The sequence below is a fragment of the Salinarchaeum laminariae genome (assembly GCF_023204835.1).
Taxonomy (GTDB): Archaea; Halobacteriota; Halobacteria; order Halobacteriales; family Salinarchaeaceae; genus Salinarchaeum; species Salinarchaeum laminariae.
Genome location: NZ_CP096270.1, coordinates 1,533,533 through 1,646,134, shown reverse-complemented (window position 1 = coordinate 1,646,134; position 112,602 = coordinate 1,533,533). Strand labels below are relative to the sequence as shown.

At 63.7% G+C, this 112,602-nt stretch carries 110 protein-coding genes and 4 tRNA genes (2 of these 114 only partly in view); 49 read left to right on the top strand and 65 right to left on the bottom strand.

The window, feature by feature from the left end:
* A protein-coding gene (locus tag MXF70_RS07660; RefSeq protein WP_248515034.1) for an Nmad3 family putative nucleotide modification protein crosses the window boundary here: on the bottom strand, positions 1-16 show its 5' portion. The gene continues 782 nt to the left of window position 1, outside the view; 16 of the gene's 798 nt are visible here — the first part of the coding sequence; the start codon lies at positions 14-16; the stop codon falls past the left edge of the window.
* A 105-nt stretch (positions 17-121) separates the two neighbouring features.
* On the opposite strand from MXF70_RS07660, the gene MXF70_RS07655 reads away from it, so the two are divergent.
* The 3 genes from MXF70_RS07655 (at position 122) to MXF70_RS07645 (ending at position 950) form a co-directional block, all read left to right on the top strand.
* Positions 122-193, top strand: a tRNA-Thr gene (locus MXF70_RS07655).
* A 275-nt stretch (positions 194-468) separates the two neighbouring features.
* On the top strand, positions 469-729 hold the full coding sequence (locus MXF70_RS07650) for a glutathione S-transferase N-terminal domain-containing protein (protein WP_248515033.1): 261 nt from the start codon (positions 469-471) through the stop codon (positions 727-729).
* A 62-nt stretch (positions 730-791) separates the two neighbouring features.
* Positions 792-950 (top strand): hypothetical protein, encoded by a 159-nt coding sequence (locus MXF70_RS07645; protein ID WP_248515032.1) that lies wholly within the window; start codon positions 792-794, stop codon positions 948-950.
* A gap of 104 nt (positions 951-1,054) precedes the next feature.
* Here the strand turns inward: MXF70_RS07645 and MXF70_RS07640 are convergent, their stop codons facing one another.
* The 4 genes from MXF70_RS07640 to MXF70_RS07625 all read right to left on the bottom strand — a co-directional run bounded on the left by MXF70_RS07640 (position 1,055) and on the right by MXF70_RS07625 (position 3,378).
* Positions 1,055-1,471 carry a universal stress protein gene (locus MXF70_RS07640; RefSeq protein ID WP_248515031.1) on the bottom strand — a complete coding sequence of 139 codons (417 nt, stop codon included), beginning with the start codon at positions 1,469-1,471 and terminating at the stop codon, positions 1,055-1,057.
* Positions 1,472-1,577: 106 nt separating this feature from the next.
* Complete coding sequence (locus MXF70_RS07635) at positions 1,578-2,042, bottom strand: DUF5812 family protein (RefSeq protein WP_248515030.1); 465 nt, start codon at positions 2,040-2,042, stop codon at positions 1,578-1,580.
* A gap of 149 nt (positions 2,043-2,191) precedes the next feature.
* Complete coding sequence (locus MXF70_RS07630; RefSeq protein ID WP_248515029.1) at positions 2,192-2,851, bottom strand: phosphate ABC transporter permease; 660 nt, start codon at positions 2,849-2,851, stop codon at positions 2,192-2,194.
* A 140-nt stretch (positions 2,852-2,991) separates the two neighbouring features.
* Positions 2,992-3,378 (bottom strand): type IV pilin domain-containing protein, encoded by a 387-nt coding sequence (locus tag MXF70_RS07625; protein WP_248515028.1) that lies wholly within the window; start codon positions 3,376-3,378, stop codon positions 2,992-2,994.
* A gap of 228 nt (positions 3,379-3,606) precedes the next feature.
* On the opposite strand from MXF70_RS07625, the gene hisS reads away from it, so the two are divergent.
* Positions 3,607-4,923 (top strand): histidine--tRNA ligase, encoded by a 1,317-nt coding sequence (gene hisS, locus MXF70_RS07620; RefSeq protein WP_248515027.1) that lies wholly within the window; start codon positions 3,607-3,609, stop codon positions 4,921-4,923.
* Positions 4,924-5,025: 102 nt separating this feature from the next.
* Here the strand turns inward: hisS and MXF70_RS07615 are convergent, their stop codons facing one another.
* Positions 5,026-6,027: an NAD(P)H-dependent flavin oxidoreductase gene (locus MXF70_RS07615; protein WP_248515026.1), complete on the bottom strand. Its 1,002-nt coding sequence runs from the start codon at positions 6,025-6,027 to the stop codon at positions 5,026-5,028.
* Positions 6,028-6,135: 108 nt separating this feature from the next.
* Between MXF70_RS07615 and truA the strand changes: the two genes are divergently transcribed.
* From truA to MXF70_RS07595, 4 genes are all read left to right on the top strand, one after another.
* The gene (truA, locus tag MXF70_RS07610) at positions 6,136-7,038 is read left to right on the top strand and encodes a tRNA pseudouridine(38-40) synthase TruA (RefSeq protein WP_248515025.1); all 903 of its coding nucleotides are present in this window, start codon (positions 6,136-6,138) and stop codon (positions 7,036-7,038) included.
* Between the two features lie 217 nt (positions 7,039-7,255).
* On the top strand, positions 7,256-7,543 hold the full coding sequence (locus MXF70_RS07605; RefSeq protein ID WP_259370424.1) for an SWIM zinc finger family protein: 288 nt from the start codon (positions 7,256-7,258) through the stop codon (positions 7,541-7,543).
* 238 nt (positions 7,544-7,781) lie between these two features.
* A complete protein-coding gene (locus MXF70_RS07600; RefSeq protein WP_248515023.1) occupies positions 7,782-8,495 on the top strand; it encodes a hypothetical protein in 714 nt (237 codons plus the stop codon).
* Positions 8,496-8,599: 104 nt separating this feature from the next.
* On the top strand, positions 8,600-8,827 hold the full coding sequence (locus MXF70_RS07595; RefSeq protein WP_248515022.1) for a DUF7860 family protein: 228 nt from the start codon (positions 8,600-8,602) through the stop codon (positions 8,825-8,827).
* Between the two features lie 188 nt (positions 8,828-9,015).
* On the opposite strand, the gene MXF70_RS07590 is transcribed toward MXF70_RS07595, so the two are convergent.
* Positions 9,016-9,588 (bottom strand): 30S ribosomal protein S7, encoded by a 573-nt coding sequence (locus MXF70_RS07590; RefSeq protein WP_248515021.1) that lies wholly within the window; start codon positions 9,586-9,588, stop codon positions 9,016-9,018.
* A 2-nt stretch (positions 9,589-9,590) separates the two neighbouring features.
* On the bottom strand, positions 9,591-10,019 hold the full coding sequence (locus MXF70_RS07585; RefSeq protein ID WP_248515020.1) for a 30S ribosomal protein S12: 429 nt from the start codon (positions 10,017-10,019) through the stop codon (positions 9,591-9,593).
* A gap of 786 nt (positions 10,020-10,805) precedes the next feature.
* Here MXF70_RS07585 and MXF70_RS07580 point away from each other — a divergent pair.
* The 3 genes from MXF70_RS07580 (at position 10,806) to MXF70_RS07570 (ending at position 13,578) form a co-directional block, all read left to right on the top strand.
* Complete coding sequence (locus MXF70_RS07580; RefSeq protein ID WP_248515019.1) at positions 10,806-11,918, top strand: guanosine monophosphate reductase; 1,113 nt, start codon at positions 10,806-10,808, stop codon at positions 11,916-11,918.
* A gap of 350 nt (positions 11,919-12,268) precedes the next feature.
* A complete protein-coding gene (locus MXF70_RS07575) occupies positions 12,269-13,282 on the top strand; it encodes a transcription initiation factor IIB (RefSeq protein WP_248515018.1) in 1,014 nt (337 codons plus the stop codon).
* Between the two features lie 113 nt (positions 13,283-13,395).
* Complete coding sequence (locus tag MXF70_RS07570) at positions 13,396-13,578, top strand: DUF7836 family putative zinc-binding protein (RefSeq protein ID WP_248515017.1); 183 nt, start codon at positions 13,396-13,398, stop codon at positions 13,576-13,578.
* 130 nt (positions 13,579-13,708) lie between these two features.
* On the opposite strand, the gene MXF70_RS07565 is transcribed toward MXF70_RS07570, so the two are convergent.
* Complete coding sequence (locus MXF70_RS07565) at positions 13,709-14,113, bottom strand: translation initiation factor IF-2 subunit beta (protein WP_248515016.1); 405 nt, start codon at positions 14,111-14,113, stop codon at positions 13,709-13,711.
* Positions 14,114-14,275: 162 nt separating this feature from the next.
* Between MXF70_RS07565 and MXF70_RS07560 the strand changes: the two genes are divergently transcribed.
* A complete protein-coding gene (locus MXF70_RS07560) occupies positions 14,276-14,512 on the top strand; it encodes a UPF0058 family protein (RefSeq protein ID WP_248515015.1) in 237 nt (78 codons plus the stop codon).
* Between the two features lie 168 nt (positions 14,513-14,680).
* On the opposite strand, the gene MXF70_RS07555 is transcribed toward MXF70_RS07560, so the two are convergent.
* Positions 14,681-15,247, bottom strand: a complete 567-nt coding sequence (locus MXF70_RS07555; RefSeq protein ID WP_248515014.1) for a DUF555 domain-containing protein — start codon at positions 15,245-15,247, stop codon at positions 14,681-14,683.
* A gap of 170 nt (positions 15,248-15,417) precedes the next feature.
* On the opposite strand from MXF70_RS07555, the gene MXF70_RS07550 reads away from it, so the two are divergent.
* A complete protein-coding gene (locus MXF70_RS07550) occupies positions 15,418-15,819 on the top strand; it encodes a cupin domain-containing protein (protein ID WP_248515013.1) in 402 nt (133 codons plus the stop codon).
* Positions 15,820-15,915: 96 nt separating this feature from the next.
* A complete protein-coding gene (locus MXF70_RS07545) occupies positions 15,916-17,982 on the top strand; it encodes a DEAD/DEAH box helicase (RefSeq protein WP_248518370.1) in 2,067 nt (688 codons plus the stop codon).
* 39 nt (positions 17,983-18,021) lie between these two features.
* On the opposite strand, the gene MXF70_RS07540 is transcribed toward MXF70_RS07545, so the two are convergent.
* Positions 18,022-18,438, bottom strand: coding sequence for a DUF7522 family protein (locus tag MXF70_RS07540; RefSeq protein ID WP_248515012.1), 417 nt, complete (start codon positions 18,436-18,438; stop codon positions 18,022-18,024).
* Positions 18,439-18,538: 100 nt separating this feature from the next.
* Here MXF70_RS07540 and MXF70_RS07535 point away from each other — a divergent pair.
* Positions 18,539-18,611: transfer RNA gene (locus MXF70_RS07535), tRNA-Pro, on the top strand.
* Positions 18,612-19,244: 633 nt separating this feature from the next.
* Here MXF70_RS07535 and MXF70_RS07530 read toward each other — a convergent pair.
* From MXF70_RS07530 to MXF70_RS07480, 11 genes are all read right to left on the bottom strand, one after another.
* Positions 19,245-19,326: transfer RNA gene (locus tag MXF70_RS07530), tRNA-Ser, on the bottom strand.
* A gap of 93 nt (positions 19,327-19,419) precedes the next feature.
* A complete protein-coding gene (locus MXF70_RS07525) occupies positions 19,420-20,145 on the bottom strand; it encodes a ribosome assembly factor SBDS (protein WP_248515011.1) in 726 nt (241 codons plus the stop codon).
* Positions 20,146-20,281: 136 nt separating this feature from the next.
* The gene (psmA, locus tag MXF70_RS07520; protein ID WP_248515010.1) at positions 20,282-21,076 is read right to left on the bottom strand and encodes an archaeal proteasome endopeptidase complex subunit alpha; all 795 of its coding nucleotides are present in this window, start codon (positions 21,074-21,076) and stop codon (positions 20,282-20,284) included.
* A gap of 4 nt (positions 21,077-21,080) precedes the next feature.
* A complete protein-coding gene (locus tag MXF70_RS07515; protein WP_248515009.1) occupies positions 21,081-21,611 on the bottom strand; it encodes an Rpp14/Pop5 family protein in 531 nt (176 codons plus the stop codon).
* 37 nt (positions 21,612-21,648) lie between these two features.
* Complete coding sequence (locus tag MXF70_RS07510; RefSeq protein ID WP_248515008.1) at positions 21,649-22,281, bottom strand: class I SAM-dependent methyltransferase; 633 nt, start codon at positions 22,279-22,281, stop codon at positions 21,649-21,651.
* Positions 22,265-22,969, bottom strand: a complete 705-nt coding sequence (locus tag MXF70_RS07505; RefSeq protein WP_248515007.1) for an RNase P subunit p30 family protein — start codon at positions 22,967-22,969, stop codon at positions 22,265-22,267. Before MXF70_RS07505 ends, MXF70_RS07510 begins: the two co-directional genes overlap by 17 nt.
* Positions 22,970-23,238: 269 nt before the next feature.
* The gene (locus MXF70_RS07500; RefSeq protein ID WP_248515006.1) at positions 23,239-24,441 is read right to left on the bottom strand and encodes a KaiC domain-containing protein; all 1,203 of its coding nucleotides are present in this window, start codon (positions 24,439-24,441) and stop codon (positions 23,239-23,241) included.
* A gap of 133 nt (positions 24,442-24,574) precedes the next feature.
* Positions 24,575-25,015, bottom strand: coding sequence for an arsenate-mycothiol transferase ArsC (locus tag MXF70_RS07495; protein ID WP_248515005.1), 441 nt, complete (start codon positions 25,013-25,015; stop codon positions 24,575-24,577).
* A gap of 572 nt (positions 25,016-25,587) precedes the next feature.
* Positions 25,588-26,127 carry a hypothetical protein gene (locus tag MXF70_RS07490; RefSeq protein WP_248515004.1) on the bottom strand — a complete coding sequence of 180 codons (540 nt, stop codon included), beginning with the start codon at positions 26,125-26,127 and terminating at the stop codon, positions 25,588-25,590.
* Between the two features lie 141 nt (positions 26,128-26,268).
* Positions 26,269-29,628 carry a M26 family metallopeptidase gene (locus tag MXF70_RS07485; RefSeq protein WP_248515003.1) on the bottom strand — a complete coding sequence of 1,120 codons (3,360 nt, stop codon included), beginning with the start codon at positions 29,626-29,628 and terminating at the stop codon, positions 26,269-26,271.
* Positions 29,629-29,744: 116 nt separating this feature from the next.
* Entirely contained in the window at positions 29,745-30,473 is a 729-nt protein-coding gene (locus tag MXF70_RS07480; RefSeq protein WP_248515002.1) for a hypothetical protein, read from the bottom strand.
* Positions 30,474-30,534: 61 nt separating this feature from the next.
* Here MXF70_RS07480 and MXF70_RS07475 point away from each other — a divergent pair, with 61 nt between their 5' ends.
* Together MXF70_RS07475 and MXF70_RS07470 are read left to right on the top strand one after the other, a co-directional pair.
* A complete protein-coding gene (locus MXF70_RS07475; protein WP_375140816.1) occupies positions 30,535-31,245 on the top strand; it encodes a GIY-YIG domain-containing protein in 711 nt (236 codons plus the stop codon).
* Between the two features lie 369 nt (positions 31,246-31,614).
* The gene (locus MXF70_RS07470; protein WP_248515000.1) at positions 31,615-32,304 is read left to right on the top strand and encodes a hypothetical protein; all 690 of its coding nucleotides are present in this window, start codon (positions 31,615-31,617) and stop codon (positions 32,302-32,304) included.
* Positions 32,305-32,454: 150 nt separating this feature from the next.
* Here the strand turns inward: MXF70_RS07470 and MXF70_RS07465 are convergent, their stop codons facing one another.
* Entirely contained in the window at positions 32,455-33,069 is a 615-nt protein-coding gene (locus MXF70_RS07465) for a DUF7983 family protein (RefSeq protein ID WP_248514999.1), read from the bottom strand.
* Positions 33,070-33,378: 309 nt separating this feature from the next.
* Here MXF70_RS07465 and MXF70_RS07460 point away from each other — a divergent pair, with 309 nt between their 5' ends.
* Both MXF70_RS07460 and MXF70_RS07455 read left to right on the top strand, forming a co-directional pair.
* The gene (locus tag MXF70_RS07460; RefSeq protein ID WP_248514998.1) at positions 33,379-34,371 is read left to right on the top strand and encodes a hypothetical protein; all 993 of its coding nucleotides are present in this window, start codon (positions 33,379-33,381) and stop codon (positions 34,369-34,371) included.
* A 588-nt stretch (positions 34,372-34,959) separates the two neighbouring features.
* The gene (locus tag MXF70_RS07455) at positions 34,960-35,511 is read left to right on the top strand and encodes a TATA-box-binding protein (protein ID WP_248514997.1); all 552 of its coding nucleotides are present in this window, start codon (positions 34,960-34,962) and stop codon (positions 35,509-35,511) included.
* 89 nt (positions 35,512-35,600) lie between these two features.
* On the opposite strand, the gene MXF70_RS07450 is transcribed toward MXF70_RS07455, so the two are convergent.
* The 9 genes from MXF70_RS07450 to MXF70_RS07410 form a co-directional block, all read right to left on the bottom strand.
* Positions 35,601-36,344 (bottom strand): M48 family metallopeptidase, encoded by a 744-nt coding sequence (locus tag MXF70_RS07450; RefSeq protein ID WP_248514996.1) that lies wholly within the window; start codon positions 36,342-36,344, stop codon positions 35,601-35,603.
* The gene (locus tag MXF70_RS07445) at positions 36,341-39,313 is read right to left on the bottom strand and encodes a type I restriction endonuclease subunit R (protein ID WP_248514995.1); all 2,973 of its coding nucleotides are present in this window, start codon (positions 39,311-39,313) and stop codon (positions 36,341-36,343) included. The genes MXF70_RS07450 and MXF70_RS07445 overlap by 4 nt, the downstream gene beginning before the upstream one ends.
* Before the next feature lie 103 nt (positions 39,314-39,416).
* Complete coding sequence (locus MXF70_RS07440; protein WP_248514994.1) at positions 39,417-40,622, bottom strand: restriction endonuclease subunit S; 1,206 nt, start codon at positions 40,620-40,622, stop codon at positions 39,417-39,419.
* Entirely contained in the window at positions 40,619-42,181 is a 1,563-nt protein-coding gene (locus MXF70_RS07435) for a type I restriction-modification system subunit M (protein ID WP_248514993.1), read from the bottom strand. Before MXF70_RS07435 ends, MXF70_RS07440 begins: the two co-directional genes overlap by 4 nt.
* Before the next feature lie 74 nt (positions 42,182-42,255).
* On the bottom strand, positions 42,256-43,218 hold the full coding sequence (locus tag MXF70_RS07430; protein ID WP_248514992.1) for a DUF4268 domain-containing protein: 963 nt from the start codon (positions 43,216-43,218) through the stop codon (positions 42,256-42,258).
* A gap of 126 nt (positions 43,219-43,344) precedes the next feature.
* The gene (locus tag MXF70_RS07425) at positions 43,345-43,581 is read right to left on the bottom strand and encodes a DUF8139 family protein (RefSeq protein ID WP_248514991.1); all 237 of its coding nucleotides are present in this window, start codon (positions 43,579-43,581) and stop codon (positions 43,345-43,347) included.
* A gap of 255 nt (positions 43,582-43,836) precedes the next feature.
* On the bottom strand, positions 43,837-44,391 hold the full coding sequence (locus MXF70_RS07420) for a hypothetical protein (protein ID WP_248514990.1): 555 nt from the start codon (positions 44,389-44,391) through the stop codon (positions 43,837-43,839).
* Positions 44,388-44,687 carry a DUF8112 family protein gene (locus tag MXF70_RS07415; RefSeq protein ID WP_248514989.1) on the bottom strand — a complete coding sequence of 100 codons (300 nt, stop codon included), beginning with the start codon at positions 44,685-44,687 and terminating at the stop codon, positions 44,388-44,390. Before MXF70_RS07415 ends, MXF70_RS07420 begins: the two co-directional genes overlap by 4 nt.
* 2 nt (positions 44,688-44,689) lie before the next feature.
* Positions 44,690-45,181: a hypothetical protein gene (locus MXF70_RS07410; RefSeq protein WP_248514988.1), complete on the bottom strand. Its 492-nt coding sequence runs from the start codon at positions 45,179-45,181 to the stop codon at positions 44,690-44,692.
* 564 nt (positions 45,182-45,745) lie between these two features.
* Between MXF70_RS07410 and MXF70_RS07405 the strand changes: the two genes are divergently transcribed.
* Positions 45,746-46,810 carry an SPL family radical SAM protein gene (locus tag MXF70_RS07405; RefSeq protein WP_375140815.1) on the top strand — a complete coding sequence of 355 codons (1,065 nt, stop codon included), beginning with the start codon at positions 45,746-45,748 and terminating at the stop codon, positions 46,808-46,810.
* A 47-nt stretch (positions 46,811-46,857) separates the two neighbouring features.
* The gene (gene tcmP / locus MXF70_RS07400) at positions 46,858-47,796 is read left to right on the top strand and encodes a three-Cys-motif partner protein TcmP (RefSeq protein WP_248514986.1); all 939 of its coding nucleotides are present in this window, start codon (positions 46,858-46,860) and stop codon (positions 47,794-47,796) included.
* 236 nt (positions 47,797-48,032) lie between these two features.
* Here the strand turns inward: tcmP and MXF70_RS07395 are convergent, their stop codons facing one another.
* From MXF70_RS07395 to MXF70_RS07375, 5 genes are all read right to left on the bottom strand, one after another.
* Entirely contained in the window at positions 48,033-49,943 is a 1,911-nt protein-coding gene (locus tag MXF70_RS07395; protein WP_248514985.1) for a BlaI/MecI/CopY family transcriptional regulator, read from the bottom strand.
* 868 nt (positions 49,944-50,811) lie between these two features.
* On the bottom strand, positions 50,812-51,666 hold the full coding sequence (locus MXF70_RS07390; RefSeq protein WP_248514984.1) for a hypothetical protein: 855 nt from the start codon (positions 51,664-51,666) through the stop codon (positions 50,812-50,814).
* A 105-nt stretch (positions 51,667-51,771) separates the two neighbouring features.
* Positions 51,772-53,214: an ATP-binding protein gene (locus MXF70_RS07385; protein ID WP_248514983.1), complete on the bottom strand. Its 1,443-nt coding sequence runs from the start codon at positions 53,212-53,214 to the stop codon at positions 51,772-51,774.
* A gap of 210 nt (positions 53,215-53,424) precedes the next feature.
* Positions 53,425-54,513 (bottom strand): tyrosine-type recombinase/integrase, encoded by a 1,089-nt coding sequence (locus MXF70_RS07380; protein WP_248514982.1) that lies wholly within the window; start codon positions 54,511-54,513, stop codon positions 53,425-53,427.
* Between the two features lie 51 nt (positions 54,514-54,564).
* Positions 54,565-54,648: transfer RNA gene (locus MXF70_RS07375), tRNA-Leu, on the bottom strand.
* 108 nt (positions 54,649-54,756) lie between these two features.
* On the opposite strand from MXF70_RS07375, the gene MXF70_RS07370 reads away from it, so the two are divergent.
* Positions 54,757-55,065, top strand: a complete 309-nt coding sequence (locus MXF70_RS07370) for a transcription initiation factor IIB family protein (protein ID WP_248514981.1) — start codon at positions 54,757-54,759, stop codon at positions 55,063-55,065.
* Positions 55,066-55,099: 34 nt separating this feature from the next.
* Here the strand turns inward: MXF70_RS07370 and MXF70_RS07365 are convergent, their stop codons facing one another.
* The 4 genes from MXF70_RS07365 to MXF70_RS07350 all read right to left on the bottom strand — a co-directional run bounded on the left by MXF70_RS07365 (position 55,100) and on the right by MXF70_RS07350 (position 58,306).
* The gene (locus MXF70_RS07365) at positions 55,100-55,594 is read right to left on the bottom strand and encodes a phosphopantetheine adenylyltransferase (RefSeq protein WP_248514980.1); all 495 of its coding nucleotides are present in this window, start codon (positions 55,592-55,594) and stop codon (positions 55,100-55,102) included.
* 168 nt (positions 55,595-55,762) lie between these two features.
* Positions 55,763-56,506 carry a winged helix-turn-helix domain-containing protein gene (locus tag MXF70_RS07360; protein WP_248514979.1) on the bottom strand — a complete coding sequence of 248 codons (744 nt, stop codon included), beginning with the start codon at positions 56,504-56,506 and terminating at the stop codon, positions 55,763-55,765.
* 99 nt (positions 56,507-56,605) lie between these two features.
* Positions 56,606-57,685: a glutamate--cysteine ligase gene (locus MXF70_RS07355; RefSeq protein ID WP_248514978.1), complete on the bottom strand. Its 1,080-nt coding sequence runs from the start codon at positions 57,683-57,685 to the stop codon at positions 56,606-56,608.
* Between the two features lie 90 nt (positions 57,686-57,775).
* Positions 57,776-58,306 (bottom strand): DUF8102 family protein, encoded by a 531-nt coding sequence (locus MXF70_RS07350; protein WP_248514977.1) that lies wholly within the window; start codon positions 58,304-58,306, stop codon positions 57,776-57,778.
* A gap of 344 nt (positions 58,307-58,650) precedes the next feature.
* Between MXF70_RS07350 and psmA (MXF70_RS07345) the strand changes: the two genes are divergently transcribed.
* The 4 genes from psmA (MXF70_RS07345) (at position 58,651) to MXF70_RS07330 (ending at position 62,064) form a co-directional block, all read left to right on the top strand.
* Positions 58,651-59,394 carry an archaeal proteasome endopeptidase complex subunit alpha gene (gene psmA / locus MXF70_RS07345; protein ID WP_248514976.1) on the top strand — a complete coding sequence of 248 codons (744 nt, stop codon included), beginning with the start codon at positions 58,651-58,653 and terminating at the stop codon, positions 59,392-59,394.
* Entirely contained in the window at positions 59,391-60,119 is a 729-nt protein-coding gene (gene psmB / locus MXF70_RS07340; protein WP_248514975.1) for an archaeal proteasome endopeptidase complex subunit beta, read from the top strand. Before psmA (MXF70_RS07345) ends, psmB begins: the two co-directional genes overlap by 4 nt.
* A 356-nt stretch (positions 60,120-60,475) precedes the next feature.
* Entirely contained in the window at positions 60,476-60,799 is a 324-nt protein-coding gene (locus tag MXF70_RS07335; RefSeq protein WP_248514974.1) for a transcription factor S, read from the top strand.
* Positions 60,800-60,870: 71 nt separating this feature from the next.
* Positions 60,871-62,064, top strand: a complete 1,194-nt coding sequence (locus MXF70_RS07330) for an outer membrane protein assembly factor BamB family protein (protein WP_248518345.1) — start codon at positions 60,871-60,873, stop codon at positions 62,062-62,064.
* A gap of 42 nt (positions 62,065-62,106) precedes the next feature.
* Here the strand turns inward: MXF70_RS07330 and MXF70_RS07325 are convergent, their stop codons facing one another.
* Positions 62,107-62,913 carry a hypothetical protein gene (locus MXF70_RS07325; protein ID WP_248518344.1) on the bottom strand — a complete coding sequence of 269 codons (807 nt, stop codon included), beginning with the start codon at positions 62,911-62,913 and terminating at the stop codon, positions 62,107-62,109.
* Positions 62,914-63,118: 205 nt separating this feature from the next.
* On the opposite strand from MXF70_RS07325, the gene ppc reads away from it, so the two are divergent.
* Positions 63,119-65,815, top strand: a complete 2,697-nt coding sequence (ppc, locus tag MXF70_RS07320; RefSeq protein WP_248518343.1) for a phosphoenolpyruvate carboxylase — start codon at positions 63,119-63,121, stop codon at positions 65,813-65,815.
* Positions 65,816-66,205: 390 nt separating this feature from the next.
* On the top strand, positions 66,206-66,619 hold the full coding sequence (locus MXF70_RS07315) for a VOC family protein (protein WP_248518342.1): 414 nt from the start codon (positions 66,206-66,208) through the stop codon (positions 66,617-66,619).
* 72 nt (positions 66,620-66,691) lie between these two features.
* Here the strand turns inward: MXF70_RS07315 and MXF70_RS07310 are convergent, their stop codons facing one another.
* From MXF70_RS07310 to MXF70_RS07295, 4 genes are all read right to left on the bottom strand, one after another.
* Positions 66,692-66,937 carry a MarR family transcriptional regulator gene (locus MXF70_RS07310; protein WP_248518341.1) on the bottom strand — a complete coding sequence of 82 codons (246 nt, stop codon included), beginning with the start codon at positions 66,935-66,937 and terminating at the stop codon, positions 66,692-66,694.
* The gene (locus MXF70_RS07305) at positions 66,934-67,113 is read right to left on the bottom strand and encodes a DUF7501 family protein (protein ID WP_248518340.1); all 180 of its coding nucleotides are present in this window, start codon (positions 67,111-67,113) and stop codon (positions 66,934-66,936) included. Before MXF70_RS07305 ends, MXF70_RS07310 begins: the two co-directional genes overlap by 4 nt.
* 332 nt (positions 67,114-67,445) lie before the next feature.
* A complete protein-coding gene (locus MXF70_RS07300) occupies positions 67,446-67,940 on the bottom strand; it encodes a LabA-like NYN domain-containing protein (protein ID WP_248518339.1) in 495 nt (164 codons plus the stop codon).
* Positions 67,941-68,121: 181 nt separating this feature from the next.
* Positions 68,122-69,120 carry a TIGR04024 family LLM class F420-dependent oxidoreductase gene (locus tag MXF70_RS07295; RefSeq protein ID WP_248518338.1) on the bottom strand — a complete coding sequence of 333 codons (999 nt, stop codon included), beginning with the start codon at positions 69,118-69,120 and terminating at the stop codon, positions 68,122-68,124.
* A 189-nt stretch (positions 69,121-69,309) separates the two neighbouring features.
* Here MXF70_RS07295 and MXF70_RS07290 point away from each other — a divergent pair, with 189 nt between their 5' ends.
* From MXF70_RS07290 to MXF70_RS07255, 8 genes are all read left to right on the top strand, one after another.
* Positions 69,310-70,944, top strand: a complete 1,635-nt coding sequence (locus MXF70_RS07290) for a potassium channel family protein (protein WP_248518337.1) — start codon at positions 69,310-69,312, stop codon at positions 70,942-70,944.
* 77 nt (positions 70,945-71,021) lie between these two features.
* Positions 71,022-73,151: a hydantoinase/oxoprolinase family protein gene (locus tag MXF70_RS07285; RefSeq protein WP_248518336.1), complete on the top strand. Its 2,130-nt coding sequence runs from the start codon at positions 71,022-71,024 to the stop codon at positions 73,149-73,151.
* Positions 73,148-74,959: a hydantoinase B/oxoprolinase family protein gene (locus tag MXF70_RS07280; RefSeq protein ID WP_248518335.1), complete on the top strand. Its 1,812-nt coding sequence runs from the start codon at positions 73,148-73,150 to the stop codon at positions 74,957-74,959. The genes MXF70_RS07285 and MXF70_RS07280 overlap by 4 nt, the downstream gene beginning before the upstream one ends.
* Positions 74,960-75,266: 307 nt before the next feature.
* A complete protein-coding gene (tuf, locus tag MXF70_RS07275) occupies positions 75,267-76,535 on the top strand; it encodes a translation elongation factor EF-1 subunit alpha (protein WP_248518334.1) in 1,269 nt (422 codons plus the stop codon).
* Positions 76,532-76,843, top strand: a complete 312-nt coding sequence (gene rpsJ, locus MXF70_RS07270) for a 30S ribosomal protein S10 (protein WP_259369977.1) — start codon at positions 76,532-76,534, stop codon at positions 76,841-76,843. Before tuf ends, rpsJ begins: the two co-directional genes overlap by 4 nt.
* Before the next feature lie 266 nt (positions 76,844-77,109).
* Positions 77,110-77,685 carry a rhomboid family intramembrane serine protease gene (locus tag MXF70_RS07265; protein ID WP_248518333.1) on the top strand — a complete coding sequence of 192 codons (576 nt, stop codon included), beginning with the start codon at positions 77,110-77,112 and terminating at the stop codon, positions 77,683-77,685.
* A gap of 194 nt (positions 77,686-77,879) precedes the next feature.
* Positions 77,880-78,260: a truncated hemoglobin gene (locus tag MXF70_RS07260; RefSeq protein WP_248518332.1), complete on the top strand. Its 381-nt coding sequence runs from the start codon at positions 77,880-77,882 to the stop codon at positions 78,258-78,260.
* A 106-nt stretch (positions 78,261-78,366) separates the two neighbouring features.
* Positions 78,367-78,585 carry a hypothetical protein gene (locus MXF70_RS07255; protein ID WP_248518331.1) on the top strand — a complete coding sequence of 73 codons (219 nt, stop codon included), beginning with the start codon at positions 78,367-78,369 and terminating at the stop codon, positions 78,583-78,585.
* A 48-nt stretch (positions 78,586-78,633) separates the two neighbouring features.
* Here MXF70_RS07255 and MXF70_RS07250 read toward each other — a convergent pair whose 3' ends face one another.
* From MXF70_RS07250 to mct, 7 genes are all read right to left on the bottom strand, one after another.
* Positions 78,634-79,266: a uracil-DNA glycosylase gene (locus tag MXF70_RS07250; protein ID WP_248518330.1), complete on the bottom strand. Its 633-nt coding sequence runs from the start codon at positions 79,264-79,266 to the stop codon at positions 78,634-78,636.
* Between the two features lie 83 nt (positions 79,267-79,349).
* Positions 79,350-79,745 carry a DUF5811 family protein gene (locus MXF70_RS07245; RefSeq protein WP_248518329.1) on the bottom strand — a complete coding sequence of 132 codons (396 nt, stop codon included), beginning with the start codon at positions 79,743-79,745 and terminating at the stop codon, positions 79,350-79,352.
* 87 nt (positions 79,746-79,832) lie between these two features.
* Complete coding sequence (locus MXF70_RS07240; protein ID WP_248518328.1) at positions 79,833-80,327, bottom strand: pyruvoyl-dependent arginine decarboxylase; 495 nt, start codon at positions 80,325-80,327, stop codon at positions 79,833-79,835.
* Positions 80,328-80,381: 54 nt separating this feature from the next.
* Positions 80,382-81,233, bottom strand: a complete 852-nt coding sequence (gene nadC, locus MXF70_RS07235) for a carboxylating nicotinate-nucleotide diphosphorylase (protein ID WP_248518327.1) — start codon at positions 81,231-81,233, stop codon at positions 80,382-80,384.
* Positions 81,220-82,932 (bottom strand): L-aspartate oxidase, encoded by a 1,713-nt coding sequence (locus tag MXF70_RS07230; protein ID WP_248518326.1) that lies wholly within the window; start codon positions 82,930-82,932, stop codon positions 81,220-81,222. Before MXF70_RS07230 ends, nadC begins: the two co-directional genes overlap by 14 nt.
* A 2-nt stretch (positions 82,933-82,934) precedes the next feature.
* Positions 82,935-84,065: a quinolinate synthase NadA gene (nadA, locus tag MXF70_RS07225; RefSeq protein WP_248518369.1), complete on the bottom strand. Its 1,131-nt coding sequence runs from the start codon at positions 84,063-84,065 to the stop codon at positions 82,935-82,937.
* 148 nt (positions 84,066-84,213) lie between these two features.
* Positions 84,214-85,425 (bottom strand): succinyl-CoA:mesaconate CoA-transferase, encoded by a 1,212-nt coding sequence (gene mct / locus MXF70_RS07220; protein ID WP_248518325.1) that lies wholly within the window; start codon positions 85,423-85,425, stop codon positions 84,214-84,216.
* A 161-nt stretch (positions 85,426-85,586) separates the two neighbouring features.
* On the opposite strand from mct, the gene glmS reads away from it, so the two are divergent.
* From glmS to citE, 5 genes are all read left to right on the top strand, one after another.
* Complete coding sequence (gene glmS, locus MXF70_RS07215; protein WP_248518324.1) at positions 85,587-86,027, top strand: methylaspartate mutase subunit S; 441 nt, start codon at positions 85,587-85,589, stop codon at positions 86,025-86,027.
* Positions 86,028-87,461, top strand: a complete 1,434-nt coding sequence (locus MXF70_RS07210; RefSeq protein ID WP_248518323.1) for a methylaspartate mutase subunit E — start codon at positions 86,028-86,030, stop codon at positions 87,459-87,461.
* The gene (locus MXF70_RS07205; protein ID WP_248518322.1) at positions 87,462-88,799 is read left to right on the top strand and encodes a methylaspartate ammonia-lyase; all 1,338 of its coding nucleotides are present in this window, start codon (positions 87,462-87,464) and stop codon (positions 88,797-88,799) included.
* Positions 88,792-89,907 carry a 2-methylfumaryl-CoA hydratase gene (gene mch, locus MXF70_RS07200; RefSeq protein ID WP_248518321.1) on the top strand — a complete coding sequence of 372 codons (1,116 nt, stop codon included), beginning with the start codon at positions 88,792-88,794 and terminating at the stop codon, positions 89,905-89,907. The genes MXF70_RS07205 and mch overlap by 8 nt, the downstream gene beginning before the upstream one ends.
* An 85-nt stretch (positions 89,908-89,992) precedes the next feature.
* Positions 89,993-91,057, top strand: coding sequence for an L-malyl-CoA/beta-methylmalyl-CoA lyase (gene citE / locus MXF70_RS07195; protein WP_248518320.1), 1,065 nt, complete (start codon positions 89,993-89,995; stop codon positions 91,055-91,057).
* A 45-nt stretch (positions 91,058-91,102) separates the two neighbouring features.
* Here citE and MXF70_RS07190 read toward each other — a convergent pair whose 3' ends face one another.
* Positions 91,103-91,633, bottom strand: a complete 531-nt coding sequence (locus MXF70_RS07190; RefSeq protein WP_248518319.1) for a universal stress protein — start codon at positions 91,631-91,633, stop codon at positions 91,103-91,105.
* A gap of 156 nt (positions 91,634-91,789) precedes the next feature.
* On the opposite strand from MXF70_RS07190, the gene MXF70_RS07185 reads away from it, so the two are divergent.
* Both MXF70_RS07185 and MXF70_RS07180 read left to right on the top strand, forming a co-directional pair.
* Positions 91,790-92,308 carry a GNAT family N-acetyltransferase gene (locus tag MXF70_RS07185; RefSeq protein ID WP_248518318.1) on the top strand — a complete coding sequence of 173 codons (519 nt, stop codon included), beginning with the start codon at positions 91,790-91,792 and terminating at the stop codon, positions 92,306-92,308.
* A 166-nt stretch (positions 92,309-92,474) separates the two neighbouring features.
* The gene (locus MXF70_RS07180) at positions 92,475-93,446 is read left to right on the top strand and encodes an aldo/keto reductase (protein WP_248518317.1); all 972 of its coding nucleotides are present in this window, start codon (positions 92,475-92,477) and stop codon (positions 93,444-93,446) included.
* 72 nt (positions 93,447-93,518) lie between these two features.
* Here the strand turns inward: MXF70_RS07180 and MXF70_RS07175 are convergent, their stop codons facing one another.
* Positions 93,519-94,715: an MFS transporter gene (locus MXF70_RS07175; RefSeq protein ID WP_248518316.1), complete on the bottom strand. Its 1,197-nt coding sequence runs from the start codon at positions 94,713-94,715 to the stop codon at positions 93,519-93,521.
* A 204-nt stretch (positions 94,716-94,919) separates the two neighbouring features.
* On the opposite strand from MXF70_RS07175, the gene MXF70_RS07170 reads away from it, so the two are divergent.
* Positions 94,920-95,090, top strand: coding sequence for an HVO_0758 family zinc finger protein (locus tag MXF70_RS07170; protein WP_248518315.1), 171 nt, complete (start codon positions 94,920-94,922; stop codon positions 95,088-95,090).
* Between the two features lie 28 nt (positions 95,091-95,118).
* On the opposite strand, the gene MXF70_RS07165 is transcribed toward MXF70_RS07170, so the two are convergent.
* The 6 genes from MXF70_RS07165 to MXF70_RS07140 all read right to left on the bottom strand — a co-directional run bounded on the left by MXF70_RS07165 (position 95,119) and on the right by MXF70_RS07140 (position 103,486).
* Positions 95,119-96,222, bottom strand: a complete 1,104-nt coding sequence (locus MXF70_RS07165; protein WP_248518314.1) for an aldo/keto reductase — start codon at positions 96,220-96,222, stop codon at positions 95,119-95,121.
* A 176-nt stretch (positions 96,223-96,398) separates the two neighbouring features.
* On the bottom strand, positions 96,399-98,717 hold the full coding sequence (locus MXF70_RS07160) for an ArnT family glycosyltransferase (RefSeq protein ID WP_248518313.1): 2,319 nt from the start codon (positions 98,715-98,717) through the stop codon (positions 96,399-96,401).
* A 43-nt stretch (positions 98,718-98,760) separates the two neighbouring features.
* Positions 98,761-100,002 (bottom strand): extracellular solute-binding protein, encoded by a 1,242-nt coding sequence (locus MXF70_RS07155; protein ID WP_248518312.1) that lies wholly within the window; start codon positions 100,000-100,002, stop codon positions 98,761-98,763.
* A gap of 68 nt (positions 100,003-100,070) precedes the next feature.
* Complete coding sequence (locus MXF70_RS07150; protein ID WP_248518311.1) at positions 100,071-101,297, bottom strand: alpha-1 4-glucan-protein synthase; 1,227 nt, start codon at positions 101,295-101,297, stop codon at positions 100,071-100,073.
* Between the two features lie 7 nt (positions 101,298-101,304).
* Positions 101,305-102,399: a lysylphosphatidylglycerol synthase transmembrane domain-containing protein gene (locus tag MXF70_RS07145; protein ID WP_248518310.1), complete on the bottom strand. Its 1,095-nt coding sequence runs from the start codon at positions 102,397-102,399 to the stop codon at positions 101,305-101,307.
* Positions 102,400-102,550: 151 nt separating this feature from the next.
* Positions 102,551-103,486, bottom strand: a complete 936-nt coding sequence (locus tag MXF70_RS07140; protein WP_375140844.1) for an NAD-dependent epimerase/dehydratase family protein — start codon at positions 103,484-103,486, stop codon at positions 102,551-102,553.
* A 295-nt stretch (positions 103,487-103,781) separates the two neighbouring features.
* On the opposite strand from MXF70_RS07140, the gene MXF70_RS07135 reads away from it, so the two are divergent.
* From MXF70_RS07135 to MXF70_RS07125, 3 genes are all read left to right on the top strand, one after another.
* Entirely contained in the window at positions 103,782-104,063 is a 282-nt protein-coding gene (locus MXF70_RS07135) for an ArsR/SmtB family transcription factor (protein WP_248518308.1), read from the top strand.
* Between the two features lie 109 nt (positions 104,064-104,172).
* Positions 104,173-104,481, top strand: coding sequence for a DUF8036 family membrane protein (locus MXF70_RS07130; protein ID WP_248518307.1), 309 nt, complete (start codon positions 104,173-104,175; stop codon positions 104,479-104,481).
* A gap of 421 nt (positions 104,482-104,902) precedes the next feature.
* Positions 104,903-106,933 carry a DUF7282 domain-containing protein gene (locus tag MXF70_RS07125; RefSeq protein ID WP_375140843.1) on the top strand — a complete coding sequence of 677 codons (2,031 nt, stop codon included), beginning with the start codon at positions 104,903-104,905 and terminating at the stop codon, positions 106,931-106,933.
* Positions 106,934-107,136: 203 nt separating this feature from the next.
* Here MXF70_RS07125 and MXF70_RS07120 read toward each other — a convergent pair whose 3' ends face one another.
* Positions 107,137-108,585: a PAS domain S-box protein gene (locus MXF70_RS07120; protein ID WP_248518305.1), complete on the bottom strand. Its 1,449-nt coding sequence runs from the start codon at positions 108,583-108,585 to the stop codon at positions 107,137-107,139.
* A gap of 165 nt (positions 108,586-108,750) precedes the next feature.
* Positions 108,751-109,767, bottom strand: a complete 1,017-nt coding sequence (locus MXF70_RS07115) for a PLP-dependent cysteine synthase family protein (RefSeq protein WP_248518304.1) — start codon at positions 109,765-109,767, stop codon at positions 108,751-108,753.
* A 162-nt stretch (positions 109,768-109,929) separates the two neighbouring features.
* Between MXF70_RS07115 and MXF70_RS07110 the strand changes: the two genes are divergently transcribed.
* Together MXF70_RS07110 and MXF70_RS07105 are read left to right on the top strand one after the other, a co-directional pair.
* Entirely contained in the window at positions 109,930-110,367 is a 438-nt protein-coding gene (locus MXF70_RS07110) for a universal stress protein (RefSeq protein ID WP_248518303.1), read from the top strand.
* A 119-nt stretch (positions 110,368-110,486) separates the two neighbouring features.
* Complete coding sequence (locus MXF70_RS07105) at positions 110,487-110,876, top strand: TlpA family protein disulfide reductase (RefSeq protein WP_248518302.1); 390 nt, start codon at positions 110,487-110,489, stop codon at positions 110,874-110,876.
* A 490-nt stretch (positions 110,877-111,366) separates the two neighbouring features.
* On the opposite strand, the gene MXF70_RS07100 is transcribed toward MXF70_RS07105, so the two are convergent.
* Both MXF70_RS07100 and MXF70_RS07095 read right to left on the bottom strand, forming a co-directional pair.
* A complete protein-coding gene (locus tag MXF70_RS07100; protein WP_248518301.1) occupies positions 111,367-112,398 on the bottom strand; it encodes a phosphate uptake regulator PhoU in 1,032 nt (343 codons plus the stop codon).
* Between the two features lie 171 nt (positions 112,399-112,569).
* Positions 112,570-112,602, bottom strand: partial view of an ATP-NAD kinase family protein gene (locus MXF70_RS07095; protein WP_248518300.1) — the end only. Its footprint extends 1,305 nt past the window's final position; only the last 33 of its 1,338 coding nucleotides appear in the window; its start codon lies off the right edge, out of view; it ends in the stop codon at positions 112,570-112,572.

Below are 112,602 nucleotides of genomic sequence, written 5' to 3'. Positions count from 1 at the left end.
CGACCGCTCGTGGCACGATCGGAGGTGGTCTCGGGGCGGGAAAAGCTTCGCGCCGTCAGGTGGTTCGGCGGTGGCCGTATCGAAACGTTCAAACTTGCTACCGGGCAAGGATGGGCTGCGTGCCTGGGTAGCTTAGTGGTAAAGCGCGTCCTTGGTAAGGACGAGACCCCGGATTCAAATTCCGGCCTAGGCTTTCTCGCGACGCAACGACCGAGGAGCGACAGCGACGAGGAAGGCTGGAGCGAGGAAGCCGACCCCGGGATTTGAATCCCTGCCAGTCGGAGCGCGAACGGAGCGAAGCGGAGTGAGCGACCGTCTGGCTCTGGATTCAAATTCCTGCGAGGTTTTTGACGAACCACAGATCTGCAGCCTCAGCAACGGCTCCTCCTCATCAGTAACGTCGCCAATGAAAGACGAGAGCGCAGAAAGCACCCACTGTTGATACACGCGAAGGCCCCAACTCATCCCGTGCTCGAACTCTACCAGTCCGAAGGCTGCGCCCATTCCACCACGGTCCGCGAGACGCTCTCTGAACTCGGCGTCTCCTACGTCGCGCACAATCCCCGACTCCCGGGGAACGAAGGTGGCGACGTGACCAACGAAACCACGCACGAGCAGCTCGTGGCGGGCGGGGAGGATCAGATACCGTACCTCGTGGACACCGATCGGCAGACCACGCTGTACGGAAGCGAGGACATCGTAACGTATCTCGAGGACCACTACGCGTGAGGGAACGACTTTGACGAGCGCCGCTTTTTTCAGAATCGAGCCGTCTACGTGCCAGATGCAGTATGTCCCGGAGTAGCGACACCGACGAGGCGGTACAGCGCGTAAAAGACGCGTTCGACAGTGCCGCGAAGGAGGCCGATCAGATCAGCGACACGGCCAAACAGGAGTTCGACGAGGCGATCGACGAACTCGAAGCGAAGGTCGACAAACTACGCAACTGAGAGGCAGCCGACGTCGGCGTGCCGGGAACACGCGTTTTTTCGAGCGGTGGATCAGTGGAGCATCGCCATCCCTGGAGTCGAGGGTGTATCGGTCGCTCTCGAACTTACCGAACGACGGTCACAGTCATGGGTGCGCGTCGGACGATCCGCTCGGCGACGTTGCCCAGCAGCACTCGCGAAACGCCCTCGCGGCCGTGACTGCCGACGACGATGACGTCGACGCCCTCGTCCTCCGCGAACTCGACGATCTCCTGGGCCGGTTTTCCAACGGCCGTCTCGATACGGAACTCGACGTCGGCGTCGTCGATCAGGTCCCTGACCGCCTCGGAGAGCTCCGCAGCCCCCTCGTCCTGAGCGTCTTTGAGCCGCTCCTGGAGGAGATCCCAGCCGGCCATCAGGTGGCCGCCGGACATCTCGATCACGCGCAACAGAACGATCTCGTCGTCGGGGTAGCGATCGATCGCGTGTTCGATCGCCGTCTGTGCTGGAGCCGAACCGTCGTACGCGACCAGGACAGTCATGGTAACGTCTCTGTCCCGGGCGGGCATAAATCACGGTCCATGAGCCACGGATAGTTGGGACTGTATCAGGAGTCGAGAGTCGAGTGACTGCTCGGCACCAACTCGGTCACTTGGGGAGGTAGCGGACGCTGAGGAGGCCGTCCGCCGTCCGAACTTCGACCCGCACAGCGTCGAGCCTGGCGGCGCGTTCGACCGTGGCCTCGTCCTCGATCACGTCGGCCGCAGCATCGGCCTCCTCGCCCTCGGGAACTGAGAGCACGTGGACCTCGCCCTCGCCGGCGCGCTCGTACCGTTCGAGATCGCCGGTCGCCATCGACTCGGCGGTCTCGATCGAACGCCGCGTCGGTTCGAGATCGACCAGCTCGATCGGAATCTCGCGGCGATCCGAGATCTCGGCGGTCCAGGTGACCTCCATCGGCGGTTCGGCGGTCAGCGTCGCCTCGAGGACCTCGCCCCCGTCGAGATCTGGGTTCGTCGAGAGGGTGTGTAGCTGTCCGTCCTCGACGCTTCGCAGGATCGCCGACTCGTCGTCGGCCTCGACTACGAGAAACGTGCCCGTCGTCGTGGTCATACTCGGTCGTGGGCGGAGGAGCACCTTCGGACTTGCGCGTTCACATCGACGAAACTGACCAAGCGACGCTCTTGCAAACCGCCACACGAAATGTTCGAAGGTGGAAAAGTGGGAACCGTCCCGGTGGCACGACCGACCGCGCGTCGACGTCAGTTGGCCGCGGATTCGTCCTCGCCGCGGTCGGTGATCACGCTCGCACCGGGGAGCGCACCAGCGATCTTGGCGAACCAGCCGAGTTTGAACAGGCCGAACTGCGCGAGCACGCCGAGGACGAACAGTCCCAGGAAGATCGGGTCGTCGAGCGCTACTACGAGCGGATCGATGGTCACGTCGTCGGCCGCCGTCTCGAAGGCGTCCATCGTGAGTTCCGTCGAGGCGAAGGCTGCCCCGACGAAGGCAGTGATCCCGATCAGGGCGGTTTTCGTGAGGAACATCGCGAGGAAGGCGAGTACGATCCCCGTTGCGAGAGCGACGCCAGCCTCGGGAAGCATACCGCTGACGCCGACGATGTCGGTGACGAGGTAGATGCCGAGCAGGCTCCCCACTGCGAATCCGGCGATCGCGACGACCATCGACAACACCGTGTACGCGACGATGACGCCGGCGAGAACCCCGATACCGACAGCGGCGACCGTCGCCAGCATACCGCTGACACCGATGGCGCCGCCGATCGCGGGCGCGATCAGGTATCCAGCACCGCCGCCGAGTACCGCTCCGAGCAACGCGACGCCGTACACCGACAGTGCCGCACCGAACAGGAGCAAGAGCGCCCCCGCAAGGATCAACGCGATTCCGATCAGATCGATCATGAACGGTCAGTTGAGACGCTGGAAGGTGAATCTTGCCCACGGGCACCGTGCATGGCTGGCAGCGATGTCGGGCACGTCGCAAGCTCCGCGAACCGGCCGCTCAGGTGTCGGTCGAATCGAGCTGTCCGCGGATCGGCCGCTCAGGTATCCATCGAGTCGAGTCGTTTGGGCGCTCCCACGCCGCTGCCGTGGTAGTAGACCCGAAGCGTGCTACCCGTTCCGACGCGAAGGATGGCCGCGTCGCCCTCGGTGACTCGTCTCGGGAATCGCCTTACTGACGGGACGCGATCCCGGCCGTCGATCGTGACCGAGAGGTCCTCGCCGCGAATCATGTCTCCACCGTCGTGGACCAGGCGGAGGTGCGTTTCGTTGATGCGGTCGACGGTGAAATTCGCCTGTGGCGAATCGGAGTTCCCGCCGTTGGAGACTTCGATCGCTCCGAACACCGCGAGGGCAACCCCGAGAAGTATCAACACGACGAGCACGACCCCGAGGGCGTCTAGTTTCCGATCGGGGCTCAGAGGCATGCGATCAGTTCAGCGACGGTCGCCCCTAACGGTTGTGAATCCGAACGGCTGCGGGGTGAGCGACCCCCTATTCGAGGGGCTCCCGGTCGGGCACTCCTCGAGGCGATGCCTGGCAACGATGGCGGTCCGAGGACCGTATAGGAGTGACAGTGGCGGTGGTGACACTGACGATGCCACCCCTGGCCGGGGAACGCTGGTTTCAAGCGCAGGGACCGGGTAGCCCGCGTCATGTACGACCGGATCAAGGGGTTCCGGGACACCTACCCCGAATCGATGGGCGCACGTCGCTGGCTGTTCGACACCGTCGAGTCGACGGCCCGCGGCTACGGCTTCCGCGAGATCGATACGCCGGCGCTCGAGCGCACCGAGATGTACGTCGACAAGAGCGGCGAGGAGATCGTCGAGGAGCTCTACAGCTTCGAGGACCAGGGCGGCCGCGACGTCGCCCTAACTCCCGAGCTGACGCCGACCGTCGCGCGGATGGTCGCCGAGCGGGGCCAGGAGCTATCGAAGCCGATCAAGTGGTTCTCGACGCGGAAGTTCTGGCGCTACGAACAGGTCCAGCAGGGCCGATTCCGTGAGTTCTCCCAGACCAACGTCGACATCTTCGGCTCCGCCGAGCCCGACGCCGACGCGGAGATCCTCGCCGTGGCCGCGGAGATGCTGACGGAGTTGGGCCTCCAGCCCGACGACTTCGAGTTCCGCGTCTCCCATCGCGACGTGCTCGGCGGCCTCCTCGAGTCCTTCGACGACGAGGACGCTACCGACGTCGACACAGAAGCGGCGATCCGCACCGTCGACAAGCGTGCCAAGCTCGAGCGACCCCAGTACCTCGATCAGCTCGTCGCCGCGGGCCTCTCCGCCGACCAGGCCGAGCGCTTCGACGACCTCCTCGACACGCCGGAATCGGAGCTCGACGAGCTCGTCGCGTTCGCCGACAACGACCGCGTGTCCAAGGCGATCGAGAACCTCCAGGCGGTGCTCGCCGCAGCCGACGACCTCGGCGTCCGCGAGTACTGCACGCTCTCGCTGTCGACGGCTCGCGGGCTGGACTACTACACCGGCACCGTCTTCGAGTGTTTCGACGCCACCGGCGATGTTTCCCGCGCGGTGTTCGGCGGCGGGCGCTACGACGACCTCATCGGCGATCTCGGCGGCCCCGATACGCCCGCAGTCGGTTTCGCACCGGGCGACGCCACGCTCTCCCTACTCTGCCAGCGCGCCGGCGTCTGGCCCGAGGAGTCCCTCACCACAGATTATTACGTCCTCACCGCTGGCGACACCCGATCGCAGGCCGCCGCTGTCGCCCGCGAGCTCCGGAGCCGCGGCCACGTCGTCGAGTCCGACGTCGCGGATCGCGGGTTCGGTGCGCAGCTCGACTACGCCGACTCGATCGGAGCGGAGACGGTCGTCATCGTCGGCGAGCAGGACCTCGAATCCAACGAGTACACGATCAAGGACATGGACAGCGGCGACCAGACGACGGTGCCCGTCGACGAGTTCCCCGGCGATCTGGAACGGCCGACGTTCGCCGACTTCGCGTAGATGCAGCGCAGCAGGTAGACGGTGGTTCGACTGCGACTGTTCGAAGTGTGCGATTTCTCGGACTATCCAGCCAATAGAGTACCCGACGTTGCCGTGGGAGAGTTACTCGAACCGAGCGGCTGCGTCGCGTGCTTCGGCGACGAGATCGGCAACGACCTCCGCCGCCGGCCGTCGTTCCTCGACTAGCTCGGTGCTCTGTCCCGCGTAGAGGGGCACCTCCTCGATCGCACCATCGACGTCGGGCGTCGCGAGCGCGTCGTCGTACCGGCGGATCGGCTCGCCGTCGCCACCGTGGGCGACGATGTCGTCTTCGCCGGGCTTTCCGTCCCGCGGACGGCCCGCCGCCTCCCAGCGCTCGGTCGTCCCGTTCTCCAGCGTGCGGTGAGGCTGGCCGGGCCAACCACCGTCGTAGGGCTCGCCGTATACCGTCTCCGTCGCGTCGGCCTCGGCGACCCGATCGACGTAGCGGTCGTGGGCCGCCGCTTCCATCGTCGCGACGAAGCGTGTGCCTAGCATCGCCCCGTCGGCACCGAGCACCAGTGCCGCAGCAATCCCGCGTCCGTCGCCGATCCCGCCGGCAGCGACCACTGGTATCTCCGGGACTGCGTCGACGACAGCGGGTACGAGCGGCATCGTTGCGACGTCACCCTGAACGTGGCCGCCAGCTTCCCAGCCCTGCGCGACGACGATGTCGACGCCGGCGTCAGCGGCAGCGCGGGCTTCACTTGCGGATCCGACGGTCCCGGCGACGAGGACGTCCCGATCGTGAATCCGCTCGACGGAGGGGGCCGGATCGCCGAACGAGAGGTGGAGGAGTGCCGGATCGGCGTCCAGACAGGCGTCGATCAGTGTAGCGAGGTCGTCACCGCCAGCGTCTGGATCGAGCACGACGTTCGCCCCGATCGGGCCGTCGGCATCGGCGATCGCCTGCTCGAGCGCGTCGCGTGCGGCATCGGACTCACGCCAGGTCACCGCGAGCATCCCGAGTCCACCGGCGTCGGCGACGGCCGTGGCGAGCTCCGGGCTCGTCGCGCTGCCGATCGGCGCCTGGATGATCGGGTACTCGAGTGGGAGCGCGTCCGTAAGCCGTGTGGCCAGACCCATCACGTCAGGGACTGCACGCGTGAGAACCGTAGAGCTATCGCAGCGGAGCGACGAGCCTGCGGACGACCCACCGCGCGACATTTGTGCTCGCGGGCGGAATGGCAGCCAGTGCGCGCATTCCGAATCGCCTACGACGGCCGGCCGTTCTACGGGTTCCAGCGCCAGCTCGACGTGCCAACCGTCGAGGACGCGCTACTCGACGCGCTGGAGACGCTCGACGTGCTCGACCCGAACGCCGACCCGGGGAGAGGAGTTCGGCCGATTCCGCCCGGATACGCTGCCGCTGGTCGCACCGACGCCGGCGTCTCCGCACTCGCCCAGACGGTCGCCTTCGAGGCGCCGGAGTGGCTGACGCCGCGAGCGCTCAACGGCGAACTGCCCGAGTCGATCCACGCGTGGGCGCACGCGGACGTCCCGAAGTCGGCCGATACCAACGACGGGGCGGGCGCGAGCGGTGATTTTCACGCGACCCACGACGCAATTCGTCGCCGATACGTCTACCAGCTCTACGCGCCCGACGCGAACCCGGAGCTCGCGAGCGAGGCGCTCGGTCGGATCGCCGGCGAGCACGATTTCGCCGCGCTGACGACCGACGATTCGGGGACCGTTCGGACGCTGGCGACGGAGTTCGAGCGAGCAGAGCCGTATCTCGTGCTCGGGGTGTCCGCCGGAGGATTCCCGCGCCACCTCGTGCGCAGAATCGCGTCGCTGGTGCGGATCGTCGCAACGGGCGAGCGTCCGCCGTCCTTCGTCGATGCTGTGCTCGACGGATCGAGCGATCCCGTGACCGACGGCGTGCCAACCGCCGCTGCCGAACCGCTGGTGCTGGCGGACGTGGCGTATCCAGATCTGGAGTTCGTCGTCGACGAAACGGCGGCGACCGATGCGCGCGCTGCGCTGGCCGAGCGCAGCGTCCGAGCGGCGACGCGAGCGCGCACGATCGAGCAGGTCAGCGAAGGGATCGCATCCGGCGGGGAACGGAGCCACGAGGGCGAGGAGCAAGTCGAGTAGCGCGGCCCCGTCTACCCCAACGAGTTTAGTCCCGGCCGATCCTATTTTGGATCGTGTTCGAGGGGGCATCGAGGATCAGGTCGGAGGGAGTTCCGTGAGCGACGAGCCGCGGGACTCCGACGGCCGATCGTCGGGCGCAACCGACGGCGACGCGGGCGACCGTGAGGGCCCCCAGTGGCGCTCGCGTCTCGAAGCCGAGGGCGATCTCACCCCAGATATCGTCGAGGACATCCTCGCGGCCCACGGCGACCGGGGCAGCCGGGCGATCGACGCCGTCGGCGAGGGGCGCGTCAAGGGGTACGAGGATTTCACCGTCGTCGTCGGAAACAGCGACGAGTACGTCATCGAGGACGGCGCCTGCACCTGCAAGGACGCGACGTACAACCTCGACCCGGAGGATCCTACTGCGATGTGCTGGCACGCGCTCGCCGCGGAGATCGCCCGGTCCGTCGGCGCCGTGGAGCACCAGGACATGTACTACTCCGAGGTCCGGGACTTCATCTGACACCCGCTCGACGGGGTTTTCTGGCCCTAGGTTGGGATTTCCGTCCGATACGCAGATCGTACTCGGCCGTGACCGGTGTCTACGGCCCGAGCACGTCGAGGGAGGGCCGCGTGGGTATACGTAGCTACTCGACAGTATTCGAATCCAGCTGGTCGCAAACCCCATCTACGTCGTAATATGAGTTATTCGAGTAGGAGTGGGATACCCGTACGAAGACGTGCAGAACGACGACCATACCGTGGCATTCGAGGCCACCGGCACGGCGGAGCTGCTTGGCGGCGACGATGCATCCGACGCAACAGCGAATTGCTGTCCAGACGCTGCTGCGGTCACATCGGTCGACCGACTGACGGAGCCAGAAACGGTCGCGACCCGCCTGTGTGAGGGGTTCAAACGACACGACGACCGCCAGCGATCCGCCGCAATCGAAGCGTTCGCGGCGGTCGACAGCTTCCAGTTCAGGCATCTCGACGCCGGGACGGTTCGACAGGCTGCGACGGCCTACGTCGACGCCCTCTGGGCCAAGGACGCCGTCGAGGATCGCCACCGCCGCGGAGGGGACGCCGAGGGCGAAATCGATCAGGAGGCGCTCGCGGCTGCCGACTGGAGCGCCGTCGAGTCTGCGCTCTCCGAGCGGGCTGCACGACTCGGGATCGATGCCGAGTACGCCACGCTCACGACGGCGGGATGGCGCAAACACAAGACCGGCGGTGACTACTGGACGCCACACCTTCGCGCTCAGCAACTGGAGCTCAGGGCGGTGCTACGGGATCCGTCCTACCCTCACAAACCACGGCACGGTACCGATGGTGCCGGTCCCGAGGCGACGCGATATCTTCTCGGGGTCGAGCTACACGACTGTCGCCGGTGGACGGAGGCCACGGACGTGATGGTTCCCTACTTCGCCGCGATCGAACGGGCCCGATCGGACGACGAACCCGACGTGGAGTGAGACGAGGAGTGCGGCGTGGGGGACGACGAGCTCGGCGCCGACCGATAACCGGTCGCGTGTCACGGTTCGAAATCGTTAGGTCGCCCGACGTGAAACTCGCGAGCATGCACGGATCGAGCCAGTTCGACTACCCGACGTTGGCGAAAGGCGGCTTCCTCCTCGGCGCCTCGCTGTTCATTCTGGGCGCACTCGGAGAGATCATCGGCCACGTATTGTTTGGATCGCTCCCCGGCTGGGAGGCGACCCTCTTTTTCGACATGGTGGTGCTCGGCGTCCTGATCGGCCTCATCTCGCCGTTCGTCTTCGGGATCTTCCTGCCGCTGGTTGACTGAGAGCCGCCAGAAAGGACCGGCTGGAGAACTGAACGTCTTCTAGGCGTCTGTGTGAGTGCCCGAAGGGTACCTCGACCGCGTCGCGGGCGACCACCTGCCACCTTGCGCCGGAGCGGAGGAACGCCGACGAGTGCCGCTGCTGACCGTCGGACGGAGAGTGGAAACGAAAAATCGCAGAGCGAACGGCGTTACCGCGCTGCGGCGGCGACGCGTTCCTTCTCTTCCTTCTGGTTCACCGCGTAGGTGTCCACGTCGTCGTTGGCTGCGCCGAGCAGCTGGTCGGCGAGCGCCTCCTCGACGTCGACCGGGGACTTGAACGACGCGTTGTAGGTCCCCTGGGCGAGCAGTTCGAGAGCGGTGTCGACGCGGCGCTGGGGTGCGACGTCGACTGCCTTCGGGACGGAGATGCCACCGTATTTCAGGCGGACGGTCTCCTCGCGGGGCGCAGCGTTCTCGACGGCCTCGACGAGGACCTGAATCGGGTTCTCGTCGACGCGCTCGTCGATCTCGGAGAACGCCTCGCGGACGATCTTGGTCGCCTGCTGCTTCTTGCCCGTGTTCTCCTCGGTCTGCATCAGCCGGTTGATCAGCCGCTCGACGATGGAGATCTCGCTCTTGGCGAACTGCTTGTCCGCGTGGCGGCCCATGCTGTGGGCGACGGGCGTCACCGAGATGTACCGTTCCGTGCTCGGGTCGGAGTACTCGATGCCCTCGATCTCGTACTCGCCGAACAGGAGCGGCTGGGATGCTGCTTCACTCATCGTTATCGCACCGGCTTCTCCGCGTTCCCGCGGACGAGTTCGAGCATGGCCACGCCGTTGACCTTCTCGACCTTGTAGTTCACGCCGGAGATGTCCCCCATCGCACGACCCTTCGCACCGCCGATCCCCGCGATGGTGACCTCGTCGTGCTCGTCGATGAAGGAGATAGCGCCGTCACCGGGACAGAAGGCAGAGACCTGCTTGCCGTTCTTGATCAGCTGGACCCGGACACATTTCCGGACTGCAGAGTTGGGCTGCTTGGCCTCGATGCCGATCTTTTCGAGTACGATGCCTCGTGCCTGGGGTGCGCCCTCGAGCGGGTCGGATTTCTCCTTGAGTCCCCGCTCGCGTCGGGCGTACTCCGAGTCGGACCACCGGTGCTTCTGGCGGTCCTTCTGGAGCTTGCGCCCCGCGTATTTGCCGTTCGCCATAGTACACCCGGCTATCCCACCGAGGCACGTAAGGGTTCCCCTTCGGATCGCCCCGAAACGGCTCGAGCGAGCGCGAGCGGCACCGTTCGAGCGATCTCAGCGCCGCTTTGGTGCTGAACGTGACTGTGTGGGCGTGAGGGAGGGGTGGATTTGGGTAGCATTTCAGGGGTAGATCGTCTGCCGACGCCTCCGAAAGCCCCCGATCGCTCGACGCACCTCACTCGTTGCGCTCCTCGCCTCGCTCCGCTCGGCTGCGGTGCTTACTTCGTGACGCACGCCGAGCGATCGGCCCCTTTCGTAGCCCACCCAAACAGCCTCACTCCTCCCCAGCCTTCTGCGCTCCTCGCTCGCGCTGCGGTGCTCGGCCCTCGCACGGTGTCGGCGAGTGGCCGCTCGCCCGCATGGGGCTCGCGGCCATCGCGCAGCGCGCGCCAAGGGCCCCAACGAGGTTTCGCGATCGGTGGAAAAACCCCAGTGTGGGACTTCGGAAGGGGCCGACCGGTCGTCGGTGTAGGCGACGCAAGCGATGACGAGCGAAGTCGCCCGAAAATCTTCGATTTTCGTGATGACGAGAGAGCTTTGCTCTCTCGAACCACTCGTCAAGTGCCGGAGGAAACCTCCGGCCACCGGAGCCGAGCGCCAGCGAGGCGAGGAGCACAGCGAGCGTAAACCGACGAGCGGGAGGGGGCTTCCGTGGGAGGTCGTCGTAGCTGCCCTGCTTCCAACGCCACCTACCCCCTATTCACCAGCACCGTTTTGCCCGTCGAACGCCACCTTTCCTAGGGCATGGACGACGTCAGAACGGGGCTGTCCTACGGGGACGCCCTGCTCGTGCCGCAGCGCTCGCCGGTCAACAGCCGGAGCGACGTGGATCTCACGACTCATCTCACGGACGCGATCGAGCTCGAGAGCCCGCTGCTCTCGGCACCGATGGACACGGTCACGGAGTCAGGCCTCGCGATCGCGCTCTCGTCGGCTGGCGGCTTCGGCACGATCCACCGGTTCGTAGACGCCGAGACGCAGGCTGCGGAGGTCCAGTCGGTCACGGACGCGGGCGAACGCTGTGGCGCGGCGATCGGCATCGACGAGGCGTATCTGGCTCGCGCGGAGGCGGTCCTCGACGCGGGCGCGGCCTGTCTCGTCGTCGACGTCGCGCACGGACATCTCGAGCGGTGTCTGGACGCAGTTGCGGACCTCCGCGGAGCTTTCCCCGACGCAGAGATCGTCGCCGGCAACGTCGCGACGGCGGAGGGTGTTCGGGACCTCGCGGCTGCTGGTGCGGACGCGGTGAAGGTCGGAATCGGGCCGGGCTCACACTGTACGACGCGCGTGGTTGCGGGTGCCGGCGTGCCACAGCTCACTGCCGTCGACGACTGCGCCGACGCGGCGGCGAGGATCGAGACGGTCTCCGGTGGCGACGTTCGACTCGTCGCCGACGGTGGCATTCGCTCCTCCGGTGACGCAGTGAAGGCGCTGATGGCCGGCGCGGATACCGTCATGATGGGTAGCCTCTTCGCCGGAACGGCCGAAGCGCCCAGCGAGGTGGTGTTGATCGACGGAGTTCGGTACAAACGCTCCCGCGGAATGGCGACCACCGCCGCTGCGGAGGACCGCGAGGACAAATCTGACGAGGTGGATAGCCATCTTCCGGCGGCGGACGAGGGCGTCGAAGGATTCACGCCGTACACGGGGGCAGTCGAGGACGTCGTCGAGGAGTTCGCTGGTGGCATTCGCTCGGGGCTCTCCTACTGTGGCGGTGCGACGATCGAGTCAGCGCGCGCCACCGCCGAGTTCGTCGCCGTCGCTGGCAGCGCGAAGGAACGAGAGGGCGCACACGGCGACCACGAGTGGGAGTCAGTGTCCGTCGACTCGGCGGGACAGCCTGGCGACGACGACTGAGTTGGACCGCCACAACCAGTGGGGCTCTAGAGATCCAACGACCGGAAAAGAAACGCCGAGAGATACGATAGAGCACTGCGTGGCAGCTACGGCCACCGATTTGCGGCGAGGGATGCCCATTCTGACCTGATAGAATGGGCACGACCGTACACCGGACCCCACAATTTATCCGTATGCGTGTGACCGAGTCACGCACATCTGTGGTAACACTGATGTCTGTGGGACCGTTTCACACCATTTCCTTATATACCTCGGCGAAACATTTATAAGGCTTTCTACCTAACGTACGGTTAAGTGATCAGGGCTCCGCGGGATCCATTTCTTCCCCCGTTTCCCCCGATCCAACCATCATGACCGAGGAAGACATTCGCACCCGGACAGCGCAGCGAGACGAACAGAGGAGTGAACGTTCGGAGTCGGAGAGCGAGCAGGAGACCGAAGAGATCGACGAGGAAGTACAGTGTCCCGAGTGTGGCGGCGCACTCCGGAACGACGAAGAGCACGGCGAAACAGTCTGTGAAGACTGTGGCCTCGTCGTCGAGAGCGACGAGATCGATCGCGGTCCCGAGTGGCGAGCCTTCGACTCTCGCGAGAAAGACGAAAAATCCCGCGTCGGTGCACCGACGACGAAGATGATGCACGACGAGGGGCTCTCGACCAACATCGGCTGGCAGGACAAGGACGCTTACGGCCGGCAGCTATCGAGCCGGCAGCGAGAGAAGATGCAGCGCCTGCGCACCTGGAACGAGCGATTCCGCACGCGTGACTCCAAGGAGCGGAACCTCAAGCAGGCACTCGGCGAGATCGACCGGATGGCGAGCGCGCTCGGGCTCCCCGAGAACGTTCGCGAGACGGCCAGCGTCATCTATCGGCGCGCGCTCGAAGAGGACCTGCTCCCCGGTCGCTCGATCGAGGGCGTCGCGACGGCCAGCCTGTACGCCTCCGCGCGACAGGCCGGCACGCCGCGCAGCCTCGACGAGCTGGAGGAAGTCTCCCGCGTCGACAAGATGGAGCTCACCCGGACGTACCGCTACGTGGTCCGCGAGCTCGGCCTCGAAGTCCAGCCCGCCGACCCCAAGCAGTACGTTCCCCGGTTCGTCTCCGATCTCGGCCTCTCCGAGGAGGTCGAACGGCGCGCACGCCAGCTGCTCGACCGCGCCCAGGACGTCGGCGTCCACAGCGGGAAGTCACCCGTCGGCCTCGCTGCCGCGGCAGTCTACGCCGCATCCCTCCTCACCAACGAGAAGGTCACGCAGAACGAGGTCAGCGACGTCGCCGACATCTCGGAAGTGACGATCCGGAACCGCTACAAGGAACTGCTCGAGGCCGCAGAGGGCGACGACGGCTCTCCCGCACCCGCCTGAGGACGGTTTCGCTCGTCGCAGTCCATTTCTGTACAGTCTCGATCTCTCTGAGACCCCACACCGTGGTATTCACCCTCAAGACTTTTCCCGGTATCCCACGTGGCTTTCACGCGATGAACGAAGCGTACGTTCGACTGTTGTGCCCCGAGTGTTCCAAAGAGTGGGAGTCGACGCCCACCGGACTGCCGGCTCACGACTCAGTGTTTCACTGTCCGAACTGTCACAACTCTCGACGGCTTGCGGAGTTCGCACGGACAGACCGCGACCTCGAGACGATGAAGTCACTCGGCGCGTGACGATCGAAACTCCCTAGCAGAGCGAACGGACGTGTTCGAGAGAAAGAGTGAGTGAGTGGCTGAGTGAGAGCCCACCTCCACATCCGCTCACAACTCTGTCCGCTGACTCGCAGCGTTTCTGTGCGCCCGCTCAGGAGCTCGTCGGCGAGAGTGCGCCGCAGGCCTCACAGCGGACGACAACGGTACCCTTCTCCTTCTCGAGGCGCGTGTCGGGAAGACCACACTCCGAACAGGTGACGAACTCCTCGGTGTAGGCATCGAGGGCGTCAGAGACCCGACGCTCAGAGAAGGAGCCGGTGAGCCGGGCGCGCCCGCTCTCGTCGATGTGGGCGCTCGTGCCGACCTCGTTCTGGAGATGCTTTAGAACGTGTTCGGGATCACGCGAGAGCGTGGTCACTGTATCCTGAAAGTTCTCGTAGACCGTGACGTTTCCCTCCTGGCGCACCTCCGGATCGGGAATCGAGAGTCGCGCGGACTCGTCGCCGATGTCGGGCGTCTCCTCGAGTGCTCGGTCGAGTTTGTCCTCGTACTCCATACTCGACGTGTACAGGCACACCCTAAAAAGAGTTCAGCTCCCGAGAATCGCCGCAGGAATCAGCTAAACCATCACGGTTCCATACGGGTCGCACTCGCACGGACCATGGTAACTTTCCTCAAGATAATAATATAACCCTCCAGTCTCTAGCAACACGTGCTCATGAAGAAGCAGGAGCTCATCCACCTCCACGGCCTTCTCGCGGAGGTATCCACCGACGTAGAAGCACACTTCGGTAGCGAGCTCGACCTCTCCACCTACGAGGAGATGGGGGTTCGCCCGACATCGATCCACAAATCGAAGACGGACCACAAGACGGCCGTCTTCGCACTGGCTCGAGGCATCACCAACGACATGGACGAGGACGTGGAGGAGCGCGTCCCCGCCGCTGCCGACTGATCGACGACTCGTTGTTTGCGGTTTTTTCATCTCCGCGCAGTCTGTACTGGGTGGCAACAGCCCAGTCACTACCCGTTTCGACGTCGTCCCATCGCGTCGATCACTGATAGCCAAGCGATAGCAGCAGCTCACGCGTTCGGCGACGATCACACATATACAGACAGCCAATCACTCGATCAGATCCTCGAACTCCGGGAGAACCTCCTCGTCTGAATCCTCGGGCTCGTCGGGTTCACCAGTTCCATCGGAGGCCTCCGCACGATCTACATCGCCGGTGTCACCGGCTCGGCTGTCGTCAGTCTCCGACGGTTCCGCATCGCCTCCCTGGTCTTGCTCCGTCGCGTCCTGTTCGTGAGAGTCCTGATCGTCGGCGTCCGCCTCAGCGGCGTCGTCCTCGTCCTCGATGATCTCCACTTCGAGCACCTCCAGGGGGATATTCTCGAGACGCTGGCCGATCTCCTTGCGCGCAATTCGGGAGGCGTGCTCCTCGCGTTCGACGTTGAACACCGTCATCTCGAGTTCGAGCGCGACGAGGCCCTCGTCGGCAGCGATGAAGGCCGTCTCGAGCGCGTGGTCGCAGTGGGGGCAGGATCGCTCGCCCATGTCGATTTCGACGTAGTTGAGGTCGGGATTGAGCATCTCGCCAGTCTTCGAGATGGCGATCCGCACCGCCTCGTCGGCCGTCTCGACGTCGTACACCGGCACGGCGGCTTCGACGACGACCCTGCAGTCCATGGCTACGACCACGTTGGCTGTCCACGAGTATCAAGGTTGGCACGGACGCCGTGAAACGGCTCGAAACGGGCACGAGAACCGTTTGCGTGCGGACGTCGTGATATCGATTGGCGGGCGCCACGACGCTCACGGGCGGGAGCTACTTGGGGCCCGCCCTCCGATTGGACGGTATGCCTGCCCAGCCAGTGATCCACGATCGCGAGGCGGTCGAGTACGAAGCAGTCGACGCGGCCGACGGGCTCGAAAAGGGCGTCCTGATCGACGAAACCGACGGCGCGCCGACGTTCGCACTCCGTCGGTTCACTCTCGATCCCGGCGCCAGCGTCCCGCGGCACACCAACGAGGTCGAGCACGTCCAGTACGTCCTCGCCGGCGAGTACGTCGTGGGGATCGAGGGGACCGAAGGCGGCACCGACGAGGACCTCGCTGCCGGGGAGCATCGGATCCGGCCCGGGGATGGCCTGCTAATCCCAGCCGGGACGGTCCACTGGTACCGCAACGACGGCGACGCTACGGCCGCCTTCCTCTGTGGCGTCCCAAACGGCGATGACGCGATCGAGCTGGTGGAGTAGGGCAGATCAGTAGCTCGGTACGGGCCCGTCGTCGTATCGCGAGACGAACCACTCTTGGCCTCTCACTGCCTACCGATCGCCGTGCCAGCACAGGCGATGCGGGTCGGAACGCTGTTCCTCCACGGGAGCGGCGACGATATTCTCGTCGCGCCCTACCGCGACGGCGACCGACTCTTTCGCGCGAAGCTCGAACTCAAGGCGACCGACGCCGGGGCCCGGCCCGGGCGCTTCCGCGTGCTCAAGGGCGCCCAGGAGGACCTGCGGGACCCCACCGAGTTCGTCGAGATCGCGCGACGCGCCGATCGGATCCGCATCTCCGAGCAGACGAGCCGCGGCGACCGAGAGCGGATTCGCGAGTGTCTCGGTGGGTATCAACTCGAAGGGACGACCGTCAGGACCTGTCGACTCTGTGCGAACGCGGGCCGCTACTCACCGATTACGGAGGAGACTGCGATCAGTCACGGCGACGACACGATCTGTCAGAGCTGTGCGAAAGGAGAGCTCGAACGCGAGCTTCGCCATCAGGGTTCGATGACCGGCGCAGCCCGGAAACGCCTCGAGGAGCTGCTCCTCGAAGTACGAGACCTCGACCGGATCACCGACCTCCTCAAGGGACAGCTCGATCCGGACCTCACGAAGGTCGACGAGATGGACGCCACGGTGAGCGCCGTGGATCCAGTCGCGGTCGCGAATCTCGACGTCCATCCGCAGCTTCAGACGTATCTCGACGGCAAGTACGACGAGTTGCTTCCCGTCCAGAGCCGCGCGGTCCACGCCGGCCTCCTCGACGACCAGGACCAGCTCGTCGTCAGCGCGACGGCGACGGGCAAGACGCTCGTCGGCGAACTCGCCGGCATCGATCGCGCCCTGCGTGGCGAGGGGAAGCTCCTCTTTCTCGTGCCGCTCGTCGCGCTCGCCAACCAGACCTACGAGGATTTCCAGGACGCCTACGGCGACGTCCTCGACGTCACCCTCCGCGTCGGCGGGAGCCGCGTTCGCGACAGCGGCGAGGCGTTCGACCCGTCGGCGGACGTCATCGTCGGCACCTACGAGGGCGTCGATCACTCGCTCCGCGTGGGCAAGGACCTCGGCGACGTCGGGACGGTCGTCATCGACGAGGTGCACACGATCGCGGAGGAGGGGCGTGGACACCGCCTCGACGGCCTCATCTCGCGACTGAAATACTACTGCGAGGAGCGGGCAGCCAGTCGGAGTGGAAGAGACACCGACAGCGGCACGCAGGACCCGTCCGAGGGAACGCAGTGGATCTATCTCTCGGCGACAGTGGGCAATCCCGAGGAACTCGCGGCGGGGCTCGACGCCTCGCTCGTCGAGTTCGAGGAACGACCCGTCCCGATCGAGCGCCACCTCACGTTCGCCGACGGGCGCGAGAAACCCGACGTCGCGAACACATTGGTCAAACGCGAGTACGACCACGAGTCCTCGAAGGGCTACCACGGCCAGACGATCATCTTCACGAACTCCCGGCGGCGGTGTCACGAGATCTCCCGAAAACTCGACTATAGCGCGGCGCCCTACCACGCCGGTCTCGACTACGGCCAGCGCAAATCCGTGGAGCGCAGATTTCTGGATCAGGAGCTCTCCGCAGTGGTCACCACGGCCGCACTCGCGGCCGGTGTCGACTTCCCCGCATCACAGGTCATCTTCGACTCCCTCGCCATGGGGATCGAGTGGCTCACCGTTCAGGAGTTCGAGCAGATGCTCGGTCGGGCGGGTCGGCCAGATTACCACGACCGCGGCCGCGTCTACGTGCTCGTGGAACCGGACTGCGCCTACCACAACTCACAGGAGCGCACCGAGGACGAGGTCGCCTTCCAGCTGCTGAAAGGCGAAATGGAGCCGGTTCGCACCCGCTACGACGGAGCGGCCGGCATCGAAGAGACGCTCGCGAACGTCGTCGTTGGCGGCACCGCCGCCAAGCGGCTCAACGACCGGATGGTCGGCCAGGTCCCGACGACGCACGCTCTCGGCAAATGCCTCGAGTACGAGTTTATCGACGGGCTCGAACCCACCCCGCTCGGCCGGGCCGTCACGTCGCACTTCCTCTCGCCCGACGACGCCTTCCAGATCGTCGAGGGGATCCGCCACGAGGAGGACCCCTACGAGATCGTGGCACGCGTCGTGCTCGGAGACGAGGAGTGACCCGACCACAGTCGGCCATCGCAGCGGTCCAGCGCATGCTCAGATAGTTCGGTCGACGATCGCGATGACGTCCTGCACCAGTTCGGTCGCCGAAACGTCCAGTGGCACCGAGAAGTAGAGCCCTTCGTCGTCGGCCGTGATGACGCGGACGACTGATCGCTGGTCAGCGATCGTGATCAATCCGTCCACGTCCTCCAGCGTCGGATACAGGTCGAGAAACAGCTCCCGCTCGCGGAAGTCGAGGTCGATATACTCGTGGATCGAGTCCGCCGCCGCGACGACTGCATCGGTCGATCCGTACTTCGATTCCAACTCCTCGCCGACGTACAGCAGGCGGTAGTCCCCCGGGGTATACTCCGCGACGACCAGCAGATCCTCACCGACGGCTTCGAGCAGGTACTGGCACGCCTCGTCGGCGTCGAACCCGACCAGCTCGGACCGCTCCCGAAGTGCCATGGCATATCATAGAGAGGCGACCACCAAAACTGTGCGGGACAATGACACACCCTCCGGCCCAGCGAAACCCTTTACCGCCGGTCGCTCGAACGACAGTTGCGGGGCCGTGGGGTAGCTTGGTATCCTTCAGCGTTTGGGACGCTGCAACCCCGATTCAAATTCGGGCGGCCCCATCAATTCTGCGACGAGCGGACGCGAGGAGCAAATCGATGCCGAGCGGCCGGATTTGAATTCTGGAAGACCAGCCTGAGAGCGCAGCGGAGCGAGCAACCCCAGACCGTCTGCCACCGATTCAAATCCGGGCGCCCCATTTCTCGACGGTGGCGAGAGCGTCGGCGAGTACTAGCTCGGAAGATGAGTCCACCGGAACGCGAGCGAAGCGAATGTGCCGGTGGCGACGGACGGAGACTCAGCAGGTGGTCGATTTCGCTGAGACCGGCCCCGGGTCGCGCCCGCTCCGCACTCGTGCAGTCGGTCGCAAAACGCCAGGACAGGGATTTGAACCAGAGGAAGACGGTCGAGCTCGTTCGCTCCGCTCACTTCGCACGCTGCGACTTCCAGGGTACAAATCCCTACGAATCCGTCTTCGCCGGACAGCTCACTCGTCGCTGCCGCTCCTCGTTCGTGTTGTCCGGCGAAGAACGCCAGGACAGGGATTTGAACACCGCGAGACGGTCCGGGCATGCGGCCTCATTACATTCGGCCGGTCCGGGCTGCGACTCGCAAGCTCAAATCCCATGACGTCGTTTCTCGACGCGAGGTTCGCTCGTCGCTATCGCTCCTCGCTCACAGAGTGCGTCGAGAAACGCCAGGACAGGGATTTGAACCCTGAATCCCGAAAGGGAACACGCTTTCCAGGCGTGCGCCTTGCCATTCGGCCATCCTGGCCCGCAGGCGAATGTAGCGCAGTCCGTCGCTTAAGGACTTTCGTTCTGGTCGGCGGAATGATCGTGAAGAGTCGACAGCAGTGATCGGTCTCCGTTACCGGGTGCTGATCTCGTCTTCGTCGTTGACGATGCGGGTCTCGGCCTCCCCGCTCGTGTGCTCGTTGACGAGGTCGTAGAAGTCGTCCTGCATCCCTGCGGGGAACGTGATGACGCCGACCCAGGAGCCGTCGGGCTGCCACTCTTCGCGGTCGAGATCGCCGAACTGTCGGATGCGGGCCTGTGCGCTGCCAGCGTAATCGGCGGGGACCTGCACGGCGACGGTCACCTCGTCGAAACGGATGGGGATGACGGGTCGCAGTGCATCGAGTGCTTCCTCGACCTGGGGCTCGACGGGCTCCATCGGGTCGATTCGGAAGTCGGTCTCCTCGAGCGCGCTCTCGATGCGCTCGGGCGGATGCGGCGCGTCGTCCATCTGGGGGTTGACCGCGTTCCGGGTGATGCGGTTGACCAGCTGTTTGTACTTCTGTTCCTGCATCTCGCGGCGCTGCTCAGCGGTGATCTGGATCTCGCCGTCCCGAATGACTTGTGGGATGATCTCGAGGGGATCGGTCGTGTCGAAGACCTCTTCGAGATCGCCTTCCGCGGGTCGATCGCCGCTTGCGGCGTCCTCGAACACGTCCTCGGCGGCGATCACGTCCTCGAGTTCGCCCTCGAACTCGCCACGCTTGATCTCCAGCGCGGCGTCGGGGTCGACCAGCACCTCGAAGCGGGTGCCGTGGGACTCCAGGCGTGCCGTCACCGCCTCGTCCAGGGATATCATACCTCCCGGTAACACCCCCCGGGGCAAATGCCTTTCCCGGAGATGCCCGTCGATTCGGCCGCGAGCGGGGAGTCCCGTCGGTCGCCAGCGAGTAGAATACAGCGGAACCCCCGATCGCCGCAAAAAGGTGCGTTCGTTACTCCTCGTCAGCGTCTTCGTCCGCGTCCTCGGCGTCCGTCTCTTCCTCTTCGCCGTCCTCGGGGCCGAGCAGATCGTTGGCCTCGAGATACTCCTCGATCTCGTCGTCGGTCAGCTCGATGAACTCCTCGGACTCGACGTCGACGGTGGCCATCCCGATACCCTCGGGGCGAAGCTCGTCGTCGTTGACCGAGCCCAGCGCCTTGAGCGCGAGTTCGACGCCACCGGAGATGTCCTCGGCCTCCTCGTAATGCTCTTCGAGGTACTCCTGGAGTTCGCCGCGGTCCGCGCCGACGGCGAGGGCCTTCCACTCGTAGGGGGTCCCGGAGGGGTCGGTCTCGTAGAGCCGGGGTTCGCCGTCCTCGACGCCGCCAACGATCAGGGCGACGCCGAAGGGGCGGGCGCCGCCGACCTGCGTGTACTGCTGGATGTGGTCGGTGACGTTCTTGGTGAGCGTCTCGACGCCGATGGGCTCGCCGTAGCGGAGCTGATTGACCTGCGCCTGTCGGCGTGCGAAATCGATCAGCTGTCGAGCGTCGGCGACGTGGCCGGCGGACGCGATGCCGACGTGGTCGTCGACCTTATGGATCTTCTCGACGCTGGTGCGTTCCATCAGCGGCGAGCGGATCCGCTTGTCGACCGCCAGCACGACGCCATCCTCGGTGCGGATACCGATGCTGGCGGTGCCTCGTTTAACTGCCTCGCGCGCGTACTCGACCTGGTAGAGGCGTCCGTCCGGGGAGAAGATGGTGATCCCGCGGTCGTAGGCCTGCTGTTGGGCTTGTCCCTGCATAGTGTTAATCGCGGTCGGATTCGTGATTCTCGCCGATTTCGGCGTCGCGGTTGGGTGTCTCGCAGTCGAACTCCGTGACGCCGAGGAACGCGTCGCCCTGCCGAACGTCCACCCGCGGCGAGCGGGCGGTCGCGGTGCGCTCCTGGCGTTGGTACACGACGGTTCTCTCCTCAGATGGTTCCGGTGGCCCGCCTAAATACTTTTCTTCACAGGCACGGACGGTCCCGCTCGCGCCCCGCACTCGGAGTCCGACGGGGTCGCCGTCGATGGCGTCGATACAGGCCAGTGCAGCGCGGGCGCGGTCCACAGTTCCACGCCGGACGCGAACGATCGCTCGCCCGACTGAGCCCTCTCGATCGAACTGCAACACGGATGGGTCGACGGCGGCGCTCCCTGGATCGCCGAGCAGTGCTCGCGTTTCGTCCCAGAGCGCTCGCTGGAACCCGCGACGATCGACCGTGGCGTCGGGCCACGATTCGATGCCGACCGCGAGATACCGGTAGCGTGGTTGGAGGTGTTTTGGGAGATGTTTCATCGGGGAGTTTCTGGATCTGTAGAGTAGTGGTCCCGGCTCACTCGGCGCCCGGAACGATGTCGCCTTCGCCGATCCGATGAGTGACGATCACGCCGACCTGGTCGTGGACGCGCTGGACGTCCGCGACGGCGTACCCCTCGTCCGTGAACGCCTCGACGAGCGTGCCGACGGTCGCGGGATCGTCCACGTCGGGCGAGAAGAAGGAGACGCTCGGATCTGGCTCCTCGAAGAACATGACGTCGCCGAGGACGATCCGTTCGGGCTCGTAGGCAGCCCAGATACGGATCGCTTCTCGCTTCTCCTCGTCGGAGAGGTGATGGAGCGCGAAGTTCGAGACGATCACGTCCACCGGGCCGTCGTAGTTCGGTTCGCGGAAGGACCCCTCGCCGATCTCGACGTTCGAGAGGCCGCGGTCGGCGATCTTCTCACGAGCCTGATCGAGCATGCCCTCGCTGAGATCGCGCAGTACGACGCGGCCAGCGTCCTCTGCCAGAGCGAGACCGATCGCTCCCGTGCCCGCACCGAGATCGAGCACGACGTCGTCGGGCTCTGGCGCCGCGGCTTCGATTACGCCGCTGGCGCAGGCAAGATACTCCTCGCTGGAATCGTCGTCGTACTCTTCGGCGACCTCGGTAAAGCGGGCCGCGTGGTCCTCAGGATTCTGGGTCATATGGTCCCAGTTCGACGCCCGGCTCAATGAACGACTCGGAGTTGATCTCCCGGTTGCGCTCGGCCAGCCGACCCCATTCGGCGAGCCCCGATTCGATCGCCTCTCCCGGTAGGCCGATCTCCTCGCCCAGGGCTCGTAGCTCACGGACCCCGCGGAGCTGCAGGTGGGATCGTGGATCCGCGGAGACCACGAACGGCGCGTCGGCGTCCTCGATCAGCTCCCAGCACTTCCGTAGGTCCTTGATCGCACGCACCCGCGTGCCACCGGACTCCCGCAGCACAGGCCGAAGATTCACCTCGATGCGAACGCCGTGCTCGGCAGCCGCGTTCGCCAGCACGTGATTCAGATCGCCGTCGCCTGCCATCGGATGGGCGAGCACGTCGACTTTCTCCTGCTCGACGGCGAAGCGATTCAGCTCCGTAGTGCCACCGTGAACTACAAGCAGCGTGTAATCGGGACGGAAGTTCCCGAGGTAGCCACTCGCCTGCTGAGGATCCTCCGCACTGATCTCCACGCCGTTCACCACGTCGACGCCGGTCTCCTCGGCGACGGCGGCGGCGTCGAACTCGGCGCGCTGATCGCCGTGATTACGCACGACGATCCCATCGTAGCCGTACTCCCTCGCAGTGATCGCGAGACGCGAGACCGTCGACTCCCCCTCCGGCGCTGCGTGGACGGCCTCGTACATATCACCGCGGTCGCAGGCGCCGGCCTTCCGCCTTTCGGAGCGGGTGGCGGCTGTGCTGTGCGGGAGCATTCGCGAGCGAACGAAGTGAGCGAGCGATTCACCGTGCCGAACGGAGTGAGGCACGGCCTTTTTTGGTCCAGATTTTTTCGAGGAGGGTTCCCGCAGTCGTTCGAAAGACGCTTCGCGTCTTTCGTGATGACGAGAGAGCTTCGCTCTCTCGAACCACGAGCCTCCGGCTCGCGAGGAAACCCTCCTCGAAAAAAGGTGGCCTAGAACAGATTCGCCTGCCGGAACACTTCGATTCCGTCGCTAGTGATCTCGTAGGGTTTCATCTCTCGGGAATGGTTCGCGTCCCGGATCTTCTGGATCTCGATCGCCATCCGCGTCTCGCGGAAGTCCGACGGGCGAACGTACTGGAGGATGAAGACCGCGTCGGTGAGATACTCGACGATGCCGTGTCGGGAGGCGTAGGGCGTGTCCTCGCTGGCCTCGCTGGTCAGCATGGTCGTGATACCGGCCTCTTTGAGGCTCTTGGTGAAGTCGTAGATCTCGTTCCGGCGGGTGGCGCGCTGGTCGTACATCATCTCGAGCAGGGAGACGGAGTCAAGGACGAGCCGCTGGGCGCCGAACTCGTCGATGAGCCGCGGGAGTTCGCTTCGGATCGTCTGGAGACTGTTGGCCATCTCGACGGGGTCGATGTCGACGACGGCGAGCTGGCCGTCCTCCACGTACTCGTCGTAGTCGAACCCCTTCTCCGTCGCCGAGCGGATCACGCGCTCTCGGGACTCCTCGAGGGCGATGAACACCGCCCGCTCGCCGTTCGTGAGACCACCGTGCAGGAACTGGTGGCCGAACGTCGTCTTCCCGGTCCCGGCCGAGCCGATCGCGACCATCAACGAGCGTTCGGGAACGCCGCCATGTATCATCTCGTCGAGCCCCTCGATGCCGAGGTCGATGCGAGGGATTTCCGAGTCGAGATCGCCGTCGAGATCCTCGACGCCGACGTCGCCGAATCCGCCGCCGGCGTCGGTTCCCATCGAGAACTCGGGATCGGTCGGATCGGCACCGCCGCCCATGCCGAACCCCTCGTCCTCCGCCTCCTGGAGCGCGGCCGTGAAATCGTCCTCGAAGAGCCCGCCGGTCTCCTCCTCGGCTGCGTCCGGGTCGATGTCTTCCGGCCTGAACACGCCGTCGTCGATACCCGGTGCATCCTGCGGTTCTGTTTCTCCTCCGGTATCGGCACCCTCGTCGTCCGTAACGTCGCGCAGGGCCTCCTCGATCTCGCTGGGGGCGGCCGTACTCGCCTGCCCCGTGGCCGCCACGTCGCCGTCCTCCTTCGATCTGTCCGTCGGATCGTCGGTTGAGTCCTCGCCAGCAGATTCCTCCGTCGACGGGTCGTCCTCTGGGGATTCCTCGGTCGACTCGTCGGCGTCGTCACCGACTGCTCGCTCGAACCAGTCCTCGTCGCTCATCGGGGCACACCCCTATGGGAGGACTGACACGATGCGGTGGAACGCGGTGATATCATGGTGACGAGGACGAGACTCGCTCTACAGTTAATCCGAACCGACCACAAATGAACGTTGTTGCCGGAGTGCGCGGCAGTCAGTCCCGTAGGTCGGCTTCGATCTCGTCGAACAGTCCGACGACCTTCGCTTCGATCTCGTCGCGGATCCGCTGAACCGCTTCTGGATCCCGACCGTCGGGATCGTCCAGCGCCCAATCACGGACGTCGACGGAATCCGCCGCGTCGCCGAGATCGAGCGTCGAGCAGCCCATCGTCACGACGTAGTCACAGCTGCGGAGTTCCACCTCGTCTATCTTCCGGGGCGTTCGATCCGAGAGGTCGAAGCCCGCCTCCGCCATGGTCTCGACGACCCCGTCGTGGACGGCCTCGGCAGGGTGGGTCCCGCCGGTGTGGATCTCGACCTGATCGGCGAGTCCGCGGCGTTTGCGCTCGCGTTCGGCGAATGCGGTCGACATCTGGGAGCGGCCGGCATTCTGGACGCAGACGAAGGCGGTCCGGATCGGATCAGTGCTGGACATTGGTCAGGAGAGTGCACGCCATCGGCGGAGATCGCTCGAACGCCGGACCGGCGTGATGGACCGACCTCGACGTCGAGAGCAACTATATGTTCCGACATTCGAAAACTATCCCCCAGCCAGAACGATATATAGCACTATATTCACCTATTTCCTACAAACACCCAATAGATGAAGTGGAGATTGTGATCTGAGAGGACGGGCCGACTGATTGGGAGGAGTGGTCGCTGAGAAGACTCGTAGGGATCCGTGGAACCGGATTTGAACCGTTGCGAGAAATGCTCGCTCCCTTCGGTCACTGCGCGTTCCTCGCAGGATTCAAATCCGCTCCTGCTCCTTCCCTCGTTTTCTCGCTTCGCTCGAAAACTCAGTCAGTGCGCGGGACCGGATTTGAACCGGCGGACCCCTACGGGACAGCGTCCTAAGCTACCAGTCGCGAATCCCGTCGTCTTACAGTGATTACGCGGCGTTTCTTGCCGCGATTCGCCTTGCCTACTTGTAGGTTCCCTTTCATGCTATAAAAAAGTACCCCGGGACAGCGCATACCGCTACTTCCCCTGAGAACGAGTTTGCATTCACTCTGCCATCACAAGATCGTCCGGCTCTGGGATGGGGTGGAGGTCCTTGCGCAGGATCGAATGGTTCTGGTGACCATAATCCGACTTCGACATCTCTGCATCCAGGAGCTCCTCCTTGCTTGCTCGTCCAATCAGCTCAACTGACCAACCTTCGAGTTGGTCCGAATCAGGCGGGCTACGTAGGTGCCCAAGGACGTACCAGTCCGCTCGGAGAGAACCCTCCTTAACCCACAACGCGAACGGGTCTTTCGTCCGTGTCTTGACATCGATTGTTCGCTCTTCTCCCTGGTAGGCGACACGGAAGTCGATACCCCCATCTCCGACATCGTAGATGGTGGAGTCGATCTGTAGATCCGCATAGACCGCGAGAGCCATTTCACCCATGACCCCGGTGAAGTTCCGGTCTTCTGGATCGACACCCCAGCGGTTCGCGTCGTTATCGTATCCTTCCCGCTCCTCAAATGGCTCGTTACGCTTAGCTGCCTGAGTGAAGGCTGTTCGGACGTCCCGGGGCGGAATGGCTTGTATGATCGTCATTTGACTGGTGCGGGCCTCGCCAATGGCCTATCAGACTTCATACGACATAGCTAAAAACTGGAATGGTGATTGAGGCACCGTTCTTGTACCAATGCAGCTGTTGGCAGTGTGCGCGGTCCACTCCCTTCTCCCCTCGCAGTCTCACTCGTCTTGCTTCTGATTACGGCGTTGGAGGATTCTGCCAGTACCAATGATCGCCGCTATCGTGCCAACAAGACCAAAGCCGGGAGTGGCTTCGTCCTCTGCCTGGTCGTTCGCCGAGGACGTGGAATTGTTTATGCGCTCCGACGTAGTGTTCTTGGGCTCTGTCGTCGAGGTTGAGTTCGATGTGTCTGTATTGTTGGTGTCCGTTGACGTATCATCGTCCTCACCTGGACTGGTATCGTCGACTACCGGCGCTTCGCCGGCCGATAGCGTCCGGGTATGTTGGTATCCGTCTACGGCGACCGTGATCGAACTGTTTGGTTCAACGTGTTCTGCCGGAATATTGAACGTGGCTTCCGTTTCACCCTCGGCATCGGCGGACACATCGACTGTCTGGTCCAAATCCGGTTGTTCGAGTGTCACTGTAGTGGATCCCGCGACGGTTCCGGCATTGACCACTTTCATCGCGACTGTGAGTTCCTCGTCTTCAGGGACTGTTTCACCCAATCCTGGCTCGCTGATGACGACAGACCACGCAGGATCTTGGGGATGTGTTATCTCCCGAAGTTGAGGATAATCATCGTCGACCGCTTCCCACGTATCCTGGAAATCGAGACCGTCCATCGTGGAGTGAGCACTGCCACCCATCATATCGCCAGTTTCCAGCCCAGTACCGCCCTCGGCGGAGTTCTGCATCCCCGTTGTTTCAACGTCCCAATAGACGTCTTCTACGTCGCCATCAACAGCGTGTGCCACTACGCCGCCACCGCTTCCGCTGAGTGGCGCTCGCGTGTACGACGTGGTCACAAGGCCACCAAAGTCGACCCATGCGACGATTCCAGCAACGTTGTTACTACCTTGGACCGAGCCAGCCGCAACCGAATTGTGGACAGGATCACCAGAGGACTGTCCGAGAATCCCTGCAACCTTACTCTCTCCCTGAACGTCGGCGTGTGACACCGTCTCGGAAATCACTACATCAGCTTCCGGATCAACTCCTGTGGAGGTCCCTCCAATGACTCCGCCGACATTGCTTGCGCCATCAACGATGCCTGAGACTGTGACTCTGCTGATTTGCCCGCCTTCCGATGCCATCCCAACGAGTCCCCCAGTGAAATCCCCTCCACGAACGTCGACGTTGAGAAGATGGAGATTGCGAACACTACCGTTTTGCAGGTTGCCGAGTAGACCTGCTCCATCGAATTGCGACTGATCGATCCGTACTCGGAGGTTGCGTATCTCGTGGTATTGTCCGTCGAGACTCCCCGAAAATGGTGTTTCGGACGATCCGATACGGGGGAACTGACTGAACGGTGCGAGTTCGATATCTTCTGTGAGTAGGAAGTGGCCATCGGGTTCGAGGGAAATGGAAGCCAATTCACCTGCGTGACTCACCTCGTACGGGTCCGACTCTGTTCCCGACCCGGCCGACGGCTCATCGGCGATCATAATGGTCGTCGACTCAGTCGCTTCAGCCACTCCAGCAGCAATATGGGCGGCGGTCCCGGCCACCCCCTCGACTGATACATCGAACGATATGGTAGTCGTCTCTCCGAGTTCGACCGCTACCGTGTCTGTCGCAACAGTGGTGCCGTTGAGAGCAATAACAAGTGGGAGGTCGGACGCACTGCCGCCAACGCTCTGGACCGCTACCTCTACCGCCATATTCGAGCCACGTTCGGCCACAGGATCCGTTGAGAGCGTAACATCCAGAGCGACCTCCTCAGGTTCAGCGACGGTCCGGGTTTCGTCGGCCAAGCGTGTGCCGTCGACCGGATTACCACGAGCCAATCCAACCGTGACTTCTCGACCCTGTTCCAATAGTACGCCGTTCTCCTCTTCCGGTAGATCAACCGTGGTTTCACCGTCGGCACCCGGATTCAGGTCCTTTGCGGCAACTGCACCCCCTTGTTCTGTCGTAACCCAGAGCGTGACGGGGGTGTTTCCCTCGGACACACTATCGAGTGTGTAGGAAACATCAACAGTGCTGTCGCCAGCTGTCGGACTTGCCGTGAAGGAGACGCCTGCCCGTGCTGATGTCGTCTCAGTATCATACGCGTCCGATTGATCGACATCCCCCGACATGAGTACGCCGATCGTTACCGTTTCTCCGGGCTCCAGCGCCCGATTGAGTGGCAGGGAGGTCCTGATTCCGCCACCGGATTCCAGTGATGCAGACGTTCCAGTCAGGTCCTCACCTGACGCGTCGAACGCCCTGATTTCGAACGCGTTAGTGTCGCTGCTTGATCCCGCGCTCGCGATGATGTCCACCGCATCGGTGCCAATTCCGGGGGCCGTTCCGAACCGGACGAAAAACTCATTTAGATGTTTCCGGTGGAACACACGCATGTCTTCACGGATTCCAGAGGTCGTTTGGTGGCCGACGCCCGGATAGACATTCACGCGACCGGTTGCACCTGCCTCCTCGTACTGATCAGCACAGTACATCATCCGGTCTTCTTGCATATTTTCCCCGTAAACATCGAGTGCGACCTCGCGTAGCGAATCGCTCCATGCGTCGCTGTACGGAATGGTGTCGTTCTCGTCCTCCCCGCCCATGTAGGCAAGTTGATCAACACCTTGCCAGGCCTCCAAGTCAAACGGTTCGCCGGTCATCTGTTCGACGTTCGCGATTCCGATGTGATAATTCAGTTCGTGCCCCTTCGCCGTTTCAGCGGGCAGTATCGCTGTGCCATTGATCCCACCGGCGGTTACCGACGTTACCCGGTTGGGGTGTAACGCGGCGAACCTATTGACAAAGGTCCCCGAGGCGGAGAACCCGTTCAGCATGAGCTGGTCGGTCACTTGGAAGCCCGCCGTAGCCAACCGATCACGAGCATCGTCGACCATGGCCAAGAGTTGCTGGTCGACGCGTTCGAGCGGCCCGTCCTCGATGGCCATCGTCTGAGCATCTAACGCGTGTACATAGTGGGTGTAGTCGACCGGGTCGCCGCTGGGTCGGGGGAACACAGGGACGAGGAATGGAATGCTGAGATCGTCACTCAAATCACGAGAGAACCCGTTTTGAGCGATTCCCTGGGCAGACTTCCGGTGCTCCTCGAAGTCATTTGTCGACGTTCCCGTATTGTTCGGCTCAACGAGCAATGGCGTGCTGCCCGACCGACTCTCTCCGGGAGTGTACAGATAGTACGGGTAATTGAATCCGTCCTCCGGCGATGCTGTGATGAGTTCTGGTTCTGAACTGCTGCTTTGTGTCAAATCGGTGTTTCCTGCGACAGTTCCAGTACCCAGGACACCCGCGCCACATGCTGCCCCTGCGAACCGTATCAGCCTACGGCGATGGAGGTCCAACCGCGGCAGAGAATCGCTAATCTCGGCCCCTTTCTCGTTCGACATTGAAAAGTAAGTGACAACCAGGGCATTTCAATCGTTTGTCCGTACAATCAAACAAGAGGACTGGAGAAGTAGACCTTCCTGGGCCGGTGATGCTCTGAGAGGTAACCTGCCAACAGCTACCTTGACAATCCACTTCGAATGCTCCGCTCGCGAAGCTTATCAGCTTGGATAGATGTGAGGACATCAGCGGACGATATACTGGTCGCCACGTTCCGAAGCTGTCGGCCTTTCAACCGTGTCACCGTCGTTTGGAGAGCCTCTCGTTCCGTCTCCGTCGACGGAACCCACTGGCATGCCCCGATCAGATCCCGGGTTCCACGAGGCGCGAAAGCGAGGGCTCTCGTTTCGTCGGGGACCGATAGCAGGGCACCATCGGTCGCAATTAGATAGTCCCGTCCCAGAGTAACGAACAGTACGTCCGGTTCGCAGGCAAGCCAGTCCCGGATCGCGGACGGGATCCCCAACTCCGAGGCGACGGCCCTGATGCGCTCTTTCTTGGTCAGGGTCGAAGGACCCACACCCAACCGTTCGACCCGTTCACGTACCTGCTTATCGTCCTTGAACGTACACTCATAGGAAGGAAGAACGGCATCAGGCCCCATGAGGCCAAATCCAGCGGAGACGATTCGCCAGTCGACGCTGGCGACATCCTGAAACTGCTCTACAGCCGACTTGATCAGTTCATGCTCGTCACCGGTGTACAGTGATTGAGCCTCTATGGAGGCCGAGGGATACTCATCGACAAGATGATTTCGCCCCGCCTGATCGATCTCTTCACAGCCCACTTCTGGCTCGATAGCCTTTGACCCCGAACACGCGGAGAGCACGAAAATAGAAGTCGCCATAGGGGGAGGATTCTCTGGGTTCACGGATAGATTTACGTGTCGACAATGATCTGACACAGGTATGTCCCGCGAAGCGGATCTGGATCGGTTGTACGATCTCCTGACGGATCTCGAAGCGGCGGTCGGGGGGAAGCAGCGGTTACGAGACTGCACGGGGCACATAGATTGGCCAGAGCGCGGGCTGTATTTCTTCTATGCTGACGGTGAAACACGTAGCTCAACGGATCAGCTACGCATGACGCGTATCGGGACGCACGCCGTGTCGGCAGGATCAGGGACATCTCTCTGGAACCGGCTTCGAACGCATCGAGGTGCTCTGTCTGGAACATACGAGGGCGGCGGCAACCATCGAGGATCAGTGTTCCGCAAGCGGGTCGGAGAGGCGATGATCGAACGAGCAGGCCTTCACGACGACTACCCGCACTGGGGAGAGGGTTCGGGCGCTGGCAGGGAGCGGCGTCTTGATGAACTGGAACACGAACGTCGGGTGAGCGAGTACATCCGTGACCTCCCGTTCCTGTGGGTGGACGTCGACGATGAGCCGGGACCTGCCAGCGATCGTGCGTACATTGAACGGAACGCCATCGCTCTCGTCAGTAACTACCAGAAGCCGTCGATCGACTCGCGTAGCGACCACTGGTTAGGGATCCAGAGCCCTCGTAGCGAGATCAGCGAATCGGGACTTTGGAACATCAATCACGTGGGTGAGACGTACGACTCAGATATTCTGGACCGTTTAGCACTGCTGATTGAGGAAACGGAGGGCCTCTGAGGGAGCCATAACGAGGTTGCTGGTGGCACTGTCGCGCTCACCAGGAGTGGCTTGTGTCGCCAGTTCAATCATCCCGTCAGGGAACTCTGCCACGTATAGTTCGCACGACGCTACCGGGACCGGCTTGCGTGCAGTGCTCTCGAAATGGGCCTGCGGAGAGCTACTGGCGGAGGGTGAAAGAAAGAGCTGACTGCGACTGGGCATACCCATTGGTGTCACTGAGGGGTAATAAAGTCATGATGGAGTGCTTGTGAAGTAGTTAATCACCGATCCTGACATTGATTCCTTGTCCTCTTAGGTCAATGAAATATTCGAAGGTCCAGCCAAAACCCCGATATGTTTACAGTAGGTCCATTTCATATTCAGCTAATGCATCCTTACTCATCAGATACTGAGCGAAGGATATTAATCGCGCTGATGGGATTCCTTGCATTGGGAATTGCGGGTGCTGCTGATCGAGCTCTGCGTGAATTTTTAGAGGCAAGAGTGATCCCGGTGCTTCCAGAGCTGCTCGGGAACGCTGTGGAGACCAATTCGGTATTCATCACTGCCATGATCTCATTCTCACTAATATATACCATATATGATAATCTCCTTTGGAGACTGTTGTCAGATTATCTGTTTATGGAGGAGATTCCAAATATTCAGGGCGAGTGGTTATTAGTGCCTGCTGAGGAGGACGCTTTTGAATACCTCCAATTGCAAAAAGATGCACAGAGTAATGATATTCCCAAGATGATTATCGGTCAAAATTGGTCGACCATCGAGTTTGGGTTCTTTGATCCCGGCTCATCATATTGGAAGAGTGACTCTGCAATGGTACGAACGGGAGATGCTCCAGATCCTGAAGTAATATGTACGTTCCAGTATGAGCCGTTCGGAGATAATTCAGAAGATGATAGCCCTGATCGGGGGACACTCCGACTACGCTACATTGATGACGGAATCGATCGCTTAGTCGGGAATTCATACACCGAAAACGGAGATCGAAAAAGAGGCTTGGAATTTGTGCGTGTCAAGAAAGGCCATCTTCCGTGGACATTCGAATTAGAGGAATAATTAGATTCAGAAGTATCGCATCCTGGACCTGTTAGCGCCAGCCATTAACGAAACTGAAGGCCTCTAACTCCCGCCGAAGGTGCCTCTCAGCTCGTTGTGTAGTTTACCTTCTTGTCGTCGTTGTAGTCTGGGTTCGTTCAACCCCCCTGGCTATCCAGGACGCTCACCGTGTTTCCGGACGAAGTCGCGCCAGCCTGTATAGTCGGTATTCCCCCAGATATGCTTGGCAGTACTACTTCCGCTCACATGGCGGGCCACTGATGACGCAGAACGGTGAGAATAATTGCATCCGTCAATTGGACATTCTACCTTGGCTTGAGGATCACCCATATTGTCCATCATCATTGAGAGGAGTGGGTCCGACTTGTCGCCCCCCTGACCATTGTTTGGCTCTTGAGGAGATGCTTCCTCCACAGGCGAAGGCGATCGATTTTCGGTTTTAGCTATAACCCACTCACTTTCATCAATCGAAATGTGGGGGTGTACGCAGAATACGGTCGCGTACGTTTCGCCATTAGGGGGCAGCCGATCAAGATCAAAACAATCTCCATCCTCGGTTATCCGTTGGTATAGTGTTTCGAACATCTCTCGCTGAAGTTCGCGTGTCTCATCCGAGTCGCCGTTGAGATCTTCGATTTCGATACGATGATTATCTACGGCGGTGACGCGGAAACGTTCGCCTGAAACCGGTGAGATCAGCGTCGTATCCTCGGGGAGATCTTCCAGTTCGTCAAGCAGCTTGTGCCACGAGACGCCAAACGGCATATCTACGAGTCTCTCAGCCAACAGGCTAAACCTTGCTCCGGTCACGTCAGTAGAATCCAGCGTCCGTCAGAAAATCACATAAGTCGCACCGTCGAATCAGGAATGGAGCTGTGATTCGGGAATCATCAGCCAGCAAGCTTCGGTACGTCCTCTCGCCACACGAACGCTTATCGATGCTCTCTAAGTCGGTCATCCGGTCAGTCGCTCCGGTAGTGCCTATCCACCGTAGCAGATAACACACCCCAGATATAATTACGCTAACATGGCCCTCATACTCGACGATAAAGAGGATTTTTAGGGCAAATGGATATGGAACTGCCTGATATAGAAATCGCCCATCTGTGGTCAGCCGTTTTTGCGGCGTACAGTCTGGTATTTGTCATAGCTATAATTGTGCTTTGGGCGGTTATCACCTTCTTCTCAGTTGGTTTACTATTCCCAAATGCAAATACTATTGAGATCGGTAAAGTATCTGCATCGGTACTTGGAATTATAGTGAATTTGGGTCTTTCCGGTGGTCTCCTCTATATCTATGTCCGCCAAACAGGCGTGTTACGCGACCAGAGAGACCTTAGTGCGGAACAGACATCAATTCAAGACCAGCAACGGAAAATAATGGGCGCTGAGTACGTCCCTGAAGTAGATGTATTTGTAGATGGTGTTGAGGATGATGAAGTAATACTCCAGTGCTCAAATGAAGGCACGGGTTTAGCAAAACAATTCGAGGTCGATGTTGAGTTCTACGTTAGCGAAGAGTCAATGGACGATCCACCCGAAAATGGCCGTGGAATCGAGCTAACGCCATTGTGGGACAATATTTTCACCTCGACCTCGGAGGTCCGTAACAACGGCGAAGTAACTCAAGAGGCACACTATACTGGAAAAGCATCGACACCTCGTAGAGAGACCTCTGATGACAATTTAGCTCAGGTGCGTACTCCAGAAATACTACGTGAGGAAGATGATGCGACACTTCAGTTCCGCATATATTTTGAACGATTTGTCGAACCCGGGGGAGATCCTGGAAACCCTGACCACCTTTCGTTTTCTGAAGGAGTAGATGCCTTACAGGATGAGGGAATAGAAACTCTTGGCTTCAAGATGCATGTAACTTATCAGGATATCTTTGATGAAGAGGCGGCTAACGAGCTGCTCACGAGCGGATGGGTTGATATACGAGATGGCACCTCAGTAACAGAGATGCTTGAGACAGCAGAGAATAGAGGAGTGTTTCACCAAGATACTCACCCACTCCAAGATAGGGGAACAACCTATCATGCACACTATTATTCATACATATGAGTAGTCTTTGTCCTCGGCCAATACTGCTGAATGACTACAAGATTAGGATGGTAGAATTATATTTATGAAAATCTCTTCTTGTTGAACGTGGTCAATGAACTCCTCGTCAGGTTGCAGTCCAGAAGCTCGAAGACAACCTGTCTCTCCTCCACACCGAAGACGGAATCGGTCGTGCGACAGCGGCGTGATTAGCGGCCCTCTCAGGGAGATTGCCGTGTTCGTCGAGAAGTGTGTGTCACGAGACGCTAAACATCAGATCTGCGAAGAGGCGGCTAGCTAAAATCGAGAAGGACGCTTGCCAGCTCGATCGTATCCCAGGCCGCTGCCCCTGTTGGCACAAATCCGCGAGTATCGGAATCATCGCCACCGTATCGAGGTTTGACGTGGGATCCCAACAACAGCTTGTATCAGAACGGCTCGAATATCCGGCGAATCCGCTCCCCCAGACCCCACGCCGGTATTACACGCAGAATCGCGTCCCGTTCTGGCTCCGGAGCAGCACTCCAGTAGAGAGGCAAAAGACTCAGGTTACTACTCCAAGAAACTCATGCCACTGTGACGAGCACCGAGAGTGAGGCGGAAACCCGTATGACTGCTGACGGTGTCGAGTACACGCCTCACTCGATGATGCACAAGGCCATCGTTCGCATGGATCCGACAAAGTTGGAGATGCTCGATGGTTTTGAACTCGCGGATGCCGGGCACAAGTTTACCCCCGAGGCCTCGAACGTTCGAGTTATCGTAAGTGGTCGAGACTGGGACGAAAAGCGGATTTTGGTCTACGGAAGTACATCTACCGAGGAAGCCAAACAGTACATTGAGACAGTCATCGGCCGGGTTACCGAGATCGGTCACGACGCACAGCTAATTGAAGGGCCGGAAATCACGAACATCGCCGTCGGTGGCGATTTCGATATCTCACTTCAGCTAGAGTCACTCAGCATCAAACTCGGCAAGCAAGGAGTAGACGTGGAATACGAGCCTGAGCAGTTTCCCGCCGTGATTGTCAAATTAGAGCAACCACCGGTCACATTTTTGCTTTTCTCTACGGGGAAATTCGTGATCCAAGGTCTTCGAGGGTTTGAGGACATCGAACCAGGAATTGAACGGGTTCAGTCGCTCCTCAATGGAGAATCCTGACGGGCAAGATAGACCAGCATCATCAGAGGATCTACTGTGATGTTGGATGAGTTAAATTTCATCAGTTCAATATTGGACTTTAATAGAAATCAGATGGTCAGCGTGTTCCCGTTTACCCGGAGCCATTCACGGCGATCTTCATAGTCAGGGATTAGCGCACCGACCGTATTCCAAAATGAATCGGAATGATCGCTGTGGATGGAATGCGCCAGCTCATGTGCGATGACGTAGTCCTGAATTCGGACTGGAGCCTGGATTAGCCTCCAGTTGAGGCGGATTGCGCCGTCGTTGAACTCACCCCATCGCCCAGCAAGCTCACCCACTTCGATCGGAGTTTCATCAAGGCCCAACCTCATCTCAAGCGGGGGAGCCCTCTCTGGAAGTTCGTCTTCAGCTCGATTGATGAACCAGTCGACAACCGCTTGTCGTTTCCTACGAACACTCACGTTCTCTCCATTGGCGTCAAGTCGATGGACGCATAGTGTGAATGTCTGATCGTCGAATGACAGCTGCGGCTGTGTAACGTCGGCATCGACGACTTCGAGTGGGTACTTTCGGCCTCGATATTGGAGCTTCTCACCGCTCATGTACTCTTTCGGATACGGCGGCCCCTCTTGCTCCTGTAAGCCATACAGCTTCTGGAGGAGCCACTCCTGCCGAGATTCGAGCACCGATTCAATGTCCTCGTAGGTTGCGGACATCGGTGCAGTAACGGACAGCTCAAGTGAGTCGTCGAGTGAGAGGCCGACCGTCTCACGGTCCTCAGACCACTCGACCGTGTACGGGACAACAGTCTGGCCGATGTGGTGGTGTTCCTTTAGGCGTCCACTCATTGGTAGTGAGCCCGTGCGAGTTCGACGACGCGGTTGGTGAGTTCTCGCCGCTCATCCGTCGAGAAGTCGATCTCGGATCGGTAGAGCTGTCCGGTGACCTTCTTGCGCATCTTATTCTGTAGGTGGGCCCGTTCTTTCCACTCGACCACTGTTACGTACTCCTCAACTGTACCGACCAAGTCACCGGTCAGTTCGACGAAGTCCTCTTCCTTGGCATCGCGCTCCGATAGGACATCCTCGACGGCGTGGTAGAAGGAGAGATCGGTTTCATCGCGGAGTCCCTTCTGCCGAGCTTGCTCATCTCGGGAGCGGATCTCGTCCATTAGTGTGCGGAGCTCTTCGATGGTCTTCTGCTCGCCAAATCTCCCTTCGCGATACTCCGCGATGAGTTCCTCAAGCCGCTCTCTGAGGGAACCATACTGGACGGGGTCTTCGTCGAAACGTACGTTGATCTCGTGCTCGATGGCATTTTGCATCTCACTCGCACGGGCTTCGTCGCTTTCTAGGCCTTCAAGTTTCGCGTCGTACTCGACCTCGTCCATGATCGAAACGGGCTCGTCGTTCAGGATCTCGATGCCCTGTGAACTAATGTGGTCCTGGATCAGATTTCGGACCTTCGCGCCCGCGCCCTCCAGATTCATCGTCTCGTCGCGGTAGCGTTCCTTCGCCGTGGCGTAGATCGTGCTGAGTTGGTCCAGATCGTCGCGGTAGGGATTTGCCATCGGATCCGGTAGCACGATGTCCATCAGTTGGGAGAATCGCTTGAACGAGTTCTTGAATTCGATGCGGCGATCGTCAGGTTCGAGCGACTGAACGCACTGCTCGACGTCGTCGATGTCCTCGAAGAAGGAGACTGCCTTGCTGTGGGCGGCTTCGAGCTCCGGCTGTTTGTCCTCGATCGGCACCATCGCCCGCTCAACGTCCTTGGCGCTGAACATTGCAAGGGCCTCCTTGAGTTCGTCAGAGACGCCGTAGTAGTCGATGATGAGCCCGTGAGTCTTCTCCTCGAACGGACGGTTGACGCGGGCGATCGCCTGCAAGAGGTTGTGCTCACGCAGGGGCTTGTCGAGATACATCACCTGAGCCACCGGCGCGTCGAAGCCAGTCAACAGCATGTCACAGACGATGAGTAACTCGACCTCGCCGTTCGGATCGACGAACGACTCCTTGTACCGGGCTTTCTCGGAATCAGAGGGCGTCCATTCCTTGATTTTCTCGGGGTCGTTGTGGCCTTCTGAAATGATGACCCTCGACTCCGGTCCGTTGAGGCCGTCGAGCGTCTTCTTATACCGAACCGCGGCCGACTTGCTCGTCGTGACGACCATGCCCTTGAACGGCGGCGCGACCTCTTCCTCGAAGTGCTGGACGATGTCGAGTGCGACTCGATTGACCCGTGGCTGGGCTTCGGCGAGGTCCTGCGTCCGGGCGTATCGCTTCTGGATCTCGGCCTTTTCCTCGTCGGTCTTGTCCGAGAAGATCCGGTCGAACAGGTCGTCCAGCGTCTCGCCTTCAAGGTGGATGTCCGCGAGACGACCCTGGTAGAGGATCTCCTCTGTCGCGCCGTCCTCCAGCGATTGGTCGATGGTGTACGTGTCGATGTAGTTTCCGAACGTGCGGCGGGTGTTGCGCTCGTCCTTCTCGATGGGCGTCCCGGTAAAGCCGATGTAGAAGGCGTTCGGTAGTGCCGTTCGCATGTTGTTCGCGAGTTCCTTGTCCTGGGTCCGGTGAGCCTCGTCGGCCATGACAAAGACGTTCTCGTTGCGGGAGAGCACCGGGAACTCCTCGTCTCCCAGGTCCTCGTCGTCGGTGGTCTGGAACTTGTGGATGAGCGTCGTGATCGTCTCGCCGGCGTCGTAGCTGAGCCGCTCGCGGAGGTCCTCGATGCTCTCGGCCTTTTTCGGGTTCGGGAAGCCACAGCGTTGGAAGGTCGCGTGAATCTGGTCATTGAGCGCCCGCCGATCGGTCACGAGCACGAGGGTCGGATCGTCCTTCTTGCGGCGGAGCTTGAGGGCGAGGAACAGCATCGTGAGCGACTTCCCAGAGCCCTGGGTGTGCCAGACGACACCGCCCTGTGCCTCGTGCCGTCCGCGCTTGTCAATCCGTTCGAGAGCCTTCCGCACCGCACGATACTGCTGATACCGGGCGACCATCTTGATCGTCCCGCTCTGGCGCTCCTCGAACACCGTGTAGTGGCGCACCTGATCGAGCAGACGCTCGGGCTCGAACAACGCGTAGAGCATCCGGTACTGGTCGGGGAGGTATCCGTCGAGATCGAACAGGTCGATCAGTTCGTCGTCATCCAGTGGATAGGCGTCCCGCCAGGGCTTGTACTGGTCCTTAGGCGTTCCGTAGGTGCCCATCACCGCGCCTTCCATCCAGACTGCCACCGAGCACTGGTTGTACCGGAACAGCTCCTCGGCCCCTTCCGAGTCACCGTCGCGTTCGTTCTGGTAGCGGGTGAGCTGGTCGAGGGCTTCCGAGCGCGGTTCCTGGATCTGCGGGCTCTTGCATTCGATCACGCCGAGGGGAATTCCGTTGACGAACAGCACTATGTCGGGGGTGGCGACCTCGACCGGTCCGGCGACCCGGAACTGATTGAGCGCGAAGAAGTCGTTGTTCTCGGGGTTCTCGTAGTCGATGTACTGGACCGTCCGGTGCTTCTTGCCGTGGTCGCCCTCCTGCTCGACGGAGACATGCCGGACGAGTTTCTCGTGGATCTGCTCGTTCTCGTCCATCGTGCTCGTCCCGGCGACCTGCTGAATCTCGCGGACGACCTTGTTCAGGTTGTTCTCGTTGAGCCAGGGATTCAGGCGCTTGACGGCGTCGCGGAGTTGCGGTTCGAGTACGGCTGAGGATTCCGTTTCGCGGGGGTCGACCCAAGTGGATTCCTGCTGGTCGACCACCTCCCAGCCGAGCCGGTGGAGGGCGTCGAGGGCGGGGCGTTCGGACTCGGCGTACTCGTCGGCCATCTACTATCTAAGCGTGAAAAGTTGCTGTATAAAGGGCGTTGTGGCTCTTTCCTATCGGAGCACTTCCATGTGCCTCGGAACACCGCAGATAGGTATCCTGCGTTCAGTCGTCAATGTCGACGCGAACGCTTCCAGTGAGGAGGTCTTGCATGAGGCCCCGCTTGAGTTCTTGGAGGAGGTTCTTGTGGCAGATCTCGTCCAGTCGTTTCCGTTCCGCGCTGGTCAAAATCTCGGCGATTCGCTTCTGTTCGTCCAGCGGCGGTACCGGAACGCGGATATTCTCCGTGTCCGACTTGTTGATCTCGGGGAACGTACTCCCGCCGCCGATCTCCGTCAGGTAGTCCGCCATCGTATGGACGAAATAGTACAGATATTCGCTGTGCAGGTCCTCGCCAGGGACGAGCGATTTGAACCCCTGATTTGTCGTCACAGGGACCGTGTTGATTACCGCTTCGCCGATGGTCGCCCGGCTCGTCATCAGCACAGCCCCCGGCTGGAGTAGGTTCGCGGAACAGTTTTCGAGGCCGGCTTTGGTTATTTTCTCCTCGGTGTTGGAGAGATAGATGCCCTCTGTCCCAGTCACATCCGTCGGCGTAGCCCAGCAGATGTCTCCGCCCCAGTAATTCCGATCACTCTTTTTCGGTGTGCTCCCACTCACGATCTCCGCGACGTCAACCATCCGCTCAACACTCCAAGAGGTGGGGATCTCGACGGTCTTCGGCCCGAGAAGTTCCTCCCGATACGACCTGTGATTTATGCCGTGAGTAACAAGATCCTGGACGAGGCCGCGTTTCAGTTCCATCGTCTTCTCGATCATCTCGTCGGTCTGCTGAATCTGCTCGTCGACCGTCGAGAGGATATCGGCAATGTGGCACTGTTGAGAAAGGGGTCGCAATGGGATCTTCAGAGTTGTCAGATCGGTTGTTGATAGGCCGGGAATTGATGTCCCCTGTGAAAGAATGGACAGCAGTTCCTCTTTTGTCTGAAGCCAGTAATAAAGATACCTTGGATTAAGATTTTCCTTGGGACGAAGAGCTTTCAGTTGACGGCTAATTGCGGCGCGTTCACTCGAAAATGTCGAATTTCCACAACCCGATCCCTTAACAGTAACAAGTGTGTCACCAGGTTCGCAAAAACTCGATGGATCGTCAGTGTACTTTGTTACTGTGAAACCCAGTTCCTCGAAGTCATCGGGTCCTGTTAGGTAGGGCGTTTTTGATGAATTATTTGATACTTTATCAGATTCTACGTGTACTCCGGAAATCACCTCGATCTCCTCACCCAACGGAACCTCTTCGACCTCGCTCATCGATACTCCAACTCCTCCATGTACGCCTGCAGCTCCTCGTCGGTCTTCCGGCGCTCCTCTTTCAGTCGGTCCAGTTCCTCCAGCTTCTCACTCACGTCGATGGGCTCCTCGGGCTCGGTCGTGTCGACGTAGCGCGGCACGTTCAGGTTCCAGCCGTTCTCCTTGATCTCCTCAAGATCGACGAGGCGACTGTGGTGGTCCTCCTCGCGGCCAGTCTCATACGTCTCGGCGAGGTACTCGACGCCTTCGTCTGTCAGTTGATTCTGGTTCGAGAGTTCCTCAAACACCTGCACGTTGGACTCTCGGAGCGTGTGGTCCTCGGCGTAAATGAAGTGGACCTTGCCCTCACGCTCTTCCGGTTTGTCCTTGTTCAGGATGAGGATGCAGCCCGGAGAGGAGGTGTTGTAGAAGAGGTTCTCCGGCAGCGCGATCACCGCTTCGACGAGGTCCTCCTCCAGCACCGGCTTGCGGATCTTCTTCTCCGAGCGCGAGCGGAACAGGACGCCGTTGTCCATTACGACGCCCGCCTTGCCAGTCTCGTTGAGCGAAGCGATCATGAGCTGGATCCAGGCCCAGTCGCCGCGGTTCGACGGCGGGAGGCCGTAGGGGAATCGGTTGTACGGCTCGTTGTCCTCGACCCAGTCCTTGCTCCACTCTTTCTGGTTCCACATCGGGTTCGCAATGACCCGGTCAAATACCTCCAGTTCGTCGTGCTTCGTCACGCGCTTGGGCTCGGTGATCGTGTCACCCTTCTCGATCTGGGCGTCGTAGAGCTCGTGCAGAAGGACGTTCATTTGCCCGATCGCCCAGGTGTTCAGGTTCTTCTCCTGGCCGTAGAGCGAGATGTCTTCCATGTCGCCGCCGGATTCGCGGATGTGCTCGGCGGAGTAGATCAGCATGCCGCCGGAGCCACAGCAGGGGTCGTAGACGCGGTGGCCCGGCTCCGGATTGACGCACTTGACGATCAGGCGGACGACCTCCCGCGGCGTGTAGAACTCCCCGCCTTTCTTTCCGGCGTCGTCGGCGAACTCGCGGATGAGGTATTCGTATGCCCGTCCGAAGATGTCGGGATCTTTGAGGTCGACGTTGCGGTACCGGTGCTTGGAGAAGTGTGAGACGAGGTCGGAGAGCAGAGCGTCCGGCAGTCGCTCCTTGTCGTTGAAGTCAACGGTGGTGAGGACGCGGTCCGCGATCACGTCGTTCTCGTCTTCGACGGCCGCGAGCGCCTTGTTCAGCGCCGCGCCGATGTCGTTCTCCTGGGCCTTGATGTGGTCCCAGCGAGCCCGCTCGGGCACCCAGAACTCCTCGTGGAGGTCCCTGTCGTCGCGGGCGGTTTCCTTCGGAATGTCGAACTCTTCAGCGACCTCCTCGGTCTCCTCCTCGAACCGGTCGTTGACCCGCTTGAGGAAGAGCAGACCGAAGATGTAGTTCTTGTAGTCCGCCGAATCAATGCTCCCCCGGAGCTTGTCCGCTGCCGCCCAGAGATGCGTTTCGAGCGTATCGAGCGTGAGTAGTTCCGATTCCGATCCAGGCAGTGTAGCCTGGTCCCCTTCAGCCATGACTCAGTGGTTACCTTCCCAGGTAATAACACCAGCGGCAGCCGAAAGCGAAGCTCGAAAGCTGGAGATGCTTATCAGAGCCGCTGGATCCGGTCGTAGAACACTTTGTGGAACCGTTCACCACGGTCAAGCATCCACTCGTGATACTCATCCCACGACTCCTTTGCGGCCAGGTCACCAGGCCGCCGCAAGGTGATTTTTGCCCGGTTGCTATTCTGTCGAGCCTCTTCAGGCGGACTCCACAGTAGTGACTCCCCCATCTCGTTCTCGATCTCTTCTTTTTCGTCTACCAATCTCTGATAGACCTCAGGGTCATTCTGAATCACGAGTTGACAGTATAGCCGGTCTTCCTGCGTATTCGCGGTAAACTGAAGTTTGAAACCGGATCGACCAATCGGGTTATTGTACCAGTGTTGTGGCTTCGGTTTCCGCTCCTTGAGCGTCGTATCGCGGTCGGTGATCTTGTCTCGAAACTGAGTCCAGTACTCTTCCTGTAGCTTCTTGGTCTCCGATAACTCTCCGCCGGTTCGCTTGGCTTTTTGCTTCCATTCGGACGGGTCCTCTACTGGGTTCAGCCGGACAGCTGGCGCTGAGTCGCCTATCTTCCAGACTTCCAGTCGAATCGCGAATAGATCGACTCCTTCCCGGCTGTTCTTGTTCAGCCAGTTGAACGCATCCTGATGCTCGTCGTTGAACTTCGGTGATAGCCATACGATGATGTCTGCGTCGACCCCCGCCGCATAGGCGATACATTTGCCAAGGTGGTCGTGATCAGAAGAGCCCAACTGGTTCTCGATTACGACCTGGCGTCCGTCATCGACGATCTCCGCCAGGATGTCGACGCTGTACTTGCCGACGTCCCGCTCAACCTCTACAACTTCCAAGTCCAAGCCGAGAACGTCCTCCAAGTGGGACGTATCGTCGGATTCTATCTCTTTGGCCAACCATGGAGTGAAGTCATCAGCCTCGTGCTCCCAGTACTTACGGACATTCAGGGATTCGAGTTCCTGAAAATCTGGATCCTCAAATGAGTACATAGCCGGAAACATACGCTAATGCCTCAAAATGGTTCGTGCCGATAGAGACGTATGGACTGTCTGAACCGCGGTTTTGTTGGCAGTGTGTGCAATGAGTCGAAGCGGCATCCAGGGCCCACTCGTGCTCTACTCGCTCTCGTCAACTGCGGGCCGTAAGTCCCGCCAGCGAAAGTGCGCCGTCTCTCCGCCGGGGAGCTCTACCTCGTAGAGATAGGAGTCTCGCTCGTCGCCAGTATGCTCCCCGGCATCGTCTTTGATCACGTCGACGACCTCTCCTCTATGCCCATGATAGCGGTCGAAATCGGGATCCTCGGTATCGGGGATGTCGACGCGAACCCGATCACCAGACTCGACGTGTCTCACTGATCGGTCCTTCTTGGGGGTGGCCCCTGACTTTTACGCCCACTGCTTACCCATCTCCTCGGCTTTGTGGTGGAGGTCATCTTGGTGGCCGACCTCGCTGAGCTTCACCCATCCAGCCATCCGCTCCCATCCACAGCCGTCAGTGCAGACGTAGAACACCTTCCAGCCAGTGGCCTCCACTTTTGTCCCGAATGAGAGCGGATCTCCGCACCGGGGACAAGTCGCTGAGGGGTGTCGAGTAACCAGCATGCTCAGCTATCCTTCGCCCCACTCCTCCACCATATCGTGATACCTTGTCGCGTGCCTTCTCGACTCGTCGAAGAGGCGTTCGGCCTCTTCTGACCAGTCGAGCGCAGCCTGTGGATCGTCCTCGACCTGATACGCGTAGGCGCTGTTGTACCAGGCCGACGCCGATTCGTGCATCAGTCGGTACATGTTCCAGGCGTGGTCGAACAGGGCGTATCGATTCTGGTTCTCGTCGTACTCGTTGCGCTTCTCGAAGGCGTCGGATTCCAGCTTCTCGTACTCCTCGACCGAAAGTTCCAGATCGCGGATGGCGCGCGAGAATCGTTCCTCCGATATCGCCGTCACGCCGTCCTGGTACAGCCCGTACGCCTCTTGATCTCGATTGGACCAATTGCTGGAGACGTAGTCGGTGACGTACGCGGCGGCCTCACTCCGCGATAGTCGCTCGTCCGGTGATGGGCCGCTGCCTTCTGAACTGTCGTCGAGGCCTCCACAACCAGCCAATGGGACTACCAGCGCGCTGACCGCCACCCCGAGCAGTTCGCGGCGTGATGGTTCCTTCATTGCTCGGAGCCCTCCTCGGGGCGGCTCCGGTCGATGATCCTGACCGCTGCAAGCACATGGTTGAACCAGACTGCCGCGCCGATGACTTCGTCGGCCCCTTCTGTTGGAGGATCAACAGTGGTCTCTCCGCAGTCGGTACAGTAGAGTCGTCGAAGCGTCCATCCCGCATCTTCGTAGTACGTCGCGTAGAATCCGACGGTTTCGCCGTTCTGGATGCCTCGATTACACCGGTCGCATATCGCGCCTATCTTCGTCCCCTGGATCGCCTCCTCCGGCGGAATGCTTTCAGTCGCCATTGCTATGGCGTACCCCCGTTTCGGACTGGGAGCCAATACGGCTCGTCGCCTGAAAACCGGAGATGGCGCTCCAGGTGACAGTCCTCGCCTGTGCGATCCACGGCTTGCTTCGCGGCACAGAGGGAGAGTGATCCACTACTGAACGTGCCCCCGCGCTCGATAGTTTCCTGATCGGTGGTGATCTGGACGTCGACGACAGGTCCGAAGCTTCGCTGGTTCACGACGCCAGCACGAGCCGACCATGGCCCGCGGAGCGTGATCGCATCTCCGTCGACCGTCGTGATGTCGAAACTCTGCCCGGAGAACCCACCGTCGTTGCCGTCGCTGGACCAAGCGAAGTAGGACACATACCCATCGGCGATCGCACACCAAATTCCATCCTCGTGTTCGTACCGCAGCTCATCTCGCGAGGGGATCTCGTCGACGAGCACCTGGAGTCGAGGATCATTGGCGACGTGCTCGCGCCAGTTGATCGTGGCGTCGAGGATCCTCATGCGGAATCGGCCTCCGCTCCGCAACTGGACGGAAGATCCTCCGTTCTCAGCACCTCAACCCCACACCTCACGCACCGGAGATACCGTTCCAGATACTCCTCTTGGCCCTCAATCCGCCGTTGTGGGTCTGGGTGCTCGCCTGGAACTTGATCCACCTTGTCTACGACGAAGTGCCCATCAACTCGTTCCGCCTCAGGATGCTGGTTGCTTAGCGTTTCCACTGTTCGATTGGATGATGCCATTCTGATCTCCTCCGGGGGCACAGAGTAGTGCCTGCTGTCCAAACTGAATTTTTGGCAGTGGCTCTGTGTCCCCTATATTAGATATTAAACATGTAAGGTTATTAGTATGACTTTCCCGGCAATAATGTGCCACCCGACGCGTGTACGATTGGTGGTACACAACAGACTAGTAGAAGCTCGAAAAGAGGGCTCGACCGGTCGATTGTAGTGGTCAGGGCCCGCCTCCATTCGGGCACAAAGTCACGAACGAGCAAACATCACGTATAGAATCTTACAAAAGTGGTATGTGTGTCTGACCTGGAATATTCCACAGTGGCCACGAATGCCGAATGACCCTTCGGATGTGCGAACGGGGGAGGATCCCACAGAGGCCGTCCTTAGCGAATCAGGCCTCAACAGCAAGCACCTCTGTGACTACGTTATCAACGTCGCTACAGGCTGTCGTCATGGGTGTAAATTCTGTTACGTCCCGACCATGCCCAGCGTTCGGACCCGACCGGAGATGCTGAAAGACCGGGCGGATGTCGACGATGCCCAACAGGAGTGGGGGTCGTATGTTCTGTACCGTGATGACCTTCCAGATCGGTTGGACAGCCACCTCAATCGCAAGCGAACCTGGAAGCGGACCTCCAAGGGTTGCGGAATCGTTGGGATCTCCTTTGCGACTGACTGTTACATGGATGGGCGAGCTGGCAAGATCACTCGTGAGGTAGTTGATGTCCTGTCAGACCATGAGAGATACGCGCGCATACTTACCCGAAATCCGATCCTTTCACTCCAAGATCTTGACGTATTCAAAGGTGCGGGTCAGTACGTGACCGTCGGATCATCGATCCCGTCGATGGATGCCGAGGAGGTCGGCGCTATCGAGCCACAAGCACCGGCACCGGAACATAGAGTTCGAGGGCTGGAGGAACTCAACGAAGCCGGTGTACAAACCTTCGTTTCGATGTCGCCGACGTACCCCACGCAATCGAAAGAAGATCTCCGTGCGCAGCTCATGGAGATTGCAGAGTGTGACCCATCCGTAGTGTTTCACGAGCCGATCAATCCCCGAGGCGCGAACTTCAAGATGACCGTTGATGCCGCCCGATCCGCAGACCAAACACGTCTTGCGGACGAGTTGGAGCGGCTACAGAAGCGTGATCGATGGGTCGAATACTCCCTCAATCACCTCAGGTGGATGCAGGAGCTGGGCGATGAACTCGATATGCCAGTCCACCTTTGGCCGGACAAGCAGCTGTTGAAATACGCCGATCCAGCTGAGCGAGAGTGGTTAGAAGGATGGCGCGAGCGGCAAAGTCCCGAAGACTTTGCGAACCGTGATACACCTTCTACTCCCATGCCAGACCACCCGGGCACGGCAAACGCGGCTGGAGTCGAATAGGGGGAGTAATTATTTAACATGTCGCTCCGAGGACAGCTACAGCTAACGTGTCAAATACGTACTCGGGTGACAAGAGCATCGCCAAGCTGGTCATCCTCCAGAAGTATCTCTGGGCATACAAGCGAATCCTGGACAACAACTGGGAGCAGGACCTGTGGTACGTCGACACCCATGCGGGGAATGGTGTCACGGAGCTCCCTGACTATCGGCTGAATATCGCAGGGTCACCGATTCGAGCTTTGGAGTATGACTTTGATGCGTACTACCTCTACGAGATCGACTCCGGCCACTGGCAATCCCTCTGTGACGCCATAGAGGAACGCCTGGGTATCGAACTCTCTTTCGGCACATTGGATACGGGGGAGGAATACGCGATACGGGGCTCAGATCCGCGGATTCTCATTCATAACATGGACAGTATGGATGGGGTTGATTGGCTCATCGAGAACGGGAACAGCTACAAACACTGGTTCACCTTCGTCGACCCCGAGGGGCTCAACGATCTGGAGTGGGATTTGCTCAGGAAGCTCATCAACCGTGGGAACACCGACATCCTGTACAACTTCCAGACGTCCGGGATAGTACGTAACAGCACGGATGGTGCTGAACACGCCCATCAGGCGCTGGAAGATGCAGTGGGTGAGGATGTACCTCGGAATCGGTCACAGGACTTCTACGTCCAGTGGTTCCGAGAGAATAAAATTGAACCGCTGGACTACCACACTGCCTCCCGAAAGATGACCTCTCGGGGTAGCAGCAACTGGCGATACGACCTGATCTTCGCGTCTGGGAATGAGACCGCCGTCAACAATGTGATGGAGGACATTATGCAGAACGAGGACACGCTACGGGCGGACGTTGTCGAGGAGATCCAGGAAACTCGGGAGCGGGCTAACGACCCACAGGGTGCGTTCGATAGCCGACTCCGTTTCGAGGAACACGGGAGCGAGAGCGAGATGTCGCAGAGCGGGCTGTATGAGTACTGACATCCTGTCTGTTCGCTGCTGTAGCATCCGCTGCTGTTGGCATTCTCGCGACGAGGATTAATCGCCGATCTATGGGTGAGCGACATCACATATAAACGTAGAAGCCGAAATCGCGGTGATGCGGTAGGATAGCGCGATAGTGTACTCTCAGATCCATTAATATAGTACTCCTTATGGAATATGCGAGTAGGGACAAGCAGGAATCGCAAGACGATAACGGGTCTCTGCTGTTTTTCTTAAGTGGGGGTTGACAAATCCCAAATGCCTTCGAGGACTCCGTCAGTCGGAATAGGTTCAGTTAGCAGGAACCGTGTTTCTCGTTGCAGTATCTCCTTCTTGGCAACATCCAGGTCAACGAGCCGGTTCATCGTCCGGCGGACTGTGTCGTATGAGACGTCTGTTGCGGTGACGATCTCATTTGCCGCTGCTCCTCGGTTCTCACGAACAAAATCGACGACCGCCTGCTGCTTCGGGGTAAACTTCCAGGCAGCGTCAATTTCCGTATCGACCATCGTCGCTGGTGCTGTCGATGTTCGAACGAACACGAGTGCACGAGGCGAATCGTGACTACGCGCCCACCGACCGATCCCCTGCGCAACCTGATTCTGTCGGATGCCGTCCAATATCTCCTCAGCGTCATCTGCGTCGGGCCCCACAAACCCCCGACCAGGCTTGCGATCCGGCTCGCCACCACACATGGGGCACTCATCACCGGGGCAACCGATGCACTTCCAAGTCTCCGGTTCGGCGTCGAGATCACGCGCTGCCAAAAGGTCGAGGACGTAGTCGTCTCCTGGGTCCAAACAGTTCGTGACGAGCCCGACAAGCTCGTTACTGAACTCGTTACTACTCCGCACGTTCCCATAGGTCAGCGTACTGACTCCGTCTGGCAGATGTTCAGACATCTGCTCATCCATTGCCTTCGGATAGATTGCAGACGAGAATGCACCCGCGTACTTGGTACGTAGCGACTCCACGACGATCTGTTGGCGTGCCGTATCGGTGTATTCTCTTACGGCGAACTCGGTTGATGCAGGTCGTGCGCTGTCACCGATCTGGACAACTTCTAGTCCCCGCTCGAACTTTCGCCACTTCTCGAACTCCTCCTCGGTGACGATGTGATCCTCCTTCAGACCGTCACCGACGTTCTGCTTCCACTCGTACACAGCGGGCCATGCATCCAGACAGATGATGCTCCGGGCGTTACCCAACTCAGGGACATTCCAGTACGCAGTCGGGATATTCTCCTCGTCAACAACCAATGTCAAGCGGGTTCGGCTGTATCGAGGGTCGTCTTCTCCGCTGGGGTCGAAGCGTGATACATCGTTACGCGCTTCACCAACACGACGACCGTTCCGGTCGGATTCACTCGCGAACGCCCGATAGGCGGCCTCGGTGAGTCCAGGTGCAAGTGAGTGAGCTCCATCTGCCTCGATGAACCAGTCGGGGCTGGCCGAAGGTGGGTCTTTCACAAGGTCCCCAAGTTCATCCACGGAGTCAATAGCAAACGTGACGAACCTCTCCCAGGTCTTCACAGGGGCATCAATCTCTTTCAGCCAGGCCGTGACAGCGTCCTGAAGCCGCGAGCGCGTGATGTCGTCATTCGGGCGATCTCCGACGCTGCTTTTGAAATCCGGACGCTCGTCGAAGATCAGATTCGTCCCGCTCGCAATTGAAGGCACATATGAGAAGCTATGGGTCGCATGTACAACGTCGTGCGAAACGTTCCCGTCTTCGTCGTAAGGCACGCCGTTCCACTGCTCTACCGATGGACAGGGGCAACAAGGGAGTTGGCCGACATTCTCCTCTTCAAGATAGCTGTGGGCTTTGCTGAGGGTGTTTCCCCGGTTGACGCACTGGTCGGACAGCCATTCGCTAGCGGGGGTGCTGTTCGGCGTCGACACGTTCTCGTCGTACTCCCCGCGAAAGGTCCCACACGCCTCATCCCTCCCCAAGAGTTGCACTGCATCGATACCTGCATCCTCGCTCATCTGCATCGCGTCTCGACGAGAATCCTTGCGTGCGTGGAGATGAATGACTGGCGCGTCTCCGGCTACGCTAAGCGTCTTCCAGGGCGTCGTCCCCGCGTTGTAGGACTTCCCACTTGAGGTGGGTGAAGGAATTATCACGTTGGCCTCCTCGCCCATGCGTGACCGGATGCGGTTTGTGAGACGGTGTCGTATCTCCTCGGTCGTCGGCCACGGGACCTGCCGGGAGTCGGTGTTTGTGCCAGTCCTTGTCGACGTCATCGCGGTATCCCGGAGTTGTATTCTCGCTGGGCGGATGGAGTCACGAATCTAACTCCTCCGCTTGCGTTCGCGCTCCATCCGCTCGTCCAGCCGGTCTTGAATGAAATGTGATAGGTTCGCCCCTGTAGAGTTGATGGCATTTGCGACTCCCTGTTTCACCAGCACGTGTTTCTGTTCCATCGGACCGTCCCGAAGCGTCCGGTCTGTGGGGAGATCCTTAGTCTCGTCATGCAACCAGAGTTCGAGTTTTCCCCGCGCCCACCCACTAAAGTTTAGGCTACTGTGACTGATATACCGTGCTTGGTCCTCTCTTACCGTGACGGATTTTTTGATCATGCTCTCTGTTTGGGAGTATGGAGGCATACACATAAAAGTATTACTTAAGTGATACATGTAATATCTCCAGACGAAGGCGCTGTCTCGCGATTTTAGCAGGTTCCTTCAGAACCCCTACATATATTGTCACCGTTTATCAAATACTGCACATCATCGAGAGGCGGGCACTTCCACCCAATTGTGGCATTTCTTGCACTCGAACCATAACAAACCGGGACCCATCGATGGGGAAGGTGTGTCAACATACAGAGTCAGTATTCAAGGGTGATGGAGTGTAGTGACCACACTGCCATCAGCGCCGTCTGCCTAATCTGGCCCCCGGGTAAAAGTGGCCCGAGAGGCCGCTGAACGACTATCCGGGATCTGAAGGGGCTTCTACCAGAGGGAGGTCTGCGCCCCCTCAAAGCATGCTTTCGGGGGTTTGGAAGCGTCACTCCTGGCCCTCGAACTGGTCGAGCGTGTCGTCTGCACCGAACTCGCATCGCCAAGGATCGTCCTCGGGAGTCGGCTCCAATGCGTGAGCGAGTTCCGTCTCGGAGAGGGCGACTTCTGGCTCGCGGTACGCGTAGTCTGGATGATCGTACTCCAGAACTCTCCGCCGGATCTTGGCCCCGAGGTCAGTGTCTTCACTCGGGCCGTAACGGCTGCCATGGACTCGGAAGTGCTCCCATCCGCGACCACGCCCACCTCCAGGGTAGGTATGTTTGTCAGCAACGATGGAACCGATCTTCCCGTCCGGATCCAGCTCTTCGTCGGAAACAGGCGGATCGTACAGAGGCTCGTGATCGTCTTCTCGCCGGGCGCGTGCTCGGTCGATCATCGTGTTCGAGAAGTATCCGTTGGCGTGCGTGACCTCGCGTGACGATCGTGCGCGAGCACACACGAGCGCAGCCGCGATTGCACAGAGTCGCCGAGGCCACTCGTCGTTCGCCCATCTATTGGTAGCGAGCTCCTGGTATCGGAGGACGTGCTCCATCGCGTCGTTCCCCGCCATGAGGTCTTCGAGCGTCACGAGAACCGCGCGGTCCCAATAGTGCGACTCGTGCTTCGGCCCTGATCGTACGAGTTCGAGAGCTGCAAACGCAGCGAGTTCCTCGTCACTCCGCCGCACGGCTTTCTGGAAGAGGCTCGAAATGATGTCTCGGCGGTAGCCGCCTTTCGTCTCGTACCAGGGCATCTCCTCGCCGAAGTCGTTGGTCTGTTCTTCCTCGTCGCATTCGTCGTCATCCGGTTCTTCGAGTTCCCCGCCCTCGCCGAACCGGTACTGGTCGTTGCTGTCGCTCATCGATCTTCTGGGCCTGAGAACCTGTATAGGAATAGGACGTATAAGTTATTAAATACTTCTACTCAACCCGATCAGGCCATCAAATCAGTGTGAGTCTGCCCGGTGCTACTCGTCCAGCTCTGACTCCAGTTGTTCACCGGGGAACACGGGATTGCTGTCAGCCTGTCCAGCCGCTCCGATCAATTCAGCACTGACCGCACCAGCGATTTCCGACAGCATAGCCCTGTGTAATACCTCTCCACCGTGAACGAATGCGACAATATCCAACAAATCGCGGAGAAAATTCTTCTTGTCGTACGCCAATATCTCTCTGTGGAAGATGATCTGCTTATCTTCGCGTTCGCAGGTCACCATCCTCGACGGGTCTGTTGTCCGCAGCGACTCCGAAATTTTTGCTTCCCACTCCTCATCCGGGAGTGCAACCCAAGAGAAAATGTCGTGGCGCAATTCCCACATTTCCAGCTCCTCATCGGTCAGGTCCTCCTCGTCGAGAAACTCGTAGCTGAACGAATCTCTGAACTCCTCGCGATATTCTTCAGCCCCCCGGATTTGGTCTCCCTTGACGTCAGTCGCGTCCTCAATATCCGGCTTGATTCGGTCTGGGATAGTAACGATCTCATAGCCGTCCGAGCGGGCATTGTCGAACAAGTTCTGGCTGAGATTCTGCTCATCGTGTGTCGCGACCACGACGTCCCGTTCCGCGTTTAGGATCTTGACCGCATGGACCTGCACTGGCTTCCAGTCTAACTCATCGTGCGTTTCACCAGTCACGAACTCGTTCAAATCGTCCACTAACCGCGATGCTACAGTCTCCGATTCGCATTCTTGCAGGATCTTTTTTACTCGCGTCGAGTACGCCGTCCGCCCCACGTTCGACCGCTCACGATTCAGCGCATCGTTGATTTTCTTCGTCGTGTTCGTGATATTGTAGCTAAACAGGAAGTTCGGCTCTGACGCAACACGAAGCCCACTCACAAACACTGACGCATCCTCGTTTCGCGGGACTTCGTACACGTCCCCGAATCGGGTCTGTTCCAGTAGTTCTGCATCAGTGTACTCGATGAAGTTCTGTTTTGCAGCCTCAATATCCTCGTCCGTGATCCCGTCCAGTACGACCTCTGTGCCTTCGATGTCTTTTTCCGGCGAGTGGATCTCGACGTGGAGGGTCTCGATTTCTTCGAACCCGTGTTTCGGGGCTTCCTTGACGGTGAACGTGTTGTGCGGTGAATGAATCGTGATCACGATGCCATGCCGGTGACAGGTCGCAATTGCGTCCTTGACCCCGACGCCGAACTTCCCGATTACCTTGTCGGGGTTGTCCAGCTTCTCATCGTCTTCAGCTTGAGTTAGATGCTCGTACCGAAATCCACGTCCATAGTCCCGGATGTGCCACGAGCCGTCGTCGCTGAAGATGTCTGGATCATCCGTGCCCGTAAGGGCAGCCTCGTCCATGGCGTTCGCGATGATTTCGCGTGCTGCGTCTGCTGGCCCCCACGCCTCCAGAACCTCCTCCATATTGAGGTCGAATTGTCGTGTCGACGTTGACATACAGATCCGGTCGCAATACAGTCAAATAATACTGGTTGTAGGAACGTACGTCTATGTCGGTTGAATTGTTCTGAAGCGTATGGCTGAAATCCTCTTCACGTCGGGAGATTTGCTGAGATATAGTTCTGATTGGATTCGAGAAGCCTCGCGTAACGGGCAGTTCTTCGCCACAATGCCAACAACAGCGGGTGTAGAGTTCCGGTGGCTCCGTTAGCCCATCTTGTCTAACGCGTCTCGCCGGTCCTCAACGGGCACCTGATCGTATTTCATCGTTGTTTTCGCGTTTCGATGACGAAGCTGCGCCTTCGCCGCCGCAAGCCCACGCTCTTTGGTCATATAAGTCCCGACGCTGTGTCGGATCGTGTACCACGACATCTGCCGGTTCTCGTGCTCGATCCCTGCGCGATCACAAAGGTCCACGAGCAGCCGCCTGAGCTGGTTTGAGCCATATCGATTCCCATGACGGGTGAGCCAGACTCTCTCGGAGTCCTCGTATTTCGGATGCTCAGCGCGCTCCTCAAGCCAGCGTTCCAGAGCCGTCGTCGTACGGTCAGTAAGCCCGACGGTCCAATTCCCTTCGTTCTTGCTCGACTCTTCTCTCGGAATTCGCAACACGCCGTTGTCGGTGTCACACCACGACACCTTCGCCCGCCCGACCTCGATGGGTCGTAGCCCGGCATCCAGGCTCGTCCAGACCAATGACGTGTAGCGCCAGCTGTCTGCCTTCTCCTCAAAGTTTTCGACGCCGTAGTTCGGGTTCCCATCCTTTCCGAGGGCAGCCTGCCTGATCTTCCGGCGCTCCTCACGACTAAGGAAGTCGCGTGGGCCAGTGTTTCCACCCCCGCTCTTGAACGTCCACTTGAACTCCCATTCGTCGGCTCCGTGCCGATGCTGGAGCCATTTGTTGTACCTGAGAAGGGCTTCCATCCGCTTGCCCTTCGTCGACTCGACGACATCTTCGAAGGCGACCTTCTCCATGTAAGCCTTTGCGTCCTCCTCGGTAGTCGGGATGCTGTAGCCACCTCGGTTCTCCCAGCACCAGAGGTCACACCGAGCCATCCGGTCGGCTGTCCCGGCGACGGTGTACGGCGAGTACCCCTTGGCCTTCTCCGGGTCTTTCCCCATCCGGAGTAGCCATCCAAGGCACTTCTTTCGGTGCTCGTAGTAGTCCAGTTGCTGTTTATCGGTTAAGAACTCCAATTGGTTCTTCCGAACGATTATGATGTTTCTATTCGGGTCCATCGGCCCCGGATCGAAACCGGGACAGCGCGCGAGGAATCGCGGTGAATCCAGTGTCATTAGGAGTTTGTCACAGTGTTGGACAAGACGAAAACTGCAAGAAGACGGTAGTGCGCGGGACCGGATTTGAACCGGCGGACCCCTACGGGACAGCGTCCTAAGCGCTGCGCCGTTTCCTGGCTTGGCTACCCGCGCGCATCCCGACCTACCTGCTGGCCGGGAAAAGTAGCTGTCGCTCCGAAGTCGATCGCGCAGCCGGAAGTCACGGGAACGCCTTAGTACCAGAGCAGCCTCCACTCGTACGTGCACAGCGCGAAGGATCGACGCGACAACGAGGCCTGGCTGGAGGCGATCGAAACTGCAGCCGCGGAGCTCGGCCTCGACGACGAGGTGCGTTCGGTCGCGGTCGATCTCTTCCTCTCGGACGTCCCCGACGCCGACCGGTCCAAGCCCGCGGCACTCGCAGCGAGCCTCTATGCCGCGACGTTGATCGCCGGCGACGGCAGGACGCAGACGAGCGTCGCCGACGCCGTCGGTGTCTCTCGGATCTCCGTCCAGCAACGCTGGCAGGAACGTCTCGAAGCTGCGGGAATGGAACCGCCGTCCTGGTGACTGGCGACAGAAGGGTCCGACAGACCGCTGGTCGTTACTCGGACTGTGGCTTCCTGCCCGAGCGATCGGGCGTCAGCTGCCCGTGTTCGTCGATCTCGCCGCTGACGATCCGGGTACTCGAGATGATCTCGCCGTCCTCCGCGAGCACGTGATCGACGATCTCGATCGTGAGTGGGTCCAGCCCCCGCTCCTCCCGGAGCTCATTGATGTGGTCGCCGACCGGTGCGGTCTCCGGCGAGACGACGAGATACTCGAGGGAGGGCTCCTCCGCAGCGATCCCGGTCGGCGAGTCCAGCGCGTTGATCGTAAACTCGCGATCGTGCGCGGCTGCGAGGTCGGCGAGCTCGGTTTCGAGGTCGGCCACGCGCTCATCGAAGGATCGGACGTGTCGATCGACGTTACGTGTCTCGGGGGCGAGATCGTCCGTCGTCAGGCCGACGACGACGTCGCCGAGTTCGAAGGCCCGCTCGAACAGGGCCCGGTGACCGTCGTGAACGGGATCGAACGTGCCACCGAGCGCGACTTCCATGGTAGGTCGCAGGCGCGCCCGTGGGAAAAATGAGTCGAAGCGTGATCGACCGCCGGACGAAGCCGGATTGCCTATCGAACGAAGCTCGGCCGTCGATAGATCGGAGCGTACTCGTCCGTCAACAGGAGCTAGACGAGCCGTCGATCCCGGAGACAGCGCGGTGATCGATCAGTCGTCGGTCGAGTCGCCGTGGTCGGCACGGTTCTCGTCTGCAGCGCCGCCGGTCGCAGAGTCCTCGGCGTCTCCGTCGGACCCGGCCGATTCACCGGCAGAATCCTCTGCACTCTCGTCCTCGACGGTGATGGTGACCGGGTCGTCCTCGGGCTCGGGCTGGTCGTCGCCGGAGCGGATGTGGCTATCGAGATTGAACACAGTGTTGAGCTCGCCCTGGACGCGCTCGGCGACGGTTCCGACGAGCTCGCTGGGGGCGATGGCGGCGTACTCGTAGGGGTTGTTGCCGGCGCCCTCGCTCTCGCGCTTGCGGCGCTCGACGAGCTCGTCGTCGTGAAGTTCCGCGAGCGCTTCGCGGACGGTACTGGGGTAGAGGCCGGTGCCCTCCGCGATCTCGTCGCTGGTGCCATGTGGCGACTGTCGGAGGTGGACGTAGATCCGGGCGCGAGTCTCCGTGTCGAGCATCCAGGAGAGCAGGTCGACGAGGCGCTGATCGAACTCCTCGACCGCCTTGTCCGTCTCCTCGCTCAGACGGTCGGTGATCTCGTCGCGTCGCGAACGGTCGTCGTCCTCGGCCGACCCAGGCCCGTGTGCCGTCTCCCCCACACCGTCGCCGTCGAGCAGGTCGTCTCCGCTGTCGACGACGTCGTCTCCGCCGTCGGTCGATGGCTCCGTGACGTCTGTGCTATCCTCCCTCTCCCCGGCATCGTCGCTCCCGTCAGTGGTATCGTCCGCAGACATGAGTCCTCTCTGGAGCGACGAAAGCCAGTCACGTGTATAAACCTTACTTCGAATCTACACGTTCGCGAAGCGTTCATCGTGGCCGAATCCAGAGAGGCCTCACTGACCCGGGAGTAAAAGCGACTCACAGAGCGCGTCGGTACTCGCATCGGACTGGAGACGCCGCTGGCGAGCAGCACCGCTCTCGGCCTCGTAGATCGACCGAATCCCATCGACGTCGAGCCGATCGGCCTCGGCGGCCACCACGTCGCCCAACGACCGCGTCGAGCCGTCCGCCTGGATGAACGAAGCGTCCTGGCCGTACCGGATCGCGCGCCACTTGTTTTCATCCAGCACCTCGCGGCGGTAGTCGGTACCGGATTCGCCGTCCTCGTAGCGTGCGGCGAGGTCGAGCACGAGCGCGTGAACGTATTCGACGAAGGCCATGACGCGCTCGGGATCGGCCTGGCCGTCGGGGGAACGGACCTCCACGGTGCCGTGCTCGGAGTGCGGTCTGACGTCGTACCAGAGCTCGCCGCGGTCCTCGATCGCATCCGCGTCGATCATCCGGTTCTCGAACGCCAGATACTCCTCGAAATCCGAGAACTGCGTGGGAATCCCGGTGTTGGGGAGTGCTTCGAAGATCTTCGCGCGTGCGGACTGGAGCCCGGTGTCGAACCCACACCAGTACGGCGAGTTCGCTGAGAGGGCGAGAATCACCGGGCAGTACCAGCGCAGCTCGTTGGCGATCCAGGTCGCCTTGTCGGCGTCGTCGACGCCGACGTGCACGTGGAGGCCGGCGGTCGTGTTCCGGTGCTGTGGGTACTGAATGCGGTCGAGCTGGGCACGATACCGCGGCTTCTCGGCGTGTTCGAGCTCGCGCCACTTCGCGGTGGGGTGGAGACCTGCAGCGGCGATCTGGAACCCGTTCGCGTTCGCGTGCTCGACGAGCGCCGCCCGGACGTCGTCGAGAGCGCTCGCGGCGTCGTCGAGGCGTTCGATCGTCGGCGTCTGGGTCTCGATGACGCATTTGAACAGCTCGTGATCGAGCCGGCCCTGCAGAAGCTCCGGCGGCTCGGTTTCGTAGACGAGTTCGTCGGTGCCCGAGGTCGGGCGGGCACGATCGTCGACGACGTAGAACTCCTCCTCGATGCCGACCGTACCCAGCTCCGTGAACACGTCCGCCGAGCCGCGATCCATCGAGCAGTGGTTTGCGTGCCGGCGTCAAATAGCGTTCGAAGCCGGACGTTCGAGAGGAGTGGCTGGATTCCGTCGTCGAGACCGGCGGCATCACTCCGAGGATGGATCAGAGAGGAGCTCCGAGAGCGAGAGATCCTCGCGCTCGGCGAGCAGATTCGCGAGCGTGCGCAGGTCCCGCTCGGAGAGCTCGTGGACGGCGCCATCGCCCAGACAGGCGACGATCTCCTCGACGCGCTCCTCGTCGGTCGCGTCGACGGACAGTTCGACGTCCAGCGCCGGACAGTCCGCCCCACGCTGGCGACGCTCAGCGCGGCGAACTCCCTCGGTGACGATTCGCTTTGGATCCGCGTCGGTCGAGGCGGCGCCGAGATAGAGGAAGGCGACGGCGTCCGCCAGCGCGTCGGTCAATCCGTCCGTTCGGTCGTCGAACACCTGCTCGCGATCGCGCTCGGCGAGGTGATCGAAGAGGAGTGGGTAGTCCAGCAGCGCGTCACGCGTGCGCTGTCGAATCCGGTAGCGTGCGTCGTAACGAGACTGCTCGCTCCCGAGTGTCACGTCGCCGCGGAGGAATCGTCGATCCGCGGGCGTGAGGATCCCACGGGACCGGTCGACGTCGGTCATACTCGCCGGTATCGACCGAAGCAGCAAGAATGTTGTGGAGATCTGGCTAAATGGCCCTGTTCCAGCGGGGTATTCGCCGGTGACCGGTGCCCTAAACCCCCGGGAGTCATAACAGGGGTGTAATCCGAGTCAACTGCGCGCAGTTCGTGGCCCAGCAGCAAACGACGGACCTCAGATGGTCGGTCACACACTGACGAGAGCGACCGATCGATCGCGATCGGTCGGAGACGAAGCCCTGCCACGAACGCCGCCCGTGCTCGGCTGGTCCCGGCGATATTCTCCGTAATATCGCCCAATACAGCACAAAGCACATATATGACGGTCCCTTACCCCAGGTGAATACGATGCAAGGTTCCCAACAGCAGGCGTACGACCGCGGGATCACGATCTTCTCCCCGGACGGACGTCTCTATCAGGTCGAGTACGCGCGCGAGGCCGTCAAACGTGGGACGGCGAGCGTCGGCGTTCGCACGGAGGACGGCGTCGTCCTCGTCGCGGACCGCCAGACGCGCTCCCCGCTCGTCGAGGCCAGCAGCGTCGAGAAACTCCACTCGGTCGACGAACACCTCGGTATCGCGTCGGCCGGCCACGTCGCTGACGCTCGACAGCTCGTCGATCTCGCGCGGCGTCGCGCACAGATGGAGTGGCTCCGCTACGATCAGCCACTCGGCGTCGAGGCGCTGACGAAGGAGATCACGGACCACATCCAGCAGTACACCCAGACCGGCGGCGCACGCCCATTCGGCGTCGCGTTGCTCGTCGCTGGCGTCGAGAACGGCGAGCCCCGGCTCTTCGAGACCGACCCCTCCGGGACCCCCTACGAGTGGTCCGCGGTGGCAGTCGGTGGCGGTCGCGACGAGATACAGGAGTATCTCGAGGACAACTACGACGACTCGCTCTCGCTGGGAGACGGCATCGGGCTCGCGCTCGAAGCCCTCGCTGTGCCCAACGACGGCGAACTCGACACCGGCGGCGTCGAGATCTCGACGGTCGACGTCGAGTCGGAGACCTTCTCCACGAAGCCACCCGAAGAGGTCGCCGAGCTCGTCACCGAACACGGCCTCGCCGAGGGAGGTGAGGACGAATGACCGACGACCGTCTGCAGCCCAACGGCGCTTCGTCGGACCCCGACCCCTTCGGCTCCGAACTCGTGCCCAACGACGCACTCGGTGGAGAGCGCGCCGAGCAACTCGCCGGCGACGACGAGATGGTCAACAAGACCGGGACGACGACGATCGGCATCACGAACGAGGACGGCGTCGTCATCGCGACGGACAAGCGCGCCTCGCTCGGCGGGCGGTTCGTCTCCAACAAGGACGTCCAGAAGGTCGAGCAGATCCACCCGACGGCGGCGCTTACCCTCGTCGGCTCGGTGGGCGGCGCCCAGAGTTTGATCCGGACGCTGCGCGCCGAGACGAGTCTCTACGGCACGCGTCGCGGGGACAATCTCTCGATCTCCGCGCTCGCGACCCTCGCCGGGAACATGATGCGCGGCGGTCCGTTCTTCGCGGTCAACCCGATCCTCGGCGGCGTCGACGAGGAGGGCAGTCACGTCTACTCGATCGACCCTGCCGGGGGCGTGATGTCCGACGACTACACCGTCACCGGCAGCGGAATGCAGCTCGCACACGGGACCCTCGAGGGCGAGTACGACCCCGAGATGTCCATGGACGAGGCCGTCGCCCTCGCCGCTCGGGGCATCCAGAGCGCCACCGAGCGCGACACCGGCTCCGGCAACGGGATCTTCGTCGCACGGATCACCGCCGATGGCGTCGAGATCGAAGATTACGACGACCCCGCGGAGCTGCTCTAAGCGCCCGCAGTTTCGCCACTTCTCTCCGTTTTCCACCGCTCGGTAGCGACAGCACTTCCGCCACCTCAGCAACAGCGATTCTCCACCGGTGCGACGCACCGCGTCACGTTCCACCGGGGTTTCGCAAGCACCGACACATCTCCCCGGGTGGGACTGGAAGGGGCCGACCGCTCGGCGATGCCTTACAACGCAAGGTCCGCAGGCGAGCGAGTGGAACGAGCGAGCCGAGGACCGCAGCGAGTCAGAATCGCCGAGCGGGAGGGGGCTTCCAAGCCGTTTGCGGTGCTGGCTGCAGAATCCCATCCCCTCGAAGCGCCAAGGGCTTAGTAGCGCGCGAGCCAACACCCGGCTCATCAATGCAGTTTTGCGACGAATGCGGTTCGATGATGAAAGCCGACGGCGACGTAATGGTCTGTGACAGCTGCGGCGCCGAGCAGGCTCGCGACGCCGACGAGGAGGCGGCCTTCGTCAGCACGGAAGAACAGAGCGGCGACGAGCTCATCGAGACCGAGGAAGGCGCGGATTTCGAGGGCAAACCGACTGCGACCGACGTGATCTGCGACGACTGCGGGCACACGGTTGCGTGGTACACGATCAAGCAGACCGGTGCGGCCGACGAGCCACCGACGCGCTTCTTTAAATGCAAGGAGTGTGGCTACCGCTGGCGGGAGTACAACTGAGGACCGACCCCATCTCCGACCGCCATCGCGCCTGACCAACGATTAAGGGAGTCGCGGGCGCGACGACGAACGTGCCCTCCACCCAACCGACGACGAGTCGTCGCCGAGCGCTGTCGCTGTCCGCGCTCGCAGTCGGATCTGCACTCGGCGGCTGTACGAGCCTGTTCGACGACGGCCCGCCCACTGCGGAGCGACAGGTATCACCGGACTGGCGGCCGTCTCCCGGTCAGTGGTCGACCTGGAACTACGATTTCGCACGAACGAGCCACAATCCGTTCGCAGAACCGCCCCGGCGAGAGCCATCACCCGCGTGGACGTACGACGTCGAGGAATCAGTCGATTCGCTCGTGGTCGCCAAAGACACCGTCTTCGTCGGTACCGAAGGGGAGATCGTCGCGCTTCGGGCTTCCACTGGCGATCTGCAGTGGCGGCAGTCGATGCCAAACGGTCCGAGATTAACGTGGATCGACGGACGACTCTACGGAGCGACGGGGAACGAACTGCGAGCCTACACCAGCGACGGGGATCGGGAGTGGACGTATCGCCGTGACGAAGACCAGATGCAGTTTTTCGACGTTCTCGAGCGACGGGGGACCGTCTACCTCCTATTTCGCAACCATATCGAACGGATCCACGCCGATACTGGCACGAAACTCGGGGCGCAGTCGCTCTACGGACGGTTTCCCGTGACGACCGGAGGACTGGTGTACGCCAGTGAATACGCCATCGAAGCCTACGAGGTCGATGGGAAGTTCGACTCTCGCTGGTCCGTGTTACCCGAGAATGCTCGCCAAACGTACACCTATTCGGCGATCGCAAACGGACTGCTCTACCGGCCGGAGTACGAGCCAGTGAGCGGCCCCGCCAGACTGGCGATCTACGACGCCGATTCGGGCACTGCTCGCGAGCGCGTACCGCTGGAGCACACGCCCCGGAGCCCTGCGGTGGGCGCCGATAGATCATTCGTGTCGACCTCGGTCGTAACGGCTGACGAGATCGGTTCCGAAGGGAACCTTCTCGCACTGTCCGCCGACGGAAAGAGGCGCTGGGAGTACGACGCTGCCGGAAGTCTCGGACCCCCAGCCGTTGCGAACGGGACCGTGTTCGTCGGGCCGTTCGCGAACGGGCGCGTTCCACTACTGGCGTTCGACGCCGAGAACGGTGACGAACTGTGGCGGCTCCCCATCTCGGGCTCGACCCTCGCAATCGCTGGCGATACGCTCTACGTGAGCGCAAATGGAACGGTTCGTGCGCTTCGGAGGTAGCCACTGACCCTCGAAACTGACCCGAACGCTCTCGTTCCCGACTCAGAGTGGGAGGACGACGAGCCCCAGCACCAACACGGGGAGCCCCAGCAGAAGAGCCACCAGTCCCGTCGTCGTCATCGAGAGGAAGGTTCGCCACGCAGAACGACCGGAGACGACGAGGGGATCGAGCCGATCGGTCCCGGAACCGACCGGGTGCCCGACGACCGTCACCGAATCGCCAACGTCGAGCCGTTCCTCGCTGTAGGTCCGCCGGCCGAGATCGAGGAGCCGACCGAGTCGCCCGAGCGGCCACGGCAACCGACCGAACGCCAGGGGACGCTCTCGGAGGCCGATTTCTTCCTGAAACGCCCGAATGTGCTCGGGCGGCGAGTCGTCGGCGGAGACCCGCGCGATTCGCTCGCGATCGAGAATCGCGCTCCCGATCGCACCGTCGATCGTCACGGTCGAGTCACCGTTCTGGAGTTCGAAGGGGACGCTCTCGACGCCCTCCTCGATGACGACGTCCCACTGCAAAATCCCCACGCCGGGGTTGATCTGGCGCTCCTCGACGACGTGCCGGACGACGACGGATTCGAAGCCGGAGAAGGGCGCCGCAATCACGTTCTCGGTCGCAGTATCGGAGGGCTCACTTGCGTCACCAGAGGATCCGCGCACGTCACCGGCGTCCACCTCGGCCACGGTGCCGTCGAACCGGACCATCGGGGCGTCCCCCGCCTCAGGGTCGCCCGCGTGCGGCGCGCGAAGAACTGCACTGGCCTGCCAGCAGTGCCGGACGCCAAGCACTGCGATGACGGCACCGGCGACCGCCAACCCTGCACCGAACAGCGTCGCGAACTGGAGGGGCATGGACGGAGGGATCCACGCAGACCCACTAAGTCCGTTGCTCTGTCCCAGTCTCTGCAACACGGATCGGGTCAGTAGCTCGTATCGGACACGATCGGCCGGTGTTTGGCTCGGGATTCGGATCCTTCCTCTTCGTTCCTCCAGAATTTCGGCCGAACGATTCCGGTTCGACGGCTTTTAGCCCCGGCCCCGCTACCCCTGCGATGGCATGGCACTCCACAACAGGACCGTCCGGCAGGACGTCCGCGAGCTCGGCACCCTGCTCGGGGACGTCCTCGAAGACCAGACCTCCCGCAGGGACTTCGAGACCGTCGAGGATCTCCGAACCTCGGCGATCGAGTACCGTGACGGGGAGCTCGGCTCGCGTGAGCACCTCCACGAGGTGCTCGATGGGCTCTCTCCCGACGAGAGCAGCGTCGTCGCTCGCGCGTTCACGACCTACTTCGAGCTGATCAACCTCGCCGAGGAGCGCGAACGCGTTCGCGCCATCCGGCAGGGCTCCCAGGACGACAACCTGGAAGACAGCCTCGAGTCTGCCGCGGAGGAGCTCGCCGCGGCGGATCTCGACGCCGACGAGGTCGGCGAGGTGCTCGACGACGTCCTCATCGAGCCGACGTTCACCGCCCACCCGACGGAGGCCCGTCGCAAGACGGTGAAATCGAAGCTCCGAGAGGTCTCGAACCACCTCGAAACGCTCGACGAGCGACACCTGACCGACAAGGAACGCGGGCAGGTCGAGCGCGACGTCGACGCCGAAGTCACGAGCCTCTGGCAGACGCCCCAGGTCCGGAACCGCCGGCCGGAGCCCGAGGACGAGGCCCGGAACGTGCAGTGGTACCTCGAAAACACGCTCTACGACGTCGTCGCCGAAGTCTACGACGAGTTCGAGGACGCACTTTCCGAGGAGTTCGGAACCGACGTCGACGTCCCGAAGCTGTTCGAGTTCCGCTCCTGGGCCGGCAGCGACCGCGACGGCAACCCCTTCGTGACGCCAGAAGTGACTACGGCCACGCTCGAACGCCAGCGACAGGTCGTTCTCGAGAACTATCGCCAGGACCTCAAGGAACTCTCCGGCGTCCTGAGCCAGGACGGCAGTCGCATCACGGTCGGCGGCGAGTTCGAGCAGTCTCTCGAAGACGACCGTGAGCGACTCCCCGCCATCGCGGACGAAGCCGAGGAGCGCTACCCCGGCGAACCCTACCGCCAGAAGCTCAAGCTCATGCGCGAGCGCCTCCAGCGCATCGGGGACGTCCGCCCCGGCGGCTACGAGACGGTCGAGGAGCTCGAAGCAGACCTCGACGTCGTCGCCAAGAGCCTCCGGAACAACGGCGCCGACGTCGTCGCCGAGGCGCACGTCGATCCGCTCGCGCGACGCGTCGACACGTTTGGATTCAGCCTCGCGTCGCTGGACCTGCGCGACCACCAGGAGAATCACACGGAGGCCATCGACGAGCTGCTCGCTCGCGAGGGCATCGACTACACCGCGAAGGAGGAAGACGACCGCGTCGAACTCCTCACCGAGGCAGTGCTCCAGGACGAGCAGGTCGTCGATCTGACCGATCAGGAGGGCGTCTCTGACACTGCGGCCCGCGTCGCCGAGCGGTTCGACAAGCTCGCCGACTGGCAGAACGAGTTCGGCGTCGAGGCCATCGACACCTACTGCATCTCGATGACCGACGAGCCCTCCCACGTGCTGGAGGTCCTCTTCCTCGCCGATCAGGCAGGCGTCGTCGAGCTGCCCGGCCACTGCGGTCTCGACATCGTTCCGCTGCTGGAGACGGAGTACGCACTCTCCGGCGCCCGTCGCATCATGGGCACCCTCTTCGAGAACGAGGCGTACTCCCAGGTCGTCGAGGCCCGCGACGGGCTACAGGAGATCATGCTCGGCTACTCCGACTCCAACAAGGAGAACGGGTTCCTTGCCGCGAACTGGTCGCTGTACAAGAACCAGCGTCGGCTCGCCGAGATCTGCGACGACTTCGACGTCACGATGCGGCTGTTCCACGGCCGCGGTGGCTCGATCTCCCGCGGCGGCGGCCCAATGAACGACGCCCTGCTCTCCCTGCCGAACTCGACGATCACCGGCCAGGTAAAGTTCACTGAGCAGGGCGAGGCGATCGCCGAGAAGTACGGCAACCCCCGAATCGCAGAGCGCAACATCGAGCAGATGCTCAACGCGCAGGTCCGCGCGCGTCACCGCGCGATCGAGCAGCCCGTCGAGGACGTGCCCGAGGCGTGGTACGATGCGATGGACCAGATGGCCGACGCTGCTCGCAAGGAGTACCGCGACCTCCTCGAGACCGACGGGTTCGTCTCCTACTTCGAGCAGGCGACGCCGATCACCGTCATCGAGGACCTCAACATGGGCTCGCGGCCGGCCTCCAGATCGGGCGAGCGCAACGTCGAGGACCTCCGCGCGATCCCGTGGGTGTTCTCCTGGACGCAGTCCCGCTGCATCCTGCCGGGCTGGTACGCGATCGCCACTGGCATCCAGTCCTGGCTCGACGACGGCGGCGACGTCGAGACCCTCCAGGAGATGTACGAAGAGTGGCCGTTCTTCCGCACCCGGATGGACAACGCCGCGCTCGCGCTGGGCCGGACGGACTTCGAGATCGCCCAGGAGTACGCTGACCTCGCCGAGCCCGAGCTGCGCGAGCAGTTCTTCCCGCGGCTCACCGGCGAGTACGAGGAGGCGGTCGACCTCGTGACCGACATCAGCGGCCGCGATCATCCGATCGACCGGGAGTGGCTCCGCGAGTCGCTGGGCCGTCGGAACCCCTACGTCGACCCGCTGAACCTGCTCCAGACCCACCTGCTCTCCCAGACCCACCGGACCGAGACCGAGGAGCGCACCCTCCGGCTGACGGTCAAAGGGATCGCGGCGGGGATGAAGAACACCGGGTAGAACCCACCTTTTTTCTCGTCGGGTTTCCTCGCGAGCCGGAGGCTCGTGGTTCGAGAGAGCGAAGCTCCCTCGTCATCACGAAAGACGCGAAGCGTCTTTCGAACGACTGCGGGAACCCTCCTCGAAAAAATCTGGACCAAAAAAGGCCGCACCTCGCTGTGCTCGGTGCGGTGTCGTTCGAAAGGCACGAAGCGCCTTCCGTGACTGAGCGGGATCTTCGATCCCGCGAGGTCGACGAGAGCTGTGCTCTCGTCTGATCACGAGAGAGCTCCGCTCTCTCGAACGAAACCGCTCGCTCACTTCGTTCGCTCGCGAATGCTACCAGCGGATGGGCCTCGCTCCGATCTCTCGACAGCACATCTTTTCCCAGTTCCAACCGAGCGAGGAACCATGGACCACGACTGGGCGGACGCCGACCGCGCCGGCCAGCTCCACCACGTCGAGCTCTATGCGTCAGACCTCGACGCATCGGTGGCATTCTGGGGCTGGCTGCTCGGTGAGCTCGGGTACGAGGCGAAGAACGCGTGGGACGGCGGACGCTCCTGGGTGAATGGACCGACGTACGTGGTGCTTGTGGATGCCGAGACCGACGACCAGCCATTCGACCGGAACGCAGCCGGACTGAACCACCTCGCCTTTCACGCGGCGTCCCGGGAGCAGGTCGACGAGATCACGGCAGGGGTGCGCGAACGGTCGGACTCGTCCGTCCTGTACGACGATCAACATCCCTACGCCGGCGGCTACTACGCACTCTACTGCGAGGATCCGGAAGGCATCAAAGTCGAGATCGTGGCACCGGAGTGAGCAACAGCGTTCATGGATATGAAGAGAAGTTCGTGGGTGGGCAACTGAACTGCAGACCAGAGGGGATTGCAGTCAGTACGTCGCGTACCGGCCGTCGGCGGTCCGCTGAACGACGCCCTCGTCGTCGAGCGTTGCGAGCACGTCGAGCAGCGTGAGCTTGCCCAGATCCAGCGCGTCGTCGAGTTCGTCGACGCTCGCCGCGCCGGCGACGTCGATCGTGAGGTAGCAGAGTTTCGACTGGGCGGTGTCGAGGGTTCCCGGGATCGAGATATCGGTGGCAGCGAGGCCAGCGAGCTTCTGCTCTGCGCCGGCGCTCATCCGCTCCACCCACCGGCGACGTCGCCGGCGACGTTCTGCTTCCAGTCCTCGTGGACCTGCTCGCAGTCGGCGTTCTCGGAGAGATGATCGACGAAGCCGGCGCCCGGGTCGGCGAGAGCGGAGCCACAGAACGGACACGTCGAGGGATCGGACCAGTTCGTGGAGTTGACGGACATGCGTACTCGATACTGCAGCGTACTGGAGTATAAACTTTTCCGAAGATATTATTATACACCTATTACAGTATAAGGACCCATCCATTCGGCCGGGTAGTACTGGTCGTCGCTCCCGAGCGCTCCGTGACGATAGTAGCTGCCAGGGACTCGTTGGGCCGCAGTTACGCGGAGAGGAATCGACTGTAACGACATCGCATGGAAGTACGTCGTCGAGAGGTTGAGAGAACGAAAAAGAGAGCGGAAAGAGAGCGGAAGAGAGCGGAAGAGAATCGGGGTAAGCGAACCCCCGAAAACGAGGACGTGAACGGCGACGATCCGGCCCTGCGCTCCAGCTACAGCAGGTACCGATCGGGGTCGCCCCCGAGATCGACGAACTCGTCGGTCGCCTCGACCAGCTCCTCGGCGGTCGAAGCCTCGAAGGAGAGCACTTCCACGCGAACGCCCTCGTGGCGGAGGTGAGAGCAGAGACGCGCGAAGTCGCCGTCGCCGGTACAGAGCACCATCGTATCGACGTGAGAGGCCAGCGTGACGGCGTCGAGGCTAATCCCGACGTCCCAGTCGGCCTTCTGCGAGCCGTCGCCGAACGTCTTGATGTCCTTGATCTTCGGCTCGAATCCGATCTCCTCGATTGCTTCGAAGAAGCTCTCCTCCTCCGGTGCGTCGGCGCGAATGACGTAGGAGATCGCACGGACGAGTTCGCGGTCGTCCACCGCCCGCTCCAGCAGCGCGGCGTAGTCGACGTTTCGCGTGTGAAGACTCTGGGCCGTGTGATAGAGGTTCTGCGCGTCGGCGAGGACCGCCACGCGCTGGCCCGGATGCGTCGTCATGTCTCCCGCTGGGAGTGTCGTACGGAAATAGTTTCTGCGCTAGCCCCCCGAAATACAACGTTCGTGGAGGCGTACGGTCGACAGATGGCGGAATGCCGAGCGTCGCGGCGGTGACTGGCCCGAGCGGCCGGGTTGTTACTACCAGCGACGGCGAGTAGCCGGCGCACGTGGACGATCGGAGTCACTCCGGAGCGAGGGCGTGCAGCGTGTCGCGGACCCGATCGAGCGAGGCGCCGCGGGGGAACCCGAGCGCGACGGCGTCGACGCCCTCCACCTCGGCGAAGCGATCGATGGCGGACCGAGCCTCCGTCCGCGTTCCGGCGGCGGTCATGTCGTCGAGCAGATTGTCGGCGACGAGCTCCGTCGCGTGCTCGCGGTTGCCGTTCGCCCACTCCGCGGCGATCTCCATCGCCACGTCCTCGTAGCCCTGCCGAGCGAGCGCGTCACGATAGTAGGTTCCCATGCCGCCGACGTAGAAGGCGAGATGTTCGCTGACGAGCTCGCGTGCGCGATCGCCGTCCTCGTCGACGCAGCAGGTGACCGAGATCGTCGTGCGGACGTCGTCTGGGTCGCGGTTCCCCAGCTCCGCGCCGCGTTCGAGATCCTCGAGACGGTCCTCGATCGCATCGGGACTGAGCACGATGCCGTGCCAGCCGTCGGCGAAGCGCCCGGCCATCTCGACGCCTTTCGGCCCCATCGCCGCGACGTCGACGGGCGGCGGTGTCTCCGGCGGGGCGGAGCGCAATCTGAACGTCGAGAGATCGAACAGGTCGCCGTCGTAGGAGAGCGTCTCACCCGAGCAGACCTGCCGAATGATCTCCACGGCTTCCCGCGTCCGCCGGAGCGGTCGCTCGAACTCGACGCCGTGCCAGGCCTCGACCAGGATCGGGCCGCTCGGGCCGACGCCCAAGCGGAAGCGGCCGTCGCTGTGTTCCTGGAGCGTCGCGGCGGTCTGACCCAGCAGCGCCGGCGATCGCGAGTAGACGTTGAGCACGGAGGAGCCGATACCGATGGACTCCGTGCGCTCGGCGATCGCAGTCATCGCCGTGACGGCGTCACGGCCCCACGTCTCAGGCTGCCAGACCTGGTCGTACTCCAGGCGCTCGGCGCGCTGGGCGAGGTCGGCGACGTCGTCGACGGCGTGGTCGGTCACTGGGAGGTGAACGTCGTAGGCTGTCACGACAGGCCGTTGCCGGGCCAGGTGCATAATCCTACGGCAGGATGCTGGATCGGTGGGGGCGAGGGACCGTCGATCCCGGCGGTGAGAGAAAAGAGACCGCCCGATACGGTGACGACCGCACGCCGTGGCCCCACCCCATCACCGACCGCGGGCACCACGGTTAAGCGAGCGGAGGCCGCGGTGCAGTGTATGCGCTCCTGGAAGCGACGCACTGCCATCTACCTGGCCGTCCTTCTCGGGTCGATGTCGACGTTCTCGGTTCTCTACTGGCAGGGGATGGCGACGCTCGAGGGAGACACCGTCTCGTTTTTGCACGCCCTGCAGGTCGTCGTCGAGACGTACACAACGACGGGCTACGGATCGGACGCTCCGTGGTCGAGCGACGCGATGAACCTGCTCGTGATCGTGATGGACGTGGCGGGGATGGCGATCATCTTCCTCGCGCTGCCGGCGTTCGTCCTGCCGGCGATCACGGAAGCCATCGAGTCGGCGGTGCCGACGAGCGCCCCGGACGGTCTCGAGGATCACGTCGTCATCGTCTCGCACTCGCCGCGAATGCCGCCGCTGACCGAGGAGCTCGAGTCGTGGGGCGTCGAGTACGTCGTCGTCGAGCCCGATCGCGAGACCGCCCGAGAGCTTGCCGACGATGGCGAACCGGTGATCCACGCCGAGCCCGACCGGGTGGCCGGGCTCGAGGCCGCCAACGTCGGGCACGCGCGGGCGATGCTCGTCGACGTGGAGGACCGCATGGACGCCAGCGTCGTGCTCACGGCGCGCGAAGTCGACGAGTCGCTTCGGGTCATCAGCGTCGTCGAAGAGCCCGAGCGCGAACCCTACCACCGCCTGGCCGGGGCGGACGCCGTCGTCTCGCCGCGGCCGCTGATCGGCGAACGTCTCGCCGGTATGGTGACGACCTCAGTCACCACGAATCTCGGGGAGGGCGTCGAGCTCGGAGACGACTTCCGGGTGTTCGAGCTCCCGATCCCCCGGGACAGCGAACTCGTCGGAAAACGCATCGAGGAGAGTGGCCTCCGCGAGCGCACCGGCGTGAACGTGATCGGCGCGTGGTTCCAGGGCGAGTTCGAGAGCCCGCCGCCGCCCGACGCCGAGATCCTCGACGGCACGGTCTTGCTGGTCGCAGGGCACCAGGCAGCGATCGAGCGCCTCGCGAAGCTCTCCGCCGGGAGCCCACGACCGCACGCCAGCGGCGACACGGTCGTCGTCGGTCACGGCGAGGTCGGGCAGTCGGTCACCGAGGCGCTCGACGCGGCGAATCTCGGCTACACCGTCGTCGACCGTACGGATGGCCCGGACGTCGACGTCGTCGGCGAGGCGACCGATCCCGAGACGCTGCGACGGGCTGGCCTGCCCGACGCGACCTCCGTCGTTCTCGCGATCCCCGGCGACGCCGAGACGGAGTACGCGACCCTCGTCGTTCGGGACATGAGCGACGAGGTCTCGGTGGCTGCGCGCGCCGACGACGCCGCCTCCGTTCGGAAACTCTACCGAGCGGGCGCGGACTACGTCCTCTCGCTGGACACCGTCACCGGCCGGATGCTCGCCTCCGCCGCGCTCGACGAGGAAGACATCCTTTCGACGGACACCCAGGTCGAAGTCGTCCGGGTCGGTCCCGGTACGCTCGCGGGACGGACGCTCGGGGACGCCGACGTCCGCCAGCGGACGGGCTGTACCATCGTCGCCGTCGAGCGGGACGGCGACGTGCTGACCGATCTCGGGCCCGAGTTCGCCGTCGAAGCCGACGACGCGCTGATCGTCGCAGGCACCGACGACGGGATCAATCAGTTCACCGGGCGATTCGAGTGACGTGACGCTCGTCGAGACACGCGACGATTTCGGCCGCTGAACCAGCATTTAGGTAGCGGGCACGGCTCTGGAGGGACATGTCGAATCCGCGGACCGGGGCTGGACGGGAGGAATCCCGAGCGTGTCGCGTCGGCGCCGACGTCGGTGGCACGTTCACCGACGTCGTGACCGTCGCCGACGGCGAGCTGACCGTGACGAAAGCGCCCTCGGACTCCGAATCACCGGCAACGGGCGTGCTGGGCGCGCTCGAACTCGCCGCGACCGATGCGTTCGCGTTCGAGGACGTCGGGCATCTGGTGCACGGCACGACCGTCGCCACCAACGCCGTCCTCGAAGAGACCTGGGCCGACGCAGGACTCGTCACGACCGAGGGGTTCCGGGACGTCCTCGAGATCGGTCGACAGGACCGCCCCGACCTCTACGATCTCACGGCCGCGAAACCCGATCCGATCGTGCCCCGAGATCGGCGGTTCGAGGTCCCCGAGCGCCTCGACGAGCGCGGCGAGGTCCGAACGCCCCTCGAGGAAGCGGCCGTCCGAACGGTCGCCAGAGAGTGTGCCACGGCCGGAGCCGACGGCGACGGGGTCGAAGCCGTAGCGGTCTGTCTCCTCTTCGCCTTCGAGAATGACGCCCACGAGCGCCGAGTCGTCGAGATTCTCGAGGAGGAGCTACCGGCCGACGTGCCGATCACCGCCTCAGCCGACGTGCTGCCGGAGCTCCGGGAGTACGAGCGCACGCTCGCGACCGCGCTCAACGCCGCACTGCTGCCGGTGATGAGTGACTACATCGGAACGCTCGCCGACGGCGTCGCGGAACGAGGCTGCACCGCGCCACTCGAGATTACCGCCTCCAGCGGCGGGCTCGTCGGCGCGGCCCACGCTCGCGAGCGCCCCGTCGAAACGCTCCTCTCCGGACCGGCAGCAGGCGTCCAGGGCGCCGCTCACGTCGCGGGGCTCCGTGACGTCGCGGACGCGATCACGATGGACATGGGCGGCACCTCCTGTGACGTCTCCCTGTTCACCGGCGGCGAACCGACGGTCACGACCGAACGGACGGTGGGAGAGTACGCCGTCGCGGTCCCGGCCGTCGACGTGCACACGATCGGCGCGGGTGGCGGATCCATCGCCTGGCTCGACGACGGAGGCGCACTCCGGGTCGGCCCCCGATCCGCGGGCGCCCAGCCAGGCCCGGTTTGCTACGGCCGCGGTGGCCGCGAGCCGACGGTGACCGACGCACAGCTCCTGCTCGGCCGGCTCGATCCCGACTCGCTCATCGTCGAGGACGGCGCGGACCGCGCGGCGGTCGAATCGGCCATGGAAACGCAGGTCGCGGAGCCGATGGGGCAGTCGGTCGAAGCCGCCGCGCGCGGTGTCCTCACCGTCGCAAACGCGAACATGGAGCGGGCGCTCCGTGTTGTCTCGGTCGAGCGAGGGCACGATCCGCGGCAGTTCGGACTCGTGGCCTACGGCGGTGCGGGGCCGCTCCACGCCACCGCCATCGCCGAGTCGCTCGAAATTCCGCGCGTGCTGGTGCCCCGCACCGCTGGGGCACTCTCCGCGCTCGGCCTGCTCTCGACCGACCGCCTGCACGCGCTCTCGACCTCGATGGTGCGCCCGCTGGCAGAGGTCGATCCGGTGACGGTAACGGAGGCCCTCGAGGAGCTCGAAGCCGAAGGGCGTCGCCGGTTCGACGCTCCCGATAGCGGTGGTGACGCACTCGTCGTCGAGCGTAAACTCGACCTTCGGTACGTGGGGCAAGCCTCGGAGCTGACCGTCGACGTTCCCGAGGGCATGGCCCACGCAGCGGCCGGCTCCGACGCAGCCCCCGATGGCGCCGCGATGCTCGCCACCGCCGCCGAGCGGTTTCACGACTGTCACGAGCAACGGTTCGGCCACGCTGCACGTGAGGATCCCGTCGAACTGGTCACCGTTCGCGTCCGCGTTCGCGAGCCCGTCGACGCGCCGGCACTGCGACCGCCCGAGACCCAGACCGACGATCCCGACGACGCGATCCGCGAGGAGCGACCGGTCGCCTTCGGCGAGGAATGGTACGACACGCGAATTGTCGATCGCGAGAAACTCCCCGCCGGGACCGAGATCGATGGGCCGATGATCGTCGAGGGACCGGAGAGCACGGTGACCGTCCGTCCCGGCCAGACCGCGACCGTCGACGAGCACGGCACGATCGTCGTGGAGGTAGACGGATGAGCGACCGAGAGCCCACGGCCGACCCCGGCAGTGACGGCGTCGATCCCGTCACGCTCGAGGTGGTGCGCAACGCGGCCAGCGCCGTCGCCGAGGAGATGAACGCGACGCTGCTACGGACCGCCTACTCCCCAAACATCACCGACCGGCGGGACTGCTCGTGTGCCATCTTCGATCCCGATGGTGGTATGATCGCGCAGGCGGAGAACATCCCGGTGCATCTCGGCGCGATGCCGTTCTCGGTCGCCGCCGCGCTGGACGCGCATCCACCCGCGTCGCTGGAGCCCGGCGATGCGATCGCGGTGAACGACCCGTTCCGGGGCGGCGCACATCTGCCCGACGTGACGCTCGTCTCGCCGGTGTTCAGGGACGGTTCGCTCGTCGCACTGGCCGCGAACCGGGCACACCACGCCGACGTCGGCGGGGCGACGGCGGGCAGCGTGAGCGCCGAATCGACCGAGATCTACGCGGAGGGGCTGCGGATTCCGCCGGTGAAGCTCCTGCAGGCCGACGAGTTCGACGAGGACCTCCTCGCGACGATCCTCGCGAACGTCCGTACGCCGGACGAGCGACGGGGAGATCTCCGCGCACAGGCCGCCGCGAACGACGTCGGCCGAGAGCGGATCGGCGACCTGCTCGATGAACACGGCTGCGAGGGGTTCGCCGCCGCGGTCGACGCTATCCAGACCTACTCCGAGCGGCGGATGCGGGGAGCGATCGAGGAGCTGCCCGACGGCGAGTACGCGTTCGCGGACGTGCTCGACGACGACGGTCACGGCAGTTCGGACGTGCGCATCGCGACCACGGTGACGATCGACGGCGAAGAGCTCGTCGTCGACTTCGAGGGCACTGCAACCCAGACGGAGAGTCCGATCAACGCGGTTAGAGCGGTGACGGCCTCCGCGACCTACTACGCCGTCCGCTGTCTCACCGACCCCGAGATCCCGCCGAACGCGGGCTGCTATCGCCCGGTCGAGCTTCGAACGCCCACCGGAACCGTCGTCGACGCGGAGCCGCCGGCAGCCGTCGTAGGGGGGAACCTGGAGGTCTCACAGCGCGTGACCGACGTGGTGCTCGGCGCGCTCGCCGAGGCCGTTCCCGAGCGGGCCGTCGCCGCGGGGCAGGGGACCATGAACAACGTCACACTCGGCGGCACCGATCCGCGAGGCGGGAAATCGCGTGGCGACGGCGCGACCGACGCTGCTCGCGGCAGGCCGTACGCGTTCTACGAAACGCAGGGCGGCGGGTCGGGCGCCCACGCGACTGGCGACGGCATGGACGCCGTCCACGTCCACATGTCCAACACGCGCAACACGTCCGCAGAGGTCCTCGAAACGGCGTACCCGCTGGCTGTCGAGCGTTACGAACTCCGCGAGGACTCCGGCGGCGCCGGCGAGCATCGCGGCGGCCTCGGGTTGCGACGCGACATTCGCGTGACGCGAGGATCGGCGGATTTGAGCTTGCTTGGTGAGCGCCGGACCCACGCGCCCTACGGCATCGAGGGCGGCGAGGACGGCGATGCAGGGACTGACGTGTTGCTGGAGGGGGCGGGCGGAAACGGGGCCGTCGGGCGATCCAGCGAGGTGCTTCCCTCGAAATGCACCCGCCGGCTGGAAGCCGGCGACGTAATCAGCGTCCGGACGCCCGGCGGTGGCGGGTTCGGAGATCCCGCCGATCGAGACCGTGCTGCGGTGGTACGTGACCTCCGACTCGGCAAGTGCTCGCCCGAGAGCGCACGCGAGGTCTATGGGATCGATCTCGACGAGCACGGCACCGATTCCAAGGAGCACGGCGTCGATCCCGAGGAGTGAGTGCAAGTCGCTCCGGAGGACGGCGACCCCCGTGGAAGCCCTCCCAGCCCCACCCGACGAGTATCCAGTGGCACAACAGCCAGTGGAGCAGACACGGACCGCCCGTCGGCAGTGCATCGCGACTCACAGATCGAGTGGCACTGGCGACCTCAGCCAGGCAGCCAGAACGACCCCGGTTGGGACCCCCACGGTATGCAGTTCCAAACCGCAAGACGTGACGGGGTTCAGCAGTACGGCGTATCGAAATGGTTTTAACTGCTTCAGGCAAACAAACCGGGTACAGCGCCTTTAGCGCGCGAGTTGACCAATGAGCGACGACCTACCACACCAGAACCTGGCCATCATCGGCCACGTTGACCACGGCAAGAGCACACTGGTCGGGCGCCTCCTCTACGAGACGGGGAGCGTACCCGAGCACGTGATCGAACAGCACAAGGAAGAGGCAGAGGAGAAGGGCAAGGGCGGATTCGAGTTCGCCTACGTCATGGACAACCTCGCCGAGGAGCGCGAGCGCGGTGTCACGATCGACATCGCCCACCAGGAGTTCGAGACCGACGATTACTACTTCACCATCGTCGACTGTCCTGGCCACCGCGACTTCGTCAAGAACATGATTACTGGCGCGAGCCAGGCCGACAACGCGGTCCTCGTCGTTGCAGCTGACGACGGCGTCGCGCCCCAGACCCAGGAGCACGTGTTCCTGGCCCGCACTCTGGGCATCGACGAACTCATCGTCGGCGTCAACAAGATGGACCTCGTCGACTACTCCGAGAACGACTACAAGCAGGTCGTCAACGAGGTCGAGGAGCTCCTCAAGCAGGTTCAGTTCAACACCGAGGACGCCAGCTACATCCCGATCTCCGCCTTCGAAGGCGACAACATCGCCGAAGAGTCCGAGAACACGGACTGGTACGACGGCGACATCCTCCTCGAGGCACTCAACGACCTGCCCGAGACGGAGCCGCCGACGGACGCGCCGCTCCGCCTCCCGATCCAGGACGTCTACACCATCTCCGGTATCGGTACCGTCCCCGTCGGACGCGTCGAGACCGGGATGATGAACATCGGCGACAACGTCTCCTTCCAGCCCAGCGACGTCGGCGGGGAGGTCAAGACGATCGAGATGCACCACGAAGAGGTGCCCGAGGCCGGCCCCGGCGACAACGTCGGGTTCAACGTTCGCGGCATCGGCAAGGACGACATCCGCCGCGGTGACGTCTGTGGCCCCGCCGACGACCCGCCGACGGTCGCCGAGACGTTCGAGGCCCAGATCGTCGTCATGCAGCACCCCAGCGTGATCACCGCGGGCTACACGCCCGTCTTCCACGCACACACCGCACAGGTCGCGTGTACGATCGAGTCCATCGACCAGAAGCTCGACCCGAGCGGCGAGGGCGAGGGCGAGGCCAACCCCGACTTCATCCAGTCGGGCGACGCCGCCATCGTCACCATCCGACCCCAGAAGCCCCTCTCGATCGAGCCCGCGGACGAGATCCCCGAGCTCGGGAGCTTCGCCATCCGCGACATGGGTCAGACCATCGCGGCCGGCAAGGTCCGTAGCGTCGACGAGGAATAATGCAGCAGGCACGCGTCCGTCTCGCCGGCACGAGCCCGGAAGACCTCGACGACATCTGCGACGACGTGCGGGAGATCGCAGACAAGACCGGCGTCACGCTGTCGGGGCCGGTTCCGCTGCCGACGAAGACCCTCGAGATCCCCTCCCGGAAGTCCCCGGACGGTGAAGGGACGGCCACCTGGGAGCACTGGGAGATGCGGGTCCACAAGCGGCTGATCGACCTCGACGCGGACGAGCGGGCGCTGCGCCAGCTCATGCGCATCGAGGTTCCCAACGACGTCAGTATCGAGATCGTCCTCGAGGACTGAGGAATCCGAGAGGATTCCGAGGGTCGGAAGACGGCGCCGCCGTCTTCCGGAACTGAGCAAACGCGTCGCGTTTGCGAAGGTCGAAAGACGCCGCAGGCGTCTTTCGTAACTGAGGAGACCGAAGGTCTCCGAGGATCGAGCGATCGGAGATCGCTCGGCACTGACGCTTCGTTGTGGGGCAAACCGAGAACGACGCTGGCGGAGCCGATCCGCCGGAACTGACTCGCGCGCAGCCCTTTTGTCGCGCGTTCGCCAACGAGTAGCCGATGGTTCGGGCGACGCTACAGATCGTCGCGATCTGCCTGCTGGTCTACGTCGCCCAGTCCGCCGTTGCGCTGGTGGATCGCACACCCCGAATGGCCGAGCTGTTCGCACTCTCGATGCCACTCGGGGCCCAGCCGTGGACGGTCGTCACGAGCGTGTACGCACACACTGGCCCCTGGCACCTGCTCTCGAATCTCGCCTTCTTCGCGCTGCTCGGTCTCGCCGTCGAGCGCCAGACCGGCGCAGTGAGCTTCCATCTGTTCGTGCTCGGCACCGGTGCGATCGCGAACGTCTCCCAGGCCGCGTTCAGCAACGCCGTCGGCGGCATCGACGCCCACGTACTGGGACTCAGCGGCGCAGTCGTCGCGCTCGCTGGCTACCTCGTGACGGGAAACCGGCTCTCGGAGTTGCTCCTCGACCGATTCGAGATCCCGCGGACCGTCCAGTTCGTGATCTACGCGACGCTCGCCGTCGTGGTCACCGTCGCGACCGCCGAGCCCGGCGTCGCGATCGTCGGGCATTTCGTCGGTCTGTTTCTGGGGCTGGCACTCGGCGCGGCGAAGGCGCTTGGGCAGTGATCGAAACCGTTCAGTTGCGACGATCGGGCGATCGAAGGATCGAAGCAGTGGACGATTGAACGATCAGGCGATTGGAACTACCGTTCGACCCCGATCAAGCCATCCACGCCCGTGGAGAGCCGAAGACGTTCCCCTTCAACGTAGAAAACTGCACGAACCAGTAGCACTTTCCGCAGTGATCGGCTTCTGCGCGTATGGCCGAGCAGACTCTCTACAAGCGCCTCGGCGGTCAGGAAGCGATCCGGGCGGTCGTCGACGAGTTCTACGATCGTCTCCTCGACGATCCCGATCTCGGCCCATTCTTCGAGGAGGCCGACCTCGAGCAGCTCCGACGAACGCAGACGGAGTTCCTCTGTGAAGCTGCTGGTGGGCCGGAGAGCTACGAAGGGCCCAGCGTTCGTGCGGCCCACCTCGACGTTCCCTTCGAACCCCAGCACATCGAGCGGGCCGTGGAACTGCTCTATGACAGTCTCGCAGCCTTCGACGTGGAGGGCGACGACGCGGATGCGGTGGTCGGAGCCGTCGCGGCCTACGAGACCGATTTGCTCGCGGGCCCCGACGATCCTGACCCCTAACCGCAGCCGCGGGAACGGTGGCGGTCAGGCGAGTGAGGAGAGGGCCGAGTTCGAGGCAAGCGGCGCCTTGCCAACGTTTACCAGGATAGAGCGGTCAGTACCGGTCGTGAACGCAGCATCGATCCTCCGGTCGCGCACGCTCGCGAGCGTCGCGCTCGGACTCGTCGGACTGCTCGTCGTCGCGGGCGTACAGCAGGGAACAGCACGCGCGCTGGACGTCGAGAGTACGGTGCTCGCACCGATCGCGATCGCCGTCGTCCTGGTCGGCATCGTCGTGCTCGCTGGCCGCTCGGCCTCCGGCTGGCGCCGAACGCCATACTGGTAGGCTAACGGGACGACACTGCGCTCCCGAACCAGACCAATTGGCACCTGTTCAGCGACCGCGTCGTCCCTTCGTCTGGCGATAATCGGAGGCCATCAGGGCAGAAAAATCGTGGACGAAGGCGTCTGTCTGGGCCTCGTCCATCGTGGCCGGATCGACCATCGGGACGAGCTCGAACCCGCGGCCGCGTAGCCGGTCGCCGTGGGCCTCGGGCAGCGAGACCTCCGCCGGCGCCGTCGTCGTGTAATCCTCGACAAGCTGGTCGAGTGCGCGCTCCCCGACTGGCACGAGGATCTCCGGGTTGATCATCCGAATCTCCGCGCTGAGATACGGTTCGCAGTTGTCGATCTCGTCGTCCCGTGGCGGTCGGTCGGGACGTCGACACCGCGTGAGATTTGTCAGGTAGACGTTCGCGAGTTCGGGCTCCGTCGACTCGACGGCCGAGCCACAGAGACCGAGCCGACGGAGGATGCCGAGGAGCCGCTCCCCGGCAGGCGCGCCCGTGAAGGGGACGCCAGACTCGTCGGCACCGGCGTCGGGGCGCTCCCCCACGAAGAGGAAGTCAGCACTGACGTCGCCGTAGCCGTGGACGACCTGCGTGCGCGGCCCACAGAGGTCTGGACAGTTCTCGCAGTGCTCGTCCATCCCGAAGGGGTTCGACAGCTCGTCCTGGTTGGCGTCCACGATCGACTGGTGGGCGTGGGTCGGCAAAAGCGCCGGGAATCGAATCGAGAGTGTGTGAAAACGGGGTGAAGGAAACGGACCTCTTACCGCGCGGTCGGGGTGACGTTGTCGGCGACAGCCTGCTTGACCTGCAGCGCCGCGGAGGCGGCGAGCCCACGGGCGACCTCGGCGCAGTCCTCGTCGTCGACGATCTGCTCGGCCTCGAAATCTTCTTCGTTCGGCGTGAAGCCCGCTGTGACCGGGTGGCCGATCGGGGGCTGAACTGCGACGCGAGCCTGGGGACCGCCGGCACTGTGGCTCACGTCGGCGTCGATGGCGTACTCGTCGGGGAGAAACTCGCGGGTGCGAGCAGCGATGCGAGTGACGTCCTGACGGAACCGCCGCTTCTCCTCGCGCGTGAGATCGACGAGGTCGGCGTTGGTACGCTTCCCAGCCTGCGTGGTGCCCGGCTGTCCTGCGTACGGCGTGTTTCCGTTCATTAGGGTCTGGGAATCCTATAAGTGGGGAGACCTGTTAAAGGGTTCGGCTGGGGCAACGGAACAGGCGGCATTCGGCAGCGAGGGGGCCTATAGCAGCGATTCGCTCTCGCCGTAGGCGGCGATGGCGACAGCCGCCGCGTACCCCTCCGCGCTGTCGGCGTCGATCGAGACCGTCCGGAACCGCGGCTCTCCGTACTCACGCTTTCTGAGCTCGAGCCCCGACTCGATGCCGGCCTTGGCCTCCGATTGAACCTCGTCAGCTGGCTCGGACTCACCAGCCTCGTAGAAGACGCCCGGGCCCTCCGGCGATCGCGCCCACGTCAGCACCGCGCTCTGCGGACCGACGTCTCCGCGAGCACTCGCTTCGACGACGTGGAGTCCCTCGCCAGCCGGGCCGAGCGATTGTGGACCGTCGAGATCGGGAGCAGTCCCGACCTCCTCTATGGCAGGCCCATCGGGGATCACCGACGAGAGACGCAGAAGATTGTAATCGTGGACGCCGGCCTCCGCGAGCGCCGCGTCGTAGGCGGCGAGGGCGGTGGGCCCGCGACCGGTCCCCCAGACGATCCGAATCGGCTGCATAGCTGACCGAAGTTACGCAGCGAGTGAAGGAGTTTCGATTCGACGCGATCCGGGTTACCCCGTCCGGAAGGAGAAGTCGAGACTCGGCGCCGAGTGGGTCAGCGATCCCATCGAGAGCACGTCGACGCCGGTCGTCGCGTACTCGGGGACCGTCTCGACCGTGATCCCGCCGCTGGCTTCGAGCAGCGCGTCGGCCTCGGACTCGGCGACGAGGTCGACCGCCTCCTCGACGGTTGCCGGCGCCATGTTGTCGAGCAGGACGATATCGGCGCCAGCCTCTGCAGCCCGCGGCGCGTCCTCCACCTCCTCGACCTCGACCTCGATCTTCGTCGCGAAGGAGGCACGCTCGCGGAACCGTTCGATCGCGGCCCCCATCCCGAGCTCGGCGACGTGGTTGTCCTTCACCATCACCATGTGGGAGAGATCGAGCCGGTGGGTGTCGCCGCCGCCCGCTGCGATAGCGCGTTTCTCGACGCCTCGGAGCCCGGGCGTCGTCTTTCGAGTGCCGGCGATCGCGGGCGGCTCGCCGACGGACTCTTCGCCTGCGACGGCATCGACGATCGACTGCTCGGCGGCCGCGACCGCCTCAGACGTCTTCGTCGCGATCCCGGAGGCGTGGCCGGCTATGTTCACCGCCACGCGCTCGGCGCGAAGCACGTCCTGGGCGCCGCCCGCCACTCGCAGGGCGGTCGCGTCAGCGGTGAGATCGTCGCCGTCGGCGACGCGATCGACGACCTCGACGTCGAGATACGAAAAGACGGCTGCCGCGGCGTCGATCCCGGCAGCGACGCCGGGCTCGGTTGCGACGAGCCGGCCCTCGGTCTCGCCGGGCACGTCGTTGGTCACGTCGTGGTGACCGAGATCCTCGCGAAGCCAGCGCTCGACGTCGGCGTCAGTCACCGGCATGGCTGGGATCGGTGGCGGCGGATTCGGTCTCCTCGACGAGGTAATGCGTGCCGACGGACTTCTCGCGCTCGCCCGCGGCCCGTGCAACGAGCAGAGCGACGACGCTCGCGTTCCGCAGTTCGTAGAGGTCCCGCGCGGTGCGGGTCCGGACGTAGGCGTCGACTTCCCCTTTGAGCCGCCTGAGGACGGCCGCCGCGCGGCGGAGCCCCTCTGGCTCCCGGCGGAGACCGACGTACTCGTCCATCACGCGGCGCAGGCGGACGAACTTCTCGGCGGCGAACCGCTCGGGGAGATCGGGATCGCGGTTCAGCAGCTCCGGGGCCTCGACGACGTCCGGGTCCCCCAGATCGCCAGCGTCGGCGACCGTTTCGACCGCGTCCTCGCCGGCGCGGAGGCCCCAGACCAGCCCTTCGAGCAGGCTCGTCGAGGCGAGGCGGTTCGCGCCGTGGACGCCCGTTCGCGAGCATTCGCCGACGGCGTAGAGCCGATCGAGCGACGTTCGGCCCCGGTCGTCGACGGCGACGCCGCCACAGAGGAAGTGCTCACACGGCGCGACCGGAATTCCCGCGGTCCAGTCGACGCCGTTGTCCTCGCAGAGTTCGACCAGGTCGGGGAACTCCCCCTCGAAGTCGAGGGAGGAGACGTCGAGGCGGACCTCGCCGGTGGCGCTCCGTTCGCGATCGACGGCGCGAGCGACGACGTCGCGTGGCGCGAGTTCGGCGTCCTCGTGGTAGTCGGGCATGAATCGTTCGCCCTCACCGTTCAGGAGCGTCGCACCTTCGCCCCGCAGCGCCTCGCTGAGCAGGAAGATGTCCGAGCCCCGTTCGTCCTCGCTGGCAGCTGGACCGTCGGCACCCTCGGCGGAGTCCGGCGAATCACCGTCGCTGGCATCCGGATCGAACGCCGTCGGGTGGAACTGCACGAACTCCATGTCTTCGACGTCCGCGCCAGCGAGCGCTGCCATCGCGATGCCGTCGCCGGTCGCGTCCGGCGGGTTCGTCGATCGGGGGTAGCAGGCGCCGATGCCGCCAGTCGCGAGGATCGTCGTGCCGGCGTACACCGGCTCGCCCTCGGGCTCGGCGTCGAGCAGTGCACCGTGAATCCGGCCCTCGTGGGTGATCAACTCGAGCGCGGCTGTGTCCTCCCGGATCCGCACGTCGTCGCGGGAATCGAGGTGGTTGAGGAACGGGCGGAGGATGTGGGTGCCCGTCGAGGCGTCGACGTGGAGGATCCGCCGGTCGGAGTGGGCGGCCTCCCGGGTGTAGTCGAACTCGCTGTCCGTACCCGCCGACGCACCGTCGCCATCGGTGTGGCCGTCTGCCTCCTCGCCTCGCTCGTCGGCGGTGTCGAAGGGCACTTCCAGCGTGTCCAGCAGCACGTCCTCGACGGCCTCGTTGGCGTCCTCGACGAGCACGTCGACGGCGTCAGGGTCGGCGGTGCCGTCGCTCGCTGCGATGACGTCTTCCTTGAGCGCGGCCGGATCGTCTCGACTCGTCGCGATGCCGCCCTGCGCCCAGTCCGTCGAGGCGTCTTCGGGCCGTTCGGCTTTGGTGACCAGAAGCACGTCTGCGCCGTCGCGCGCTGCGGCGAGCGCAGCGGCACAGCCGGCGATTCCGGAGCCGATCACGAGCACGTCGGCGGTATCGGGGTCGTCGGGTACCTCCTCGCTTCGCTCGTCGGCGGTATGAGACTCGACCATCGTTACTCTGCGAGGTCGAGCATCCGCTGGACGGAGAGCTCGGCGAGCTCCGCCTCACGGTCGGGCACTTCGATGACGTTGCGCTCGCGACCGGCGACCAGCTCCTCGAGCACCCACGCGAGGTAGTTCGGGTCGATCTGGCGCATGGCGTTGCAGTCCATACAGGCGTCACCGCACAGCGGCAGCACCTCGACCTCGGGATGCCAGCGGTCGAGGTGGTTCGCGAGGTGGATCTCCGTGCCGATCGCCCACGTGTCGCCGGGATCGGCGTTGGCGACCGTCTCGGTGATGGTGCTCGTCGAGCCCACGACGTCGGCGGCCTCGACGACCTCGCGGCGGCACTCCGGGTGGACGACGACGTTGACGTCCTCGTGTTCCTCCCGAATCTCCTCGATGTGGGAGGCGCGGAAGCGCTCGTGGACCTGGCAGTAGCCCTCCCAGAGGATGATCTCCGCATCGGCAGCCTCCGCGGCGTCGGTTCCTTCGGGGTCCCACGGGTCCCACGCGACGGCCTCGTTCTCGAGGCCGAGGTCGTAGGCGGTGTTGATACCGAGATACTTGTCGGGCATGAACAGGACGGCGTCGCCCTTGTCCAGGGCCCACTCGAAGACGTCGGAGGCGTTCGAAGAGGTACAGATCGCGCCGCCGTGATCGGCGGTGAAGGCCTTCAGATCCGCATAGGAGTTCATGTAGGTGACCGGCACGATGTCCTTCTCTGGCGCTGCGGCGGTGATCTCCGCCCACGCGGCGTCGACCTGGAGCGCTTCGGCCATGCCCGCCATCGGGCAGGAGGCCTCCATGCTCGGGAGGATCACCGTCTGGTCGTCGTCGGTGATGACGTCGGCAGTTTCGGCCATGAAGGTGACGCCGCCGAAGATCACGTACTCGGCGTCGGAGTTGGCGGCCTCCTTCGAGAGCTGGTAGGAGTCGCCGATGAAGTCGGCGTGTTCGACGATCTCCTTGCGCTGGTAGTTGTGGCCGAGCACGACCACGTCGTCGCCGAGTTCGGCGAGCGCCGACTCGATGCGAGCCGTGCGTTCCTCGGCCTCGAGTTCGCGGTAGCTATCGGGGAGCTGCTCGAGGTTGTCGTACTTGAACAGGCTCAGGTCCGTCTCGATGTCGGCGGTTTCCATCCGTGGCACTACGTGGTCACCTGGGTAGGCGTACTTCGCAAGCCGGTATTGAAAAGATTTTGCCTTCAAACGGTGGCTTCGGTGGAGTAATCGTTATTTACCGGCAACACTGACCGGAGATGCGCGACGAACCTGTCGACGGGGCCGCTCAACCGTCCTCGGCGGTCGTCGGCTCCGAGGCCGGATCCGCTGGCGCATCCGACTCCCGGTGTAGATCGTCGAGCAGTTCCTCGCGATGCTCGTCGAGCAACGGCGCGCGCCCACCGGGTTCTGACGCCGTTTCCGAGAACTTGATCGGGGAGCCGGCGATCGTGACCGACCGATCCGCGCCCGGCTGTTCGACCTCCTGGAGCATCTCTCGTGCGTGGACGTGCTCGTCCGCGAAGATGTCCTCGGTGTCCTGGACTGGCGCGGCGGGCACGTCGCCTTCCAGCGTATCGACGATCGCCGCCGTCCGCTGCTCGGCCGTCCAGGCAGCGATCTCCGCCCGCAGCTCCTCACGGTTCGCCATCCTGGCCTCGCCAGAGTCGTACTCGGCAGCGAGGTCGGGTCGCTCCATCGCGCGACACAGCGCCGTCCAGTGGCCGTCACCGAAGGCCGCGATCACGACGTAGCCGTCGGCGGCCTCGAAGGCGTCGTAGGGGAACAGCGTCGGGTGGCTGTTGCCCCGGCGACCCGGCACTTCGTCGGTGTAGGAGTGCTGGTAGATGGCTCGCTCGCACATGGAGATCATGGCGTCGTACATCGCGGTGTCGACGTGCTGGCCCTCGCCGGTGCGCTCGCGGTGGTGGACGGCGGCGAGGATGCCGGTGCAGTTCAGGACCGCGGTGAACAGATCGCCGATGCCGGGGCCGACCTTCGTCGGTGGACCGTCGGGCTGGCCAGTGATCGACATGACGCCGCCCAGCGCCTGCGCGATCAGGTCGAAGGAGGGCTGGCCCTGGCGCGGGCTCTCGCCGGTGCGTGGATCGCCGAACCCGCGGATCGAGCTGTAGATCAGCTGGGGGTTGTGCTCGCGGAGCGTCTCGTACTCCAGGTCGAACGTTTCCATCGTGCCTGCGCGGTAGTTCTCGACGACGACGTCGGCGCTCTCGACGAGACGGAGGAAGTCCGCGCGGTCGTCCTCGTCGCCGAGGTCGAGTTCGAGCGATCGCTTGCCCCGGTTCACGCTCTGGAAGTAGCCGCCGTAGGCCTCGGCCTCGGAATCGGCCGCGAACGGTGGATTCCGCCGGATGAGGTCGCCGCCCGGGCGCTCGACCTTGACTACGTCCGCGCCCATGTCTGCGAGGAGCATCGTGCAGTACGGGCCGGCGAGCACCTGCGTAAGATCGAGGACCCGGAGGTCCGACAGCGCGCTCATGAAGCGTGTCACCGCCGCGTCGGGGAAATAACTTCCCTAAAAGACCATTATAGATGCGCCGTAGCAGGTGTGGTATGCAACCACAATAAACCACCTTAAAGAATATTATCATTATCGTTCGTTACATTTATTGTGCGCTCGACTGACTACCCGTGTACCGCATGACGACGACAGTCATTCTCGGCGTGATCGGATCCGACGCGCACGCAGTCGGCATCACGATCCTCGAACAGGCGCTGGACGCGGCGGGGTTCGACGTTCGGAACCTGGGCGTACAGACCGGCCAGGACGAGTTCGTCGAGGCCGCCGCAGCCTCCGACGCCGAAGCGGTGCTCGTGTCCTCGCTCTATGGACACGCCGAGCGTGACTGTGACGGACTCCACGAGGCGCTCGCGGAGCGCGAGATCGAGCCCGCGACATACGTCGGCGGCAACCTCGCGGTCGGCCAGGCCGACCACGAGACGATCCGCGAGCGCTTCGAGCGGATGGGGTTCGACCGGGTCTTCGACGCCGAGACCGACCCCGAGGACGCGATCGTCGCGTTGAAACGGGACCTCGGGCTCGCGGAGACCGATACGGAACGCAGCAGGGTGTCCTCGTAGATGGTCACCGACGAACGGCTCGCCGACGCCGATCTTCGGCGTATCGACGAGCAGGTCCGTAGCGACTGGCCGACCGGGGCCGACGTCGACTTCGAGGAGGCCATCGCATTTCACGAGTCCCTACCCGACTCCAAGCGGTTCGCGGAGGTGCTCGAGAGCGCGGACGCTCCGCTCCTCCAGCCACGCGCCGGGGTCCCCAGACTCGACGACCAGATCGAGCTCCTGCGCCACCTGCAAAACGAGGGGGGCGCCGACCTCCTCCCGACGACGATCGACTCCTACACGCGCGACAACGAGTACGGGAAAGCAGGCGACGGTCTCGAAGACGCCCGCGAGACGGGCGAGGACACGCTCAACGGCTTCCCAGCGGTCAACCACGGGGTCGAGGGGTGCCGGGACCTGATCCGCGCGCTCGACGCGCCAATCGAGGTCCGCCACGGCACGCCCGACGCCCGGCTCCTCGCCGCGATCACCTACGCCGGCGGGTTCCAGAGCTTCGAGGGCGGCCCGATCTCCTACAACATTCCCTACACCAAGGAGCGAGATCTCGCGACGACGATCGAGCAGTGGCAGTACGTCGATCGCCTCGCCGGCGCCTACACCGAGCGGGGCGTCCGGATCAACCGCGAACCGTTCGGGCCGCTGACCGGCACGCTCGTCCCGCCCTGCATCGCCATCGCCGTGATGGTCATCGAGGGGATGCTCGCGGCCACGCAGGGCGTCCGCTCGATCACGCTCGGCTACGGCCAGGTCGGGAACTTCGTCCAGGACGTCGCCGCACTCCACGCGCTCCGATCGCTGGGCGAGGAGTACCTGCCCGATCCCGTCCGGGTCACGATCGTCTTCCACGAGTGGATGGGCGGCTTCCCGCCCGACGAGGCACGCGCCAACGCTGTCATCAGCCTCGGTGCGGCCACCGCCGCGATCGCCGAGCCGGACAAGGTCATCACCAAGTCGCCCCAGGAGTTCGCGGGCGTTCCGACTCAGGAGGCCAACGCCGCCGGCCTGCGCACCACGCGCCAGCTCATCGACATGCTGCTCGAGCAGAACGTCCAGCTCGAGGGCGTCGACCGCGAGCTCAATCTCATCCAGAAGTCCTCCCGCGAGCTGATCGAGGCAGCGATCGGCGCTGGTGACGGCGACGTCGCGCAGGGCACGATCCAGGCCTTCGAGACGGGCGCGCTCGACGTGCCGTTCGCGCCGTCGGAGAGCGCACAGGGTGCAGTTCTCCCCGCTCGCGACGACGACGGTCGCGTCCGCATACTCGAGTTCGGCGACCTCGCGCTCTCGGAGGACGTGCAGGAGATCCACCACAACCGCCTCGACGCACGGGCCAGCACGGAAGGCCGCGAGCGCTCCTTCAAGATGGTCGCCGACGACGTCGACGCGATCAGCGACGGCCGCCTGATCGGTAGGCCGACGGGTGGTGATTAGATGGCGGGGAATCAAATCGTCGGGGTCCACGCGATCCCGGCCGTCTCTGGGTTCCACGCCGACGACCAGCGCGCGATCAAGCAGGGCGCGACCCAGAACGGCTTCGCCTACGACGGCGACCCCGTGACCGAGGGGTTCGAGCGGATCCGCGAGGCCGGCGAGGCGTTGACCGTCGAACTCGAACTCGCAGACGGCACGATCGCGACCGGCGACTGCGCGGCGGTCCAGTACTCCGGCGCGGGCGGTCGAGATCCGCTCTTCCGCGCCGCGGACTACCAGCCCGTCGTCGAAGGGCCGGTCGCTGACGAACTCCGCGGACGCGACCCCGCGGAGTTCGAGACCCTCGCCGGGGCCGTCGAGAACCTCCCCGCCGAGCGCTCCGGCGGCGATCGGCTCCACACCGCGGTCCGTTACGGCGTCTCTCAGGCGCTCCTCGACGCCGCCGCACAGACCCGCGGCGTCACCAAGACCGACGTGATCGCCGACGCCGTCGGAACGGAGCCGGCAACGGAGCCGATCCCCGTCTTCGGCCAGTCCGGCGACGATCGGCGAACGAACGCCGAGAAGATGCTGCTCAAGCGCGTCGGGGTCCTGCCCCACGGGCTATTCAACAGCGTCGAGAAAGTCGGCGCGGACGGCGAGCGCCTGATCGAATATCTGGCGTGGCTCTCCGGCAGAACGGACGAGCTCGGGACAGGCGGAAACGCCAAAGCCGACTCCCCGGACTACCGCCCGCGCTTCCACGTCGACGTCTACGGCATCCTGGGCGAGGTCTTCGACCCGCCGTACGATCGCCGCGAGGTCGTCGAGTACTTCGAACGGCTCGCGGAGGCAGCCGCGCCGTACCCCCTGCAGGTCGAGGGCCCGATGGACGCCGGGAGCCGCGCCGGTCAGATAGAGCAGATGGCGACGCTCCGGAACGCGTTGGCGACGGCCGACGTTCCGGTCGACCTCGTCGCCGACGAGTGGTGCAACACGCTCGACGACGTCCGGGCGTTCGTCGACGCCGGCGCCGCCGACGTCGTGCAGATCAAGACGCCCGATCTCGGCGGTATCCAGCGCTCTGCGGCGGCCGTGACCTACTGTGAGGGCACCGACGTTCGTGCGTATCTCGGCGGCACCTGCAACGAGACGGCAACCTCCGCGAGGGCCTGTGCCCACGTCGCGCTGGCGACCGACGCCGCGCAGATCCTCGCGAAGCCCGGGATGGGGTTCGACGAGGGCTACATGCTCGTGACCAATGAGATGCGCCACGCGCTCGCCCGGCGCGATCGCTCGGGATCGGTCGCCCGCCCGACGCCTGAGACCGCTGCACATACCGGTGATTCCGATGACTGACTGGACCGATCCCGAGACGTTCTCGGTGGCGCTCGACCGCGCGACGACCCGCGAGAAGGGCAGCCACTTCGAGGACTTCGCCGAGGGCGAGACGATCGAGCACGACCCCGGCCCCCGGCTGACGCGCCACGGCGCAGAGCAGTGGACGAGCCAGACGTTGAATCACGATCCGGCGTACTGGCGGACCGAGGCCGCGGAAGAGCGGGGCTTCGACGAACCACCGATCCACCCTGATTACCTCCTCGCGGCGACGATGGGCCCCAGCGTCGAGGCCCTCTCCGAGAAGGGCGGCTACTTCCTCGGGCGAGACGACGTCCGCTTTCATCAGGACGCGGTCTATCCCGGAACCGAACTTCGCGTCGAGTCGACCGTCCTCGCGACGCGGAGCTCCAGCTCGCGACCGAACTACGGTATCGTCACGTGGGAGACCCGCGGGCTCGACGCCCAGACCGGCGACGAACTCTGCACCTACGAGCGAACGAACATGATCCCGCGCAGAGAGCCGATCGAGACCGATGGCGGGGAGATGGATGACGGCGGGAGAATGACCGACGGAGGCGAGATGGCCGACGCCGATTCGAATGCGGACCGTGACGGCGACCCCGATCTCCCCGACGGCCTCCTCGCACCCGACGGCGAGTATTTCGAGGCGTTCGACGAGGCCCTCGAAACCGCGGCCGAGCGGCCCGACGCCGCGGTCGCCTACAGTCACGAACGCGGGCGAACGATGGACGTCGTCACCGTCGCCGAACTGCCGCTGGCGACGCTCAACACCGCACGGCAACACCACAACGCAGCGGCGATGGCGGAGTCACCCTCTGGCGAAATCGTCGCGTACGGTGACGTGACGCGCTCCATCGCGCTCGGGCACGCGCGCTCGGACGAGGCCACCTGGCACGAGGTCGGCGCGACGGGCGAGCGGTTCCACGATTTCGTCACGGTCGGCGACACGATCTACGGATTCACGCGCGTGCTCGACGCCGATGGCGATCCGGGACCGAGCCACGTCGGCGAGGTGACCTTCGAACACGTCGCCTTCGACCAGGACCAGCGACCGGTCTACTCCGGCACCAGAACGGCACTTATCGAGCGGAGGAGCGAGCCATGACGATTGCGACGACTGCGACGGCTGCGGCGGCTGCGGCGAGCGACGCAACCCTCCCAGCAGCCACGAGACGACGGAGACCGAACCAATGACACAGCGACTCTGCAGAACGTTCCAGACAGCACCGGTCGCGGTGGCGAGCGACGACACCGCGAAATATCTCCGATCGGGCCTGACGGCCTCCGGCTTTCAGGCCCCCGACTGGCTAGTACCGGATCTCGAGGACGGCACCGCGCCGGCGAAGAAGGAGGAAGGGATGGAGAACCTTCTCGCCCTCCTCCCGGAGTACGCGCCCGAGTTCTCCGGCGAGATCCTCCCGCGCATCGAGTGGGCCTACGATGCCCCGGCGACGACCGAGCGCGGCCACGAGCAGATCGACCGGATCGTCGAGAACGCTGGCGAGCACGTCGACGGGATCGTGGTGCCGAAAGTCGGTCGCGTGGGTGACGTCGAGTCTGCGCTGTCGGCGGTCGCGGACGCCGAGCGAGAGTACGGCCTCCCCCAGGGTTCCATCGAGGTCGCGGTGATCGTCGAGACCGCCCGTGCGCGGTCTGACCTTCGGGAGATCGGGGCCCTCGGAAATGGACGATCGGAGGACGGGAGCGACACCACCGCCCGGCTCGCGGGGCTCGTCTTCGGTCCGGTCGACTACACTGCGGAGCTGGGCGGGCGCTCTCGGGACGGCGACCGCTTCGAGTGGCCCGCGCTGCTGGAAGCGCTCTCGAACGAGGCGTCGGCGAACGACGTCGTCGCCGTCGGCGGTCCGTTCGATCGGCTGTTCGCGGAGCGTGCGGGAGTCAGCTTCTACAACGGCTCGGAGTACGCCGAGCAGGTCGAACGGGAGGCGGCGGTCGGCCTCGACGGCTCGTGGTCACTTCACCCCAAGCAGACGACCCAGGCCAACCGGATCCACATGCCGACGCCGGACGAACTCGAGCGCGACGTCGAGAAGATCGAGCGCTTCGCCGAGGCGAAGGCGTCCGGAACCGGTGCGGTGAGCATCGACGGACAGATGGTCGACGAGGCCACGCTGAAGAACTTCCAGAACACCGTCTGGACGGCCCGCGTGATCGCAGATCGCCATCCAGAACAGGCCGAGGCCGTGTACGACGAGGCGCTGCTCGAGCGGGCTCGGTCGATCGAGCTTCGCTGATCAGGACGATGCCCGAGCCTCGGCTGCGGGCCGCTTCTCCCGCAGTCACTCCCGTACGAAGGTCACTGGCTGGTCGGCGTTCAACAGGACGTGCTGGGCCGTGCTTCCGAAGACGGCCTTCCCCGCTGGTGAGCGTTTGCGCCCGCCGACGAGGATGCGATCGGCGCCGACGTCGGCTGCGAGATCGACGATCGCCTCGCCGACGTCGTCCGTGACGGCTCCGCGGACGTCGATCGACGTGGTGCCGGCGTCGACGGCGTCCTCTAGCAGGTCGGAGATGGCACGGACGGCGGCCGATCGACGCGCGACCGCCGCGGGCTCGGGCGGCGCGTCCGGATCGAAGTTGAGCCGCTCCACGGCAGCGTCGAACTCCTCGGGCGTGAAGACCTGGGTGATGTACACCTCGTCGAGTAGCGGACCGGCGAGGTCGGCGACCGCCTCGGCGAGCAGTTCGGCACGGGGTGCGTCCGTTCCGCTCACTGCAACCACGACTGACAGGCCGGACGCTCCACCGTCAGCCACGGGACCGGTACCGCCGTCGAGTCCGCCGTCAGCTCGGGGCTCGTTCGTCGTCATAGGGAGAGAATCACGGGCAAAGCAAATAAAGATTGGTGCAGTTGACTACCGGAGTAGTAACCATCAAATCAGAGAGCGTGCTCCGATCAGGATGAACCAGTCTCCCCAGGCCCCACCGAAACGACCATCCGGCCCCTCGTCCAATCGACGGCCAGTATGAACGTACGCCGGCAGGACACCCTCGACGATTTTCGGGGCGCGAGGGAGGTCCACAACCGCACCTGGCGTGTCGGCTTTCGCGGCATGGTCTCTGAGGCGGCCATCGAGTCCCAGCTCCGCCCGACCGACGAGGACGCGCTGCAGTCCTTGCGGGAGGAAATCGCTTCCGAGCCGGGCTACTACGGCGTCGCTGAGGTCGACGGCTCGATCGTCGGGTTCGTCCGCGCCCGGTACGGCGGCACCTCGGAGTTCGTCGAGGGGATCGGCGGCGAGATCGTCGACCTCACCGTCGATCCGGCGCACTGGCGAAACGGCATCGGCTCCACGCTGCTCGGCGCGGCGATCGACGGGCTCCCGCCGATGATCGACGGAATTTCCGCCCAGGTGCTCGCCGACAACGACCGCGGACGGAGCTTCCTCGAAGCGAACGGGCTCGTACACGAGGAGAGTCAGGACGCGACGATCGGCGACGAGTCCTATTCCCACGTGATCTACCGCGTCGGGCTGGAAGAGTGAGAACGGGAGAGCAAGAACGGGAGCGAGTGAGAACGGGAGAGCAAGAACGGGAGCGAGTGAGAACGGGAGCGACGGAGTCGTCGGGCGATAAGACCGGGCCCCATCGAGCCGGCAGGCCACGGGGGTTGGCCGTGGGTATTTCACCGCGGCAGCGAAATGATAGGGTATGAAGTACACGACCCTCGGGTCGACGGGAATGGAGGTTTCCCAGATCTGTCTCGGCTGTATGAGCTTCGGCAGCCAGGAGGACTGGATGCTCGACGAGGACGAATCCCGCGAGATCATCGAGCGCGCGCTCGATCTCGGGATTACCTTCTTCGACACCGCGAACGTCTACAGCAGCGGCGAGAGCGAGGCGATCCTCGGAGAGGTCCTCTCGGAGTACGATCGCGACCGGCTGACGATCGCGACGAAGGTCCGCTGGCCGGGTGCCAACGAGCACCGGAACGCGGAGGGGCTCTCCCGGAAGACGATCGGGCAGGAGCTCGACCACAGCCTCGACCGGCTCGGGATGGACACCGTCGATCTCTACCAGATCCACCGGTGGGATTACGACACGCCGATCGAGACGACGCTCCGCGCGCTCGACGACGCCGTTCGCCGCGGAAAGGTTCGTCACATCGGCGCTTCCTCGATGTACGCCCACCAGTTCGCCGAGGCCCTGCACACTAGCGACCGTGAGGATCTCGCGCGCTTCGAGACGATGCAGAACCTCCACCACCTGACCTACCGCGAGGAGGAACGCGAGATGCTCCCGCTCTGTGACCGGGAGAACGTCGGCGTCATGCCCTGGAGCCCGCTCGGTGGGGGCTACCTGACCCGCCCGCACGAGGAGTTCGACGACACGACGCGAGGCGAACACGAGAAAGAGGAGATCGGCCTGCCCTACCACGAGGGCGCAGGACGAGAGATCAACGCCCGCGTCGAGGAGCTGGCCGCGGAGAAGGGCGTGACGATGGCCCAGCTCGCACTCGCCTGGCAGTTCCACAAGGAGTGGGTCACCGCACCGATCCTCGGAACGACGAGCGTCGAGCACCTCGAACAGGCCGTCGAAGCCGTGGAGATCGACCTCAGCGAGTCCGACGTCGAGTATCTCGAGGAGCCCTACGAGCCCGTCGAGATCTACGGCCACGAGTAACGACGACGCCGGCCCCGCGTCGAACGTTCAATCCTCCAGTCGAGCTTCGTTTTCTGCCGCCTCCGTCGCCGCTCAGGCAGTGCGTCGGTGAGCCTTCCCGCCGGTGGGCAGCCAGCCGGCGAGGTAGAGCCCAGCCATGACGACGACGATGCCGAGCACGAGGAGAGCGAGGCCCCGGAAGACGGCGTCGAAGGCGATGCCGGCGTCGGTCAGCGAGCCGATCAGGACGCTGCCGCTGGCCTGGATGAGCATCATCGTCGCACTGTAGACCGCGTAGGCGCTCGCGCGGTGCTCGTCGGGGAGCGTGTCGAGCAGGTAGGTGTCCATCGCGGGGAACAGACAGTGGATCACGAAGCCGATGACGAGGCTGACGGCGACGATCGCAGCGAGTCCGCTGACGAGCGTGAGCGAGAGCAGCCCGATGGTGAACCCGGTGACGACCGCGAGGACGAACGGAACGTGATCGAAGCGGTCCGCGAGCCCGCCGCCGACGTAGAACGCCGGGACGCCCGCGGCGAAGATCACCGTCAGCATGAGGTTCGCGGTGCCACTGGAGAGCCCCTTGACGTCCTCGAGATACGTCGCGTAGAAGTTGAAGAAGCCGTTCCAGAGGAGACCCACGACGCCGATGAGCACGACGCCGGTCAGGATCAGGCGCCATTGCCGACGCACGGCCGCGAGGAGGTCGCGATCCTCCGTCCCGGCGTCGGGCAGTTCCGCTCGCCTCGCCGCGAGGAAGAACGCGGCCGTGCCGAGCGCTGCGACGCACGCGACCACGACGAACACGTGGCGCCAGCTACCGACAAGCAGCACCGCGCTCACCGTGAGCGGCGCCAGCACTGCAGCCACCTGCGAGGCCGCACCGTGGATTCCGAGCACGCGCCCGACGCGATTTGGGAACAGCTCCGAGACGAGCGGGTTGGCCGCGATGAAGTACGCGCCGCTCGCGAGTCCCATGAGGAAGGCGCCGATCGCGACGGCCAGCGGCGAGGGGGCCGCGGCGGTCAGCGCGGCGGCGATCGTGAGCGTCGCGCCCGCCGCGAGGATTACCCAGTGTCGGGGAACCTTCGTCAGCGCGTAGCCAGCGGGGAGCCGCGGCACGGCGCTTCCGAGCCACGCGAGCGTGACGATCAGCCCGATAGAGCCACCGCTGAGCCCGAAGGCGTCCGACAGCGGCCCGACGAGCGGCGCGAAGATGACCCGTCCGAAGTTGACGAGAAACACCATCGCACACAGCGAGCCAAACACCTGTACGCGGCGAGACGGCATCTACGCGTGGCTACCGACGGCACCACTGCAAGACTTTCGAATCGAAAGGGGCGGCAGTGTGGCGAGTGATCGGGGACCACGGACCGACGGCAGATTCACCCGCTGGCCACCACGAAATCGGCTGCAAGGCTACAGAGCGTGCCAGTGCAGGGCGGCCCGTCGGGGTGCATCGGTTTTTTGAGGGGGCCCTCCGTAGCAGGGTCCATGAAATCCGTCAGGAAGGGTCTGCGCGATAGCGACCTCGAGAAGGACAACTACGGTCGCCTCTCCTGTACGGCCTGTGAGGAGGAGCTCAAATCCGAGAACGATCCCGATCAGGTCGGGACGGTTCGCGTCTGTCCCAGCTGTGGCGCGAAGTGGAAGGAGCTGAACTGAGCGGCCGATCGACGGCGACCGAACACGGCTACTTCGCCGACTCAGTGGCGAAGACAGAGTCGAAGGCGTCGGCGCCCAGCGGATCGAACCGGCCGGCGCGTAGATTCTCGAGGGCGTGCTCGCGGCTACAGGCACCGACGAGCGCAGCCGTTACGCCTGGCGCGCTCCGCGCGAAGTTGATCGCGCGCTGGGCGTCGGTGTCGCCCTCGACGCGCGATGCGACGTGATTCGGAACGCCGCCTGCAAGATCGCCCTGTTTGATGCTCGCGCTCGCGAACACCGAGAGGCCGGCGTCCTGTGCGAAGTGGAGGGCGGACTGCGAGCCGTTGGGCCCCTCGTGGGCTGGGACGGTGTAGGCGTCCGCCATCTCGGCGTTGAAAGGGAGCTGGATCCCCCGAAAGCCGGTCGTCTCTGCACCGACGCTCTCGGCAGCGCGACGGGCGCGCTCGACGACCGTCGGAAGCGAGAGATAGCAGCGGTGGTCGGTCGCTACTCGGAACGCGTCCCAGGTCGCGACGCCGTAGGCGGCGATGTCGCCGTCCGCGCGCCGTTCCTCCAGCCGCTCGAACGCAGCTTCCAGTTTGTCGTAGACGTCGTCCCGTGAGCGCGCCATGAGCTGCGTCTCCGGGTTGTGGACGTAGTAGAGATCGATCGTGTCGAGATCGAGGTTCGCGAGGGAGCGATCGAGCTGTGCGTCGATGAAGGTGGGCTCGATGCAGTGACTCCCCTGTGCGAGGTCCTCTGCCTCGGCGAGTCCCGACTCGACGACCGTCTCGTGAACGTAGCGACCGGGGTCGGCCGGCCGCTCGCCGTCGAAGTGGACGAAGCCGCCTTTCGTCGCGACGACGATTTCCTCCCGGTCGACGTCGGCCTCTGCGAGCGCTTCGCCGACGACGCGTTCGGAGCGCTGACAGCGGTAGTTGATGGCGGTGTCGACGAGGTTACAGCCGGATTCGAGTGCAGCGACGATCGACTCGTGGTAGCGATCGTCGACCTCCTCGGTCGGATCGCCGAGGTAGGTCCCGATACCGATGCTCGAGACGACGCCCTCGCCGTGGCGCCGGAAGTACGTCAGCCCAAAATCGTCGCCGTGACGGTCGCGGTACGCCCACGTGCCGTTTGCCGTCGCCATACGCTCCCTTCGTGACGGAGACGGTTAGCTGGCCGGCTTCGTTCACCTGCGCCTCACTACCGACGTTCTCGCCGCAACGACAACTGATCGGGCGGCGTATGGACTCGTTCGACACCGAAGCCCGCACGAGACGGTGATTCGCGCCCGCCACTACGGTGAGGGTCGATGTACAGCGGCTACGAATCCCCAGCATGCAGCCGGGTCTCGAAGGAGGTACCCTCGGGATACTCCTCGGGCTCGCCGGGGAGGTAGGTTCCCTCGAGCCCGCAGTCGGGGGCGAGCAGACAGACTTTGCGCTCGGGCGGCCAGACGATCTCCACGGTGCCATCCGATCGCCTGACGTCGATCTCCTGTCGATAGGTCATCGACGACCCGGTTGCTGCGACGAGTGTGACTCGCACTACGACCTCCTCCGTTTCGTCGAAGGCGATGCGCTCGGAGGGGGCCGCCGACCCGTTCGTACCCTCGAGTCGCACGCCCGATGCGGTCAACGACCACGGGACGGGCAGCGATCCGTTGGGATCGTCGACGCCGTAGCTCGCGTACGATCCCGGATCGGTCTGCAGCCGGACCGTCGCGTGGTCGACGCCGCCAGGAATCCCGACGACGGTTTCGCCGGAGAACTGCTCACCGGAGCGGACCTCGATTTCCTGGAGCACTGGGTCGACCGGCTCCCCGCCCGGCGCCCACTCGCCGCGGTAGGTGAACCGGTAGGGCGTTCGCCCGTCGGTTGCGTCGAGCACGTCGAAGTCGCTGGCCGTGTGCCGATCGAGCGCGTAGACCACGTCGCCGTCGAGCCCGCCGTCGTTCCGCAGCGACTGGAACGGATGGTTGAGCCAGTCGCCGTAGGGTCGCGGGACGAACACGACGGCGTCGTCGAACTGGCGATCCTCGAAGGGCTCGTAGACCGTCTCGATGTACTCGGTGTGCTCGGCGTGGCGATCGGTGGGCGGCTGGACGAGTGCCGCGCTGGCAGCACCGCCGACCGCGGCGAGGAGCAGAACGACAGCGAGACCGAGCGCGCGAACGGTCTGCCTCGAGATCGGTAGTGAGATCGCTGGCAACAGGCCCATCGACGACGGGGACCACGCCGACTCCGATCGGTCGGCATCCAATTCCGATCTGTCGGCATCCGATTCCGACACGTCCCACGCGTCGACCCATCGCCACGCGCCCACCAGCCCCGCGGCCGCGAAGATCGACAGCGGCGCCAGCAGGTCGAAGTGATAGAACGGGCCGAAGAGGCCGAGCAGGCCGTCGGTGGGATCCTCGAAGTCGCCGAGGACGTTGTTGTTGCCCCAGAAGGCGACGTTCCCCGCTGCGATCGTGAGAAAGAGGCCAGCGAGCAACGCCTGCGCGGTCGGTTCGACCGCGCGCCCGGAGGTCGGTTCGTCGTCAGGCGCGGAGTCCAATTGGTCGCCTGGCCTAGCGCTCGGTTCGTCGTCGCGGTGAGATCGACGCAGCCAGCCGCGGGCCGCGATGGCGAGTCCGACGACGGCGAGGACCGTCCCGATCGGCCCCGCCGGCCCCCAGCGCGTGAACAGCGCCCAGAGCACGTGGCCGTTTGCGTGCAACGCTAGCTCCGGCGTGTACTCGATCCCGTGGCCGGCGATCTCGCGATGGCCGAAGCCGGGGCCGTCCTCTGGCGCGAACGCGGCGTAAGGGAACCGGAACGCTGCACCGGTGACGACCGCGTTGTAGGCGAGTGAGAGCCCGACGAACGCGAGCCCGATCGCCGCAGTAGCGCCGTTGCGCAGGAGGGGCTCGGGCACCGACTCCTCGCGATCGAGGAGGGTCTGGCGGTCAGTTCGTCGAATCGCCCCGAGGAGCTGCCAGCAGGCGTGTGCGATAAAGGGCGCCGCGAACAGGACGGCGGTGTAGGGCCGCGCGAAGAAGGCAAGCCCGATCGCTAGCCCCGCAAGCGACCCGAACGCGACGCTTCGCCGTCGGTAGGCGCGGAGATAGCAGACCGCGAACGAGAGGGTCAACAGCGTCGTCGGCGCGTATGGAAGGAACACCGACGTCGTCAGCAACGTCATCGGGGCCGTCGCGAACGCCGCGGCGGCGACGACGCCGATTCGCCGGTCGAAGGTCTGCGATCCGAGGACGTAGACGAGCGCGACGTTCCCGGCAGCGACCGCGGCCAGCGCGAGTCGGGGCATTCCGAACAGCCCCATCGGAACGGCGAACAGGGCTGCGGGGTAAGGTTGGTACTTCGGATAGAGTCGGCCGCCGTCCTGAACGAAGAACCACGGGCGGACGGCGTCGGCGATCGGCCCGGCGTGGAGTTCGAGGCGCCCCTCGAGCAGCATGGCGGCCTGCTGGAGGTAGACGCCCTCGTCGTGGTTCGCCGAGTGGTAGGGGAACAGCTCAGTAGCGATCGCGAAGACGACGATTCCCGAAAGAAGCGCGAGGCCGCCAGCGGCGAGATGGTGGACCGGCTGGCGGCGGGGGTCGAGTCGGACGAACAGTGAGCGGATGCGGTCGGCGAACACGAATCGAGTCTGGGTGCTGTCGGAACTGGGTGTGTCGCCGCGCTCAGACGTCGACGCCCACGTCCTCCATCAGATCGATCGTCGCCTCGAGGTCGCCGAGCTCGGCGAGGTCGATGTCCGGAACGTCGAGCGCGTCGACACGGGGGAGATCCCCGACGGGATCGACGTTCGGGGCGAGCGGGTACTCCTTGGTCTCGACGGCGAAGTAGGACTGCGCCTCGGCCGATAGCAGGTGGCGAATGAAGTTCTCCGCGAGGTCGACGTCGCCGGCCTGGTCGGTGACGGCTGCGCCGGCGACGTTGAACGTCGCACCGGCGTCGCCCTCGGTGAACGCCGTCGCGATCGGGGCGTCGGGATTGCCCGCGAGCACCCGCTGGATGTAGTAGTGGTTGGTGAACCCGACGTCGATCTCGCCGTCGGCGATCGCCTGATTGACCGCCTGCTCGTTGGGGTAGGAGTCGACGCCGGCGTCGAGGAGCTCTTGGAGCCACTGGCGGGTCGCCTCCTCGCCCTCGAGGATCCGCATCGCGGTGACGAACGCCTGACAAGAGCCGTAGACGGGCGACCAGCCGAAGTCGGCGTCGAGCTCCGTCGGGATCGCCATGATGTCGTCGGGGATGTCCGACTCGGAGTAGGTGTTCGTGTTGTAGGGGACAGTCCGGACGCGGCCGGAGGTGCCGATCCAGTCCTCGGTGCTGAACTCGGGGCTGACGATGTCACGGAGATCCGAGGACAGCGCGGTCGTTCGACCGGCTTCTGACAGCGAGACGAGCGCGCCGGCGTTGACGGAGTAGAAGACGTCCGCGTTCGTACCGGAGCCCTCGGTGATGATCTGGTTGACCATCGCCTGTGATCCCTCGCCGTACCGGACGTTGGCGGTGAAGTCGTCGTAGAGCGACTCGATCGAATCGACGAGCGCGTCGACGAGGAACTCGTGGCGACCGGAGTAGATGGTGAGTTCGCCCTCGAGCGCCGGCATTTCGGCCATCGGGGTGCCGTCCTGTCCGAGGCTCTGACCAGGGCCGGAGCCGATCCAGTTGAACGGTTCCGAGCCGCCGTCGTCGTTGCCGCCAAAGACGTCGACGCAGCCGGAGAGGCTCGCCGCCCCGAGCGCGGCAGTGCCCGCAAGGAACGTGCGCCGGCCGGTGCTGGAAACGCCGGTCGCGGGGGTCGTGTCGGCGCCGGAGGAGGCCGAACTCGGGCCCGTTGACGCGGCGTCGGCGTCGTCTGTGGGGGCTATACTGGGGTCAGGGTCGGAGGTATCGTCGCGTGGAGTCCGGGTCATGTGTGGTGGTACGTGGGATGGGGGATGTGGTCGTCGGTTCAGTGCGGTCGATCGTGTTCGCTAGGTCGCTAGTCGTCGGCAGCGGCCGGGGCGGGCTTCGGAGTCGCTGGCTCGATCGCGTCGAGGCAGTCCAGCCAGTCGAGCATCGACTCGCCGACCTCGTTGAGGAAGGCACCGTTGCGCCACTGGGAGTGGTCACCGGTCGCGAGCTCGTGGCCCATCGCCTCGAAAACGGCGGCGAACGCTGCGGGGGCGGGGGCGCCGCCGGAAGCGCCCGCACCATCGTCGCTCGCGCCGAGGTCGTCGAGGCCAGCGGGCTCGACCGAGTCGACGAGCTCCCAGACGTGCTCGTTGAGTTCGAGGCCGGCGACCTCGTTGTGAAGGTCGTCGAACGTCGACCGTGGCGCCTTGTTGTGCTCACAGAGTGGCTCGCCGTTGTAGATCTGCGCGCCGAGCAGATCGCAGGCGCGCTTGAGGAAGACGCCGCTCCAGATGTCGTCGAACCGGCCGACGGCCCACTCGTTGTCGTCCATCGGCAGCTGGTAGAAGGCCGGAATGACCTCGCGCCGGAAGCCGAGGTTCATCGAGCAGACGGTCGTGTAGTTGCCCTCGGCGGCGACGAAATCCTCGCCGAAGTCGTCGAAGTCGGTGCGGGTCCGAGCCTGGCCCTCGAGGTCGCCGTCCATCAGGATCCGGACGGCGTCGAGGTCTGGGACGTTCGTCCAGAGCCCCTGCGAGGCGACGATCGTGTCCACGTCCGCGGTCGTGGTCTCTATCTCCTCGTCCATCGCCGAGTACGGGTAGCCGCGGGGGTAGAGCCCGTGCTCGTCGGCGTTTTCGTAGAGGACGTTGACCCACTGCTCGTCGGAGGCGACGGATTCGATCTCGCCCTCGAAGTCGAGATTCTGCAGATGCTGGCCGAAGAAGTCCCACTCCTCGTGGGGCAGCGTGTCGTCGTCGATGAACACGCCGTACTCGAACTGGGGGTTCGCCCACATGTAGAGCAGGCCGAAGCTCGTCTGGGCGTGACTGGCCTCGGGAATGAGATCCGCGTACTCGGCGGCGTCGTGGTCCTCGAACCAGGCCTCGCGGGCGGAGCCGTCGAAGACCTCGCCGGAGAGGTCGAGGCGATCGAGCATCGCCTGCATCGCCTCGCTATCACAGAAGTCCTCGGTGACGAGGACGACGTGGAGTCGGTCCGTGTCGAAGCCGTGCTCGCGTGCGTTCTCGGCGTATGCCTCGACGCACTCGTACTCGCGGATCGTCGGTACGATCACGCAGACGTCCCGTGGCATTGTCCGCCTATTTTTTAGGTAAACCTAAAAGATTGCCGGTTCGCTCCGGCTCCTCGTTCTGCGTGGCGCTGGTCCGGTGGAGCGCGACGGCTGCGATGGCCCCGCCAGCGAGCGTGACCGCGTTTTTCAGTGCGTGGTCGAGCACTGCGGCGGCGAGAGCTGTCGCGCCCGCGACCGGCGCAATTGCGACGACCGACGTGGCGAACGCCCCCTCGTAGAGTCCGACGCCACCCTGCGTGAGCGGGAGGACTTTCGCGAGGTTCCCCGCACACGTCGCGAGCGTGCCGACGGCGAGCAGCGAGAGAAGACCGGGATCCGCAACCGCAGCGAGGACCAGAACAGCCGTGAGCGCGTCGAGCGCCCAGATCGCGACGCTCCCGACGCCGACGGCCGTGATAGCGCGTGGGCGACGCGCGAGGACGGCGAGGTTCGCCGTCGCAGTGTGAATGCCCTCAGCCAGCCGGTCGGGAAGTCGCGAGAGCACCCAGCCGCCGGCCGAGGGCCGGAGGACGACCACGCCGATACCACCGGCGAGCAGCGAGATGCCACCGAGTACGCCGAGGAGGAGCACCGACGGAGCGGGAGAGACTGCCGGAATGCGCTCGACGATCGGTGCGGCGTCGCCGGCGAGGAGCAGCCACGCCAATGCGAGTCCCCCGAGAACCGCGATCGCCAGCAGATCGAAGAGCCGCTCGACAGCCAACGACGCGACACCCGTTGCGTAAACCACTGCACGGCGCTGTTTGAGAAGCACCGCACGGACCGCGTCGCCGCCACGCGCCGGGATCGCGAGATTGGCCGTCTGGCTCAACAGGACCGCCACCGTGAGGAACCCGGCGTCGAGTCGGCGATCCATCGGCGCCAGCACGTCCCCGTAGCGCCGACCGCGGAGTGGCCAGGACGCGGTGTAGACCGCGATCGCTGCGACGACGAGGCGCAGATCCGCGGTACGAATCGCGTCCACGGCCTCACCCAGATAGATCGTCTTCGCCGCGACGATCCCGCCGAGGACGAGCACCGCGATCGTCCCGGCGATCGTGAGCCAGCGTCGAGATGTCCCCGACTGCTCGTCGGGGCTCGCGGACGCTGGCTGCTCTGCCATGCCTGCCGATCGCCACCGGAGAAAGTTAAGCCCACCTAAAACTGGCGAGCGATCCGCGGATGGGGTTCCTGCTCGTGTCGTAGTTGAACCGACAGGAAGCACCGGGTTACGGAAGCGCAGCCAGGCCCTAGGGACGACCGCGACCGCTCCGCTACAGCTCCGCGAGCAGCTCCCGCGTCGCCTGCCGAATCGCCTCGTCGCTCGAGGCCGAGGGCTCCCACCCCAGCGCCGAGAGCTTCTCGATCGAGAGACACATCTTCGGAACGTCTCCCTTCCAGCCGCGTCGCCCGCCGGTGTAGCTATACTCCGGGTCGACGCCCAGCTCCTCGGCGACGATCGAGGCGATCCGGTCGACCGAGGTCGTCGTTCGCGTGCCGAGATTGAACGTGTTCACGGGGTCGTCCGAGCGGGCGATCGCGTGGGCCATCCCGTCGAGGCAGTCGTCGACGGTCAGGTAGGACTTCTCCTGGCGACCGTCGCCGAGGATTTCGAGCTCGCTCGGGTCCTCGCGCAGCTTCTCGATGAAATCGGGCACGACTGCGCCACGCAGTCGAGGCCCCACGACGTTCGCGAAGCGGAACGTCCAGACGTCGAGACTTCCCGCGTGCGCTCGCGAGGAGAGGAGCCCCTCGTCTGCGAGCTTGCCCGCGCCGTAGGCGCTGATGGGCTCCAGTGGGGCGAAGTCCTCGGGGGTGGGCCGCGGTGCCTCGCCGTAGACCGTCGAGGAGGAGGTGAAGACGAACCGCTCGACAGCGGCCGCCTCGGCGGCTTCGAGCACCTGCCGCGTCATCTGGGTGTTCGTCGCGTACTGCGCGAGCGGACTGTCGTTGTCCACGTACTTGTCGGCGGCGAGGTGGTAGACGTCCGCTCCGTCGGGGATGGCTTCGGTGAGTTCGTCGAGTGCGTCTGGATCCGCGAGATCGACCTCGACCAGCGTCGCGGCGTGGGGGATCCACTCACGACGGCCAGCGCGAAGGTCGTCGAGCACGGTGACGTCGGCGCCGTCGGCCAGCAGTCGCTCGGTGAGGTGCGAGCCGAGAAAGCCGGCGCCGCCGGTGACGACAGCGTCGCCAGCGGGGAAGGCGATTGCCTCGCCGCCGTCAGCGGCGGCTGCATCGCCACCGTTTGCGGCGGCTGCATCGCCGCCGTCGGGGAGGAGTGCGTCGGCGCTCTCGCCGGTCACGCTGCCGTCGACGGCAGGCTCACCAGCGCGAGCGTCGTCGGAATCGGACATGCGCGGAGCCTGGTGGACTCGCGGGAAAACGATTCCGGGTCGTGACGCGGAGACGCTGGGAGATCGGCCACCACCCTGGAGAGGAGTAGTGGACCGTAACACCGCCCATCGATGGTATTAGGTGCCAGCCCTCTGTGTACTGTGAACGATGGAGGCGGCGCTCTGGTACGTGTTGACCGGAACGCGGGGTGGCACCAATCGGGTGCGCCTGCTCCGCGCGCTGGACGAGCGTCCGCGGAACGCGAACCAGCTCGCCGACGACCTCGACCTCGACTACAAGACGGTACGACACCACCTCGACGTGCTCGAGGACAACGGCGTCGTACAGGACAGCGGGGACGATTACGGCGCGGTCTACCTCCCGACTGGCCGCGCTCGGGATCACTGGGACACGATCGAGACGATCATGGAGCAGGTGGACGAATCATGACTACACGCACGACGCACGGCCGGAGCCGCCGATGGACGGCGGTTCTGGGCCGCTTCTGGAACGAATTTGGGAAAGTGGTTATCCCTATCCACCGGAAAGGAGGGATAGAATGAGTGTCTGGTTCGACGTCGCGCGGATCTCCGCGGGCGTCAACGTCGTCCTACTCACCGCTCTGATTGCGATCTGGGGGCGGAACTACTACCAGCTACGCTCGAAGCACGCGCTGGGACTCATGGTCTTCGGGATCTTCCTGCTGCTGGAGAACGCGACCTCGCTCTACATGTACCTCTTCCACGGCGTGCTCGCGGACTGGTTCGCGAGCAGTGCTGTCGGGCCAACGGCCTGGAAGTGGATGATGGCGCTGCACGTCCTCGAAACGGCCGGCATCGCCTTCCTCCTCTGGGTCACCTGGGATTAGGATCGTCGTGCGGTTCCGATCACCGTCTCACGCTCGTCCACCGTCTCACGCTCGTCCACCGTCTCACGCTCGTCCACCGTCCCACGCTCGTCCACACTCCCTCACTTCGTCCGCGTTTTCATCAGGCTCGTTCCGTTCAGCTTCTCTCGACCGGTCCAGAGTGACTCCGTCGTTCGCAGACCGACCCGGTACCGCATCGCTAGCTGCGGACGACTCGTAGTCAGCTCTCGAGAGGGATCCGGTGCGGTTGCAATCCGACGACACACAGGCATGCAAACCGTTCGCAAAGAGGCGGCAAATCCCACAGACGTTGGCGAGTTTGGGGACGAAATTGGGTGAGACTGCGGGCCCAGTTCGGCATATTCCCTTTAGGGAGGTCACTGTCGTCGTGAGTATGCCACGAAGGCTACCGGCACTGGCAATGGTCGTGGTACTCGTGATGGCCGCCATCGCGGGTGCCGCGTCCGTCAGCGCGAGTACGACGACGACGACCAGCGCGGCACAGGACGAGATGGCCTCGACGAGCGTCTCCATCTCGAACCAGACCTCCGGCGGAACGACGATCACAGTCGACGAAGTCACCCTCGCAGAGGGTGGGTTCGTCACGATCCACGACGGCTCGCTAACCGAGGGCAACACCTTCGGGAGCGTCGTCGGAACGAGCGGCTATCTCGCCGCGGGCACGCACGAGAACGTGACGGTCACGCTCGAATCGCCACAGGATTCGGGCACCTACCACGCCATGGCGCACATGGACTCGAACGGTGACCGCGCGTACTCCTTCGTCGCGAGTAACGGCGAGGTCGACGGTCCCTACACGATGGACGGAAACATCGTGATGGACGCCGCGACGATCACCGCGACCGCGACGGTGTCCGCGAGCGACCAGCCGACGACCGGCGACTCCGTGATCGTCGACCGCGTCGAACTCGCCGAGGGCGGGTTCGTCACGGTCCACGACGCGACGCTCGCCGACGGCGCGGTGTTCGACAGCATCCGAGGGACCAGCGAGTACCTCGAAGCGGGCGTTCACGAGAACGTTCGCGTCCAGCTCGACGACCCGCTGAACGAGTCCCAGCAGGTCTTCCACATGGCCCACACGGACTCCGACGACGACCAGACCTACACCTTCCCCGAGAGCGACGGGGAGGCTGACGGTCCCTACACCGACGCCGGCGGCAATATCGTGATGGCGCCCGCCCAGGCCACCCTGGCCGACACGGCCGCCACCACGTTCGAGGCCCAGACGACGGGCGGCAACCACGTCATAGTCGACTCCGTCTACCTGCCCGAGGGCGGGTTCGTGACGATGCACGACTCCTCGCTCGGTGACGGTGCGGTCTTCGACAGCATCCGCGGTACCAGCGAGTACCTCGAGCCGGGTCTTCACCGGGACGTGACGGTCATGCTGAACGACTCCCTCACCGCGAACGACTCGCTGTTCGCGATGGCGCACCAGGACACCGACGACGACCAGACCTACACCTTCCCCGAGAGCGAGGGCGAGAACGACGGTCCCTACACCGACGACGGTGACATCGTGATGGACAGCGGCATGGTGTCCGTCTCGGCGTCCGTCGACTTCGTCCACCAGTCCAGTGACGGCACGACCGTCACGGTCGAGCGCGTCGACCTCTCGGAGGGTGGCTTCGTCACGATCCACGACGAGACGCTGACGAACGGCTCGGTCTTCGGCAGCGTTGCCGGCACGAGCGAGTACCTCGATGCCGGCGTCCACACGGACGTGACGATCATGCTCGACGAGCCCGTCGACGAGTCACACACGTTCTACGCGATGGCCCACCAGGACACCGACGGTGACGAGTCCTACACCTTCCTCGAGAGCGAGGGCGAGAACGACGGACCGTACACCAGCGGGGGCGACATCGTCATGACGGCCGCGATGGTCGACATCCCGGCCCACATCGCGATTAGCGAGCAGACCGCCGAGAACGGCGAGACGATCACGGTCGACTCCGTCACGCTCCAGAACGGCGGCTTCGTCACGGTGCACGACGCGACGCTCGCAGACGGTGCAGTGTTCGACAGCGTCCGCGGCACGAGCGAGTACCTCGGCCCCGGCACGCACGAGAACGTGGAGATCACGCTCGACGCGCCGCTGGAATCGAGTGGCGACGTGTTCGCGATGGCCCACTACGACTCCGACGGCGACGAGACGTACACCTTCGTCGAGAGCGAGGGTGCCGCCGACGGTCCCTACACCGCAGCGGGCGGCCCGCTGATGGCGAGCGCCGGGATCGACGTCCCCACCGACGACGGTGGCGACAGTAGCGGCGACGACTCCAGCGACGACTCGAGCGACGAAGCGAGCATGGACGGCGACATGAACGACTCCAGCGGGGACTCTGACGACGGCTCCCCCGGCTTCGGTATCGCTGTCGCACTGGTCGCGCTGCTGGGCGCCGCACTGCTCGCACGCCGGCGAAACTAACGGAATCGAGCGATAGCAGAACGGAAGATAGCGGTACCGAACCGCTATTCTGCGACCGACGACCCACGCTTCGGCCCGACGCCGGATGCCGAATCCGGCATCCGATATTCGACTGCTTTTCTTTCGGCGCCATCCCTCCGATCAGTCACTCGACCGAGACCCAGACGTGGTACTCGGCGATCACAGCGTCTCAGAAACTACTGCTACTGCGACTCGCCAGACGCCACCGGCAGCTCGACGACGAAGACGCTCCCCTCCGGGTCGTTGTCGGTCACTCGCGCGTCGCCGCCGTACTGGTCGACGATCGTGCCCACGAGGTGGAGGCCGAGACCGGTACCGGAGCTCTCGAGGCCTTTCGCGCCCTTCCCGAAGATCTGGTCCCGACGGTCCGGCGGAATCCCGGGGCCGTCGTCGGCAACTCTCACCGCTGCGACGTGCGCCTCGCGGTCGACTGCGACGGTCACGGTGGGATCGTCGTCGTTGTGGACGATCGCGTTTTTGAGTAGGTTGTCGAGCACCGACCCGAGCAGCTCGTCCGCGAGGACGGTGGTCGCGGGAATCGGTCGGTCGATCTCGATCTCGGCGTGGTGATATCGCGACCGGATCGCGTCGACCCGGCTCTCGACGATTCGTCTGAGGTCGAGTGGCTCGGTGGCGTCCTCGCTACGGAGCATCGCTTGAGTGAGATCGCGGGCAGTCTTCGTCCGGTCGATCGCGCCGATGGCCGCCCGATCGAGGTCGTCGAGATGCTCGCGGCCGGCGTCGTCGACGTGGTCCTCGAGCAGCTCCGCCCGACCCCTGACCATCTGCATGTCGTTGCGGATGTCGTGGCGCACCACTTCGTTGAGTAGCTCGAGGTGGTCTCGCTGGGACTCGAGCTCCCGCTCGTAGGCCTTGAGGTCCGACACGTCCCGCGCGTAGCCGAGGACGGCCCGCTCGTCGCTCCCGGGAGGGTAGAAGGGGATCTTTCGGGTCTGGAGGACGTGGACCTCGCCGTCGGCGTCGGTAAGCTCCTCCTCGGAGACGAACTTCGACTCGCCGGATTCGATGACGTCGAGGTCGTCCGCTCGGAACTGTTCGGCCTGTTCCTCCGAGGCGAGCAGCTCCTGATCGGTGTTGCCCTCGACGTCGTCGACGGTGACGCCGTAGAGATCGGCGACAGTCTCGTTGGCGAGGATATACTCGCCGTCGGCGTTCTTGGCGAAGATCAGGTCGGGGACGAGGTCGATGACCTGCCGCAGCCGCTCGCGCGCCTGTTCGATCTCGCGTTCGCGACGTTTTCGGTCGGTGATGTCGCGGACGTAGCCGCCGACGTGACGGATGGTGCCGTCCTCGTCGGGGATCGGATCGCCGCGGGCCCAGACCCACCGCTGGTAGTCCTCGGCCTCGTTGACCCGGTACTCGATGTCGACGGATTCGCCGGCAGTAATTCGTTCCATGGCGTCGCGGACGGCGTCGCGATCCGCGGGATGGATCCCCTCGAAGAAGTCCGTCGAATCTGCCTCGACGCTCTCTACCGACCTGCCCCAGATCTCCTCGTAGGCGTCGTTGACGAAGAGCAGCTCCTCCCAGTCGGCAGTGAACAGGAAGATGACGTCGGGCGTGCTCTCGGCCAGCTGCCGGAACAGTCGTTTGAACTCCTGGGGCCCCATTGCCGTATCCTACCCACGTAGAGGTTCGATAGTAATAGAGTTGATGCCCGTTCAGCGGCAGTAATCGGGGTCTCTACCCCGAGACAGGACAGTTTTTAAAGCACCGATCGAGCCGTCACTGCAGAGGCGGCGCTCGTCGACCCACTCGACGTTACAGCGAAGATGCTACTCGAAGACGCCCGACGAGAGGTATCGCTCTCCGCTGTCGGGGAAGAGGGTGACCACGAGCGGGCAGTCGTCGTAGTCGCTCCCGGACACCGATCCGGCAGAGTCGGATCCCGCAGAATCCGACCGTGCGGACCCGGAGTCCGCACCCCCGTCTGCGATCCGAGCACCCGACGGCGGGCAGTCCAGCGCCGGCTCCGCGATCCGCTCGGCGATCTGCTGGGCCGCGAGGCTCGCAGCGCCGGAGGATTGCCCGGCGAGAATGCCCTCCTCGCGAGCGAGACGGCGGCACTCCGCCTCGGCGTCGTCGAGCGAGACGGCGATCACGTCGTCGAGGAGGTCACGATCGAGATTTTCGCTAACGAACCCCGGACCCATCCCCTGGAAGGCGTCTTCGCCGGCCACGCCGGTCGAGAGCACCGCGTTCTCGGCGGGTTCGACCGCGACGATGTCGACGTCGGGGAACGCCTCACGGAGCCGGCGGCCGACGCCGGTGATCGTCCCGCCGGTGCCGACGCCAGCGACGAACGCGTCGATCTCGCGGTCGTCGACGGAGTCGAGAATTTCGGGGCCCGTTGTCTCGTAGTGGGCTTTGGGGTTGGCAGGATTGCGGAACTGCTCGAGGAGAATCGCGCCCTCGGCGGCGATCTCCTCGGCTCGCTCGCGAGCGGCAGAGATGTCGCCCTCGACCAGTTCGACGTCGGCACCGTAGGCCCGCATGAGCTGGCGGCGCTCCTTCGACTTCGAGGACGGCATCACGATCGAGAGCTCGTAGCCACGCGCGGCCGCGACGAGCGCGAGCCCGATGCCCGTGTTGCCGCTCGTGGGCTCGACGAGCCGATCGCCCGGTTCGAGATCGCCGGCACGCTCCGCGGCCCGGATCATCTCGAGCGCCGGGCGGTCCTTCGCGGAGCCACCGGGGTTCGCGGCCTCGAGCTTCGCCGCGACCGTCGCTCCCGCTGGCGCGTCGATCTGGACGAGCGGCGAGCCCAGCGTCTCCAGGACGCTCCGGTACATGGCCCGAGGTAACGGGGACGGGCCTTTACGGGTATCGACAGTGGCAGCGCTCGCTGGGGTCGCGGAGCCCCGGCCCACTGGCGTCGATGCTGGGAGCTGGTCTTCGGACGACCCGTGCATTCGTGCCCATCACCTATGGGCCCCGGGCGTCAATAGCCGAGTATGTACGAACGAATCCTCCTTCCGACGGACGGTAGCGAAAGCGCCGACGCCGCCCTGGATCACGCCCTCGACCTCGCACGGCAGTACGACGCCGAACTGCTGGTACTCCACGTCGTCTCCGCAGCGTACGCGGAGGCCGGCCCGGGCCATGCCAACGCCATCGGTGCCCTCGAGGAGTACGGCGAGGAAACCTTCGACGAGATCGCCGAGCGCGCGGAAGCTGCAGGGGTCCGGATGACCAGCGAACAGCGCCACGGCGAGCCCCACCAGGTGATCACCGAGTACGCAACCGAGGCCGGTGCTGACCTCGTCGTGATGGGCACGCACGGCCGGACGGGCCTCCAGCGCTACCTGCTGGGGAGCGTCACCGAGCGGGTCGTCCGAACCAGCGACGTGCCCGTCCTGACGGTGCGCTACGAGGGCGAGGACGAGGAGTAGTCGTCGTCAGGAGCCAGTCGATCCCAAGCAGGATCCGCCATCCACGCAGTCCGCTCCAGAGACCGGCAGGTACGACCAGTTGAGACAGCGTTAAGCGACGCAGTCGCCAACGACCGGTAATGAGTCTCGAGACGATGCAGCCCACCCCAACCTGGAGCGCCGACGCGCACGAGGAGACCGTCGACACACTCTCCGCGATCGCCGACGAGATCACGGTGAAAGTCTGGGGCGGCGACTGGTGCAAGGACTGCCGCGCCGCGCTCCCGGATTTCGCCGCCGCGCTGGAGGCCGCAGAGGTCCCCGAGGACGCGATCGAGCACTACTCCGTCGAGAAGGACGACGACGGGAGCAAGATCGGACCGAAGGTCGAGGAGTACGGCATCGAGTACATCCCGACGATCGTGATCGAGCGCGAGGGAGAGGAGCTCGTTCGTTTCGTCGAAGAGGAAGACGTGCCCGCAGCAATCTGGCTCGCCGACCGGCTTCGGGAGTCCGAGCAGCTCGCCTGAACTGCGAACCCGCGTCGGTCCAGTTGCTTTTCTCCGGAACGCTCCACTCGGTCAGAGAGTTCACGGTCGCAATTCCGGCCCAGCGCTCTGGCGCGCGCTCGCTTCGGCCGCGAGCCCCGCACGGGCGAGCGGCCAAGCGAGCTAGCGCGCGAGGGCCGAGCAGCGTAGCGGTGAGCAAAGCGAACCCGAGCAGCGCAGAAGGTTGGGGAGGAATGAGGTGCGGACACGCATCCGCGAGCGACGGTAGGAGCGAGCGCTTCGCCGAAGGACGCAAGCGTCCTTCGAGCTGCTCGAAAATCGGAGATTTTCGGCATGACGAGGCGGCTCTGCCGCCTCGAACCACCTCGTTCGCTCACGAAACTCGCTCACGAGAACCCCCGAGCCGAGCGGAGCGAGGCTCGGCCTTTTTTGGTCCAGATTTTTTGGCGGAGGGTTCCCGCAGGTCGATCTCCGATCGGCCGAGGAAACCCTCCGCGAAAAAAGGTGGGCTTCAGTTGATCGTCGTGTGATCGCTCTCCTCGTTGAGCGCGAGGTTCGCGGCGATCTCGGCATTCCGCATCGCGTACTCCGCGGTCTGTGCGAGACTCACGAGCACCTCACGCACCTGCAGGAGGTCCTCGTTGTCCATCTCCGGGAGGTCGTCGAGGATCTCGCCTTCGCGATCGCGAAGCTCGTGGAACCGTTCGCGGACTTCGATCGTCATGTCGTAGTCACGCTCGACGGCTGCCTGGACGGCCAGCTCGGTGATCTCGTCGACCTGATCGGTGAACTCGCGGATGCGGCGCATCTCCGAGTCCTCGAGCTGGAGGGTGTTGTCGTCGGCCTCGAGCACGATCTCGGCGATGTCCTCGGCGTTGTCGGCGGTGAGCTCGAGGTTCTTCGCGATCGAGCGGTAGCCGATGAGCGGGAAGCCGGTGTCGAGATCGACCGCTCGGGCGAGGTTGGGATTCTGGTAAGCGGTGAAGATCAGGCGCAACAGTAGGACGAAGATCTTGTTCGCCTGTCGTTCGCGGTTGAGCGCACGCTCGGCGAGATCGGGGTTGCCACGCGCGAGGGCCTTGACCGCCTCGCCGCGCATCGTCGAGCCCGTCGATTCGAGCCGCTCGAGGAGATTGTCGAGCGTGAAGTCCTCCGGATCGACGGAGCAGCGAATCGCGATCGACTCCGGCGTCTCCTCGATGACGCCGAGACCCATCAGCTGGGTCTCGGCCTGATAGACCGCGTTGATGGTCTCACTGTCGAGCGCGCCCTCAGTCTGCTCGACGCGGATGACCCGTCGTCCGAGCACGTACTGGGCGACGATCGCTCGCTCGACGGCGTCGGCCCCGAGATCGTCGGCGTGGATGATCGCTTCGGACTCCTCGCCGCTGGCGGATTCGGGCAGCACCGTCAGCGTTCCTTTGCCGCTGGTTCGCAACGACACCTCGTCGCCCTTCTCGACGTTGTGCTCTCCGGCCCACTCCGCCGGCAGGGTCATCGCGAGGGTCGATGGCCCCAGTCGTTGAACTTTCCTGGTTTCCATGTGAACAGGGTACGTGCAAGGAGACCTTAATCTTGACTATACGTATGATGTTGATTTTCGTGGTATTAATACAGCACAGTTCGATCCGGCCTCGGTGCCGAACGACGTCGTTGAGGCCGCTACGGGGCCAAATCTGGACAGAAACGCGCAAGTAATGACAGTCCCGAAAAATCACTCGACGGGCAGCAGTCGATGCTCGACGCG

What these genes read in the sequence shown, in the direction of transcription:
- MXF70_RS07645 (WP_248515032.1), top strand. Translation starts at nt 792, where the DNA reads ATGTCCCGGAGTAGCGACACCGACGAGGCGGTACAGCGCGTAAAAGAC.
- MXF70_RS07640 (WP_248515031.1), bottom strand. Translation starts at nt 1,471, where the DNA reads ATGACTGTCCTGGTCGCGTACGACGGTTCGGCTCCAGCACAGACGGCG.
- MXF70_RS07635 (WP_248515030.1), bottom strand. Translation starts at nt 2,042, where the DNA reads ATGACCACGACGACGGGCACGTTTCTCGTAGTCGAGGCCGACGACGAG.
- MXF70_RS07630 (WP_248515029.1), bottom strand. Translation starts at nt 2,851, where the DNA reads ATGATCGATCTGATCGGAATCGCGTTGATCCTTGCGGGGGCGCTCTTG.
- MXF70_RS07625 (WP_248515028.1), bottom strand. Translation starts at nt 3,378, where the DNA reads ATGCCTCTGAGCCCCGATCGGAAACTAGACGCCCTCGGGGTCGTGCTC.
- hisS (WP_248515027.1), top strand. Translation starts at nt 3,607, where the DNA reads ATGTACGACCGGATCAAGGGGTTCCGGGACACCTACCCCGAATCGATG.
- MXF70_RS07615 (WP_248515026.1), bottom strand. Translation starts at nt 6,027, where the DNA reads ATGGGTCTGGCCACACGGCTTACGGACGCGCTCCCACTCGAGTACCCG.
- MXF70_RS07595 (WP_248515022.1), top strand. Translation starts at nt 8,600, where the DNA reads ATGCACGGATCGAGCCAGTTCGACTACCCGACGTTGGCGAAAGGCGGC.
- MXF70_RS07590 (WP_248515021.1), bottom strand. Translation starts at nt 9,588, where the DNA reads ATGAGTGAAGCAGCATCCCAGCCGCTCCTGTTCGGCGAGTACGAGATC.
- MXF70_RS07585 (WP_248515020.1), bottom strand. Translation starts at nt 10,019, where the DNA reads ATGGCGAACGGCAAATACGCGGGGCGCAAGCTCCAGAAGGACCGCCAG.
- MXF70_RS07580 (WP_248515019.1), top strand. Translation starts at nt 10,806, where the DNA reads ATGGACGACGTCAGAACGGGGCTGTCCTACGGGGACGCCCTGCTCGTG.
- MXF70_RS07575 (WP_248515018.1), top strand. Translation starts at nt 12,269, where the DNA reads ATGACCGAGGAAGACATTCGCACCCGGACAGCGCAGCGAGACGAACAG.
- MXF70_RS07570 (WP_248515017.1), top strand. Translation starts at nt 13,396, where the DNA reads ATGAACGAAGCGTACGTTCGACTGTTGTGCCCCGAGTGTTCCAAAGAG.
- MXF70_RS07565 (WP_248515016.1), bottom strand. Translation starts at nt 14,113, where the DNA reads ATGGAGTACGAGGACAAACTCGACCGAGCACTCGAGGAGACGCCCGAC.
- MXF70_RS07560 (WP_248515015.1), top strand. Translation starts at nt 14,276, where the DNA reads ATGAAGAAGCAGGAGCTCATCCACCTCCACGGCCTTCTCGCGGAGGTA.
- MXF70_RS07555 (WP_248515014.1), bottom strand. Translation starts at nt 15,247, where the DNA reads ATGGACTGCAGGGTCGTCGTCGAAGCCGCCGTGCCGGTGTACGACGTC.
- MXF70_RS07550 (WP_248515013.1), top strand. Translation starts at nt 15,418, where the DNA reads ATGCCTGCCCAGCCAGTGATCCACGATCGCGAGGCGGTCGAGTACGAA.
- MXF70_RS07545 (WP_248518370.1), top strand. Translation starts at nt 15,916, where the DNA reads ATGCGGGTCGGAACGCTGTTCCTCCACGGGAGCGGCGACGATATTCTC.
- MXF70_RS07540 (WP_248515012.1), bottom strand. Translation starts at nt 18,438, where the DNA reads ATGGCACTTCGGGAGCGGTCCGAGCTGGTCGGGTTCGACGCCGACGAG.
- MXF70_RS07525 (WP_248515011.1), bottom strand. Translation starts at nt 20,145, where the DNA reads ATGATATCCCTGGACGAGGCGGTGACGGCACGCCTGGAGTCCCACGGC.
- psmA (WP_248515010.1), bottom strand. Translation starts at nt 21,076, where the DNA reads ATGCAGGGACAAGCCCAACAGCAGGCCTACGACCGCGGGATCACCATC.
- MXF70_RS07515 (WP_248515009.1), bottom strand. Translation starts at nt 21,611, where the DNA reads ATGAAACATCTCCCAAAACACCTCCAACCACGCTACCGGTATCTCGCG.
- MXF70_RS07510 (WP_248515008.1), bottom strand. Translation starts at nt 22,281, where the DNA reads ATGACCCAGAATCCTGAGGACCACGCGGCCCGCTTTACCGAGGTCGCC.
- MXF70_RS07505 (WP_248515007.1), bottom strand. Translation starts at nt 22,969, where the DNA reads ATGTACGAGGCCGTCCACGCAGCGCCGGAGGGGGAGTCGACGGTCTCG.
- MXF70_RS07500 (WP_248515006.1), bottom strand. Translation starts at nt 24,441, where the DNA reads ATGAGCGACGAGGACTGGTTCGAGCGAGCAGTCGGTGACGACGCCGAC.
- MXF70_RS07495 (WP_248515005.1), bottom strand. Translation starts at nt 25,015, where the DNA reads ATGTCCAGCACTGATCCGATCCGGACCGCCTTCGTCTGCGTCCAGAAT.
- MXF70_RS07490 (WP_248515004.1), bottom strand. Translation starts at nt 26,127, where the DNA reads ATGACGATCATACAAGCCATTCCGCCCCGGGACGTCCGAACAGCCTTC.
- MXF70_RS07485 (WP_248515003.1), bottom strand. Translation starts at nt 29,628, where the DNA reads ATGTCGAACGAGAAAGGGGCCGAGATTAGCGATTCTCTGCCGCGGTTG.
- MXF70_RS07480 (WP_248515002.1), bottom strand. Translation starts at nt 30,473, where the DNA reads ATGGCGACTTCTATTTTCGTGCTCTCCGCGTGTTCGGGGTCAAAGGCT.
- MXF70_RS07475 (WP_375140816.1), top strand. Translation starts at nt 30,535, where the DNA reads ATGTCCCGCGAAGCGGATCTGGATCGGTTGTACGATCTCCTGACGGAT.
- MXF70_RS07470 (WP_248515000.1), top strand. Translation starts at nt 31,615, where the DNA reads ATGCATCCTTACTCATCAGATACTGAGCGAAGGATATTAATCGCGCTG.
- MXF70_RS07465 (WP_248514999.1), bottom strand. Translation starts at nt 33,069, where the DNA reads ATGCCGTTTGGCGTCTCGTGGCACAAGCTGCTTGACGAACTGGAAGAT.
- MXF70_RS07460 (WP_248514998.1), top strand. Translation starts at nt 33,379, where the DNA reads ATGGAACTGCCTGATATAGAAATCGCCCATCTGTGGTCAGCCGTTTTT.
- MXF70_RS07455 (WP_248514997.1), top strand. Translation starts at nt 34,960, where the DNA reads ATGACTGCTGACGGTGTCGAGTACACGCCTCACTCGATGATGCACAAG.
- MXF70_RS07450 (WP_248514996.1), bottom strand. Translation starts at nt 36,344, where the DNA reads ATGAGTGGACGCCTAAAGGAACACCACCACATCGGCCAGACTGTTGTC.
- MXF70_RS07445 (WP_248514995.1), bottom strand. Translation starts at nt 39,313, where the DNA reads ATGGCCGACGAGTACGCCGAGTCCGAACGCCCCGCCCTCGACGCCCTC.
- MXF70_RS07440 (WP_248514994.1), bottom strand. Translation starts at nt 40,622, where the DNA reads ATGAGCGAGGTCGAAGAGGTTCCGTTGGGTGAGGAGATCGAGGTGATT.
- MXF70_RS07435 (WP_248514993.1), bottom strand. Translation starts at nt 42,181, where the DNA reads ATGGCTGAAGGGGACCAGGCTACACTGCCTGGATCGGAATCGGAACTA.
- MXF70_RS07430 (WP_248514992.1), bottom strand. Translation starts at nt 43,218, where the DNA reads ATGTACTCATTTGAGGATCCAGATTTTCAGGAACTCGAATCCCTGAAT.
- MXF70_RS07420 (WP_248514990.1), bottom strand. Translation starts at nt 44,391, where the DNA reads ATGAAGGAACCATCACGCCGCGAACTGCTCGGGGTGGCGGTCAGCGCG.
- MXF70_RS07415 (WP_248514989.1), bottom strand. Translation starts at nt 44,687, where the DNA reads ATGGCGACTGAAAGCATTCCGCCGGAGGAGGCGATCCAGGGGACGAAG.
- MXF70_RS07410 (WP_248514988.1), bottom strand. Translation starts at nt 45,181, where the DNA reads ATGAGGATCCTCGACGCCACGATCAACTGGCGCGAGCACGTCGCCAAT.
- MXF70_RS07405 (WP_375140815.1), top strand. Translation starts at nt 45,746, where the DNA reads ATGCCGAATGACCCTTCGGATGTGCGAACGGGGGAGGATCCCACAGAG.
- MXF70_RS07395 (WP_248514985.1), bottom strand. Translation starts at nt 49,943, where the DNA reads ATGGGCGAGGAGGCCAACGTGATAATTCCTTCACCCACCTCAAGTGGG.
- MXF70_RS07390 (WP_248514984.1), bottom strand. Translation starts at nt 51,666, where the DNA reads ATGAGCGACAGCAACGACCAGTACCGGTTCGGCGAGGGCGGGGAACTC.
- MXF70_RS07385 (WP_248514983.1), bottom strand. Translation starts at nt 53,214, where the DNA reads ATGTCAACGTCGACACGACAATTCGACCTCAATATGGAGGAGGTTCTG.
- MXF70_RS07380 (WP_248514982.1), bottom strand. Translation starts at nt 54,513, where the DNA reads ATGACACTGGATTCACCGCGATTCCTCGCGCGCTGTCCCGGTTTCGAT.
- MXF70_RS07365 (WP_248514980.1), bottom strand. Translation starts at nt 55,594, where the DNA reads ATGGAAGTCGCGCTCGGTGGCACGTTCGATCCCGTTCACGACGGTCAC.
- MXF70_RS07360 (WP_248514979.1), bottom strand. Translation starts at nt 56,506, where the DNA reads ATGTCTGCGGACGATACCACTGACGGGAGCGACGATGCCGGGGAGAGG.
- MXF70_RS07355 (WP_248514978.1), bottom strand. Translation starts at nt 57,685, where the DNA reads ATGGATCGCGGCTCGGCGGACGTGTTCACGGAGCTGGGTACGGTCGGC.
- MXF70_RS07350 (WP_248514977.1), bottom strand. Translation starts at nt 58,306, where the DNA reads ATGACCGACGTCGACCGGTCCCGTGGGATCCTCACGCCCGCGGATCGA.
- psmA (WP_248514976.1), top strand. Translation starts at nt 58,651, where the DNA reads ATGCAAGGTTCCCAACAGCAGGCGTACGACCGCGGGATCACGATCTTC.
- psmB (WP_248514975.1), top strand. Translation starts at nt 59,391, where the DNA reads ATGACCGACGACCGTCTGCAGCCCAACGGCGCTTCGTCGGACCCCGAC.
- MXF70_RS07335 (WP_248514974.1), top strand. Translation starts at nt 60,476, where the DNA reads ATGCAGTTTTGCGACGAATGCGGTTCGATGATGAAAGCCGACGGCGAC.
- MXF70_RS07325 (WP_248518344.1), bottom strand. Translation starts at nt 62,913, where the DNA reads ATGCCCCTCCAGTTCGCGACGCTGTTCGGTGCAGGGTTGGCGGTCGCC.
- ppc (WP_248518343.1), top strand. Translation starts at nt 63,119, where the DNA reads ATGGCACTCCACAACAGGACCGTCCGGCAGGACGTCCGCGAGCTCGGC.
- MXF70_RS07315 (WP_248518342.1), top strand. Translation starts at nt 66,206, where the DNA reads ATGGACCACGACTGGGCGGACGCCGACCGCGCCGGCCAGCTCCACCAC.
- MXF70_RS07310 (WP_248518341.1), bottom strand. Translation starts at nt 66,937, where the DNA reads ATGAGCGCCGGCGCAGAGCAGAAGCTCGCTGGCCTCGCTGCCACCGAT.
- MXF70_RS07305 (WP_248518340.1), bottom strand. Translation starts at nt 67,113, where the DNA reads ATGTCCGTCAACTCCACGAACTGGTCCGATCCCTCGACGTGTCCGTTC.
- MXF70_RS07300 (WP_248518339.1), bottom strand. Translation starts at nt 67,940, where the DNA reads ATGACGACGCATCCGGGCCAGCGCGTGGCGGTCCTCGCCGACGCGCAG.
- MXF70_RS07290 (WP_248518337.1), top strand. Translation starts at nt 69,310, where the DNA reads ATGCGCTCCTGGAAGCGACGCACTGCCATCTACCTGGCCGTCCTTCTC.
- MXF70_RS07285 (WP_248518336.1), top strand. Translation starts at nt 71,022, where the DNA reads ATGTCGAATCCGCGGACCGGGGCTGGACGGGAGGAATCCCGAGCGTGT.
- MXF70_RS07280 (WP_248518335.1), top strand. Translation starts at nt 73,148, where the DNA reads ATGAGCGACCGAGAGCCCACGGCCGACCCCGGCAGTGACGGCGTCGAT.
- tuf (WP_248518334.1), top strand. Translation starts at nt 75,267, where the DNA reads ATGAGCGACGACCTACCACACCAGAACCTGGCCATCATCGGCCACGTT.
- MXF70_RS07265 (WP_248518333.1), top strand. Translation starts at nt 77,110, where the DNA reads ATGGTTCGGGCGACGCTACAGATCGTCGCGATCTGCCTGCTGGTCTAC.
- MXF70_RS07260 (WP_248518332.1), top strand. Translation starts at nt 77,880, where the DNA reads ATGGCCGAGCAGACTCTCTACAAGCGCCTCGGCGGTCAGGAAGCGATC.
- MXF70_RS07245 (WP_248518329.1), bottom strand. Translation starts at nt 79,745, where the DNA reads ATGAACGGAAACACGCCGTACGCAGGACAGCCGGGCACCACGCAGGCT.
- MXF70_RS07240 (WP_248518328.1), bottom strand. Translation starts at nt 80,327, where the DNA reads ATGCAGCCGATTCGGATCGTCTGGGGGACCGGTCGCGGGCCCACCGCC.
- nadC (WP_248518327.1), bottom strand. Translation starts at nt 81,233, where the DNA reads ATGCCGGTGACTGACGCCGACGTCGAGCGCTGGCTTCGCGAGGATCTC.
- MXF70_RS07230 (WP_248518326.1), bottom strand. Translation starts at nt 82,932, where the DNA reads ATGGTCGAGTCTCATACCGCCGACGAGCGAAGCGAGGAGGTACCCGAC.
- nadA (WP_248518369.1), bottom strand. Translation starts at nt 84,065, where the DNA reads ATGGAAACCGCCGACATCGAGACGGACCTGAGCCTGTTCAAGTACGAC.
- mct (WP_248518325.1), bottom strand. Translation starts at nt 85,425, where the DNA reads ATGAGCGCGCTGTCGGACCTCCGGGTCCTCGATCTTACGCAGGTGCTC.
- glmS (WP_248518324.1), top strand. Translation starts at nt 85,587, where the DNA reads ATGACGACGACAGTCATTCTCGGCGTGATCGGATCCGACGCGCACGCA.
- MXF70_RS07210 (WP_248518323.1), top strand. Translation starts at nt 86,028, where the DNA reads ATGGTCACCGACGAACGGCTCGCCGACGCCGATCTTCGGCGTATCGAC.
- MXF70_RS07205 (WP_248518322.1), top strand. Translation starts at nt 87,462, where the DNA reads ATGGCGGGGAATCAAATCGTCGGGGTCCACGCGATCCCGGCCGTCTCT.
- mch (WP_248518321.1), top strand. Translation starts at nt 88,792, where the DNA reads ATGACTGACTGGACCGATCCCGAGACGTTCTCGGTGGCGCTCGACCGC.
- citE (WP_248518320.1), top strand. Translation starts at nt 89,993, where the DNA reads ATGACACAGCGACTCTGCAGAACGTTCCAGACAGCACCGGTCGCGGTG.
- MXF70_RS07190 (WP_248518319.1), bottom strand. Translation starts at nt 91,633, where the DNA reads ATGACGACGAACGAGCCCCGAGCTGACGGCGGACTCGACGGCGGTACC.
- MXF70_RS07185 (WP_248518318.1), top strand. Translation starts at nt 91,790, where the DNA reads ATGAACGTACGCCGGCAGGACACCCTCGACGATTTTCGGGGCGCGAGG.
- MXF70_RS07180 (WP_248518317.1), top strand. Translation starts at nt 92,475, where the DNA reads ATGAAGTACACGACCCTCGGGTCGACGGGAATGGAGGTTTCCCAGATC.
- MXF70_RS07175 (WP_248518316.1), bottom strand. Translation starts at nt 94,715, where the DNA reads ATGCCGTCTCGCCGCGTACAGGTGTTTGGCTCGCTGTGTGCGATGGTG.
- MXF70_RS07170 (WP_248518315.1), top strand. Translation starts at nt 94,920, where the DNA reads ATGAAATCCGTCAGGAAGGGTCTGCGCGATAGCGACCTCGAGAAGGAC.
- MXF70_RS07165 (WP_248518314.1), bottom strand. Translation starts at nt 96,222, where the DNA reads ATGGCGACGGCAAACGGCACGTGGGCGTACCGCGACCGTCACGGCGAC.
- MXF70_RS07155 (WP_248518312.1), bottom strand. Translation starts at nt 100,002, where the DNA reads ATGACCCGGACTCCACGCGACGATACCTCCGACCCTGACCCCAGTATA.
- MXF70_RS07150 (WP_248518311.1), bottom strand. Translation starts at nt 101,297, where the DNA reads ATGCCACGGGACGTCTGCGTGATCGTACCGACGATCCGCGAGTACGAG.
- MXF70_RS07145 (WP_248518310.1), bottom strand. Translation starts at nt 102,399, where the DNA reads ATGGCAGAGCAGCCAGCGTCCGCGAGCCCCGACGAGCAGTCGGGGACA.
- MXF70_RS07135 (WP_248518308.1), top strand. Translation starts at nt 103,782, where the DNA reads ATGGAGGCGGCGCTCTGGTACGTGTTGACCGGAACGCGGGGTGGCACC.
- MXF70_RS07130 (WP_248518307.1), top strand. Translation starts at nt 104,173, where the DNA reads ATGAGTGTCTGGTTCGACGTCGCGCGGATCTCCGCGGGCGTCAACGTC.
- MXF70_RS07125 (WP_375140843.1), top strand. Translation starts at nt 104,903, where the DNA reads ATGGTCGTGGTACTCGTGATGGCCGCCATCGCGGGTGCCGCGTCCGTC.
- MXF70_RS07120 (WP_248518305.1), bottom strand. Translation starts at nt 108,585, where the DNA reads ATGGGGCCCCAGGAGTTCAAACGACTGTTCCGGCAGCTGGCCGAGAGC.
- MXF70_RS07115 (WP_248518304.1), bottom strand. Translation starts at nt 109,767, where the DNA reads ATGTACCGGAGCGTCCTGGAGACGCTGGGCTCGCCGCTCGTCCAGATC.
- MXF70_RS07110 (WP_248518303.1), top strand. Translation starts at nt 109,930, where the DNA reads ATGTACGAACGAATCCTCCTTCCGACGGACGGTAGCGAAAGCGCCGAC.
- MXF70_RS07105 (WP_248518302.1), top strand. Translation starts at nt 110,487, where the DNA reads ATGAGTCTCGAGACGATGCAGCCCACCCCAACCTGGAGCGCCGACGCG.
- MXF70_RS07100 (WP_248518301.1), bottom strand. Translation starts at nt 112,398, where the DNA reads ATGGAAACCAGGAAAGTTCAACGACTGGGGCCATCGACCCTCGCGATG.